The following is a 112,887-nucleotide window of genomic DNA, read 5'->3' as shown; positions in this document are numbered from 1 at the left end:
CGTACACGGTGTCGGGCCCGGTCGGACAGTAACCCGCGATGAAACACGGGCCGCCGTAGACGATTTCGGTACGTGTCACGCGCGCCGGACGCGGCGCGGGGGCACGCCAGATGGCCATGCCGGTGGGCTCGGGCTTGTCCTCGATCCCGATGAGCGTACGTGTGGCGGAACCGATCCCGTCGGCGGCGACCACCAGGTCGTAGCGGCCCGAGGTGCCGTCGCTGAAGGTGACGTCGGCGCCGTTGTCGTCCTGTGCGAGCGTCTCGACCGTGCAGCCGAGGCGTATGCGGGCACCGGAGGCGCGGACGGCCCCGATCAGCAGTTGCTGCAGCTGCGGGCGCTGCATGCCGACGGTGGCGGGCAGATCGTCCCCGCCGGTACGGATGTCCTTCGCGACGTGCAGGACGGTGCCGTCCGCCGCGATGATGCCGAGCTCGCCGAACGGGTAGCCCTGGGCGGCGACTTGGTCGCCGACGCCGATCTCGTGCAGCACGCGGAGGGCGTTGCCCTGGAGGGTGATGCCGGAGCCGGCGGTGGCGTTCCAGTCGTCCTTGGCCTCGACGAGGTCGACGTCGATGCCGGACCGCCGCAGCAGGACGGCGAGTCCGTTGCCCGCGGTGCCGCCGCCGACGACGAGCACGCTGCGGGTGGGGGTATGAGGCATGTGCGGGTTCCTCCCTGGGTGGCGGACCGGGCGCGTACGGCGCCCGGTTTCCGCTGCGCGGCGGGGCGCGGCGCCCGATTTCCGCTGTGGCGCTGCTACTTGACCGCGCTGCTACTTGACGGCGATCGGATTGACGGGGGAGCCGACGGCTCCGGTGATCGGGAGCGGTGCGGCGGTGAGCCAGAACGCGTACGTGCCGTCCTGTGCGCAGTCCTCCGCCAGCGCCTCCAGGTCCCACATCTCGCCGATGAGCAGCCCCATGTTGGGGATGGCGACCTGGTGCAGCGGCTGGAAGGCGTGCTCGAACTCGTTGGGCCGCACCTCGAAGCCCCAGGTGTCGGTGGCGACCGCCGCCATCTCCGTACGGTGCAGCCACCCGGCCGTCGTGAACGACAGCCCCGGCGAGGGGCCCCCGGCGTACTCGCCCCAGCCCTCACGGCGTGCGCGGGCCAGCCGTCCCGTACGCACGAGCACGAGGTCGCCGCGGCCCACCGCGACACCGTGTGCCTCCGCCGTGCGCGTCAAGTGCTCCTCGGTGACGGCGAATCCGTCGGGCAGCTCCCCCTCGTCGCCGATGACGCGGCCCACGTCCAGCAGCACGCCGCGCCCGGCGACATGGGGCGCCATGTGCTCGATGCCGGTGACCAGGTCGCCGTCGGAGGTGACGGTGCGCGCCGCGTCCCGCCCGTTCCACGCCTTGCCGTGGTCGAAGATGTGCCCGAGACCGTCCCACTGCGTCGAGCACTGCAACGGCATGGCGATCACATCGTCGGCGCCGCCCAGACCGTGCGGGAAACCCTGGTTGCCGAGCGCCGCGTCCGTACCGGTGTCGAGCATGGTGTGCACCGGGTTGGTGCGCCGCCGCCAGCCCTTCTGCGGCCCGTCCATGTCGAAGCGCTGTGCCAGCGAGAAACTGACGCCCCGTCGGATGAGGGCCGCGCCCTCGCGGCGCTTGGCCTCGTCCAGGAAGTTGAGCGTGCCCAGCCGGTCGTCCTCGCCCCAACGCCCCCAGTTCGAGTACGCCTTGGCGGCCTCGGCGATCGCGCCCTCGGGATCCGTACGGTCGATCATGCGGCGCCCTCCGCGACGCAGCGGGTGCGCTGGTGGCCGAGTCCGGTCACCGAGCCCTCCATCACGTCGCCGTCGCGCAGCAGCCGCCCCCAGTGCATGCCGTTGCCGGCCGGGCTGCCGGTGAGCACCAGGTCGCCGGGCAGCAGCCGCGTGGTCTGCGAGACGTAGGAGACCAGCCGCGCCACGTCGAAGATCATGTCCTTGGTGGTCTCGTCCTGCATGACCTCGCCGTTCAGCTTCAGTGTCACCTGGAGCTGCGAGGGGTCGCCGACGGACTCGGCGGGCACGAGCCACGGGCCGAGCGGGGTGAAGCCGGGGGCGTTCTTCGCGCGCAGCCAGTCCGAGCCGATCTCCGGCATGTCGCGGCGGAAGACGAGTTCACGGGCCGTCAGGTCGTTGGCGACGGTGTAGCCCGCGACATGGGCGAGCGCCTCCTCGGGCGTGACGCGGTACGCGGGCCGCCCGATCACCGCGGCCAGCTCCAGCTCCCAGTCCGGCTTCTCGCACCACGCCGGCAGCTCGACCTCGTCGTACGGGCCGGTGAGGGAGGAGGGCAGGCCGATGAACACGTACGGCTGGTCCTCGGCCGCCCTGCGGTCCATCATCGCCGCGGTCTCCTCGCGCACCTGCGCGGCGGGACGGCCGTCCGCCGGCTCGTGGGCGACGGCCAGATCGACCACGTGGGTGCGGTAGTTGGCGCCGGACTGGAAGATCTGCCGCGGCTCGACGGGAGCGTGCACCCGCAGCTCCGTCAGCGGCTGCCAGTGGCCGGTGCTGTCCTCGGCGAGGGAGCGCAGCCGCGGCAGCAGCTCCTCCCAACGCTCCAGCACCGTACGGACGGTGAGGTCCGGCGCGTCGAGCGCGGTGCGCAGGTCGAGCGCCGCCGCGCGGGGCTCCGGCACGACGAGGGCGGGGAAGCGGCGGTCCGGCGAACCGGCCGCGGAGAGGGTGGCGAGGGCGAAGGGGCCGGCGAACCGGGCCGCTGCCGCTGGGGATTCCACGTGGATGTCCTTCCGATGGCGTGGACTCCAATGTGGCCCCTGACCAGGCTATTTGTGAAATAGATTCACTGGATGTGAACCATCGGCGCGGTGGATACCCTGGGGGAGAGCACCGTGAGGGCCGTACGTGAGGAAGTCCATTGAACCTGGCCAGCCTTGACCTGAATCTCGTCGTCGCGCTGCGCGCGCTGCTGGAGGAGCGCAGCGTCACCCGCGCCGGACAGCGCAACGGGCTCAGCCAGCCCGCCATGAGCGCGACCCTGGCCCGGCTGCGCCGGCACTTCGGCGACGACCTGCTCTCCCGGGTCGGCAACGACTACGAGCTCACCGCGCTCGGCCAGGTCCTCCTCGACCGCTCGTCCACCGCCTGCGATCTGCTGGAGCGGGTCTTCACCAGCCAGGCCGCCTTCGATCCGGCGCGCGAGGAGCACGAGTTCACGCTCGTCGCCTCGGACTACGCGGTCGCCGTCTTCGGCGCCGAGCTCGCCCGCGCCGTCCACGCGGAGGCCCCGAACATCCGGCTGCGCTTCCAGCAGACCCCCACGGACATCACCGAACGCACCGGCGCCCTGCTGAGCACCGTCGACGGGGTGCTCATGCCGCACGGCATCATCAGCGACCACCCGGCGACCGACCTCTACCGCGACCGCTGGGTCTTCCTCGTCTCCGAGGACAACACCGAAGTCGGCGACGAACTCACCCTGGACGACCTGGCACGGCTGCCCTGGGTGAGCTATCAGCGCACCTACGACGCCCCCGCGGCACGGCAGTTGGGCATGCTCGGCGTCCGGCCCAGGACGGAGGTCTCCGTCGACAGCTTCCAGTCACTGCCCTCGCTGGTCGCCGGGACCCGCCGGGTGGCCCTCATCCAGGAACGCCTCGCCGAACGCCTCCGCGGCATCGCCCCCGTACGCATCATGGAGTGCCCCTACGACTCGGTCCCGCTCCGCGAGGCCCTGTGGTGGCACCCGGTCCACACCCACGACGCAGCCCACCTATGGCTACGAGAAACAGCCGAGCGCGTGGGCGCCGCACTGGCGGCAGACCGTTAGCCCGGTGTGGGCGATCGGTCCGCCGAGGGGCGGAACGGGCGGGCACACCGGACCGCACCCGCGCAGGGAACGCACCCCGCACCCAACGCAGGCGCACCCCGCGGTCAGCGGAGCGTCAAAGCGGCAACAGATCCGGCCGCTTGGCCCGCACATCGTCACCCGACGACTCCCCACGGAGCCGCCGCCCGATCCACGGCAGCAGATACTCCCGCGCCCAGTGCAGATCCTCGCGCCGCGCCTCGGCCGCCGACCGGCACTCCACCGGCCACGGCGCGTCCGCCGCACCCTCGACCGTGCCGGGCAGACCCAGCACCTCCGCGCAGCGCAGCGCGACCCGCTCGTGCCCCTCGGCCGACAGATGCAGCCGGTCCTCGCTCCAGGCGCGCCGGTGCTGGACCGCGCGCAGCGACCACAGGTCGAGGACGGGGCAGTGGTGCCGGTCGGCGATCGCCCGCAGATGCGCGTTGTACGTGGCGATCTTGCCGCGCAGGTGGCGCAGCACGGGCACGCCGCGGGTGTCGAAGCCGGTGCACACCACCACGGTGCCGACGGTGCTGAGCAGTTCTTCCAGCGCGCGCTCGTACTGTGCGGCGATGGCGTCCGGGTCGGAGCCGGGCCGCAGGATGTCGTTGCCGCCGGCGCAGAAGGTCACCAGCTCCGGGGCGAGCTCCCGGGCGCGGGGGACCTGCTCGGTGACGACCTGGTCCAGGAGCCGTCCGCGGACGGCGAGGTTCGCGTACCGGAAGTCCGCGTCAGGGCGCTGCTCGGCGAGGAGGGCGGCGAGCCGGTCGGCCCAGCCGAGGAAGGTGCCGTCCGGGCCGGGGTCGCCGACGCCTTCGGTGAAACTGTCGCCGATCGCCGTGTACGACTCGATGGGGCCTGCCGTAAATGCTGTCGATTCGCCTGTCACTCGACATAGTTTCGCAAACAGATCCGTGCCCTATGCAACCGGGTTTCGTGCGGGCCCGGAACCGCAGGCCGGAACGGGGTCCCGCGACGGGCGCCGCCGTACGCCCGAAGACGCCCAACCCCCGGTCAGGGGTCGGGCGTTGGGCGTCTCGGGTGGGGCCCGGGGAGGGGCCCCGGACCGGGCGGCGGCAGCGCGGGCTCCAGTCGCACCGCCACCGCCCGGGGTCTGTCACCGGCCCGCGGGGGCCGGTTCCCGGGAGGAGGCCGGCGGGTCGGGCGCCGGGTCCTCCGGTACGGTCTCCCGCTCGGCCTCCTTGATCCGCAGGTCGTGGCGGAAGCGCCGCATCAGCAGGACGGCGGTGGCCCCGAAGCCGGCGCACAGGCCGACCCACACCCCGGGGCCCTGCCAGCCGAAGCCGTAGGCGCACAGCAGCATGGCCGGGGTGCCCACGGCCCAGTAGCCGATGAGGGTGTTGCGGAAGCCGCTCTTGGTGTTGCCCAGGCCGCGCAGCAGTCCGACGGAGACGTTCTGGGCGCCCTTGAAGAACTGCTGCGCGATGGCGAACAGCAGCAGGGTCCCGGCGAGGGACGCAGCCCCCGGATCGGTACCGCCGTCCATGAACAGCTTCAGCACCCAGGACGGCACCGCCAGATACACCAGCCCGAACACCGTCATCAGCGCGGCGCTCAGGGTCAGGGCGCGCCGGGCGATACGGCCCGCCTCGCCCGGGTCACCCTGTCCGACGGCACGGCTCACCGAGATCGAAGAGCCCTGGGAGAGGCCGATGTTGAACTGGTAGACGATGTACGCGCACTGGTTGACCACGTTGTGCGCGGCCAGCGCGGCGGGCCCGAAGCCGCCCATCAGCAGGGTGGCGACGGAGGTGATGCCCGCTTCGGAGCCGTAGGTCAGCGAGATCGGGATGCCCATCCGCAGCACCGTGCGCGCCGTCTCCCAGTCGGCCTTCCAGCCCTGCACCGACAGCAGCGGTGCCAGCCGCGCGTCACGGCGTACCCGCCACAGGAACGCGGCGAAGGTGAGCAACTGCACGACGGTGGTGGCCAGTCCGATGCCGGGCAGGCCGAGCCGGGGCAGTCCCAGCCAGCCGTAGATGAACGCGCCGTCGAGGGCCGCGTTCACCCCGATCGAGGCGATGGTGATCCCCAGCAGCGATCCGGGCCGGCGCAGGCCGACCGCGAACTGCCGCAGCACGTTGAGCCACAGCATCGGGATCAGCCCCGGCGCGAGGGTCATCATCATCGGCCGGGCCATCTCCAGCACCCGGGCGTTCACGCCGAAGAGGGTGAGCGCCCAGCCGAGCGCGATCAGGACGATGCCGCCCAGGACGCCGACGCCGGTGGCGACGGCGAAGGAGGCCCGTACGGTGGCGCGCACTTCGTCGCCGGCCGATTCGTCGAGCTCGTCGCTCTCGCCTCTGGCCTCGCCGCGGCCCGCCGCTCCGGCGATGAGGTTGCCGACGGCGGTGACGGCGCCCACGCACATGGTGCGCAGCTGGTTGTAGAGGGTGATGGCGAGGCCGCCCGCGGCGACGGCCTGGAGGCTCATCAGCCCCATCATGGCGAGGTCGACGGAGGTCAGCGCGACCTGGGCCAGCTGGATGCCGGCGATGGGTGCGGCGATGGCCGCCAGCGGCCGGTAGCCGGCGAGCGTTCTTGTCAGTCTCATGCGTGGGTTTCCATTCGGGCCGTCTCGGCGCGCGGCGTGGGCACCGATGCGGCGTAACTGTCCAGCAGTTGTTCCACTGCCCGGTCTGTGGCGGGGTCCAGCAGCCCCCGTTCGCGCATCCACTCGTCGTCGAAGACGGTGTCGAGATACTTCTCGCCCGCGTCGCACACCAGCGTCACTACGGTGCTCTTGGCGGGCAGGGCGGCGAGTTGGCGCAGGGCGACGCATATCGCGCCGCCCGCCGAGCCGCCGATCATCAGGCCGGTGCGCCGGGCCACCATACGTGCGGTGGCGAACGCGTCCGCGTCGGAGACCTGGACGCCCTGGTCGATGGCGGAGTAGTCGACATTGCTGCCGACGGGGAAGCCCTGCGGGCTGCCGCTGCCGGTCTGCCAGTACTTCGCCGGGGCGCCGCCGAAGATGATGGAGCCGGCCGGTTCGACGCCCACGGTGGTCACTTGGGAGCCGAGTCTGCGCAGTTCCTTCGCGGTGCCGCACAGGGAGCCGCCGGTGCCGATGGCGCTGATGAGGCAGTCCACGTCGCCGTACAGATCCTGCAGCAGCTCGTGGGCGAGGCCCCGGTATCCCTCGGTGTTGCCGGGGTTGTTGTGCTGGTCGGGCCGGAAGGAGTCGGGGTCGGCCGCCGCGAGTTCGGCCGCGCGCTTGCGCCGCTCGACCGACTGGACGCCGCCGGTGGGGCTGTCCGCCACGTAGTGGAGTTTCGCGCCGAGTGCCGCCATCGTCCGCAGTTTGTCCTTGCAGGCGTGGTGGTCGACCACGGCGGTGAAGCGGTAGCCGCGTTCGATCGCGGCGAGCGCGAGGCCCAACCCCGTGTTGCCGGAGGTGGGTTCGATGACGTGGCCGCCGGGACGCAGCTGCCCGGAGAGCTCCGCGTCGATCATCATCTGCTCGGCCATCCGGACCTTCGCGGAGCCGGTGGGGTTGAACTGCTCCAGCTTGAGCAGCAGACGGCTGCCGGTGTCGGTCCGGCACAACTCGAACAGCGGTGTACGGCCGATGAGTTGGGATACGTGGTAGACGACGTTCTCAGGGTTACCCATCAACGGACTCACCCATTAGGCCCCTCGATTCTTTCCGATGCCCGGTTTCCGCTACCGGTCGAGCTTCCAGCGGAACCGGTCCGCGTCGCGGGAGAGCACCACCCGGGACGGCAGCGGCAGCTGGTGGAATTCCGTTTCGTTCTTGTCCATCTGGTATCCCGCAGTGTTCGGGTAGATCAGCAGATCGCCGGTGCGGGGGGTGCGGGGGAAGGGGATTTTCCGCCAGGTGAGCATGTCGTATTCCATGCAACTGGCGCCGCCGACACAGGCGTAGACGGGATCGGCCGACTCGGGCCCGGTCTCGTGAGGGGACCACAGAAGGGGGTCGGGCAGATATTCGCTGCCCTTCCACTGTTCGGACACGCTCATGCTCAGACCGTCGACGGTGAGAATGCCGTAGCCGCCGCGGGGCTTGAATCCCTGTACGGGGAACACGGTGAACCCGGCGCCGTCGAGAAGGGCCCGCCCCGGCTCCAGCAGCAGCCGGGTGCCGGTGGCGGAGAATTTCTCCGCGACGGTGGCGTACTTGCCGCTCGTAGGGAAGGCGAGAATCGCCGCCAGCATGTCCGCGCCGGTGGGGGACTGGTGGTAGGGGTAGAAGTGGGTGAAGCTTTTCCCGGTGTGGAACCAGGACTTGAGGTAGGAGTCGTTGAACTCCTTCCAGTCGGCCTCCTCGACGTAGCTGACGGCGAATCCGCCGCCGATGGAGATGGACTCCGCCGGCAGTCCCCGTTCGCGCGCTGCCAGGCAGCGGTCGACGAGTTCGGCAGCGAGCTCCGCGCGCGGGGCGACCTCGTAGCCGTTGAGGTGGAAGGAGAAGCCCTCGGTGGTGAGGCTGCCGCGTTCGGCGACACAGTGGTCGATGGCCGTGTCCAGCTCGGCGGGGCTGAGGCCGAAGCGGCTTTTCGCGTTCACCTCGGGCAGTACGCGCAGCAGGACGCGGGCGCCGCCGGTGGCGTGCGCGATGCCGGTGAGCAGCTCCAGTTCGTCCAGCGCGTCCACGGCGATCAGGCACCGCTGCCGGGCGGCCAGCCACAGCAGCCCGTGGCTCTTGGCGGCGCCGGTGACCACCACGTCCTCGCCGCGTACGCCGTTGGCCAGCGCGTGCGCCAGCTCGGCCTCGCTGGCCACATCCACTCCGGTGCCGGTCTCCGCGCAGGCCGGCAGCCAGCAGGCGGACTTGTTGGCCTTCTTGCCGAAGTAGACCCGCCCCTGGACGCCCGCCGCGCTCAGCGCCTGGCCGAACGCGCGCGCGTTGTGCGCGAAGTGAGCCGGGTCCTGGAGGTGGAAGGGCCCGCCGGTGGCGTGTGCGATGTCGGCCAGCAGCCGCGGGTCGGCCCGTACGGCCGGCGCCCAGGCGGGCTCGATCGCCGGCAGGGACATCCCGGGCCCGAACGAGGTCATGTCCGTGTCCTGACGTGTGCTCAGCTCCACAGTCGCACCCGCTGTCCGCGTCCGGCCTCGATCGCCTTGTGCGCCAGGGCGTGGGCCACGGGTATGTCGGTGATGACCATGCCGCTGCTGAAGGCGAACACGCGGTCGTCGTCGCTGCGCCGGGCCGGCGCCTCGCCGGCCAGGATCTGCGGGAACTCGGCGTCGATCGTGGCGCTGCCGTCCTCGGCAGAGAAACGGGAGCCGGTGATGCCCAACTGGCCCTCGCTGGTGGCCAGGGCGTAGTCCGCCACGCGCAGAGCGCTGTCGTGCACGCCCTTGCTGGAGACGGAGATCAGCAGCCCGCCCGGCTTCATCCAGTCGAGCTGGACCGGGGGATGGGCGGCGCGCCCGGAGGCGGCGACGGCGATGTCGGCCTCCCGCATCGCCTGCGGTACGTCCACGACCAGCTCGATCTCGCGGTCGGGGAAGTGGTGCCGGAACCGGTCGAGGGACGCCTGGAGGCCTTCCTGGCTGGTGCCGAACAGCATCAGCCGTTCCAGGTTCGGCAGCACGGTGAGCAGGTAGGGGAGGGTGTTGAGCCCCTGAACTCCGGTGCCGATCATGAGTGCTGACCGGGCGTCGGGCCTGGCGCACGCCTGCGCGATCAGGGCCGTGGTGGCCGGGGTGCGCGAGGAGCCCACCCGGTCACAGTCCATCAGGGCGAAGGGCATGCCGGTGGTGTCGTCGTAGAGGCTGATCGCCGTGTAGTACTTGTCCCGGTTGTTGCTGCCCTGCCGGTACGAGGTCTTGAAGCCGACCTGCTCCACGTTCCCGTCGTAGCCGAGCATCGAGTAGGACACCGCGTCCCGCTGCGCGTTGGGCAGCGGCATCATCAGCTTCGCGGGGTTGCGGGAATCCCCGCGGGCGAAGGCCAGATAACCCTCGCGGACGGCTTCGATGACTTCGGTCGGAGTGATTTCGAGATCTGCGAGTTCGCTGCGCGTGAAGATGTGCAACTCGGGCTGACTCATGGAGAAAACACCGTCTCAAAAGAAGCTTTGCATGTCGTTGACTGGTGCTGGACAGGGTTTTGACTGTCCATTGGGGCGGCAATATCTGCCGCCTGGGATGCGGGAGTTGTTGTCTGCGCGGGGCGTCGACGTCGACGTCTCTGTAAGACCCGCTGCCCGCGAAACCTGCGCGGGCCGGGTGCGCCCGGCAGCGGAATACCTGTACACGGGCGGAGTTGGGGAAGCGAGAGAACCTCTGCGCTTCGCCTGGCCAAGACGCTAACGAAGTGAAACCACTAAGGCAAGCCTCACCTAACTGCTTCACCGGTGAATCAATTCCGTCTTCGCACGGCAATGCGTCGCGAGCGGAGTGACGACCGGGGCGGCGGTGTCCATTTCGCCCGGCGGCGCCCCAACTTCCATGGAAAAAGAGACCGCTTGGGGAGTTGTGGTTTGCTCAGCCCGCGCTTGGTCAGGTAAGCCTAACCTTCCCACGACGGAAGGTGCGTGACCGTGACCCTCACCAGGCGTGGACTCCTCCACGCGAGCGCCGCAGCCGGAACCGGACTCCTCGCCGCGGCGTGCGGACCGTCCGGCAACTCCCCACAGAAGCCCGCAGGACCACCCCGGCGCGGCGGCACACTGCGCGTCGGCGCCCTGGGCAGAACCTCCGCGATCGTCCGGGACCCCTTCGGGGTGCAGCCCAACGAGAGCGACTACCTGATCCTCAGCCTCGTTTACGACACCCTGACCCTCCCCGCCAAGTCCCCTTTGACCGCACCCCGGTTGGCGAAGAACTGGACCTCCAGCCACGGCCTGCGCCGCTGGCGCTTCGAACTGGAGAAGAACGCCCGCTTCCACGACGGCACCCCGCTGACCTCCGAGGACGTGGTGTGGTCACTGCGCAGGCTGCGCGAGTCGCCCTCCGGCGCCTCCCGGCTGCCCGGCATCAAGCCGGAGAACATCACCGCCGACGGGAAGCACGCCGTGGTCGTCGAGTCCGACTACCCCGACAGCGAAGTCCCGCTCCACATGCGGCTGACGACCTTCATCCTCAAAAAGGACACAAAGCATCCGGAGGGCGCCCCCGGCACCGGACCCTTCAAGCTCGACCACTTCCACAACGGCAACGCCCGCCTGGTGCGCAACGAACACTGGTACGGCGGCCGGGCGATGCTGGACGCCATCGAGGTCACCCTCTTCGAGTCCCCCTCCTCCCTGGCCAACGCCCTGCTCGCCGGTCAGATCGACCTCGCCTCCAACGCCGGACCCGTCGCCGCCCGAACGGCCAAGGGCCGCCCGGGAGTTCAGGTCGTACGCCGTCCTGATGACATGGCCCTGCCAGTGGTGATGCGCACCTCCGACGGCCCCTTCGCCGACCGCCGCGTACGAGAGGCCTTCCGGCTGGCCGTCGACCGGGACGCCATGGTCGAGCAGGCGCTCGGCGGCTACGGCACCGTCGCCAACGACATCCTGGGCACCGGCGACCCCGAGTACGCCCGCGACATCCCCCAGCGCAAGAGGGACCTCAAGCGGGCCGAAAAGCTCCTGAAGCAGGCCGGATTCGACCGCTCCGCCCCGCACCGGCTGCTCACCACCGAGGACGTGCCGGGCCTCGCCGAGTCCGCCGCCGTCTTCGCCGACCAGATGAAGGACCTCGGCGTGCGCATCGAGGTCGTCAAGCAGGACCAGGCCACCTTCCTCGGCGAGAGCCGCGGCAAGGCCCCGCTCTACACCTCCTTCTGGGGCACCAACGACTCCGTCATCTTCTGCGCCGGGAAACTCCTCACCTCCAACGCCGCGATGAACGACGCCGACTGGCACGACGACGACTTCGACGCCGCGTACGAGAAGGCCGTCGGCACCCCCCACGGCGACCGCCACCGGCACCGGCTGCGCGACCTCCAGGAGATCGAGCACAAGAAGTCCGGCTACCTCCTGTGGGGCATGGCCGACGGAGTCGACCTCGCCAAGGACACCGTCCAGGACCTCCCCACCCTCCCCGGCTACGGACGGGTGCAGCTGGAGCACACGTGGCTGAGCGACTGACGCCCGAGCTTCCCGCCGTCCAACGGGCCGTCGGGGGAGGGTCGTTGGGCCTGCGGCCCACCGCCGTCGCCGGTACGGTGCTGCGCCGGCTCGCCCTCCTCGGGCTGCTGGCGGCGGTGACCTTCTGCGCCGTCACCGTCCTGCCCGGCGACGCGGCACGCGCCGCACTCTCCTCCGACGCCTCGCCCGGCGAGGTGGCCGCGCAGCGCGCCCGCCTCGGACTCGACCGGCCCGCACTGTGGCGCTTCGCACAATGGACCGGCGGCCTCCTCCACGGCGACCCCGGCCACACCGCGCGCGGCCGGCCCGTCGCGGACGTTCTTGGCCAACCCTTTGCCGACACCTTGCTGTTGGGCGGCCTCGCCCTGGCGCTCACCGTGGTGGCTTCGCTCGTGCTCGGCGGCGCCGCGGTCCTGCGCCCCGGCCGGGCCCTGGACCGTACGGTCTCCGCCGCGGCCACGGCCGTACTCGCGATCCCCGAATTCGTGGTGGCCACGGCCCTCGTGGTGGTCCTCGCCCTGTGGCTGGGAGTGCTGCCCGCCGTGGCCCCCGCCTCCGGAACCACCGGCACCACCCTGTCCGCCTCCGCGCTCGTACTGCCCGTCCTCGCCCTCGCCCTGCCCCGCACCGGCTGGAACACCCGCCTCGTACGGGCCGCGCTGGACGAACAACTCGCCGCCCCGCACGTGGACGCCGCCCTCCTGGACGGCCTGCCCCGGCACCGGGTGCTGCTCCACCACGTGCTGGGCGGCGCCGTCCCCGCCCTCGCCGGCGGCATGGCCACCTCGGTCGGCACGGTGCTCGGCGGCACGGTCACCGTCGAAGCGCTCTTCAACGTCCCCGGCATGGGCTCCGTCCTCTCCGGCGCCGTCCGCGACCGCGACGCCCCGCTGGTCACCGCCGTCGTGGTCGCGACCGGACTGGTCATCACCCTCGTACTCGTGCTCACCGACCTGCTGCGGGCCTGGTCGGCGGGGAGGACCCGATGAACCTGACCCTCCGTCACACTCCTGTGCCTCCCGCGGTGTTGCGTGCCACCGGGGCCCGGCGGCTCCGCGCGGCGCTGCGGCTCACCCCCGCGCTGTTCGTGATCGGCCTCGCCCTGCTCGGGCCCCTGCTGCCGCCCCACCCGGCCGGCAAACCCGTCGCCGCCCTGTACGCGCCGCCCGGCCCTGACGCGCTGCTCGGCGGGGACCAGGTCGGCCGGGACGTCCTCAGCCGGCTACTGGCCGGCGGCCGGGACCTGCTGCTGTCCTCGCTGCTCGTCGCCGTCGCCGTCACCGCGCTCGCCACCGTGCTGGGCGCGTTCGCCGCGCTGCGGCCGAGAGTGGGCGCCGTGCTCGAACGGGCCGCGGACACCGTGATCCTGCTGCCCGCCGTACTCGGCATCATGGTCATCGGCCTCGCCGCGCCCGGCGCGGGACGCACCCCCGTGGTACTGGCCTCCATCGTGCTCGGCACGCCCTTCGCCTTCCGCGTCGTCGCCGCGGCGGCCCAGCCCCTCGCGGACTCCGCCTACGTGGAGGCAGCGCTCGCGACGGGGGAGCGCACCCCCTCACTCGTCCTGCGCGAGATCCTGCCCAATCTGCGCGCGACCGTCCTCGCCCTCCTCGGGCTGCGCTTCGTCGCCGCCGTCAACGTGGTGGCCACCGCCGGGTTCCTCCAGATCGGCGCCCAACCCCCGGCGGCCGACTGGGCGTTGATGGTCCGCGAGAACGCCCCCGGCGTACTCCTCGACCCCTGGGCGGTCCTCGCCCCCGGCCTCGCCATCGCCGTCCTCGCCGCGAGCGTCAACCTCGCCCTCGACGCCCTCACCCCGACCACCAGGAGCCGAGAGGTGACGCGCCTGTGACCCCCGCACCCGCCGTACTCGACCCGCACGCCGTGCCCGACGTACACGCTGTGCTCGACCTGTACGACCTGACCCTGACCGCCCCGGACGGGCACACCCTGACCCACTGCCCGCGACTGACCGCCCGCACGGGAGACATCGTCGCCGTGACGGGGCCTTCCGGCGCCGGCAAAACGACCCTCCTGCGCAGCATGACCGGCGCGCTTCCGCCCGGGGCGCGGCACACCACGGGAGGGCTCAGCGTCCTCGGCTCCGACCCGCTCGCCCTGCCGCCCGCGCCCTTGCGTGAACTGCGCCGCCGACGGGTCGCGTTCGTCGGCCAGGACCCCGCGTCGCGGCTCAACCCCCGGATGCGGGTCGGCCGCCTCCTGGCCGAACCCACCGGCGCCCGCCCCTCCGACCCCGCCGTACGACAGGCCCTCGCCGACGTCGCCCTCCCCACCGGCGCCGACTTCCGCCACCGCCGAGCGGGTCAACTCTCCGGCGGCCAGCAACGCCGAGTAGCCCTGGCCCGAGCCCTCACCCGCACCCCCGACCTGCTCCTCCTCGACGAACCCACAGCCGGCCTCGACCCCGAACTCCGCGCGACCCTCACGGCGTTGCTGCGAGCGCACGCCGCGGCGGGCACAACCATCGTCCTCGCCTGCCACGACCTCGCCCTGGCGGGCGACGTGGCGGGTTCGGTTGTCGCCCTGGATGCCGGTCAACCCCTTGAGGGGGGCGGCGTGTTGGCGGGCAGGCGGGGCTCCGCGCCTGCGGAGGAGAGGGGCGGTGGGGGAGAGGGGGACCCCGCCCCGTCGGAGCCGACGAGCGGCCCGCAGCGGGCCGCCTCCGGGACAGCCACGCACGGGCCCGGCCCCGATGAGGGGGCGCACCTCCCGCCCGGCCCCGGAGCGGTGAAGGTCCCGCAACCCGCGGTCAGTTCAGCAGATGGTGATGGCGAAGACCTCAGCCACGTGGGGCAGGAGACGCCCACGGGCGGCCCCGTAGAGCGCGATGGCGTGGCTGGTGGACGCGGCATCGGCCACGGCGAGCAGGAGGCGCCGCCGGCGGACCGTGCTGCGGATCCCGGAGGTGGCGCCGCGCCTCCATCGACCATCTCAGAGGCGGTGAAGGGCCCGCAGCCCGCGGCTGAGCCAGCCGGGCGCGAGGCCGGGGGTGGTGGACGCGACAGTGGCCATGGCGCGGGGACGGTGCCCGTGGCGGAACGTTCTGCGGAATCCGGTCGCGGGGGCGTGCCTCCACGAACCGCTCACGGGGCGCCGCTTTCCGGGGCCGGCTTCGAGGCGTCTCCTCGGAGCGGATCCGACGCGCGACCGGTGGCCGTCGTCGAGGGCGGGGTCCGGGCCGCAGGCTCCGCGTCCGTTGCCGGGGAAGAAGGCGGGGCTGAACTCCTGCGCGTGGAGGGGCTGTTCGCGTGGGCGGGCCGTGAGCGCGCGGAGCCGTTGCTGCGTGACGTCGGACTGGGGCTGGAGCGGGGGGACGCTCTCGCGTTGACCGGGCCGTCCGGGGCGGGGAAGACGACCCTGGGTCGGGCACTGGACGGGTTGCACCAGCCTTCCGCGGGGCGGCTGTGGCTGGACGGGCGGGCCGTGCCGCTGGGGATCCGGCAGCGGAGTCGGGCTCTGCGGCGTCGGATTCAGCTCATTCCGCAGGACCCGCTTGGCACCCTGAACCCGGCGCGTACGGTCGGGGCCACGCTGGCCCGGCCGCTGCGGTTGCGCCACGGCAGCCGCGTACGTCCCCGGGGCGGGCAGGTCGCGGCGGCGCTGGAGGAGGTGGGGTTGCCCGCGGATCTCGCCCGGCGCTACCCGCACGAACTGTCCGGCGGGCAGCGGCAGCGCGTCGCCCTCGCGCGCGCACTCGCCGCCGGCCCCGACGTGCTGGTGTGCGACGAGATCACCTCGTCCCTGGACGCCCGGACCGCCGAGGACATCCTGGCGCTGCTCGACGGGCTGCGCCGCCGGCACGGCCTGGCCCTGCTCCTGATCAGCCATCACCTGCCCGTCATCGCCCCGCTGACCACCCACGTACTGGCCCTGCGGGACGGCCGCGTCCAGGGCGGACCCGACGCGACGGACACCCGTACCGGGAACGGGGACGCGACAGGAGAGGGCCGGTGAGACGGTCAGCGCGCGGGGCCACCCGCCTTCCGCGCGAGGGCCTGCGACACCGCGTCGAAGAACGCGCTGATCGCGGGTGCCGTGCAGGGCAGTTCGGGGTTCCAGGGGAGTACGTCCGCCGTGGCGGTGACGCGCTGCCAGTCCTGGACGCCGGCCAGCTCGATGAGCGGCGTCGCGTTGCTGCGCATGTCCGCGAGTACGAGGTCCGGGCCCGCCGCGGCCACTTCGTCCCAGCCGACTGTGGCCCAGTTGGGGCCGGGCCCCGGTATGTCCACGAGCCGGACCCCGGTGTCGGCGAGCTCCTGGAGATCCGGCCACGCCTGGGGGCGGGCGACATGCGCCTTGTCGGTACCAGCAGGAGACAACGCCATCACTCGTACGCCGGAGGCCAGTTGGGCCGCCTCCCGCAACCGCACCGTACTGCGCGCCAGTTCAGCCTCGGAGGCGCCCGCCTGTGAAACGTTTCCACCGGACTGCGCGCCGAGAGAACGGGCCAGCTCCGCGAACCTGCCCCGTACGGCGGACAGCCGGTGCCCGGGCCCCACCCCGAGGGCGACAGTGGGTACCGCCGCCTCCACCTCCTCGGCGACCGACGGGTCGAGCCCGTAGAGCTGCTTGCCGTCATAGGTGACGCTCACGAACAGGTCCGGCTCCGCGCCGAGCACGGTCGCGGCGCTCAACTCCGCGCCGGAGCCCAGATATTCGGCGCCTGTGTCACGCAGCGTGCCGGTCTTGGCCGGGTCGAGGCCGTCCTTGTCGTGCGCGGAGCCGAATATGCCGTGCACCGGCAGGCCCAGATCGTGTAAAGCCGCAGCCGCCTGTACGTAGGCCACGATCCGTCGAGGCGCCCGCGACGCTGTGGCCTCGTGTCCACGGTCGTCCCGGAAGGTCCAAAGGCTGTCCGTCGTCATGGGTCTCCTGCCCGCTCTCGTGCGCGCCGACCGGTGCGGGGCGCGCGGATATGCCTGTGCCCTCCCCTGCACATGCCGCCGGTATGCGGGCCGCGGCAGAAACACGGCTCTGCGTACACGGTTCTCCGTGCACGCCCGCCCCGCCGCCCGGAAAGACCGCACGGAGCCGGACAACGCGGGACGTGAGCGGGTGAACTCCGGCACAGCGGGCGCTCCTTGACGCCCGCCCGGCCCGATGTTTTGATCACTGCCACCCGCAAGTAGTTGCAAGAGATGTGCAATAAGAGCGGGGCGCCGCGACGCGTCCCCGGATGAGGTGAGAAGAAGCGTGCCGGTAGACCGGACCCGCCGGGGAGTCCTCGGCCTGGCGGGCGCCACCACGGGAGCCGTACTCCTCGGCGCCTGCGAGCCGGCGCGCGGCGACACCTCCGGCGGGCCGCCCCGCCGCGGCGGCACCCTGCGCGCCGTCTTCCCCGGCGCAGGCGCCACCGAGACCCTCGACCCGCACGCGCAGCGCCAGTTCGTCGACATGGCGCGGCACAAGGCGCTCTTCGACAAGCTCGTCGACCTCGACGCCTCCCTGCGCCCCGTGCCGCGCCTCGCCACCTCCTGGGAGTCCGACAAGGACGCCACGGTGTGGCGCTTCCGGCTGCGCGAGGCCCTCTTCCACCACGGCAGGACGCTCACCGCCGAGGACGTCCTCTTCAGCCTCGCCCGCATCCTCGACCCGCACGCCGCCGACCACTTGGCGAAGGAGACCCTCTCCGTCATCGACGTACAGCGCTCCCGCGCCCTCGGCCGGCACACCGTGGAGATCGCGCTGAAGCGGCCCAACGCGGAACTCCCCTCCCTGCTGGCCACCACGGGAACCTCGATCGTGCCGCGCGACTACCGGCCGCAGAAGCCCGTCGGCACCGGCCCGTTCCGCTTCGAGGACTTCACCGCGGGACGCTCCTTCAGCGCCCGCCGCTTCGACGACCACTGGGACGGCGCACCCCACCTCGACGGGCTGCACATCTACTCCGCCGAACCTGAGGCGCGCGCCAGCGCCATGCAGTCCGGCGAAGTGGACTACGCCCACGAGATGACGCCCACCTTCGCCCGCATCGTGGAGGCCGGCAGCGGCGTACGCATCGTCGCCGCACCCGGCGCGGGCGCCGACGGCATCGCCCTGAAGACCGACCGGCCGCCCTTCGACGACCCCGACGTCTGCCTCGCCCTCAAGCTGCTCGCCGACCGCAGGCGCCTGGTCGACGTGGTCCTCGACGGCAGGGCCCGCATCGGCAACGACCTGTACGGCAAGGGCTTCCGCTACTACCCCGACGGCATCGGACAGCGCGAACGCGACGTCGCCGAGGCGCGCCGGCTGCTGCGCCGCACCGGCACCCTCAACAAGAAGCTGACCTTCTACACCTCCACCATCGCCGACGGATTCGTCGACGCCGCCCACCTGTTCGCCCAGCAGGCGGCGGAGGCGGGACTGCACATCAAGGTCACCACCGGGCCGCCGGAGAGCTACTTCACCGACCAGCTCACCACCGGCCAGCTCGGCTCCCACCGCTGCGGAGCGATGCCCATCCCCACCTACATCAACCAGCGGCTGCTGACCGGCTCCGCGCAGAACGCGACGGCCTGGCGCCACAAGGACTTCGACGCCGAATTCGCCCGCGCGCAGGCCACCGTCGACGGCGACAAGCGGACCGAACGGTACGGCACTCTCCAGCGCACCGTCCGCGACAAGGGCGGCCTCCTGCTGTGGGGCCACCCCGACTGGCTCAACGCCGTCTCCACCCGGCTGCACGGCGTGCAGGCCGTCCCGCCCAACACCGTGGACTGGGCCCGCTTCGACAAGGTGTGGCTGACATGAGCACCGGCGGCTACGCACTCCGACGCCTGCTGCTCGCCCTCTCCCAACTGGCGATGCTGGCCGTACTGGTCTTCCTCATGACGTCACTGCTGCCCGGCGACGCGGCAGAGGTGAAGTTCAACGAACAGTCCGGCACCGCCCATGTGGCCGGTCTGCGCGCCCAGATGGGCCTCGACCGCCCGCTGACCGAACGCTTCACCGACTGGGCGGGCTCGCTGCTCACCGGCGACTTGGGTACCTCCCTGGTCAGCAAGAACCCGGTCACCCACATCATCACCAGCTCCCTGGGCGCCACCGCCATGCTCGCACTCGTGACCGTCGCGCTCCTCGTGCCGCTCGCCGTCGTCCTCGGCCTGACCATGGGGCTGCGCGAGGGCGGACGCCTGGACCGTACGATCTCCGCCGTCACCCTGGCGCTGAACTCGGTGCCCGACTTCGTCCTCGCCCTCGCGCTCGTCGCGGTCTTCTCCCTGCGGCTGGGCTGGCTGCCCTCCACCTGGATCGGCGTGGAAGAGGGCGATGTGCTCGCCAGGCCCGCCCTGTTCGTGCTGCCGGTGGCCGTACTGCTGGCCCGTACCGTGTGCCTGCTGTCCCGTCAGATCCGCGCCGGTACGGTGAGCGCCCTGCACGCCGGGTACGCGGTGCAGGCCCGCCGGCTGGGCGTACCGCGCAGAACTCTCGTACTGCGGCACGTTCTGCCCAACGCCGCAGTCCCCGGCGTCCAGGAACTCGCCCGCACCGGCGACCACTTGCTCGGCGGAGTCCTCGTCGTGGAGGCCGTGTTCGCGATCCCCGGCACCGCCACCTCCCTGATCGAAGCCGTGCAGAGCCGCGACGTGCCGACCATCCAGGCGCTGATCCTGCTGCTCGCCGCCGGCGCGCTGCTCCTCAACCTCGGGGCCGACCTCGTGTGCCACCGGCTGGCCCCGCGTACGGAGGTCCTCCGGTGACGGCCACAGACCACGTTTCCCTGCCGGAACACAGCGCCGGTACGGCTGCCTCCCGGCAACGGCGGCCCCGGGCGCGCCTGGTGACCGCGCTCGTCCTGCTCGCCGTACCCCTGGCCGCCACACTGCTCGGCCCGCTGCTCGCGCCTCCGATCACGTCACGTGACGCAGCGCCGTACGAACTGGGCCACGGCCATCTGCTCGGCACCGACGGTATGGGCCGCGACGTACTGGGGCTGCTGCTGCACGGCGGCGCCAGCGCCCTCGGGGTGGCGTGCTGCGCCGTGGCCGTCGCCTATCTGGCCGGCGGACTGCTCGGCCTCACCGCGGCCGCCACCCGGCACAGCTGGCTCGACGAACTGCTGCTGCGGCCGGTCGAGGTGCTGTTGCCGCTGCCGTCGCTGCTGGTCATCAGCGTCGTCGCGGTCGGCTGGCGGGGCGAGCCGCCGGCGATCGCGCTGGCGGTCGCCGCCATCAACGTCCCCGCGGTCGCCCGCCTGATCCGCGCGGCGGCACTCGACGCGGCGAGCAGCCCGGTGGCCGAAGCGATGCGCGTACAGGGCGAATCGTGGGCCCGTATCCAGTTCGGCTACATCGGACGCTCCGTCCTGCCCGTCGCCGCGGCCGACATCGGCACCCGCATCGCGGCCGCCGTCTTCACCGTCGCCGCCGCCAACTTCCTCGGCCTCGGCATGGAACCCACCTCACCGGACTGGGGCGTCACCGTCGCTGACAGCCGCGAGGCCCTGCTCATCCAGCCGTGGGCGGTGTGCGCGCCCGCCGCGATGCTCGTGCTGTTCACCGTCGGCCTCAACCTGCTGAGCGACGGCCTCCTGACGAAACCGGGGGCGGCGGTGCGGCGGCGACCGGGAGCTCCGGAGGCCTTTCCGGGTGCTTACGGGGCACGGCACCGCGGGAGTGCGGCGGCCGGCGAGAGCGCGCCGGACGCCGGAGGTGCGCGGGGGAGCGGGAGCGGGCCTGTCGCCGGGGGCGCCTTGGGCCGAGGCGATGTACCGAGCACCGGGAGCATGCCGGACCACGGGACCGCGGTGGAGGCGGGGAGCGCGCCGGATGGCACGGGCGTGCCGGACAGCGGGAGTGCGCCCGGTGCCGAGAGCGCCGCCATCGGCGAGAGCGTGCCGGGCGACGGAAGTGTGCCAGGGGCCAACAGGGCCTCGGACGGCGAGAGTTCAGAAGGGAACGGACGATGACGCCCGTCGTCGACGTACGCGGACTGACGGCACGGACCGCGAGCACCGTGCTGCTCGACGGCGTGGACCTCATCATGGAACCGGGTACGGTCACGGCTCTGGTCGGCCCCTCCGGCAGCGGCAAGACCACCACCGCGCTCGCGCTCCTCGGCGAGAGCGGACCGGGAGTGCGGCTGGGCGGCACGGTACGGGTGGACGGCACCCCCGTGGTCGACGACGGCGGGGTGACCGCCGGCGCGGCACGCCTGCGCGGCGGAACGGTGGCCTACATGCCGCAGCACCCCGGCAGCGCCCTCAACCCGGCCCGCCGCACCGGCGCGGTCCTGACGGAACTCGCCGGACTGCACCAGGAGGTGCGGGACGCGGGCGCGGAGGGCGGGCCCGTACGACGCCGTACCGTACGGCGACACGGTGCGCGTGACGCGGCCTCCGCAGCTCTGCGGCAGGCCCAACTCGCGGACACCCCGGCCATGTTGCGGCGCTTCCCGCACCAGTTCTCGGGTGGGCAGCGCCAACGTGTCGCCCTCGCCCAAGTGCTGGCCTGCGGACCCCGGGCCCTCGTCCTCGACGAGCCCGGTACGGGGCTGGACACCGTGACCCGCATGGGGCTGGCTCGCGAACTCGCCGCGCTCGCCCGCGGCGGCCCCGCGATCCTGCTGCTCAGCCACGACCACGCCATGGTGCGTGCCCTCGCCGACCACGCGGTCGTTCTCGAGAACGGCCGCGTCGCCGACACGGGTCCGCCCGCCGAGGTGCTGCCGGCGCCCTCCGGGCCGGCCGCCTTTCCCGTACCCGCGCAGCGAGGCGCCGTTGAGTCGGCGGCGGATGAGCCGTCGCGTACGGACGCCGTACCGGAGGAGGGAGCCCCCGTAGCCCCGGCGCCCCAACCCGGCCTGCACGTACGGGACATGACGGCCTGGCTTCGTCCGCGCCGCCGCGATGCCGTCCTGCGTGACGTGTCCCTCACGCTGCCCGCCGGCGGCTGTCTCGCCGTCGCCGGACGCTCCGGCAGCGGCAAGACGACGCTGGCCCGCTGCATCGCCGGGCTCCACGAACGCTTCAGCGGAGAGGTACTTCTGGACGGTACGCCGCTGCCCGCGCTGCGCCGGCGCAGCCCCGTACAGAAGCGCCGCGTGCAGTACGTGTGGCAGGAAGTGCGCGGCTCCTTCGACGAACGGCGCACCGTGGCCGACCAAGTCGCCCGTACGGCCGTCCGGTTGTGCGGCCTGTGCCCCGAGTCGGCCACCGACGAGGCGTACCGGCTGCTCGCCCGGCTCGGCGTCGCGGCCGAGACCGCGGGACGCCATCCGGACGCCCTCTCCGGCGGGGAACTCCAGCGTGCCGCCTTCGCCCGCGCCGTACTCGCCGGGCCGGACGTCCTCGTGTGCGACGAGGTCACCACCGCGCTCGACGGCACCGCCACCGACAGCATCCTGGCCGAACTCGCCCGGCTGCGGCGCGAGGAGGGCACGTCCGTGCTGTGGATCGGCCACGATCTGCGCCTCCTGGCCACCGTCGCCGACCGGCTCGTCGTCCTGGACGGGGGAGAGGTGGCGGAGGAGGGCGAGTGCGCCGACGTGCTCGCCGCGCCGCAGTCCGAGGCGACCCGGCTGCTGCTCGGCGCCGAGGAACTGGGCGCGGCCACCGGCGCGGTCGCGTCGGCACGCTGATGCGCGCCGAGGGCGGCGGGCGGGCGCGGGTGCGGCAGGCACGCCGACAGGAAACGGGACGGGGCGACGCGCCGGGCGACCACCGGCGGACACACGACCACCGGCCGGCGCGGAACCGCCGGCAGACAGAGAACCGGCAGACAGGGAGAGGACACCGCATGACCGAGACCACCACCACCGCAGGGACCGACTGGCAGGCGTGGCAGGACAGTTGGGACCTGCAGCAGGAGTGGTACATGCCCGACCGTGAGGAGCGGTTCCGGGTGATGCTCGACATGGTCGAGGCCCTCACCGGCCCCCGGCCCGCCGTCCTCGACCTGGCCTGCGGCACCGCCAGCATCACCGACCGGCTGCTGAAGCGGCTGCCCAACGCGCGCAGCACCGGGCTGGAGGTGGACCCGGCGCTGATGGCCATCGCGGAGGGGCACTTCGAGGGGGAGGACCGGGTGGAGTTCGTGACCGCCGACCTCACCGACCCGGAGTGGACGAGCAGGCTGCCGCACCGCGCCTACGACGCCGTACTGACGGCGACCGCGCTGCACTGGCTGGACAGTGCGGCGCTCGGCACGCTCTACGGTCAGATCGCCCAAGTCCTGCGCGACGGCGGCGTGTTCATGAACGCCGACCACATGGAGGACCAGTCCGCGCCGCGCATCAACGCGGCCGCCGCCCGCTTCACCGCCTCCCGCAAGGAGCGCGAACAGGCCGCCGGAGCGCTGGACTGGGCGGCATGGTGGCAGCAGGTCGCCGACGACCCGGTGCTCGCCGGGCCCGCCCGCGAACGTTTCGCGCTGCTCGGCGACCCGCGCGAGCCGGCCCCCACCGGCGGCCCCCGCAGCGCCCAGCCCTCCACCGCCTGGCACGCCGACACCCTCCGCGACGTCGGCTTCACCGAAGCCCGCCAGGCCTGGTGCTCCCCGAGCGACGCCCTCATGGTGGCCCTGCGCTGAGGCCAGCGAACTCCTGTGCCGCGCCGCCGCGTTGCTCGCCTGACGCCGGAGGGGCTACGGGGTGCGGAGGTTGGCGACCGCGGTGGTCATGCAGTAGCCGATCGGGCCTGCCGTGTCGTACAGGGTGCAGTGGCCCACGGCGACGCCCTCCTCGCTGGAGTGCGCGGCCGACTCCAGGCCGATCTCGCCGCTGAGCGGCAGCCGGCTGAGGCACACGGTGTAGTCGGCGTTGATGAACTGCAGCCCCTCCTCGCCGGCATGGGTGAGCGGGCTGGCCGCGTCGGCGGCGAGCGCCGTGCGGACGAGGGGCGAGAGCGCTTCTCCGGCGACCAGTTCGCGGGAGTCCAGCAGCCACGCGCGGCGCCGCCCGCGGCTCTCCTTCCAGTGCCGGATGGGCGTGTTGTCCTCGTCGAACATCCACAGCGTCCACGCCTCGTCGCGCGGCGGCGGCAGTTCGGACGGCAGTGGCGCGTCCCAGCCGGGAGTGGCGCGTACGTGTCCCGGCGGCTGTTCGGTACGGCGCAGCATCACCGCGCTCGCGCGGGCCACCGGTCCGTCGCTGCCGTACACGGTGGCGTCGGCGACCCGGATGCGCCGCCCGTCGCGCACCCGGTGGGTCTCCACCCGTACGGGCGCCGTCGGCGCGTTGCGGAACAGATCCACCGTCAGCCGGGACAGATGCAGGCCGTCCTCCGCGTGCTCGCGCTCCAGCGCGCGGGCCGCCAGCCCGCCCAGGAGGCGGCCGTGCAGCATGCCCTCCGCCCACCAGCTGCGCGCGTGCGCGGCGGGCACGAACTCCTCCCCGGCCGTGGTGAAGAACGCCTCGTACTGCCCGGTCCCGGCCACCGGCTCTCCCTCCTGCTGTCTGCTGCGGTTCTGTTCTCTGCTGTGGCTCTGTTCTCTGCGGCGCGTCACGCGAGGTGCCGGGTCACTCGTCCTCCCCGGCCGGGTCGAGCCGGCGGATGAGGACGAGCGCCGCCTCGGTGATCTCGTCGGCCTGCTCCTTGTCGGCGCACATGGCGATCTCGCGGCCGGCCTCGCCCATCACCGCGGTCAGTGCCGCGGCCGTGAGCCGGTCCACCGCTTCGCTGCTCACGCCGAGCAACACCGCGTTGCGGCGCACCCATTCACGGTTCCGGGTGCGGCGTACCAGCTCGAAGCCGGGAGGGCCGTCGCCGTCCATGAACAGCCGGACCAGCCCGCGCCGCCGCCAGGCGCAGCCGAGGAAGGCGCGCGCCCCCACGATGAACAGGTCCAGCGGGTCCTCGACCCCCGCGTCCCTCGCCTTGGCCACCGCGGTCGCCGAGGTCTGCTCGTGCGTGGCCTGGTGGTCCTCCCACAGGGCGAGGAACAGCTCGGACTTGCCGCCGAAATGGTGGTAGAGGCTGCCGACGCTGGAGCCGGCACGCTCCACTACGGCGGCGACGCTCGTCTCCGCGAAGCCCTGTTCGCTGAAGATCTCACCGGCCGCGTGCAGCAGGGTCCGCCGGGTCTCGGCCGTACGGCTCCACTGCCACGCGTTGCCGCCCGCCACCGGCTTCCCGGTCCTGCGTGCCATCGTGCCTCCTCCTGCCGTACACCTACCGAACCGAATCTTAGAATCCACCGCCCAATGAACCGACACGGGGCGGCCCTTGGCGCCCCATAAGGGGCGCGGGGAACTGCGCAAAAACCGACCACAGCGCGAGCCGCACCCGCCCAACACCCGTACAGGCCACACGAATCGGCGCACGCGGCCCAGCGCAGCGCCCGGCGCCGCGACCCTTGACGCCCGCACCCCGCAGGGATCACGCTGCTCACAGTTCTGGAGTCACATTCTAGAAAATACGCGGGCCGCCGGCCCGCCCCGCACACCCCGGACAGGAAGGACAGCCGTCCATGGTGGACTTCTCGCTCAGCGACGAGGAGCGTCAGATACGCGACACCGTCCGGGCGTTCATCACGAAAGAAGTGATGCCCCTGGAGCAGGAGGTGCTGCGCAACGAACGCGCCGGCGCCCCGGCCCTCGACCAGGGCGTACTCGCCGAACTCCGCGCCAAGGCCCGCAAGTCCGGATTCTGGGGCGTCAACACCCCTGAGGAATACGGCGGAATGAACCTCGGCCCCGTGATGACCGCCATCCTCACCATGGAGACCGGCCGCACCTTCGTGCCCTTCACCTTCGGCGGCACCGCGGACAACATCCTCTACGCGGGCAACGAGGAGCAGAAGCAGGAGTATCTCGTCCCCACCATCGAGGGCCGCCGCCGCTCCTGTTTCGCCATCACCGAACCCGGCGCCGGCTCGGACGCCCGCAACATCCGCACCCGCGCCGTACGCGACGGCGACGACTGGATCATCACCGGCGAGAAGACCTTCATCACCGGCGGCAACGAGGCCGACTTCGTGATGGTCTTCGCCGTCACCGACCCCGACAAGGGCGCCGACGGCGGCGTCACCTGCTTCCTCGTCGACCGCGACATGGGCTGGAAATCCGAGCCCATCCCCACGATGGGCCAATGGGGTCCCGCCTCCCTCGTCTTCGACGACGTACGGGTGCCCGCGCGCAACGTCCTCGGCGAGGTCGGCCAGGGCTATCCGCTGGCCATGCGCTGGATCGGCCAGGGCCGCTACCTCATCCCGGCCGGCGCGCTGGGCGCCGCCGAGCGGATGCTGCAGATGGCCGTCGACTACGCCGGCATCCGGCACTCGATGGGCCACCCCATCGGCGACTACCAGGCCATCCAGTGGCAGATCGCCGACTCCCAGGTGGAGATCGAATCCAGCAAGTGGCTGACGCTGTACGCCGCCTGGCGCGTCCAGGAAGGCATGGACGCGCGGCACGCCTCCTCCATCGCCAAACTCAACGGCGCCCTGATGGCCAATCAGGTCGTCGACCGCGTCCTGCAGATCCACGGCGGCATGGGCTACACCAAGGAACTGCCCATCGAACGCTGGTACCGCGAACTGCGCCTCCTGCGCATCTTCGAGGGCACCGACGAGATCCAGCGCCGCACCATCGCCCGCAACCTCCTCAAGGGCCACGTACGGCTCGGCGGAATCGGCGAATGAGCCCCGAACACGCCCCGGAAGCAGGGACGGTGGGGGAGTGGACCGTGGGGGAGCGGCCCGAGGAGGAGCGGACCGTGGGGGCGCCGGCATGAGCGCCCCCACCGCGCCGGACCGGGCCGCGGCACTGCGCGCCCTGTTCGCGCCCGCCTCCGTCGCCCTGGTCGGCGCCACCGACAAGTCCGGCTGGTCCCGGTCCACCTTCGACAACCTGCGCGACAACGGCTTCCCCGGGCCCGTACACCTGGTCAACCCCCGTACCGAGGTGGTGCACGGGCAGCGCGCCCACCCGAGCCTCGCCGCCATCGGCGAACCCGTGGACATGGCCTACGTGATGGTGCCCACCGACGCCGTGCTGCCCGTCCTGCGCGAGGGCGCGGCAGTGGGCATCCGCACGTACGTGATCCTCAGCGCCGGCTTCGGCGAGACCGGGCCCGAAGGCCGCCGCCGCGAAGAGGAGATCCTCGCCTTCGCCCGCGACAACGGCCTCACCGTCCTCGGCCCCAACGGCAACGGCTACATCAACGCGACGGCGTCCACCACGCCGTACGGGCTGCCCATCCCGCAGCCCCTCATCGGCGGGCCCGTCGGCGTCGTCCTGCAGAGCGGTGCGCTGGCCAGCTCCGTGCTCGCCTTCGCGCAGGCCCGCAACGTCGGCCTGAGCCTGCTCACCTCCATGGGCAACGAGATGATGGTGTCCGTCACCGACGTCATCCACCACCTCGTCGACGACCCCGCCACCAAAGTCATCGCTCTCTTCCTCGAATCGGTGCGCCACCCCGAGGAGTTCGCCCGCGCGGCACGCCGTGCGGCGCGGGCCGGCAAGCCCATCGTCGCCCTCAAGATCGGCTCCAGCGCCCTGGCCTCGCACACCGCGCAGGCCCACACCGGAGCGCTGGTCGGCGACGACGACGTCGTGGACGCGGCGTTCCGGCAGCTCGGCGTCGTCCGCGTGCACTCCCTCGAAGACCTCATCATCACCGCCGGGCTGCTCGCGCACACCGGCGGCATCCCCGGGCCGCGCCTCGGTGTCGTCACCCCCTCCGGCGGCGCCTGCGAGATCATCGCCGACCGTGCGGAACAAGAGGGCCTCCAACTGCCCCCGTTCGCCCCCGAGACGGTGGCCCGGCTCAAGGAACACCTGCCGGACTTCGCCACCGTGCAGAACCCCCTCGACGTCACCGGCTACGTCGTCGTCGACCGCACCCTCCTCGGCCGGGCCCTCGACATCGTCGCCGACGACCCCGGCCTCGACGCCGTCCTCCTGCTCACCGACCTGCCCCGACAGCCGCCGCCCGAGCCGGAGTTGGCCCACCACTACTTCGGCGCCGTCGCCCAGCGCATCCGCGAGGCGGCGATCCCCGTCACCGTCGCCGGCAACGTGCTCACCGACATGACCCCCGCCGGACGCGAACTCCAGGACCGGACCGGCTTCCCGTACGTGGCCGGCGGCATCGACCACGCGATGACCGCACTCGGCGCGGCACTGCGCTGGACGCGCGAACGCCCCTCCGCCGCGCGGCCCGCCCGCGCCGCGCTCGCCGCCCCGGCCCCTGCTGTTCCCGCCGAGGACCGCACGGGAGTCTGGAGCGAACACCGGGCCGGGCGCCTGCTCGCCGACCACGGCATCCCCGTCGTCCCCTCCGCGCACACCAACGGCGAGGACGAAGCGGCCGCAGCGGCCGACCGGTTCGGCTACCCCGTCGTCCTCAAGCTCACGGCCGAGACGCTCGGCCACAAGAGCGACATCGGCGGCGTACGCCTCGGCCTCGACACCCCCGACGCCGTACGCCGCGCCCACCGCGACCTCCTCGGGGCGGCGCGCCGGCACGGCATCGGCGACCCCGCCACGCTCGTGCAGCCGCAGCGCACCGACGGCGTGGAACTCCTCGTCGGCGTCGTACGCGACCCCGCCTGGGGCCTCACCATGGCCCTCGGTCTCGGCGGCGTCTGGGTCGAAGTGCTCCGCGACACGGCCCTGCGGCTGCTCCCTGTGAACGCCGCCGAAGCGCGTGCCGCACTCGCCGAACTCCGGGGTGCCCGCCTCCTGTCCGGCTCCCGCGGCACCGAACCGGCCGACCTCGACCACACCGCCGAAATCATCGCCCGCATCGGCGACTTGGCCACGACGCTCGGCCCAGACCTGACAGCCCTGGAGGTCAACCCCCTGCTTGTCCACGGCTCCCGGGTGGAAGCGCTGGACGCGCTGATCACCTGGCGGTGAAGGCCTCGCGCTGAGCGGGTGGGTTCCCAACGGGCCGGCCGGGTCGGCCTTGTCCTCGTATGGATACGGCCAGGTGGCGAGCAGCCCGCCGTCGCGAGGCCGGCAGCGGGCGAGCGGTGCCCGGTGCACCGAGGGCACGGCGCTGACGCGCAACGTGTGGCCCTGACCTCGCCGTGCGGTCACGCCGTGGTCGTTCCGTGAGCGCTACCAGAATTGACGCAGTGACGATAAAAATCGACACCGTGTAGACTTTGGTTGAGGGGAACGACCCGGCTCCTCGCGAGACCTCTCTGGAGGAACAATGGAGAAGCGGAACTGGCTCATCACCGGCGTCAGCACGGGCCTGGGGCGCGCTTTCGCCCAAGCGGCCCTGGCCGCCGGGCACACCGTCGTCGGTACGGTCCGCTCGGAGAAGGATCTGCGGGCCTTCGAAGAGCTCGGACCCGGGCACGCTCACGGCCGCATCCTGGACGTGACGGACGGCGACGCCGTCTCGAATGTGATCACAGAGGTGGAGCAGAGCGTCGGAGCCTTGGATGTCGTCGTCGCCAACGCCGGCTACGGCCTGGAGGGCACCTTCGAGGAGACGCCGCTGGCCGAGGTGAGGCGGCAATTCGAGGTCAACGTACTCGGGGCGGTGGCCACCCTGCAGGCAGCACTGCCCCACATGCGCCGGCGCCGCCGCGGACACCTGATGGCCGTCACGTCCATGGGCGGGCTCATGGCCGTGCCCGGCATGTCCGCCTACTGCGGCAGCAAGTTCGCCCTGGAGGGAATCCTGGAGGCGCTGGGCAAGGAAGTCGCGCAGTTCGGAATCCACGTGACGGCGATCGAGCCCGGCTCCTTCCGCACCGACTGGGCCGGACGGTCCATGACACGCGCCGAGCGGACCGTCGACGAGTACGACGAGCTGTTCACCCCCATCCGCGAAGCCCGGCAAAAGGCCAGCGGCAACCAGCTGGGCAATCCCGCCAAGGCCGGGGACGCCCTCGTGCACATCACCTCGGTCGAGCAGCCGCCGGCCCACCTCGTCCTGGGCTCGGACGCGCTACGGCTGGTCACCGCCGCCCGCGCCGCGGTGGACGAGGACATCCACGCATGGGAGGCACTCTCCCGTACGACCGATTTCGCCGAAGGCGCTCAGCTCTGATGCCCGGTCAGCACCCCGCGCGCGGCCGTCGCACCACCGAGCGCAAGGGGGATGTCCGGGAGCGGGCCATCCTCGACACCTGCGAGGCCTTGCTGGCGCAGAAGGGGTACGACGCCATGACCATCGGCGACGTGGCCCAGGGCGCCGGTATCACACGTGGTGCCCTGTACTTCTACTTCGGATCCAAGCAAGAAGTGGTCACGGCACTCGTGGCCCGGACCGTCGAGCACCTGTGGGAGCGGTCCCGGGCCACCGCGCAGACGGACGAGCCGCGTCAGGCCATCGCGGCGGCCATGCAGCGCACGGTCGAGCTGTGGAACGAACACGGCCTGGTCATGCGCACGGCGATCGACCTGTCGTTGACCGTGCCGGAGATCGGCGAGCTGTGGAACCACACGGCTGACCTGTTCATCGCGGCCATCACCGCCGTCCTGGAACGCGCCGGCATCCAGGACGGCGCCGCACCGGACCAGGCCTCGGCGATGGCACGCGCCCTGTGCTGGATGATCGAGCGGACCTTCTACCACGCCTCGCAGGAATCCCGCGAGAAGCTCCAAGAGGCGTCGGCGACATGCGAACACATCTGGCTGACCAGCGCCGGCCTGATCACCTGAGGTATCCGCCATGGACGCGGTGAGGCGCGGAACCATGAAGTTCCGGTCGGCTCTTGCCCCGCCCCGCAGCTGTCGGGCGACCCGCGCCACGCCGCTAGCGCGTGCCGCACCCCTCCGGCAGCGGCTCGCCCAGGTCCCAGAGGAGGCCGGTCATGATGTGGAGGGCTTCGCGGCCCAAGGGGGCGAGGAAGTGTTCGTCGGGGGCGTGCTGGGCGCAGGCCGGGTAGGAGTGGGGGACCCACACCGTCGGCAGGCCGAGGATGTCGGCGAAGGCATCGTTGGGGAGGGTGCCGCCCAGGTTGGGAAGGATGGCGGGAGCCGTCCCGGTCGTGCGGCGTACGGAATCCGTGGTCCAGGTGACCCACGGGTCCTCGGGGCTCAGCCGGGTCGCCGGGGCGTGCGGCCCCGGCTCCACCTCGACCAGCGACAGGCCGTGCGCGTCGAGGTGCTCGCGGACGACACGGGCCACGTCGGCCCCGTCCGTGCCGACCACGAACCGCAGTTGGAGGTCCGCCGTCGCGGAGCCGGGTATCGCGTTGACCGGTGCGGCGGAGTCGCCCGCGGTGAACGCCAGCACTTCGAGGGTGTTCCAGCCGATGACACGCTCGGTGGGGGTGAGGCCCGGCTCGCCCCAGTCCGCGTCCACCTCCGGGTCGCCGGGCGCGCCGCCCACGGGAATGCCGGCCAGCGCCCGCCGTACCGGCTCGGGCACGGGCTGCGGGCGCAGCCCCTCGACGAGGATCCGGCCGTTGGCGTCGACCATGCTCGCCAGCGCGGACGCCAGTACGGTCGCCGGATTGCGCAGCGCACCGCCCCAGTTGCCCGAGTGGTGCGCCCCGTCCCGCAGCCGTACGCGCAGCCGGAAGTTGACCGCGCCGCGCGAGCCGAGAAACAGCGTCGGCCGGTCGGCGGCCACCCGCGGCCCGTCGGAGGCGATGAACACATCCGCGGCGAGCTCGTCGCCCAACTCCCGGCACAGCTCGCGCAGTCCGGGCGAACCGGTCTCCTCGCCGGTCTCGACGAGGACCTTCAGATTGAAGCCGAGACGGCCGCCGCGGGCGCGCAGCACATGTTCCAGCGCTGCCAGATTGACGGTGTGCTGCCCCTTGTTGTCGGCGGTGCCGCGCCCGTACCAGCGGTCGTCCTCGACGACGAGCCGCCACGGTTCGAGCCCGGGACGCCAGCGCTCCGCCTGCCCGTCGACGACGTCCCCGTGCCCGTACGTGAGGAGCGTGGGCAGGTCGTCGCCCTCGTGCCGGTGGGCGACGAGGAACGGGCCGGCGCCCTTGACCGGATTGGGCACCACACGTGAGACGCAGCCCAACCGGCGTACGGCGGGCGTCATTTCCTCCTCCAGGTACGTGCGCAGCGCCGCGCTGTTCCCCGGTTTCCGGCTCTCCGTCGGATGGGCGACGCGCCGCCGCAGATCGGTGAGGAAGGAACCGGAGTCGAAGTAGTCGGCTGCCTGAGCGAGCGCGGTGTCACGCGTCATGGTCGACTCACCTTTCGGAGGTTGCTGACGGGGGTTGCTGCGATGCCTCTGCGGCCGGGGCCGGTGCTGTGGGATGTCCCGGGCCGGCCAGCAGACCGTCCGTACGGTCGAGCCAGTGCCGGCGCAGCGCCTCCAGCACGACGGAGACCTCGAAGGAGGTGAGGCCCGGCAGGTCCGCCAGGTCCCGGTTGAGGAATCCGGCGAGCTCGTCCTCGTCCCGGAACACGCCCTGATGGATCACGCTGGACGTGCCGGCGGTGGTCGACACGTACCGTGCGGAGGGGTGCCGGGCCAGCCGTTCCGCGACCTCCTCGACCGCTCCCGGTGTGACGGTCAGCGCGACGACGGCCTCCAACGCGTAGCCCAGCAGCTCGGGTTCGATCTCTACCCGGGGCCGCACGACGCCACGCTGCAGCAGCGACTGGACCGTACGGTAGGCCGTGGACTGCCCCCACTTCAGCTCGCGGGCCATCCGCGCGGCGCTCATCCGCCCGTCGAAGCGCAGGAGGTGCAGGGCGCGCCGGTCGTCCTCGCTCAGCGGGCCGGACGCCGGAGCCTCATCCTCGCCTCCCTCGTCGTTGTCGGCGGAACCGGTGAGGACGCGGATCTGCTCCGCGGTCAGCCTCGGCAGCCGCCAGGAGTCGGACTTGGCGACCGCGCGCAGCACCAGCTCCGAACGGGCAGAGCGCACCCCGGCGGTGGCGGGCACCTGCCGGGTGAGCAACTCCCGTGCCTGGCTGCGGCGTTGGGGCTGTACGACGCAGTACACGTCGGCCTGGCCCGCCGTCGTCGTGACCAGCTGCGCCTCGGGCAGCTCGGCGAGCCGCCGCGCGACCTCCTGCGCGCGGCCGGGCTCCGCGGCCACCCACACATGCCAGGGATTGCCCTCGCCCGACACCGTCCAGTCCAACTGGCCGATGACCCGCAGCAGCCGGCCGGACTCCAGCCGCGCGAGCCGCCGCCCGACCGTACTCGCCGACACGTCGAGCGCCTCGGCCAGCAGGCTCAACGGTGCCCGCGGCGCGTACTGCAGGGCCGCCACCAGATCGAGGTCGTCCTCGTCGAGGGACCTGCGGTCGAGGGTGCCCCGCTCGGGGATTCTCCGGCTGCCGACAGCATCGGTCATGGAATGAACCTAGCACCATCGGCGACGAGTTGAATGAAACAAGCGAAACAAGCATTTTACGTGCACGATCACGTTACGAGGTTGCTAATGGGGGGACGACGCGGCCCCGCATCAGGAAGGCCCCCGGATGACTCCCACTCACACCGAGCACGAGGCACCGCGCCAGTCACCCCCGTCCCGCTCCCTCTCCGGAGTGCTGCGCCTGCTGGCCCACATCGAGAAGCTCGGCAACAAACTGCCCCATCCCTTCTGGCTGTTCGTCATCCTCAGTGGCGTACTCGCCGCCGCCAGCTGGGCCCTGGCCTCCGCGGGAGTGTCCGCGGTCTCGCCCGCCAGCGGCAAGACCGTCGCCGTCCAGAGCCTGCTCTCGGTCGACGGCATCCAGATGGTCATCGAGGACGCCGTCGAGAACTACGCCACGTTCCCGCCGCTGGGCACGATCCTCGTGGTCATGCTGGGCGTCGCCGTCGCCGACAGATCGGGCATGCTCACCGCGATGCTCCGGGCCGGCGTCGCACGGGTCCCCGCCCGCTGGCTCACCTTCACCCTCTCCTTCACGGCGATGGTCGCGCACGTCGCCTCCGACGCCGCGTACGTCGTCCTCGTCCCGCTCGGCGGCATGGCCTTCAAAGCGGTCGGCCGCAGCCCCGTCCTCGGTGTGGTCGTCGCCTTCGTCTCGGTCTCCGCCGGCTACGACGCGAGCCCGCTCATCACCCCCACCGACGCCGTGCTCTCCGGCCTCACCACCGCCGCCGCGCACACCGTGGACCCGCAGTACGTCGTCACCCCGCTGTCCAACTACTTCTTCTCCATCGCCTCGTCCGTGGTGCTCGCCGCGGTGATCACCTTCGTCACGGAGAAGGTGCTGGCCAAGCGGGTCGCGGCGATGCCCGAGGAGCCCGAGCCGGGGGAGGGGCCCGAGGACGGCACCGGACAGGACGCCGGCGACCTCTCCCTGCGTGCCGACGAGCGCCGCGGACTGCGCAACGCGGGCCTCGCCCTGCTCGTCTCCGCCGCGGTCCTGGTCGCCGCCATGATCCCCACCGGGTCCCCGCTGCGCGGCAAGGGCGGCGGCATCGTCGACTCGCCCGTACTGACCGGCATCGCGTTCGTCCTCGCCGTGCTCTTCGGGATCGTGGGCACCGCCTACGGCCGCACCGTGGGCACCGTACGCCGCGGCCGCGACATCCCCGACTTCATGGCGCAGGGCCTGCGCGAGATGGCACCCGTGCTGGTGCTGTTCTTCGCCATCGCCCAGTTCCTCGCCTACTTCAAATGGACCGGCGTCGGCGAGGTCATGGCCATCCGCGGCGCCGAACTCCTCAAGAGCGCCGGCATCACCGGACCGGTCGCCTTCCTGGGCATCCTCGCCTCCTGCACGGTCATCAACCTGCTGGTGACCAGCGGATCCGCCCAATGGGCCCTGGTCGGGCCGGTGTTCGTGCCGATGCTCATGCTGCTCGACGTGCCGCCCGAGGCGACCCAGGCCGTCTACCGCATCGCCGACTCGTGCACCAACGCCGTCACCCCGATGAGCGCCTACTTCGTCCTCGCCCTCGGCATCGTGCAGCGCTACCGGCGCTCCGCCGGCATCGGCACCCTGATGTCGCTGACCCTGCCGCTGTGCCTGGTGATGCTCGTGGCCTGGACGCTGCTGTTCTACGCCTGGTGGGCGCTCGGCATCCCGCTCGGCCCCGGCGCGTCCGTCCGCTGACCGGAGCCGCCCCCGCCCTCCAACACCCGGCCCCCCTGCTTGAGGAGACCCGCACCGTGCCCCCGTACGAACTCAGTGACATCGCCGCCGTCGAAACCCGGGTCCGCGAAGCGCTGCCCGAACTCACCGGCGACCTCAGGACCCTTGTGGAGCTGGAGACCCCCAGCGACGACAAGGACCTGCTCAACACCGGCCTCGCCGCCATCGAGGCCTGGACGGAACAGCGCCTCGGCCGCCCGGACGAGTCGCGCCGGTACGACGGCGGCCCGCACGGCGACATGCTCGAACTCGTGTATCGCGGCACCGCCCCCGCCACGGTCCTCATCCTGTGCCACTACGACACCGTGTGGCCGGCCGGCACCCTCGCCGAGTGGCCGTTCGAAGTCGCCGACGGGCGGGTCGGCGGGCCCGGCGTGTTCGACATGAAGTCCGGTCTCGTACAGGCCGTTTGGGCGCTCGGCATCCTGCGCGAACTCGACCTTCCCCGGCCGACGGTGCGGCTGCTGCTGAACGGCGACGAGGAGATCGGCAGCCCCGCCTCCCGCCCGTACATCGAGCGGCTCAGCGAGGACGCCGCGGCGACCCTCGTCTGCGAGGCGTCCGGGCCCGACGGGGCACTCAAGACCTCCCGCAAGGGCGTCGGCCTCTACGACATCTCCGTCGACGGCGTCGAAGCGCACGCCGGCCTCGACCCCGACAAGGGCGCCAGCGCCGTCCACGCCCTCGCCGAACTGGTCCCCACCGTCACCTCACTCGCCGCACCCGACATCGGCACGACGGTCAACGTCGGCGTCATCAGCGGCGGCACCGGCCGGAACGTCGTCGCCGGGCAGGCCCGCTGCGGCATCGACATCCGCATCTCCGAACCCGCCGAAATGGTCCGGCTCGACGCGGCGTTGGGGGAGCTGACCCCCTCCGACCCGCGCGTACGCGTCACCGTCACCGGCGGCTGGAACCGTCCGCCCATGGTCCCCAACCCCGCCTCGGAACAGCTCTTCCGCAGCGCCGCCGCCGTCTCGGCCCAACTCGGCCTGAATCTGCGGGAGACGGCCGTGGGCGGCGCCAGCGACGGCAACTTCGTCGCGGCCCTCGGACGGCCCGTGCTCGACGGTCTCGGCGCGGTCGGCGGCGGCGCGCACGCCCGCCACGAACACCTCCTCCTCGACCACGTCCCCACCCGCACGGCCCTCATCGCCGGCCTCCTCGCCGAGACCGCGGCAGGTGCGCGAGCCGTATGAGGGGCACGCGCTCGCCCCGTGGCGTACGTACGCATGTCACGGGGCGAGGGGCGGAGCGTGGCCCGAGAGGCGTCGGGGCTCCCCGCTCTAGAAGAAGGCCCTGTCCGCCAGCGGGCTCTTGTTGACGGCCTCGTAGTACGCGGCGGCCGCGGTGAGGCAACCCCGGTGACGCAGCGGCGTGTTGTACCGGTCGTCGCAGATCCGCTTCATCTCCGTACGGAACCGCCCGTCGATCCAGTTCTTGGTCTCGCGCTCCGGACTGAGCTTCAGCTCGTGATTGCCGCCGTAATTGCGGTACCCGAAGTCGTGCAGCACACAGGCCGGCTTGAACACCTTGCTGTACGGGGTGAAGCCGGACGGCACGGAGCAGCCGTCGGTCGTCCAGTTGAACGGCGTGATGTGCGGGGTCCGCGCGAAAGCCCCGTACGTCAGATTCATGATCACGTCCGCCTGGTCCCGGAGCGTCGGCGCCGCGGCCCCCGTCCCGGACCCGTCGGCCGCGGCGGACCCGGCCGCGGTGAGCGTGCCGCCCAGGGCACCAGTGGCGGCGAACGCCAGCGCGGCGAACGTGGTCGGAAGCTTCCTGCGCATCGTCTCTCCAGGCCATCGGCGTACGGACCCAACGCCCCTGAGAACGACGCGCACGAGGAGAGGTAGCGGAAATCCGCCCGTATGGGGGGCGCACCCACGCAAGGCGGGGCGCCGCCGCCCGTGGCGGGCGCGAGACACATGCAGGCGGCCGAATCGGTGCCCACTGAAGGAGGAGCACGGAATGTCGGACTCCGCCGGCGCCGCCCCGGCCACCCCTGGCCGGCACGGGATTGCCCGCCGTTGTGGCCGCCGTCGCTGCCGTGGTGCTGGGGGGACTCGGGTTCGGGCTGCTGTTTCTGGCGCGGCGTCGGGGGCGGGGCTGACCGGGGCGTACGCGGTGGGGCGGCATGCTGTCCTCCTTGCGGGGAGGGACCGGCCGGGGGCAGTGCGCCGGGCGGGGCGGGCCGTGCCTGCCGTGTGTCCGGCCGTGAGAGCGCACGAGGATGCGGGCAGTGCTCCGGTACCACTCGGTCGTGTGAAGTAAGGGCCGATACGGGGCTGTTCGGGTTTTTGGGAGCGAAGTGATGAGTACTTTGTCTGCGTTCACTCTCATCTGAAGGAGCACTTCATGCGCATTCGTACCTCCCTCGCCGCTGCCGCGTTCGCCGCCGCCGCCGTTCTCGGTGCCGCCGGCGCCGCCTCCGCCGACTCCGGAGCGCAGGGTGCCGCCGTCGGTTCGCCCGGCGTCCTCTCGGGCAACAACGTCCAGGTTCCGGTGCACATCCCGGTCAACGCCTGCGGCAACACCGTCAACGTCGTCGGCCTGCTCAACCCGGCCTTCGGCAACACCTGCGTCAACGACTGACCAGGTCACCACGCCGCGCCCCCGCCCGACATCAACTCGGGCGGGGGCGCGGCGCGTTCGTGTCACGTTCGGCCGGGCCCGCGCGGAGCCCGAGAGTGATCGTTAGGATTGCGCGCCGGGAACGGGGAGACGGGCCCGTACCCGGAGCCCGCGCCCGCCCGGGGCCGACAGGGCCGGGGCCGCACCGCCGAGAGGACGTATGAGCGCGCACCGCACCACCACGACCGTGGCGCGTTATGAACTGCACTGCCACCTCGACGGATCCGTACGTCCGGACACCCTCCGCGACCTCGCCGACGGGCAGGGAGTGGAGCTGTCGCGGCCGGTGGAGGAACTCGTCGTGGCGCCGGCCGACTGCGGCAGCCTGACGCGGTTCCTGCCCTACATGGATCTGCCCCTGCACCTCCTCCAGACCCCCGACGCACTTGCCCGCGCCGCGTGCGAACTCGTCGAGGACTGGGCCGCGGACGGCGTCGTCCACGGCGAAGTCCGCTTCGCCCCTCAGCTGCACGGGCTGCGGGGCATGAGCCTGGACGACGCCGTCGAGGCGGTCGCCGGCGGACTCGCCGCCGGCCGGAACACCACCGGCGTACGTACCGGACTGCTGCTGTGCTGTCTGCGGCACCAGAGCCCCGACGTGAGCCTCGCCGTCGCCGAAACCGCCCTGCGCCACCGCGAAATGGTGGCCGGACTCGACCTCGCCGGCGACGAGTACCTGTACACCGGTACGCCGCACCGCCCCGCCTTCGACCTCGCGCACGCCGGCGGGCTCCCCGTCACCGTGCACGCCGGAGAAGCAGCCGGCCCCGACAGCATGTGGGAGGCCCTCGACGTGCTCGGCGCCCGGCGCATCGGACACGGCGTGCGCTGCACCGGCGACAAGGCCCTGCTGGAGCGGATCCGGCGCGACCGCATCGCGCTGGAGATGTGCCCCACGAGCAACGTGCAGACCGGTGCCGTATCCAGCCTCGCCGCCCACCCCGCCACGCCGCTGCTGGCGCAGGAGGTGCCGGTCACCGTCAGCACGGACACACGCACCACGTCGGCGACCACTCTCGGCCGCGAGTTCGACGCGCTGGCACACGTCGCCCGGTGGACCACGGCGGACGAGGAACGAGTCCAACGTCACGCCGCCGCCGCGGTCTTCGGCCCCCTGCCCGCCGCCGACTCCCTGGAGCCCGGAGCACGGTAGACGCGGCGCGGCTCAGAGGGCGCGGTGCATGATGTGCAGCCCCACGTAGCCCTTCGCCGGGTGGTGGAAGCCTTCGGGCACCGTGCCCAGGATCTCGAAGCCGAGGGCACGGTAGAGGGCCACCGCGTGCACGTTGGTCTCGACGACCGCGTTGAACTGCATCGCCCGGAAGCCCGCCCCGCGCGCCCACGCCAGGGAGTGCTCGCACAGCGCACGGCCCACGCCGCGCCCGGAGTGCGCCGGGTCGACCATGTAGCTGGCGGTCGCGATATGCGCGCCGTTGCCCATGTGGTTGTTGTTCATCTTCGCCGTGCCCAGGACCGATCCGGCGTCGTCGACCGCGACGACCGTACGGTTCGGGGCCGGCAGGAGCCACCAGTCGCGGCCCTGCTCCGCGGTGAGGTCGAGCGGGTAGGCGAAGGTGTCGCCCGCGGCGACGATCTCGTGGAAGAAGGGCCAGATGGCCGACCAGTCCTCGGCGTTGGCTTCCCTGATCAGCATGGGCACAGCATGCCGGGAAGCCCGCCGGGCCTCCACCCCTTTTCGCGGGAGCAGTTGTTGATGAGGGGCCCTCGGTCACCGCAACGGTGACCCGGACGCGCGCAGCGCCGAGGGCAGGTCGGGGTGGACGTCCAGGGTGTCGTCGGCTCCGGTGAGGCGGAGGACCTTGCGGGCCAGCGGGAGACCCGCGACGATCCGCAGCCGCAAACCCAGGCGGTCGGCGAGTCGTTGAGTACGTTCCAGGACGCCGACGCCGGTCACGGTGAGCAGCGTGGCGTGCAGGTCGACGATCACCACGTGTGCGGTGCGCTCGACGAGCGGGCGGGCGAGATCGCGGGCGATGCGGTCGGCGTTGCTGAGGTCGATCACCTCGCACACGGTGATCACGCGAGGGGCGGTGATGCGGTGGGACCGCACAGGCATGGCAGCGCTCCGGGACAGTCGTGGCTTCCGAGGACGGGCCGCTGCCTGACCACGCCGAATGCCTCCGACGCTAGTCGCCGTCGGGCGGCCGTGAAAGGACACTCATCCCTGTGGGGGAACTTGCGGCGACCGACGGACAGGAAGCGACGCGAGGTGCTAGACGGCGCACGGCGTTTTTGCGGGAATCCCGGCCCCAGGGCCGGTGTTCGCACCGGCAACAACTCGCCACCGGAAGAGGAGCAGCAGTGCCGGACCGTGGAGACGCCCTGCCGCACACCGCGCAGGCGGCGCCCGTACCCGACTGGGTCCGGGCGTTCATGGACGCCATCGACACCCTGGACTTCGGGGACGGGTTCGCACCCCTCACCGAGGAAACCGACATGTATTTCGGCACCGAACACGTGCACGGGGCCGAGGCCATCAAGAAGTTCTTCGTCAAGATCGACGAGCCGCTCGACATCCGCCACGAGGTCCTGGAGTTCTGGAACGCGGACGGTGTCTGCCTGCTGCGCGGCGAGGCCACCATGGCCAGGAAGGACGAACCCGAACGGGTCGTGCGTGCGCCCTTCATGCACATCTTCTACCTTGCCGGCGAAGAGCCCCTCCGCGTCCGCACCCTCCGCATCACGGCAGGCCCCCTGCAGACCGACGCCGTGATGTGAGCCCCCGTCAGGTGGGGTCCCCGGAGCCTCCGGGGTCCGGGGGCTTTCCGACGCCGGCGAGGATCGTGACGGCCGTCGCGCGCACCGTGGCGCCGCGGCGCAGCGCGTCCCGGCGCAGGATGGTGCGCGCGGTCCGCGCGTCACAGCCGCGCCAGGTCATCAGGACGCCCACCGCCTGCTCGACGAGGACGCGGTCGGCCAGCGCGCCGTAGGTGTCGGGTACGGGGTCGCCGGGCGGAAAGGCCGAGGTGAGGAGCATGGTGATGGTCGAGGACAGCCAGTCCGCGAGGGTACGCACGCGGGTCCGGGTCACCGCGTCGTACGGGTCGGACTGCCGGGCGTACAGGGCGAGTTGGCCCATGACCCTGCCGTCGGGCTCGGTCAGCGGCGCCGTCATCAGGGCGCGGATGCCCAGCTCCGCCCCTCCCGCGGCGAAGAGCGGCCAGCGCCCGTCCGCGGACAGGTCGGCGACGTAGCGGTCGGCTCCGCCCTCCAGGGCCGGGCCCTGGCGGCAGCCGTATTGCAGCCCGGTGACCGTGTGCGCCAGCGGGTCGCTGCCGAGGGTCGCCAGCCACTGCCCGCGCGGAGTGAGATCCAGTGCCGCGTGCGTGCCGCGCCCCACGCCCGCCGTGACCCAACGGGCCAGCGCGGTCAGGGCGTTCTCCAGCTCCGGGCCGAGCAGGGGCGGGGTGTCGTCTGCCGATCCGTCGCCGTTGTCGTCGGAGGAACGCGCGGAGTCGGCCATGTCGGGAACCTTCACAGCTCGGCGGCCGCTGCGGCCCGTACGGCAGCCGAGCAGGACGCCGGCGACGGCCCGGGAACGAGCCGTGTCCAGAAGGTAGAGGGTGGCGGGGCCGCGCGCTGTCCGCTTCGCGCGGCCGGTGAGCCGCAGAACGCAGCGGGTTCGGCGGAAGGATCCGGCACGGCGTGTACGCGACGGCTTGACAGAACAGCAGTTCAGCCGAACAGGAAGCGCATCAAGTCGGTCAGAACCGATCGTGCAAAGTCATCTCACAAGCAGGACACGGCGATTACGGTCGGAAAGGCACAGTCATACGGCCCTGCGCTACCGGGAGGGCCGGGGCACGGCGCGGTCCGCTCCCCAGGAGGACGAGCGGCCCACCGCACTGTGAAGGGGGGCCGGCCATGACGCAGACGCCCGCGCTCCGGGCCGAGTTCACCCGGCCGCTGCGGTTCCGCACCGCCGATCTGGACGAGGCCCGCCTCGTCATCGACCGGAACTACTACCCGCACACCTCCGAACTCCTGCGGCCCGCGGCCGTCATCGACGGCCGCTTCGCGGTCACGAAGCTGTCCGGGATCACCATCGGAGACCTGTCCTTCGGCGAGGACATCCGCATGCGGTTCGGGGAACTGGGCGCGTACCACGTCGACGTACCGCTGTCCGGCACCCTGGAGTGGCACCAGGGCCGCCGCCCGCCGACGCTGGCCTCCGCCCAGCGGGCGGCGGTCCTGCACCCGCAGCGCGAGACGGTCCTGGACCGGTGGGGCGGTGACTGCGGCCTCCTCGCCGTGAAGATCGAACGGGCCGCTCTGGAGGACCAGTTGGAGCGGTTGCTGGACGCGCCGATCCGACGGCCCGTGCAGTTCGGGCCCGTCATGGACATCTCGCGCGGCCCCGGGCGCAGTTGGGGCGCTCTGGTACGGACGATCGCCGCCGAGGCGCACAGTCCGCACGGGCTGGCCCATCAGCCGCTGGTCGCCGAACGGCTGCACGAGACTCTGCTGACCGGGCTGCTCCTGGCGGCCCAACACCCCGACCAGGAAGCCCTGTCGAGACCGGTGGCACCGTGCCGTCCGGCCCCCGTCAAACGTGCGGTGGACGCCATGGAGGCACATCCGGAGCAGCCCTTCACCGTCAACTCGCTCTCGGAGACCGCCGGAGTCGGCGTACGGCAGCTGCAGGAGGGCTTCCGACGGCACATCGGCATGCCGCCGATGACCTACCTGCGCCGGGTACGGATGGCGCGCGTCCACGAAGAGCTGCGCGGGTCCGAGCCGGGCGAGACCACGGTCACCGGTGTCGCACACCGCTGGGGCTTCACCCACCTGAGCCGCTTCGCCGCCGCCTACCGGGAGCGCTACGGCGAACCACCCTCGGCCACCCTCCACGGGTACCGGCCCGCACCGAGGGCCTGACAGGGCGGCTACCGGGGTGCCGCACCGCCATGTGGCCGCCCGGTGAGGGGAGTTGGTTCGCGGCCGCCGGGCCCGTACGGCACTCGTACGGGCCCCGGCCGCCGGGTCAGCGCAGGTGGCGCAGGAAGACGTCGTTGGCGTCGTTCGTGTCGTCCGGCACCAGGTCGGTGGCCAGGGAGGAGAAGGCCACCTGCCGGCCCGCACCGTCGAGCGAGGCCTTCCACAGGGACTGGCCGGCCGCCTGGCTCCCGTCGGCGCGGACACTGGCGCGTTCGGTGACGCCGCGGCGCAGGTCGCGGACGAACACGTCGCCCTCCCCGTTCGTGTCACCCGGCACCAGGTTCGAGGCGTACGAGGTGAAGGCGAGATAGCGGCCGGTGCGGTTGAGCACCGGCGAGGTCGAACTCGCGTCGGCCGCCGTACCGTCGAAGCCCACGGTGGCCACCACGTCCTTCCCCGACGCCCGTTCGCGTACGTGCGCCCGGCTCTGCCAGGGGGAGACGGTGTCGTGCACGAGGTAGGCCAGGTGCCGGCCGTCGCCGCTGAGCGCCGGTTCCTCGGCCCCCTGGACTTCCTGCTTCGTCGTGCCCGTGCGCCGGTCGCGGACGAGGATCGTGCTCACAGGGTTGCCGGTGTCCGGGTCGACGGTGCGGGAGGTGAAGCCGACGTACCGCCCGTTGTCGCTGACCGTCGGCTCCCAGGAGTTCGCGTCGAGCTGCGCGCCGTCGCCGCTGACGGACACCCGCTCGGTGGTGTGCCGGCGCAGGTCGTGCACGAAGATGTCGACGCGCTGGTTCGTGTCCCCGGGCACCAGGTCGCTCGCCTGCGAGTAGAAGGCCACGTACCGGCCGTCCGCGCTGATCACCGGGTCGAACGAGAGGTCGCGCGGGGGACGTTGAGCACTCTGCGCGGTGACGCTCGCGCGGACGGTGGTCCCCTTCTTCCGGTCGCGCACGAAGATGTCGTACGAGCCGTTGGTGTCCCCGGCCACGATGTTGTCCGCGCGGCTCGCCCATGTGACGTAGCGGCCGTCGGCGCTGATGCCCGGATCGATGCCGCCCGTGTCCTTCCCGCCGTCGGTCACGCTCGCCGTGTCCAGCTTCCCGGTCCGCAGATCGCGTACGTAGATGCGCTGTACGCGCTCCGTCTCGCCCCGCAGCCTGCTGTACGAAGGGAAGGCCGCGTAGCGTCCGTTGGCGCTGAGCGCCGGCTGCGCGGCGGCCCCCTCCTCGCCCTGCTTGCCGTCGGCCGTGACGCTCAGCCGCTCGGTACGCGGCGGCGCCGGTCTCTGCTCGGCGGCCGACGACTGGACCGGTACGAGAACTGCGGCGGCACAGGCGGCGGCGAGCACCGCACCGGTCGCGGTGCGCGGGTGTCCGGACATGATCCCCTCCCTGCGCGTCCCGACCGGGACGTGCCAGGGGAGCGAAGCCCAGGCCGCACAGCGGACGCAAGGGCACCGCCCGCCCGGCCGGCCCAATGGGCCCGATGCATCAGCGGCACCCGGACGTTCGCTTCCCTCCCCGGCGTAACTCTCCGCCCCCCTGCAACCGTCCGCCCCCGCCCGCCACCGGCCCTGTCGCGGCACCGCGGCGCTCTGCCGGCGCCTTGGTACGGTGCGCAGGCCGGGGGAGTGACGGCAGCGCACAAGAGAGGGGTCGGCCGGGGATGCAGGCGACAGAGGTCCGGCGCGCGGTGGCCGCGGCCATGTCGACCGCCTCGGCACTCGGCCTGACAGCCGACGACGCGACCGTTCTGCACGACTCGAACAAGCTCACTCTGCGTCTGCTGCCCTGCGACGTCGTGGCCCGGGTGGCACCTGTGGCGCATCAGGTCGCACAGTTCGAAGTCGAGCTCGCTCAGCGGCTCGCCGCGTCCGGGTGCCCGGTGGCCGCTCTCGAACCTCGCGTGGAGCCACGCGTCCATGAGCGCGACGGCTTCGACATCACGCTGTGGACCTTCTACGAACCCTTGACGCACCGGGAGATCCCCCCGGCCGACTACGCCGGCGCGCTGGAGCGGCTGCATGCCGGTATGCGCCAACTCGACGTCCCGACACCGCACTTCACCGACCGGGTCGAGCAGGCTCGACACCTCGTGGCGGACCGCGACCGCACTCCGGAACTGGCCGGCGCGGACCGGGAGCTGCTCGGCGACACGTTGCGCAGACTGGGACGGGCGATCGGCGAGCGCGGCGGCGCCGAGCAGCTGCTGCACGGCGAGCCGCACCCGGGCAACCTCCTCACCACAGCGGACGGGCTGCTGTTCATCGACCTCGAGACGTGTTGCCGCGGTCCCGTCGAATTCGACCTCGCCCACGCACCCGAAGACGTGGGTGAGCACTATCCGGGCGTCGACCGGGACTTGCTGCGCACGTGCCGGATCCTCGTACTGGCGATGATCACCACGTGGCGCTGGGAACGCGACGACCAACTCCCCGACGGGCGCCGGCTGGGCACAGAGTGGCTCAGCCAGATCCGGACGGCACTGGGTCGCAACGGCCTGGAGGCCCACGGCTGAACGCGGACCGGGTCCGGGTCCGGAAGGGGAGCCACGACGTCAACGCGGCTCTGGCCAACGCGGCACTGAGCAACGCGGCACTGGTCAACGAGGCACTGGTCAACGCGGCGCTATATGCGCGCTCCCAGGGTGCGCAGCGCGTCCAGGAGGGACTTGAGCTCCGGTCTGGCGGACACGGTCGCGGTGCCGGGGCGTCCCGAATCCGGGAGCGTGGGCGCCGTGTCACCCGGCTGCAGATACACCGCGCGGAGGCCCGCGACCCGCGCCCCCACGATGTCGGTGTCCCAGGAGTCGCCCACCATGACCGTCGTGCCGGGATCGGCGTGCAGCTGGCGCAGCGCGCTGTGCATGACGCGCGGATCGGGCTTGGCCAGCCGGAGGTCGGAGGAGAGGACGATGGCCTGGAAGGCCGGGCGGAGGCCCAGTACGTCGAGGTCGAAGTTCGAGAGGACCGACTCCGTGTTGGACACCAGGCCCAGGCGGATACCGCCTCTTTGCAGCAGCGTCACCAGACTCCACGTGTAGGGCCGGACGCTGAGACTCCGTATCGACATGATGCGGAAGACCGTCGCCAGGGATACGACGTCGTGTGCGCTCACCCGGTGACCGTTGCCGGACAGCAGTCTGCCGAAGACCGAGGGCAGGACGGAGCCGTGGCGTTCGTCCGGCTCGGCGGCGCACAGTTCCAGGAAGCGCGCCCGCGCCTCCCGTGGGGTGAAGTCGACGCCGTGGCCTAGGAGTTGGGAGGACAGGGCACGCCACAGTTCGGGCGCCTGCTCGTCGACCTCGATGTCGACGAGCGTGCCGTAGAGATCGAACAGGACCGTGGAGACGGGCGGGAGAGCCGTCGAGGACGTCACCTCAAGGGCGTTCCACCTCCGGCGTCCGCCCACACCTGACCGGACGCCCGGGCCGGACCGGCTCCACGCGCCGGTCAGGCCCCGTGCCCGGTCAGGTTTCGCCCCCGGTTACGCAGCCGGGCCCGTCACGCCCCCTCGCCGGACGCACCGGACGCGGCGGATGTGCCCGACGTGCCCGACACGTCGTCCGCCGCGGGCAGTTCGGCCGCCGCCGGGTCCAGGACGCGCGCGAGGAAGGAGCGGGTACGCGCGTGCTGCGGGTCCCCGACGACCTGCTGCGGCGGCCCCTCCTCCACGATCTGCCCGTCGTCCATGAAGACGACGCGGTCCGCGACCTCGCGGGCGAAGCTCATCTCGTGGGTGACGACGAGCATCGTCATACCCTCGTCCGCGAGCTTCCGCATCACCGCGAGAACGTCGCCCACCAGCTCCGGGTCGAGCGAGGAAGTCGGCTCGTCGAAGAGCATCAACTGCGGGTCCATGGACAGCGCCCGCGCGATGGCGACCCGCTGCTGCTGCCCGCCGGACAGCTGCGCCGGATAGGCGTGCTCCTTGTCCGTGAGGCCGACCCGCACCAGATTGTGCCGGGCCACCTTCTCCGCCTCCGCGGTGCTGCGGCCCAGAACCCGCCGCTGGGCGATGGTGAGATTGCCCAGCACGGTCAGGTGCGGGAAGAGGTTGAAGGACTGGAAGACCATGCCGATGCGGCGCCGCACCCGGTCGATGTCCACGTCCGGGTCCGTCACCTCCGTACCGGTGACGGAGACCGTCCCCGACGTCGGCTCCTCCAGCAGGTTCACGCACCGCAGCAGGGTCGACTTGCCCGAGCCGGAGGGGCCGATGACGCAGATGACCTCGCCCGTCCGCACGGACAGGTCGATGCCCTTGAGTACTTCGAGCGTGCCGAACGACTTGTGCAGACCGCTGATGCCGATCGCGTCCGTGCTCTTCGGAGTCTCGCTCACGCCGCTCACCGGGCCCTTGCCGTACGGGCCTCGAGGCGGCGCACCAGGTGGCCCAGGGGCAGGGTGATGGCCAGGTAGAACAGCCCCGCGATGAGGATCGGGGTGAGGCTGCGGTGCTCATTGAGCCCGTTCCGCCCGAACTTGGCGAGTTCGTACTGGCTCATGGCCAGGCCCAGCAGATACACCAGTGAGGAGTCCTTCGTGAGCATGATCAGCTCGTTCGCCAGCGGCGGGAGCACGATGCGGAACGCCTGCGGGATGACGATGGACACCATCGCCCGCGACTGCGGCATGCCCAGCGAACAGGCCGCCTCGATCTGCCCCTTGGGCACCGCCTGGATGCCCGCGCGGATCGTCTCGGCCATATAGGCGGCGCCGACCAGGCCGAGCGCGAGCATCACGGTGACGTACTGGTTGATCGCGACCTGGAAGGCCAGCGGCACACCGAAGCCCAGCGCGATGAAGACCAGCAGTGCCGGCACCCCGCGGAAGAACTCGATGTACGCGATGGCCAGCCAGCGGTACGGCGGCGCCTTCGACAGCCGCATCAGCGCCAGCACGATGCCCAGCACCAGACCGAAGCTGAAGCCGAGCACCGTGTAGAGCACGGTGTTGACCAGCGCGGTCGTGACGACATCGGGGAACTGGGCGCGGGCCACGTCGATATCGAAGAACGCGCGCCGCAGTTCGCCCCAGTCCGCCGCCATGGCCAGCACCGCGAGGACGAGGACGAGGACGGCGTACTGGACGCCCCGGACCACGCGCGCACGCTGGCGCCGTGAGAGGCCGCGGGTACGTTCCGGCACACCGTCACCGGACGGCTTACCGGAGCCGGGGGAGGGCGGGCTGTTGTCGGACGGCGTCACTTCTTGGGCTCCGTCCCGAACCACTTCTTGTAGATCTTGTCGTAACGCCCGTCCTTCTGGGCCTTCTTGAGCGTGGCGTCGACCTTGGCGCGGAGCGCGTCGTTGCCGGTGCGGACGCCCAGGCCGTACTCCTCGCCGGTCTTGAACTCGGTGGTGACCTCGGTGTCCTTGTTCTTCTTCACGTAGTCGTAGAGCACGCCGTTGTCGTTGATGCCGGCGTCGACCTGGCCGGTCTTCACGGCGGTGAGGAGCAGCCCGAGGTCCTCGAAGGTCACCGCCTCGGCGCCCTTGGCCTTCTTCTTGGCGTACTCGGCGCCCGTCGTGCCCTCCTGGACGCCCAGCTTCTTGCCCTTCAGGGCGGCGAGGGACTTGTAGCCCGCGCCCTTCTTGGTGATCAGGGCCTGGGTCGCCTCGAAGTAGGGGCGGGAGAAGTCGAGGTTCTTCTCCCGTACGTCGGTGATCGTCATGCCGGCGGCCGCCACGTCGCACTTGTTGGCGTTGAGGTCCTCACCGGACTGGATGCCCTCGAAGGGCGAATCCACGATCTCCTGCGAGACCTTCAGATCCTTGGCGACCAGATCGACGAGGTCGACGTCGAAGCCGACGATCTTCTTGCCCTCGCGGAACTGGAAGGGCGGGTACGGGAGATGCGTACACGTCGTCAGCTTGCCCTCGTGGGCCAGCTGCACCTCACCGCCGCTTTCGGTGCTCTTCGTGCTGGTGCACGCCGAGACGGTGAGCAGGGTGAGCATCGCGGTAGCGGCGGTGGCGACCACCGCGGGACGGGACCTGCGGGAAGACTGCGAGGGCACAACGCCTCCATGGCCTGCAAGTGGCGACGGACCGACGGAGAGTCCGTCACGGAACCGGCGAGTGCCGAGCATCCTGCCATCGGCGACATGATCTGTCGCCGTCCTGGGACATTGCGACCGCATAACGAGGCGCCGTGCCGCCGCGCAGACCGGCCGGGACACGACGCGTCGCACGTTGCATACCAGAACTCAACCGGCCGCCCGCGCCCCGTGGTCGCGCCTCCCGAGCCGTGTGACAGCGGGTCTTCGCAGGGTCCCTAGCGCGGGGTCCAGACCGGGTCGCGCCCGCTGAGCCCCAGCACGCGGTCGAGCAGCGGCGCGTCCCCGGGGACCGGCACGATCGGGCCGAACAGGCCCTCGCGCTCCGGCCCTTCGGGGGTCGCCGCCACCATCGCGTACGCGACGTTCAGGGTCGCGTCGTCCGGCGCGTACGGCTGGCCGGTGGCGCGCGCCAGGTCCCAGCCGTGCAGGACCAGTTCGTCCATCGCCACCTGGCCCGCCACCGCGGCCGGCAGGTCGAAGCCGCCCGCGCGGGTGTCGCCCTGCCACGCCTCCGGGCTCCGCCACGCGTCGGCCAGTTCCGCGAGCCGCAGCGGCAGCGTGCCGCGCCACTCGGGCCCCACGTCCGGCACCGCGGTGCCGGGGCTGGTGTTTGTCGTCGGCCCGAAGTCCTTGCGCCCCGCGTCCCGGAAGGCTGTGGCCAGCCCTTCCAGATGCCCCAGCAGATTGCGCACGGCCATCTCCGTGCACGGGGTGGGGTCCTCCAGCTGCTTGTCGTCCACCTCGCCGGCGAGCCGCGCCACCAGCCGCGTCTGCCGCTCGAAATCGATCATCCCGGCGGTGCTGTCCGCCTGTGCGTCACGCGTGTCGCTCATGGCAGGGGAGTCCTTCCGTGGGTCCGTACCGGTACGGACTAGCCCCGCCCCCGAAACTCACCGGTCCCCGGCACCCCGGAACTCACCGGCCCGAGCCACGCCGGCTGACCTCGGCCCGTACCGAAGAGCGCGTCGGCCCTCGGTGGTTCACAAGTGGCCGCCGGGGCCGGGGAGATGGCGGGCGAGGATCTCGCGGGCGAGGTCCGCGAGGGGGAGACTTCGCCGTGCCGACATCGCTCGCAGCAGCGCGGCGGCGTCCGGCGTGCCGATGCCGCGGACCGCGGCGAGGACTCCGATCGCCATGTTGACGTCGTCGACGTCGGCGGTCGCCCGGATCCGCTCGATGATCTCGGAGCCCATGTCCGCGAGCAGGACGGCAGCGGCGATCTCCGCGAAGATCTCCGCGCCGGCGGGCGGGTCCGCGTGCTCGCCGCCGGGCTGGGTGCGGTAGAGCGTGAGCGTGCCGAGCGTGGCGGTGGCGGAACGTAACGGGAACGCGAAGACCGCCGAGACGCCGAGCCGCCACGCGGAGTCGGTGAAGAAAGGCCACAGCGCGCCGGACTGCTCCATGTCGGGCACCAGGACGGGTTCCCCGGTGCCGTACGCGGCCGTCGAAGGGCCCTCGCCGGCCGTCCACTGGATCTCCTCCGCGCTGCCCGCCGTGCCGGAGCTGACCGCGAGGTGGAGCGGCAGCCGGTCGGTGCCGTGCAGGGTGATCGCGGCGGCGTCGATCGTGGGCAGTTCCTCGACCGCGGCCGAACACACCGCTTCCGCGCGGCTGTTGGGGTGCGCCTGACGGGTGGCCCGCAGAACCCGGTGCCACAGCGCGTCCCGCAGCATGATGTCGGTGGTGGACAGATCGCGGGCATCGGTCCGCGCGGATTCCACGCCGGTGACGGCACGTTCGAAGCGGGCGGCGGCGAGCATCACGCGGCGCAGCAGCGCTCCCGGCGGCTCCGTACCCTGCGACGGTCCGGCCCCCTGGACGTCGTGGAGGAGATCGCGCACTGCGGTGGCGTCCTCGACGTGGTGCAGGGCGCCGACGGCGCGCCCGTCCGCGTCGAGCAGCGGGGAGTTGACCGGCGTCCACGTCTTGCGGCGGAACGTGCCGGGGTCGCTCAAGTCCGGGATGTCGTAACGCTGCACGCCCATGTCGTCCGGCACGCCGCTGCGCAACGTGTGCTCCAGGGAAGCACTGAGATTGCGCACGCCGTCCGCCGTGGCGTCCTCGGGGTTGTCGGGGAACGCGTCGAACATGAACGCACCGAGCAGTTCGTCGCGCGACCGTCCGGTGGCATCCAGGTAGGCCGGATTGACCCCCTGGATACGCAGGTCACTGTCGAGCACCACGTACGGGGCCGCAGTCGTCTCGAACAACTGGCTGCCGGACGTGGCCCGTAGCACCTCATGCACGTGGCGCTCACCTCAGCGGCTGCTCGGTCGGGGGAATTCTCTGTCTACAGGATAGAAATCGCCCCTGCCAGGTACGGAAAGCGCCCCGCGCCTCAACCGCCCGTACCGCCCCGCGCGTCGGCGCGGAGCGGTACAGGGCGGCGCGGTGGCCGGGTACGGGGTCAGTCCGTCAGCCGCGGGGCGAGCGGGACGCGGGGACCGTGCCGGTGGCGAAGTACGGGCGGCAGACGCCGCCCACCCAGTCGGTGGCGATCTCCAGCAGGCGGCTGCCGTTGGCGGAGGGCAGCAGGGCTGAGCTGTAGTTGGGGCAGTAGTCGACGACGGTCGACTCGACGGTGACCGGTGCCTGGATCTCGCGCCACGCGCCCGTGCCGCCCTGGCTGTTGGTCCACACGGTGCGGCCGCTGCCGGGCGCGCGGGTCCCGTCGCGCTGGTGCAGGACCTGACCGATCAGGAACAGCTTGCCCCGCGGATTGCCGGGCTCGGGGGCCCACGCCAGGTTCGGGGCGTGCTTGAAGTACTTGCCGTCGGCCGTCTCGGGCCGGAAACCCAGATGAGCGGGGTCGCCCCAGTTCCAGCCGTCGGCGGAGGTGCGGTAGTGCGTGACGCACTGGAACTGCCCGGAGGGCGCGCAGATTTCGTACGACATGAAGTACGTGCCGTTCCCCATCCGCCGCACGACCGACATCCCGGGCCGGTCGGAGGCGAGGTTGCTGGCGATCGTGTCGTGGTGGCCCGTCCAGTTGACGCCGTCGGAGGTGCGCGCGGCCACGAGCTTCTGGCTGTGGGCCGGGTCGGTCTCGTCCGAGTAGTGGGCGACCAGCTGCCCGGACGCGTCGATGGAGAACTCCGGCTCCCACAGACCGCGGGTGTTGGGCGCGGTGGCGATCGTGGACAGATAACTCCAGCTGCGGCCCACGTCGTTGCTCTTGAACACGCGCAGCGTCATGCGCCGGTCCGGGGTGTCCTGTCCGACGGAGGCCGCCCACAGCAGCGTGCCGGCGGGCATCGAGCCGATGGCGCGCGGGAGTTCGTACAGCGTCGCGCAGCACAGTCCCTTGCCGCCGGCCGCCTGCGGGTCGCGTACGGTGCCGGCCTCGCGGAACGACGCGCCCTGGTCGGTGCTCTCGTGAATGGCGCCGAGTCCGTCGTTGCCGGAGAAGGTGACGACGGAGGCCAGGATCCGGCCGTTCGCGGCTCCGTTGTGCTCCAGGCGGACGGCCCGCGGATACAGACCTGTGCCGTCGCGCAGCGGCGTGCCGCTCGCGGCCGGTGTGCTGCCGGTATTCGCGGCCGGTGCGGTGCCGGTCCTCCCGGCGTTCGCCGTGCCGGTCTGGGCGCCGATCAGGGCCGCCGCCAGCGCGAGCACCAGCGCTACGAGCGCCGCGAGCGGAAGTGGCCGGGAACGTAAGGGCGTCGTACGGGATCTGGCTGCCATGCGGACTCCTTCGTGAGTTCGTGAGGGGGCGTTCCTGAGAGGGGCGGGCCGCGGGCGCCGGGTGAAGAGCCGTCATCCGGCGCCCGCGTGACGGGGTGTCAGCCGAGGGTGCCGGCGGGGGCCAGGCGGATGACGTTCCAGGACAGCGGCGGCAGCTCCGCCTCCAGCGCGCCCTCGGCGTCCACCCGGGCACCGTCGAGACGGCGCGGCACGACACGGTCCGGCGCGGCCTCGGTGTTGACGGCGTCCGGGTCCGCGTCGGCCACGGTCAGGTGCTCCACGACGCGGTACGCGGCGGCCCGGCCGCGCAACGCGGCCCGCAGGCGCAGCGGCTGCTCCTGGTCGCGGTTGACGGCGAGCACGGTGAGAGCCCCGCTGTCCTGATCGTGCGTCACCACCGCGTCGAGGGCCGGTACGTCGCCGTACTGGCTGGTCTCGACGCGCGGCCCGTCGGCCTCGACGCGCAGCACCTGACCTGCCGCGAAGCGGGCCGCCTGCGCGAAGGGGTGGAAGATGGTCTGCCGCCAGCTCGCGCCGCCCGGTTCGGTACGGATCGGCGCGATGACGTTGACCAGTTGGGCGAGGCAGGCGATGGCCACCCGGTCGGCGTTCCGCAGCAGGGTGATCAGGAGGGAGCCGACGACGACGGCGTCGGTGACGCTGTAGGTGTCCTCGATGAGCCGCGGGGTCTCCGCGGTCTCCAGGTTGCGCTCGCCGGGGAAGCGGCTGGCGTACCAGACGTTCCACTCGTCGAACGACAGCCGGATCCGCTTCTTCGAACCGCGCACGGCCCGTACGTGGTCGGCCGTGGAGACGACGTCGGAGATGTACTGGTCCATGTGCGCGCCGGAGGCGAGGAAACTCGCGCGGTCGCCGTCGAACTCCTCGTAATAGGCGTGCAGGGAGAGGTAGTCGACCTCGTCGTAGGTCTCCTCCAGGACCTCGCGCTCCCACGTGCCGAAGGTGGGCATGCGGGAGTTGGAGCTGCCGCAGGCGACCAGTTCGATGGACGGGTCGACCTGCCGCATGGCCTTGCCCGCCTCGGCGGCCAGCCGTCCGTACTCGGCGGCCGGCTTGTGACCGGTCTGCCAGGGGCCGTCCATCTCGTTGCCGAGGCACCACAGTCTGACGCCGTGCGGGTCGGTGACGCCGTGCTTGATGCGCAGATCCGACCAGGCGGTGCCGCCGGGATGGTTGCAGTACTCGACCAGGGCGCGGGCGGCGTCGATGCCGCGGGTGCCGAGGTTGACCGCCATCATCGGCTCCACGCCCATGCGGGCCGCCCAGCCGAGGAACTCGTTGGTGCCCACCTGGTTGGTCTCGATGGAGCGCCAGGCCAGGTCGAGGCGGCGGGGGCGTTCGGCGGCGGGGCCGACCCCGTCCTCCCAGTGGTAGCCGGAGACGAAGTTGCCCCCGGGGTAGCGCACCAGCGGGGTGCCGAGTTCACGCACCAGCTCGGCCACGTCGGTACGGAAGCCGGCCTCGTCGGCGCCGGGGTGGTCCGGGTCGTAAATGCCGGTGTAGACGCAACGTCCCATGTGCTCGACGAAGGTTCCGTACAGGCGCGGGTCGACGTCGCCGACGACGAAGTCCGGGTCGATGACGAAGCGTGCGGTCTGCGGCATGGTCGGGTGCCCTTTCTGGCGGTGCGTGTGAACTGATCGCGGTGGGTGGGTGCCGCGCGCGGTGAACGGCCGTACGGGGGCGGCTACTTGAGCCCCGTTCCGGCGATTCCCTCGACGATGCGGCGCTGGAAGAGGAGGAACACGGCGAGCAGCGGGATGGCGCCGAGCACGGCGGAGGCCATCAGCTGCGCGTAGGGGACGCCGAAGACGTCCTGGACGGAGGTGAGGCCGACGGGGAGGGTCATCATCTCCGGGTCGGTGACGACGAGCAGCGGCCACAGGAAGTTGTTCCACACGCCGACGAACACGAAGATCGTGACGGCGGAGAGCACCGGGCGTGAGACCGGCAGCACGATCTGCCAGTACGTACGCAGCCAGCCGGCGCCGTCCGCGCGGGCCGCGTCGATGAGCTCCGGGGGCAGCCCGTCGAAGAACTGCTTGAAGACGAACACGGCGATGACGTTGGGGACTTGCGGCAGCACCACACCCCAGTACGTGTTGAGCAGTCCCGCCGACTCCAGCGCCAGGAACTGCGGGATCATCAGCACCTGGCCGGGGATCATCAGTCCGGCCAGCAGCAGTACGAACGCGGCGCGCCGCGCCCGGAAGCGGGTCTGGGAGAGCGCGAAGGCGGCCATCGAGGCGGCCACGACCGTGAGCACGGTGGTCAGGGTCGAGGTGATGAAGCTGTTCGCGTACCAGTAGGGCAGCTTGCCCGCGTCGAAGATCTCCCCGTACGCGGCGAGGGTGGGGTTCGCGGTGAACCAGCCGGTCGGGTCGGTGACGACTTCCTGCGCGGGACGTATGGAGGTGGCGAACGCCCACAGCAGCGGCACGAGCCACAGCAGCGCGAAGGCGATGAGGGAGCCGAGCGCCACACGGTTGAACAGACGCTCGGCGTCGTACCGCGGCGGCGAGGGAGTGGCGGGACGCGCGTCCCGCTCGGCTGCGGTCGGGGTGGCGATGGCGGTCACGGTCAGCGCTCCTTCTCGGCACGGCGGACAACGGCGAACCAGACGAGCGACACCAGGAGGATCACCACGAACAGCAGCAGGGAGACGGTCGAGGCGTAGCCGATGCGGCCCTCGACGAACCCGGTGTCGTAGATCAGCTGGAGGGACGGCCGGGTGCTGCCGTCGGGGCCGCCGTTGGTCATCATGTAGATCTGGTCGAAGACCTTCAGGGACGCGATGACTTGAAGGACCGTCACCAGGGTCGTGGTACGGCCGAGCATCGGGACGATCACGTGCCGGATGCGCTGCCAGGGCCCCGTACCGTCGAGTGCCGCGGCCTCGTGCACCTCGCGCGGGATGTCCTGCAGGCCGGCCAGGTAGAGCACGAAGTTGAAGCCGATGGTCCACCACACGGTGGCCGCGGCGATGGAGATCATCGCCCAGTCCGGGTCGCCGAGCCAGGACGGCGCGGGGTCGGCGCCGAGTCCCTTCGCGATGGCCTGCCCGAGCCCGACCTCGTCCGCGTAGACGAACAGGAAGATGAGCGAGACCACCGCGGACGGCAGCACGAACGGCGCGAAGAACGCCAGGCGGAAGAACCACCGGCCGCGCGTGAACCGGTCCGCCAGGATGGCGAGCGTGAGGGACAGCAGCACGAGCGGCACGGTGGTGAGGACCGTGAACCACAGGGTGTTCTTCAGGGTGCGCCAGAACTCGCTGTCGCCCAGCACCGTCGCGTAGTTGGAGAGCCCGGCCCAGTCGCCCAGGCCGCCCTTGTAGAGGCTGGTGTCGAAGAACCCCGCGACGGCGGTGTAGATCAGCGGCCCCACCAGGAAGAGCACGTAGAAGAGGCCGAAGGGCAGCAGCATGCCCGGGCCCGCCCAGCGGTCGCGGACGCGGACGGTCGTGGTCGGTGCGGTCGTGGCCATGGGACGGCCCTTTCGTTCCGGCATACGGGGTCAGTGGACGTACGGGCAGGGCGTCCGGCGGCCGGGCCGCCGCGCTGCTGCCGGATCACACCGGGGCCGGCTGGGCTGCCAGTTCGCGCAGCTCGCGGCGCATCCGCGCGGCACCCGCCGCGGGGCTGGTGGCGCCCGTGAAGACCGAGGTCACCGCGTCGCCGACGACGAGCTGGAGCGAGCTGCCCGCGCCGCCGTACCAAGCCTCCGGCTCGTACGCCGCGCCGTCCGCGGCCGTCGCGTAGTGCGACTGGGGCACGAGCGAGCGGTAGGCGCGCGAGCGCTGGGTGGGCAGCCAGGCGGGGACGTGACCGCCCTCCGCCCACAGCCGGCTGTCGTGCAGCATCGTCGCGACGAACTCCAGGGAGGCGTCGAGGCGTTGAGCCTCTTCCGAGGGCGCCTTGGGCAGCACCAGTGCGTGCGAGTCGGCGGCGCAGGCGTACGGCGCGTCCTTGAAGATGCGCGGCAGCGGCCGCATGTCGAACTTCACCTTCGCGTCCCGCACGGCGAGCACCTGCCACACGCCGTCCATGAGGAAGCCGGCCTTGCCCGTGTTGAGCAGGGTGATGGCGCCGCCCATGCCGTCGGCGCCGGTGGGCACGACCTTCTCCCGCGTCAGCCGCCGCAGGTAGGCGAGCGCCTCGGCCGCGGCCTCCGTGTCGATGACGACCTTGCGGCCCCGGTCGGCGACGAGGTCGCCGCCGCCCAACTGCCGGTAGAAGGACCAGAAGAGCCGGAACTGCGTCGAGGCGTCCTTGACCGCGGCGACCGAACAGCCCCAGGCGCCGGTCACCTCCTTGACGGCCTTGAGCGCGTCGACGAACGCGTCGGGCCCCTCGATGTCCGTCAACTGCCCCTGCCCGTCGAGCAATCCGGCCTTGTCGGCGATGTCCGTGCGGTAGTAGAGGACGAAGGGGTGCGTGTCCAGCGGTACGGCGTGCAGCGCGCCGTCCACGTGCGCCTTCTCCCACGGCCGCCTGTCGAACTTGCCGCGGCTCAGGCCGTACCGCTCCAGCTCCGCCGGGTCGAGCTCAGTCAGCAGGCCCGCCTGGACGAGGGTCGGCACCTTCGACAGATGGGCGACGGCGACGTGCGGCGGGCGGCCGCCCAGCGTCGCGAGGGAGAGCTTCGTGTAGTACGGGTTGCCCCACAGGAACGTGGCCGACTTCAGTTCGGTCTCGCGGTGCCGCTTCCGGTAGGCGTCCTGCATGGCCAGCATCCGCTCGCCGTCGCCTCCGGTGAACGGGTTCCAGAAGTTGAGCCGGGAGGGCGTGGGTTCGCCCCCGGTGAACCCCTGGGCCACGGTGCTGCCACAGCCGCTGAGCGCGGCCGTCGAGGCGCCGGCGGCGCCCAGCGCCAGTGCGCCGCGCAGCAGTCCGCGGCGCGAGCGGTGGGGTGGAGCGGCGTGCGGTACGTGATCCCGCATGAGGGGCGTCCTTCCACGACAGCCGACAGCAAAGAGTGTTACAACGTGGGAACTTGGTGACGCGAAGATGCGTTGGCGTCTTGTGACATCGGGGTTACAACGTTGTACCCAGGGGGGCGTCGAGCGTCAACACCCCTGGCGCAATTGCCTGGTGGGCCGGAGCGCGCTGCGAGGGCCCCGACGTACGGGAGCGGTCAGGACGGTCCCCGTGTGACAACGATGAACCATGGCCTACCCTGGTCCGGCACCAGCCGGCCGGGGCACGGCACACCGGACTCGCCCCGGGCGTGCGACCCAGGGGCGGAAGGGGGGGAGAACGTGGCGAGCACACGCCTCAAGGACGTCGCCGAGCGCGCGGGCGTCTCGATCAAGACCGTGTCGAACGTCGTGCGCGGACAGGCCAGGGTCGCCGAGCAGACCCGGGAGCGCGTCCTGCGCGCCATAGCCGAGCTCGACTACCAGCCCAACGCCTCCGCGCGGCACCTGCGTACGGGGCGCAGCGGCGTCATCGCGCTGGCCGTCCCCGAACTCGTCGCGCCCTACTTCGCCGAGCTCGCCGCCGAAGTCATCGCGGCCGCGAAGCGGCACGGCTGCACCGTACTGATCGAGGACACCGGGGGAGACCCCGCGGAAGAGCTCCGCATCGCCTGCGGACTCAGCGACCCGCTCATCGACGGCGTCCTGCTCAGTCCGCTCCGCCTGGACCAGCGCATGCTCGCCTCCCGCGAACGGCGCGTACCGCTGGTCCTGTTGGGCGAGCAGTCCTACGAAATCCCGGCCGACCACGTCCTCATCGACAACTCCGCCGCGGCCCGCGACGCCACGGCCCATCTGCTCTCGCTCGGCCGCCGCCGGATCGGCGTCATCGGACAGCCCGCCGACGGCCCCCACCACGCCACCACGGTGCAGCGCATGCACGGCCACCTCACAGCCCTGCACGACGCGGGCGTCCCCCACGATCCCCGACTCGCCCCCGCCACCCCCCTGTTCACCCGCGCCGACGGCGCCGCCGCCATGCGTACGCTGCTCGCCCTGGACGATCCGCCCGACGCCGTCTTCTGCTTCAACGACCAGCTCGCCTCCGGCGCTCTGCGCGCCGCCCACGAACACGGCCTGCACGTCCCCCGCGACCTCGCCGTCGTCGGCTTCGACGACGTGGAGGAGACCCGCTTCAGTGTCCCCTCCCTCACCACCGTCGCCCCGGACAAGCGCGCCATCGCCCACCTCGCGGTCGACGCCCTGCTGCGTCGCATCACAGCCGAAACGGAAACCCCCCACACCACGGTCACCGCCGGCTACGACCTCATCATCCGCGAAAGCACGACGCTCGCCGGCTAGCCGGCGAGCGTCGGATGCACAGGGCGGTATGCCCGCGGGGCGGAGGGACTTGCGGTGCGGCCGTGCCGCCGCCGCGAGAAGTCAGGGGCGGGTGCCGACCTCGCACTGCTGCTTCGTCCAGGCGCGGGCCTGGTCGGTGAGGGTGATGCCGAGGCCGGGCCGGGACGGCACCTGCATACGGCCGCCGCTGGTCTCCAGACGCTCGTTGAACAGCGGCTCCAGCCAGTCGAAGTGCTCCACCCACGGCTCGTGCGGGTAGGCGGCCGCGAGGTGCAGGTGGATCTCCATCGCGAAGTGCGGGGCGAGCTGCAGGTGGTGGTGCTCGGCGAGGGTGGCGAGCTTCAGGAACTGGGTGATGCCGCCGATGCGCGGCGCGTCCGGCTGGATGACGTCGGCGGCGCCGTGCCGGATCAGCTCCCAGTGCTCGGCGACGCTGGCCAGCATCTCCCCGGTGGCGATGGGCGTGTCGAGGGAGGAGGCGAGCGCGGCGTGGCCCTGCGCGTCGTACGCGTCCAGCGGCTCCTCGATCCACACCAGCCCGAACTCCTCGAAGGCCCGGCCCATGCGCTGTGCGGTGGGCCGGTCCCACTGCTGGTTGGCGTCGACCATGAGCGGCACGTCGTCGCCCAAGTGCTCGCGTACGGCCGTCAGCCGGCGCAGATCCTCCTTGCGGTCCGGGTGACCGACCTTGATCTTGATGCCGCTGATTCCGCCCTCCAGCGAGGCGGACGCGTTCTCCAGCAGCTCCTCCAGAGGCGTGTGCAGGAACCCGCCGGAGGTGTTGTAGCAGCGCACCGAGTCCCGGTGGGCGCCCAGCAGTTTGGCCAGCGGCAGCCCTGCCCGCTTGGCCTTGAGGTCCCACAGGGCCACGTCGAAGGCGGCGACGGCCTGCGTGGCCAGACCGCTGCGGCCCACGGACGCGCCCGCCCACACCAGCTTGGTCCAGAGCTTGCCGATGTCGCTGGGGTCCTCGCCGATCAGCGTCGGCGCGATCTCCTCGGCGTGCGCGAACTGGCCGGGCCCTCCCGCGCGCTTGGAGTAGCTGAAGCCGATGCCCTCATGCCCGCCCTCGGTGGCCAACTCGACGAACAGGAAGGCGACTTCCGTCATCGGCTTCTGCCGCCCGGTGAGCACCTTCGCGTCGCTGACGGGCGTGGCGAGGGGGAGGGAGACGGAGGACAGCCGGATCCAGGAGATCCGGTCCAGGGTGGCCGCACCCGACTGCTGCGCGGCCTGAACGGTTGCGTGTGTCGTGGTCACCACTGGCGTGTCCTTGACTGTGAGAGGGGGCGTACGCAGGGGGAACGTCCGGGTCCGGCGGCGCGTCCACACCGCCTCGCCATACGGCCTGTGAGGCTAGGGTCAGCCAACGATCCACGTCCAACACAAAATTGGCATGCACTGATACCGGGAGAGCATCGTTGTTCACGCTCACACAGCTGACGAACTTCGTGGCGGTCGCCGAAGAGCTGCACTTCGGCCGCGCGGCGGAGCGGCTCCAGATGACCCAGCCGCCGCTGAGCCGCCAGATCCAGCTCCTGGAGAACGACCTGCACGTACGCCTCCTGGACCGCCGCAACCGGTCCGTACGCCTCACCCCCGCGGGCCGCGCCTTCCTCCACGAGGCACGCCGCATGCTGCGCCAGGCACAGCACGCCACCCTCGCCGCCCGCCAGGTCTCCGCGGGTGAAGCCGGCAGCCTCGCCGTCGGGTTCACCGCGGCGAGCGCGTACTCGATGCTCGACACCCTGCTGGAGACGGCCCGTACGGTCATGCCGGGCGTGGAGATCGTGCTCCGCGAGATGATCACCCGCGACCAGCTGGAGGCACTGACCGAGCACAGCCTCGACCTGGCACTCGTACGCCCGCCCGTCACAGGACCCGGGCTCGAATCCCGCCCGGCCCTGCGCGAGGGACTGCTCGCCGCGCTCCCCGCGGGCCATCCGCTCGCCGGCCGCGAAGAGCCCCTCGACGTCGCGGACTTCGACGGGCAGGACGTACTGATGTACTCCCCGATCGAGGCCCGCTACTTCCACGAGCTGCTGATCAGCATCTTCCGCGCGGCCGGCACCACACCCGTCTTCGCCCAGTACCTCAGCCAGGTGCACAGCATCCTCGCGCTGGTCAACAGCGGCTGGGGCGTGGCCCTCGTCCCCGAGGCGGCGGCACGGCTGCGCTACGCCGGCGTCGTGTTCAAGGCCGTACGGCTGACCGCGCCCGAGCCGGTCGAACTGAGCCTGGCCTGGCGCGAGAACAACGACAACCCGGCTCTGCACGTCCTGCTCGGACACCTCTGATACGCGGCGGGACACCGGACTCGTGCGTCCGGGTCCGGACGGCAGGCGCCTACGTGGCCGTGAGCACCGCCCGTACGGTCTTGCCTCCGTGCGGCGTTCTGGCGACGCGGAAGTCCTGCGCCAGGCAGCGCACCATGGCGAGACCCCGCCCGCGCTCCGCGGACGAGCCGGCCACGGGGGAGCGGGGCATGTGCGGACTGTCGTCGTGCACTTCGACGGTCAGCGCGGCTGCCGTGATGTGCAGCCGCAGACGGCAGGGACTCTCCCCGTGTTCGGTGGCATTCGCCACCAGTTCGGAAACGACGAGTTGTGCGTCACCGCGCGACGGCGAATTCTCATACAGCGTTCCACTGAGAAACTCCCCGGTCAGCATCCGCGCCCAGCGCGGAGACCTTCCATGGTGCGGCAACGCGTATTCGACGGAAGTGGCGGGACGGCGAGCGTGCTGGATGGCACGCATGACAGGTGACTCCCCCTCATATCCATAGCGGCGGCTCGGCGTTCCGGGACACTGTGGGTGGCCTGTTCACCGGTCCATGCCCGCTCCCCGCGCCGTTCAACCCCTTCACACGGCGGGCCGGCGCGGGCCGAGGGCCCGCCGGGGGAGTGTCACATGGGAACGGCCGCCCGGATCCGCTTGGTGTGACGGCTGCCCAGATCGATGGAGAGTTCGCTGGTCAGGCGGCGGATGAGCGGCCATCCGAAGCCGCCGCCCTCGCCGTGCCCGGACAGATCGGGAGTGCGTTCCTGCGGCAGCGACGAACTCGGGTCGCTGACAGTGATATTCAGGACGTGCGCCGAGGCGTCGAGACGGAATTCGGTGATGCCGCCGGCGTGTTTGATGGCGTTGGTGACCAGTTCGGAGACGACGAGCAGTGCGGTGTCGGTCGTCTCGGGTGTCGGCGGTGACGCGAGCGATGCCAGGAATCCGCGAGTGACCTCCCGGGCCTGTGAGCTGCTGCGCAGATAGGTGGTCGTCATGGGGGCGGGCGTGGGCCTGTTGTGGGTCACATTCGTCGTGCTCATGAATCCTTCCGTGCGCGGTGGGGTCCCGGAATTCTTCCGCGGGCATTCCGCGGCGAGGCGGAGCGCTGTCCTCACTTGTTCTTCGAGCATGCCTCCCGAGTTTCCTGTCGCCGTTTCACAAACCGCGTTCCCGCAGTCGGTTCAGCGTTCCCCGTCCGCTTCCCGGGCGGGCGGGATGAAGAACGTCTTATGGTCTGTCACGGACTGCGAATGCAGGGTCTGTTACCCGCTCGTCACGTCTCCACACCCGCAGAATTGGTGAGCCCCCGGCGAGTTCTCCGCACATCCAGAACGAAGAATTCCGGTTACGCCGCGGCACGGACTCGCGTACGGGACATGCCCCGGCAATCGATGCAATCCGCCCGTCGCACCGGCCGGTATCCGCCCGCCCCCGGCGGCCGACCGTGCGCAGCGTCACGTCGCCGCGTGCCCGCAGGGGTTGTGAACTCGCGCTCCCCGGGCAGGAGGCCGGATGCCCGTGAACGACGTACGCAAGCAAGGGGACGGCTGATGGAGACCCGTGGACAAACGTGGCTGCGGCAGGCCGGGGCGCGGGGCGCCGCCGGCACCGGCCGCGTCCTGGCCGCGTTGAGCGACTGGGACAGGTCGGCCTTCCGCACGGTCGCCGTACGCCACTGGCCGCGCGCCGAGGGCGTGCTGCCGCGGCTGAGCCGCAGCGCCGACCACGGAAAACTGTGGATGGGAGTGGCCGCCGGCATCGCCGTCTCCGGCATCGGCGGACCGCGGGCCCGCAGGGGCGCGCGCCGCGGACTCATCTCCCTCGCCACCGCCTCCGCCGTGGTCAACACCCTCGGCAAGGGATCGGTGCGCCGCAGCCGCCCCGTCCTCGACGAGGTGCCGCTCGTACGGCAGTTGAGGCGCCTGCCGCAGAGCACCTCCTTCCCCTCCGGGCACTCCGCGTCCGCCGCCGCGTTCGCCACCGGCGTGGCCCTGGAGTCCCGCGGCTGGGGCGCGGCGCTGCTGCCGGTCGCCGCCGCGGTCGGCTTCTCCCGCGTCTACACCGGCGTCCACTACCCCAGCGACGTGCTGACCGGCGCCGCGCTCGGCGCCGCCTCCGCCTTCGCGGTGCGGGCGGTCATCACCTCGCGCAAGCACACCGCGCCCGCCCAACCCCTGCTGGACGCGCCCGCGCTGCCTGCGGGCCGCGGCCTGTCGGTGGTCGCCAACCCCGGCTCCGGCTCGGCGGACCTCCTGGAGGAGATACCGGCCGCACTGCCCGCGGCCGAGGTGACCGTCTGGCGCGAGGACCGGGGCCCGCTGACCGAACTGCTGGAGAAGACAGCCCAGCACGCGGCCGAAACCGGCGGCGCGCTCGGCGTGTTCGGCGGCGACGGCACCGTCAACGCCGCGGCCCGCGCCGCACTCCAGCACGGCGTCCCCCTCGCCGTACTGCCCGGCGGCACCTACAACCACCTCGCCCAGGACCTCGCCATCGCCACCTGCGAGGACACCGCACGAGCCGTACGCGAGGGCCAGGCCGTCGCCCTCGACATGGCCCGCTTCACCCCCGGCCCGGACGCGGCAGCCGAACCGGGCGGCGGGGCGGGCGAACCGGGCGGGGCAGCCGAACCGGGCTGGGCGGGCGAACCCGGCGCGGAACCCGGCCACTTCGTGAACACCTTCAGCCTCGGCGCGTACGGCGAACTCGTCGAAGTACGCGAACGCTGGGAGCGCCGCGTCGGCCCGTGGGCGGCCGGAGTGCTCGCCGCCGTCCACGTACTGCGCCACTCCCGCCCGTTCCAGGTCACCGTCAACGACCGCCGCCGCTCCCTGTGGCTGCTGTTCGCCGGCAACTGCTCCTACAGCGGACTGGCCGGCGGTACGGGCGGCGCCCGGCGGCTCAACCTCGCCGACAGCACCCTCGACATCCACCTCGTACGCGGCGGCCGGCTGGCCCGCACCCGGCTGGTGACCGCGGCCCTCACCGGACTGCTGCACCGCTCGCCCGTGCACGCCGCGGCCCGCGGCCGCCGGCTGCGGCTCGACGGGATCTCCCCGGGCACCGTCCTGTCCTACGACGGCGAGACGGCACCGGCCCCCGAGAGCATGCTCATCGAAAAGGAAGCGGAACGCCTCACCGTCTACCGCCCCCTGCCGGAATGGCTCAACGGCCGTACCCTGCCCGGCACATGAGCCCGTCCCGCCGCGTGCACCGACAGTAACGGAACGGGAGGTGAAGCGGCTGCCGCACAGGGGTTTCGTACGGGAGGCCACACCAGGTGTAGATGGCCGGTGAGCGGTAACCCCTGGTGTACGCCGCCTCGATACCCGGGTGTCGTGTTGGCGAGGTCGCGCTGGTTGGGAAGACAGCCAACGCGACCCCCCTCTGGGGACAGGCGGCGCGAATAACGCACCGTAACCACCTGAGCCGCACGGTGACGAAGCCACAGCGCCGTGGTCCGGCCACCACCCGGCCCAGGTATCGTGAATCCTCGCTCGGGGTGGGCGATGGGGCAGCGAGGGGTGCGCGGCGCGTGCAGAACGACACATGGGAGGAACTGGCCACGGCGCTGGCCGACATGGCGCGTGACCTGCTCGCCCAGGACTCGTTGCAGGCGACGCTCGACTGCGTCGTGCGTTACGCCCTCGACATGGTCGACGGCTGCGACGCGGCAGGCATCCTCAGCCTGCACAACACGCAGGTGACCTCCCTCGCCGCCAGCAGCGACCTGGTGCGCGCCTCCGACGCGCTGCAGGAGCGGCTGTCGGAAGGCCCCTGCTTCGACGCGGCGTGGCGCCTCCAAGAGGTCTACCGGATCGCGGACATGACCACCCGCGAGGTGCGGTGGCCGCTGTACGTGCCCCAGGCCCGCGAGCTGGGCATCGGCAGCATGATGGGGTTCCTGCTCTACACCGAGGACGACAACCTCGGCGCCCTGAACTTCTACTCCATCCGCCCCAACTCCTTCACCGAACGCTCCGAGCGGGTCGGCTGGCTCCTCGCCTCGCACGCCGCCGTCTCCCTCTCCAGCGCCCGCACCCACGCACAGCTGCATGCCGCCATCGAGACCCGGCAGGAGATCGGCGCGGCCCTCGGCATCCTCATGGAGCGCTACAAGATCACCGAGGAACAGGCCTTCGCGGTACTGAAGAAGAGCTCCCAGGACCACAACCGCAAACTCCGCGACATCGCCCGCACGGTCACGGAAGAAGGCGAAATCCCCGGCGCCCGCTGACCGTCACCCCACGGGCTCACCCCGCACACGCCGCGCGACACGCGCCGCGTCCCCGGGGTAACTGCGGTGCAGCAGACCGCAGAAGAGCGCGTTGACGAGCATCAGGACGACCAGCACCCACAGGAAGACCTGCCGCAGGCCGACCACGTCGCCGAGGGCGCCGGCGCCGATGTTGAACGCCGCGTACGCCAGTGCCTCGGCCACCGAGATGAGCACGGCGAACGCCGGGCCCCGCAGCTCCGGCGGGGTGACGGCCATGACGAGGGGCCGGTTCACGCCCGGGGTGGCGCCCTGCAGAAAGGTCATCACGCCGAACAGCAGCCGATCAGCGCCGCGGTCGCCGTGCCGAAGCCGCGCTCGTCGACGAGGAAGACCACGGCGAAACTCGCCACCAGCAGGTGCCCGCTCAACAGCCGCTGGATCACCATCAGGACGAAGGTGGGGATGCGGAACAGCTCGGCGAGCTGCTGCTGCGAGAAGGGCCGGGCGCGCCTGCGGGCGGCCTCCGGTGTGCCGCCCGTCACGTCGCTCGCGCCGGCCGCCGGGTCCCGGAAGAACAGCAGCACCAGCAGCGAGGCCAGCACGCACAGCACGCCGAGCAGGACGAAACCGGCCCGCCATCCGCCCGGCGCGCTCGCGAACTGGGCCAGCAGCGGCGTGAGCAGTGAGCCGCCCAGCGCTGCCGCCCCGTACATCGTGCCGACCGCGCGGCCCCGGCTGGGTTCGTCGAACAGGTCGCTGAGCACCTCGTGGATGACCGGCTGGCCCGCGGCGGCGCCGACGGCGGCCAGACCGTAGAGCACCAGCAGCTGCCCGATGTTCTGGGCCGCGCCGCACAGTGCGAGGAACACGCCCATCATCAGGCCCGACGCCACGAGCACGGTACGGCGGCCCAGCCGCCCCGCGACGGCGATCCAGAGCGGGCCGCAGACCGCGCCGACGACGCGGGAGAGTGCCTGGAGGAGACCGAGATGACTCAGGGACATGCCCAGCGACTGGCGCATGGCGGCGAACAGCGTGCTCAGGACGGAGTTCTCACCGTTGTCGGTGAGCACCGTGGGCGTGAGGACGCCCAGTTGGCGCCGGCGGCCGGGTACCCGTACGGGCGGGCCGGCCGGGGCGTGGGCGGGGGCAGTGGTGTGTTCGGACATGACGGGGCACCACCTCGTCGTGGAGGCCGATGGAAACCGATGACTGTCGGGGCGTGACGGCGTACGTACGCGGTGGTGCGGCCCGGGTGCGAACGGGCGGCAGGGGCGCGGGTCAGCCGGTGGGGGAGAGGGCGGCCAAGTCGTCGGCCAGGGCGTGCAGATGTTCCGGCCGCACCGCGGGGCTCATGGCGGCGAGCTGCAACGGCGCGAGCGCCGCCGCCAGGGCGAGCAGACCGGGGAACAGCAGCGCCGGTACGTGCCGCTGCACGGCCTCCCGGCCGCCGGGCGCGGCCAGGATGTCCTTCAGCGGGGTGGTCACCGAGAGGGGCGTGTCGGGGAAGTCGGCGGCGTCGGGCAGCGGTTCACGGGCGCGTTCCGCCTGCGGCAGCTGCTCGCGGGCCAGCAGGTGGTGCTCGGTGACCGGTCCCTCTGCGGGCAGGCCCAGCCGCGCGTACTGGCTGAGCGGCGCGTCGCTCGCCCGCATGCGTTCCACGAGCAGGCCGCACATGTGCAGCTCCACCTCGTCGTCGGTCAGCGGATGCTCCTGCCCGGGGTCGGTGGCCAGGTCGAACAGCAGCGTGCCGAAGGCGTACGGGCTGCCCACCGCGAAGCCGGGCATCCGCAGGGTCCGCACTCCCTTGGTGAAGGAGAACGGTTCGACCAGCTCTGCTTCCTGCAACTCGTTTGGGGTGAAGCGGCTGTTCATGTGGGTGGGCATCAACGTGTGCTCGTACAGCGGCTGATTTGAAGGGTCGGCGCAGGCCCGCATGTACACGTAGCGGCCGTCGGTGACGTTCACATGTCCGCCGAAGTTGCCGAACAGCGCGGCCTCCCGCACCGGTTCGTCCGCCGCCACCGCACCGGCCAGCGGCCGGCCCTGCATGTCGTCCGTGGGGGCGAGGCCGAAGAAGTCCAGCAGCGTCGGGCCCAGGTCGATGGTCTGCACGAGCGCGTCGCGGCGTCCGGTGGCCCGGCTGCGCGGATCCCACACGAACAGCGGGGTGTGGATGTTCTCGTCGTACCAGGGCTGGATGTTCTTGCCCCACCAGCCGTGCTCACCCAGCAGAAAGCCGTGGTCGGTGCACACGATGAGCATCGTGTCCTCCCACAGCCCGTACGTGTCGAAGGCGTCCAGCACCCGCCCCAGCGAGGCGTCGCACATCGTCAGCAGCGCGGCGTACTCGCGGCGCGCGTGGTCGACGGCCGCCTCGTCCTCGGTGACCCGTTTGTAGTCGGGCCAGTCGAAGTGAGGGCCCTCCCACGCGTGTTCGTAGTGCTTCTTGTGGTCGTCGTAGCTGAAGAAGGGCTCGTGCGGATCGAAGCACTCGATCTGCAGGAACCAGCGGTCGGCGTCCCGGTTCGTCTCCAGGAACTCCAGCCCCGCGTCGAACGTGCGCGTCTGCGGATGGTCCGCCGGATCCGCCAGGTACTGCCGGTTGACCCAGTCCTGCCGCCACAGCGGCCCGTTGCGCCAGCTCAGCGAGTCGGGAATGTCCGGGTCCGCGACCTGGCCCTTCCACTTGTCGCCCTCCTGGCCGCGGAAGAACTCGAAGGTGCGGTAGCGCTGGTGGTAGGTGGCGCCGCCGTCCTCCCAGTAGTGCTGGTGGTCGGTGGCCAGATGTGTGTGGACCCCGGCGCCGCCCAGCAGTTCGGGCACCGAGTCGTCGAACGGCTCCAGCGGGCCCCAGGAGCGGTGCAGGAAGTTGTACCGCCCGGTGTGCATCTCCCGCCGGGCCGGCATGCACGGCATGCTGCCCGCATAGCAGTTGTCGAAGACGGCACTGCGGTCGGCGAGACGGCCGAAGTTCGGCGTGTGCACCCAGTCGCAGCCGTAGGGGGCGAGCATCCGCCGGTTGAGACTGTCGAACATCACCATGACGGCCTTCATCGGTGCCCTCTCGCGTCGTCGACCTCGGCTCTGCCGCGTGCCGTCGGGCCCTCGGCCCCGTCCCACGGCGTTACGTCCTCGTCCGCGCCGCCGGGGTCCGGCCCGGCCTTCGTACGGTCCTCCAGCAGGCGCCGGGTGTGCTCCAGCCACGCGATCCAGGCGTCCACGGCCCGCGCGCCCTCCAGATGCATCAGCTCGAACAGCAGCCGGGCCCGGTCCGGATCCGCCTCCGGCACCGACTCCTCGAAACGCACCGAGCGGTCCCGGCCGCGGAAGGACGCCACCTGCGCCCGCCTGTACGCCAGTTCGGTGTCGATGAGCCGGAACGGCACGTCCGGATCGAGCATCCCGCCGAACAGGAAACGCGCGGCGAAGTCGGGATCCTGGAACCGGCTCGGCGGCTCGTACGGCGAGTGCACCCAGTCCAGCAGGACACGCCGGCCCGCCTCGGTCAGACGGTAGACCTTGGCGTCCGGCCGGCCGTCGCGCGGATCGGTCTCCCACGTCACCCAGCCGTCGTCGGCTATCCGGCCCAACAGCCGGTAGATCTGGCTCTGGTGGACGTGCGAGCGCAGGAAACCGCCCTCGGTCCGCAGCCACTGCCGCAGGTCGTAGCCGCTGCGCGGACGCATCGCCAGCAGCCCCAGCAGCACATGCTCGAACTTCACCGCCCGGCCTCCCTCCGCCCCGGCACCTAGGTGTGTTCTCACCTAGGTGCAAAGTGCTCCATGAGCGGAGCCCGCGTCAAGAGCCGTGCGGGAAGCGGCAGTTCACCGGAGACGACAAGGTGCCGGTGCCGCGTCGTACACGGCACCGGCACCCCGCGGCGGAGGCGGGCTACTTCGCGGACTCCGGCGACACGTCGGCCTCCGGAGCAGTCCCGTTCTCCAGCCCGCCCTCCGGCACGAGGGCCTGCGGCTTCCCCCGCATCCGCGAGACCGCGACCCCGGACAGACAGAGGAGCCCGCCGAGGAGCGTGAGCCGGCCCGGCACCTCGCCCAGGAACAGCCACGACATCATGACGACGAGCACCGGCACCGCGTACGTCGTGGCGCCCATCTTCCCGGCGGTAGTACGCGACACCGCGTAGGCCCATGTGGTGAACGCCAGGGCCGTCGGGAAGACACCCAGATACACCACCTGCAAGGTCGCCGACAGCGGCGCCCGGCCCACCTGCGAGACCAGCTGCCCGGCGAACGGCAGGCACAGCACCGCACCCGCGAGCGCGCCGAACGTCGTCACCTGTATCGGCGTGGCGTGCTTCAGCGTCGGCTTCTGGACCACCACGCCCACCGCGTACGCCACCGCCGCGAACAGGCACAGCAGCACGCCGAGGAGCGAGGAACCTCCCCCGTCGGACGTGGACAGCCCGACCACCACGGCCCCGGCGAACGACACCGCCACACCCGCCATCAGCTTCGGCGGGAAGCCCTCCTTCAGCAGCCAGCCGCCCAGCAGCGCCATGAGGATCGGGCCGACATTGACCACCAGGGACGCCGTTCCGGCATCCACATGGTGCTCACCCCAGTTCAACGCCACCGTGTACGCGCCGAACCACAGCAGACCCGAGGCGACGATGCCCGGCCACGCCTCACGGGGCGGGAAGCCGCCACGCCGGACCAGCAGCAGGGCGCCGAGCACCACGGAGGCCACCGCCAGCCGGCCGAAGGCGAGCGCGCCCGGCCCGAAATGCGTGGCGGAACTGCGGATCGCGATGAACGACGACGCCCACAGCAGCACGGTGACCGAGGCCGCCGCGACAGCCCGCCCGTCCACCCCGCCTCCGGCCCCGGCGTCCCCCGCCGCTGTCCCCACCCGACGACTCACGATCGCGTCCTCCCCAAATCCCTGTGTGCGCCCCGTTCACGCACGTGAGCAGCAAGCCTGCAGGTGTTGATGTTGTACTGACAAGCGAAATAACGACGCCCAGGCCGCCACGCCTCCCCGCCGTGGAGCGGACCCGGCGGTGGCGGAACAGCGGCCCGCCGGGGAGACGGCACCCGGCCGGAGGTCCGGCAGGTGTCGGGAGGCGCGGTCGGGGAGAGGCGCCGGTAGGTTCGGGGGCGTGGCTGAACACGCTCTGGGCATCGACATCGGCGGCTCCGGACTCAAAGCCGCCCCCGTGGACCTGACGACCGGTGAGCTGACCCGTGACCGCGTCCGGATCCCCACCCCGCATCCCGCGAAGCCCCGGCCCGTCACCGAGGTCGTCCAGCAACTGGTGCGCGAGTTCGACTGGAACGGGCCGCTCGGCATCACCTTTCCCGCCGTCGTACGCGACGGACGCACCCTCACCGCCGCCAACGTCGACGAGGACTGGATCGGCGACGACGCGCGCAGCCGCTTCGCCAACGCCACGGGACTCCCCGTCGAGGTCGTCAACGACGCCGACGCCGCCGGCATGGCCGAGGCCGGCTTCGGAGCAGCCCGCGGCACCGACGGCGTCGTCGTGCTGCTCACCTTCGGCACCGGCATCGGCAGCGCGCTCTTCACCGACGGCAAGCTCGTCCCCAACACCGAGTTCGGCCACCTCCAGGTGCGCGGCAAGGACGCGGAACGCCGCGCCTCCTCCGCCGTCAAGGAGGAGAAGGACCTCAGCTGGCACAAATGGGCCCGCCGCGTCGAGGAGTATCTGCAGTACGTGGAAACGCTGTTGTCGCCCTCGCTGATCGTGATCGGCGGCGGCGTCAGCAAACACGCGGACCAGTTCCTGCCGCTGATCAGCGGCGTACGGGCGCGTATCGAGCCGGCCGCCATGCACAACAACGCGGGCATCGTCGGCGCGGCCCTCGCCGCACCCCGCCCGGACGGCGCACCCCGCGACTGAACCGGCCCCGCCCCGTGCGTACGTCCGTACGCGAACGCCCCCTGCCCCGGCTCCGGAGAGCGGGACAGGGGGCAGCGGCCGAGGCCCGTCGCGCGTCAGCCGACGTCGGTGAGCTTGGGCATCTCGCCCTGCGTCTTCGTGATGTCGATGACCGAGAACGACGCGCCCTGCGGGTCGCTCAGTGCCGCGAAGCGCCCGAACGGCGTGTCCATCGGCCCGAAATCGAGCCGCCCGCCGCGCTCGGTCGCCTTGGTCACCGCGGCGTCGCAGTCCTCGACGGTGAAGTACACGTTGATGTACGCCGGGACCTCCGGCGGGAAGTCCTCCGTCATCTTCATCCGCCCCAGAGCGGGCCCGCTCTCGAGGTTGAAGACCCGGAAGTCCATCACGTCGTCTTCCATCTGCTGGGTGCTGTAGGAGAAGACGGCCGGGAAGAAGGCGTCCGCCTTCTCCGTGTCACGGGTGTAGATCTCGGCCCAGCAGTACGCGCCCGGCACGGCCAGTGCCTCGAAGCCCTCGTGCTTGCCCGCCTCCCACGCGCCGAAGACGACACCGCTGGGATCCTTCGCCAGCAGCATCGAGCCGAAGTCGCCGACCTGCATCGGCTCCATCAGCACCTCGCCGCCGTTCTCCCGTACCTTCCGCGCGGTGGCCTGGACATCCGCGGACGCCAGATACAGACACCACGCCGAGTGCTCGTCCGCGCCGGGCATCGGCGGCACGATGGCCGCCACCGCCTTCCCGTCCGAGTACGCCTGCGTGTAGTTGCCGTACTCCGTCGCGCTCTCGCCGAACGTCCAGCCCAGCACATCGCCGTAGAAACTCTTCGCGCCCTCCAGATCGGTGAACATCGCGTCGGCCCAGCAGGGCATCCCCTCACGCTGCACAACCATGGCCCGACTCCTTCCAGTTAGGCGGATTGCCCGTTGTGTCCCACGCTAGTCACTCCTCCCGGAGGGCGCGCGAGGTCGGACCGACTCCGCTTCCCGGTCCTCCGGCACCAGGTCACAGCCGTCACGGGAGCCACACCGTGCACACGGGTCCCGTGACGCGGGCGCCGCGCGTCGGTCGCGCGGCCCGTCACTCGTACGCCGGGCCCGTTGGCGGCGCGGAAGCGGCGCAGGAAGGCTTGTGCGACCCGTGCTGTAAGGACGAAGACATTGACCACAACTGTCGCCGCCCCGGACGCCCCCTCGGCACCGCCCGCCCTCAGCCACCGCCAGACCAACATCGTCTTCGTGACGATCGTGCTGGGCATGCTGCTCGCCGCGCTCGACCAGACCATCGTCTCCACCGCGCTGCCCACGATCGTCGCGGACCTGGGCGGCGGCGGGCACATGGCCTGGGTGGTCACCGCGTACCTGCTGGCCGAGACGGTGTCGACGGTGCTGGTCGGCAAGTTCGGCGACCTGTTCGGCAGGAAGATCCTCTTCCAGCTGAGCGCCGTGGTCTTCGTCGCCGGGTCGGTCGTCGCGGGCGCCGCCAACGGCATGCTGATGCTGATCGTCGGCCGCGCGGTCCAGGGCATCGGCGGCGGAGGCCTGATGGTCACCGCCATGGCGCTGATCGCCGACGTGATCCCGCTGCGCGAACGCGGCAAGTACCAGGGCGCGCTCGGCGCCGTCTTCGGCGTCACCACGGTCGTCGGCCCCACCCTGGGCGGCCTGTTCACCGACCACGCCTCCTGGCGCTGGTGCTTCTACGTCAACATCCCGCTCGCCGCCGTCATGATCGTGATGGCCGCGGCGACCATCCCCTCCGTGAAGGCCGCGGTCCGCCCGGTCATCGACTATCTGGGCATCGCCCTCGTCGCGATGGGCGCCTCCGGCCTCATCCTCGGCCTGGAGTGGGGCGGCAACGAGTACGCGTGGGGATCGGCGACCATCATCGGCCTGTTCGCCGGCTCGGTGGTGCTGCTGACGGGCTTCGTCCTCGTCGAACTGCGGGCGAAGGAACCGATGCTCCCCATGCATCTGTTCCGCAGCCCCGTCTTCACCGTCTGCTCCGTCCTCAGCTTCATCGTGGGCTTCGCGATGCTCGGCGCGATGACGTATCTGCCCACGTACATCCAGTACGTCGACGGGGTCTCGGCCACCATGTCCGGCGTGCGCACCCTGCCCATGGTCGCCGGCCTGCTGGGTACGTCCCTGCTCTCCGGCGTCGTCGTCAGCAGGACCGGCAGATACAAGATGTTCCCCGTCGCCGGTACGGCCGTGATGGCGCTCGGCCTGTATCTGATGTCCACGATGGGCCCGGCCACCGGTACGGCGCTCGAATCGCTCTACATGTTCGTCCTGGGACTCGGCATCGGCCTGGCCATGCAGGTGCTCACCATCGCCGTGCAGAACACCGTCCCGTACCACGAACTGGGCGCCGCCACCTCGGGCGTGACCTTCTTCCGCACCCTCGGCAGCTCGTTCGGCACCGCCGTCTTCGGCACGCTCTACAACAACCAGCTCGAACCCAACCTGCGCGCGGCCCTCGCCCGGGCGCCCGGCGTCCCGCCCGCCGCGGCGGAGAACCCCAAGAGCCTGGGACAGCTGCCCGAGGCCCAGGCCACGCCGATCATCAACGCGTACGCGGACACCATCAACTACGTGTTCCAGTGGGTCGTTCCCGTCGCCGTCGTCGGCTTCCTCGTCGCGTGGTTCCTCAAGGAGGTGCCGCTGCGCGACAGCGCCCGGGCCGGCGCGAGCGACATGGGCGAGGGCTTCGCCGCGCCGGACACCGGCGACACCGACAAGCAACTGGAGCGCTCCCTCGCCAACTTGCTGCGCAAGAAGGACCCGGGCGCCGGGCTGCGCATCCTCGCCGACTCCGGCAGCGGACTCACTCCGGGCCAGGCCTGGGTGGTCGGCCAGATCCAGTGGCGCACGCGCGTACAGGGCGAGGCGCGGCTCGACGCGATCGCCCGTACCTGCCGCGTCCCCGACGAGATCCTCGCCCCCGCCTTCGAACAGGCCGCGCAGAACGGGCTGGCCCGCTTCGACGGCGTACGCCTCACGCTGACGCCCGCGGGGCAGCGCGAAGCCGACCTGATCAAGGCGGCGTGGCTGCGGTGGGTCGGCTCCCGCATCGACGACTGGGACATCACCGACCCGTCCGACCGCGCCGCCCTCGACCGAGCCCTGGAATCCATCACCACCCGCCTCCTGGAAGAAGACCAGTCCCACCCCACCCACCAACCGGCATAACCCTCACACCGGTCCGGCCGGGAATCCCACTGTGGGTGGACAGATGAAAGGCCCCCGTCTCGTGACGGGGGCCTTTTTGCGGGGTGGGCTAGAAGCCCTCGCTCCCGGCGGGGGTGCGGTCAACCGAGATGACTTCCACCTTGGAGACTTCCGGGTCGAGGCCGAACAGCTCACTCTTGGCCGTGGCACCGGGCTCGATTGCGGTGACCGTGTCGAAGTCCTCACCGATTTGAACACCGCCCTTGTCGACGAGACGGAACTCAACGTAATAGTCGGACGCCTCTTCACTGTTGTTGGTGTAGGTTACTTCGCTGACGCGGTCGTCTGTCTCGTCGGTGTGGACCGAGCCGAGTGACACGTCGTTCATGGCATCGGGCTCTGCCGGGGCGGTGGATTCCGGACCGCTATCGGGGGTGTCCGTCGACTCGTCTTCTGGCACCGTCGTCCCGTCTTCCGGAACGGCTTCCCCCAACGGGTCCGCGGGAAGGGCGAAGGTGTCATAGACGCTTTGCGGCGCGTCCTCGGCGAGGGCCGTGTCGAGCTGTTCTATTTGGGTCCCCATGTCCTCGACGGCGGCGAGCCCGGAGAAGGGGTCGTCGTCCATCTTCGCGCCGTCGTCGGCCATGTAAGGCGCGACGGTGCGCATGGACTTTGCCAGGTCGCTTACTTCCTTGTTGACGTTCGACGACTTGGAGTCAGGGAGCTTGTCGAGCTGGGTGGCCATTTCCTTGATTTCGGCGTCGGTGATGTCGCCTTCAGCGAGGGCATCACTGTTCGTGTTCATGTCGGCGACGGCGTCGTTGTACACGCTCCATTCGACGGCGCTGCTGCCGCAGGCGGCGAGGGTGATGCCTCCGGCGGTAAGGGCGAATGCGGCGGCGGCTGCAGCTGCTGCCCTGCGGTATGTCTTGGTGTTCATGGCGCTTTTCCCTTGCGGGGTCTCCTACCGGGTATTGGCCCGGCGGGATCCTTGGTCCCGGATGCGCGCTCTGTCAGCGTGGGTCCGGAGGTTGTGAGGGGATGGGGGATTTGGTCACGGGGCACTTTGCGCGCGGTCCACGGAAGCGATCTCTGCTTTGGCCGCTTCCTCTGACGCCAATTCCAATTCGCTGGTCTTCCCCCACCTGCTTTTCGCCGGTGTCGAGGTACCGAACGCTGACCTCGTAGTCGCTTGTCTCGGCGGAGCTATTCGTGTACGTGAGGTCGCGCTCTTCACGCCGAATTCTTCGCTGGTGACCACGCTTACCGCGAAGTCTTTCTGCTCGGCCGCCTGCTCCTTCGCGAGGCCCTTTTCCGGCTCGCTGCGGCTTCTTCTGGGAGGTCCCCGTGGGGGCGAGTTGCTGTCGATCCCGCCTGTGAGGTGCGCAGTGATGTCTGCATTGCGCGTATATAGACATAGTTGCGTAAATTTACGCTGTAAACAAGGGCTGCAAGCGAGCGGTTCCCAGGAGGCGCGCGCAGCGCCCCGCTCCGGGCCCGGTGGGGGCCGGAGCGGGGCGGGGGTGGGGGTTAGTGGACTTTTTTGATGGGGAGGACTGCCAGGGCGCCGATGAGGCAGACCAGGGCCGCGACCGTGAGCATCGTGCCGTAGTTGTGGCCGTTGCCCGTGCTGACGAGGATGCCGGCCAGGCCGGGGGCGAGGGCCTGCGGGCCCGCGTTGGCGATGTTGAAGACGCCGAGGTCCTTCGCCGCGTTGTCGGGGTCCGGGAGGAGGTCGACGACCAGGGCGAGGTCGACGCCGATGTACATCCCGTACCCCAGACCGAGCACCGCCTCGGCGAGGTAGAAGCCGGTGACGCCGTCCACCTGGACCAGCATCGCGGTGCCGATGCCGAAGACGACCGTCGCGCCGCCGACGAAGATCTTGCGGCGGCCGAGCTTGTCCGAGGCCCAGCCCGCCGCCTGGGAGCCGATCATCAGGACGACGGTGTAGATGAGGACGCCGATGGCCATCACCCCGGTCGCCTCGGCGGTCTCCATGTCCATCTCCTGCTGGAGATACATCAGCCGGTAGGTGGTGAACATGTGCGAGGCCAGGATGACCATGAAGCGGGACACGAACGCCCAGGCGAAGTCGGGGTGCTGACGGGGACTCACCCAGAACGTACGCAGTACGGTGCGCAGTCCGCCCTCCGGCGGCGGGCGGCGCGTCAGGGGCCGGTCGGGCAGGATCAGTACGTACAGTCCGACGCCCGCGAGGCCGATGAGCCCCGGCACCAGGAACAGCATCAGCATGTCGCTGCCCAGCCAGTGCCCCGCGTAGGCGGCGGCGAGGACGCCCATGTTCTGCATCAGGCCGATGAGGCCCGACACCTTGCCGCGCTGTGCGTGCGGCACCTGGTCGGCCATCGAGGACAGATACGCGGCCAGCGCGGCGTTGGCGAAGGTCTGCGCGAAGAACCAGGAGACCGCCATCACCGGCACGTTGGGCGCCACGGCGAGCACCGCGAGGCAGACGAACAGGCCGAGGACGCCGGTCGCCATCCAGGGGCGGCGCCGGCCGAAGCGGCCGGTCGTACGGTCGCTGATGCGCCCGAAGACGGGGTTGGCGAGGAACGCGGCCACGGCGCCGGCGCTGGTGACGGTGGCCAGCGCCGTGACCTGTTCGCCCTCCGGCACCAGGGTCTGGATCTTGAGGGCGAGGGCTGAGTAGACGGGGGTGAGCAGCGCGATGTAGAGCCCGGCCTGCGCCGCCGCCATGGCGGATATCAGGCCCTTGCGGGGCTGTACGGTCGCGTCCTCCGGGGCGGACGGCGGGGTGGGGGACGGGGTCGAGGACGTGCTGAGGGCCATGGATCGCCTCCTTGCGAACCTGGAACCGCGGGAGTCGCCGGAGCCGCTGTCATCGCTGGAACCGGCGAGCGCAGCAGGGGAGTCAGGAGGCCGTACGGCCGTGGGCGAGCAGGGCTGCGCGGTTCTGCGCGAGCAGCGAGAAGGCGTCCTCGTCGGTGCTGTCGATCTCGGCGATGTGCCAGGCGAGCGGCGCGCCGGAGCCGAGTACGGCGGGTACGTCGACGTCCCCGGTGCCGATCGGGGTCTGCGGCTCGCCGCGCCGCGCGGGGCCGTCCTTGAGGTGTACGGCGACGGCGCGCTCGCCCAGCTGCTTCAGTACGGCGGCCGGGTCCTGGCCGGCCACCGTCGCCCAGTACACGTCCAGTTCGGCGAGCAGCCGGTCACCGGCCAGCTCCCAGAACACGTCGTAGCCCACGCGCCCGTCGGGCAGTCCGGCCCACTCGAACTCGTGGTTGTGGTAGCCGAGCCGGATGCCGGAGGCCGCGAGCTCCTCGGCCGCTTCCGCCAGCCGGGCGGCGAAGGCGGGGAGCCGGTCCGGGTCGGAGAAGACGTTCCGCTCGAAGCCCTCGACCAGCTCGGGTACGGGCACGAACACGGTGTCGGTGCCCAGGATGCGGCACTCCTCGACGAGCGGGGCGAGGTCACCGGCGGCCAACGCGGCGTGCAGCGAGGAGACTTCGAGCCCTGCGGCGTCCAGTGAGGCCCGGAGGGTGCGGGCCTTCTCGGCACGCTCGGCGGGGGAGGCCTGCGGGGAGCCGAAGCCGAACGGCTCGACGTGGCGGTAGCCCAGCTCGGCGAGGCGGGCGAGGGTGCCGTCCTGGTCGGCGGCGAGCGCCTCGCGGACGGAGTAGAGCTGGACGGAAAGGGCGGCGTGCGGCTGGGACATGGCGGATTCCTTTCTGGAGGGGGTGGTGGGGTGCCGCCGGCCCAAGGGCGCGGCGGCCCCGCGGGCGGGGCAACACACAAGGCGGACCGGCGGATTGAGGAGGGGACGGCGTCGGAGGACAGCGCTCGGGCGCCCTCCGACGGCCGTTGATGCTGCCGAAGGCCGTGCCGTCGCTGCCGAACGTGCTGCCCGAACGTGCTGCCTTTGCCGCTGAGGGCGGCGCCACGGCGGCGCCCTCCTTGCGGCTCGTGCGGGCTTCGCCTCGTGCGGGTTTCGGCTCGTGCAGGCTCGGCTCGTGCGAGGTGAAACGCACTTCGCCGGCGGTGTCTCGTCCCGGTTCAGGACCGTAGAGGGCCGAAATATGGCTGGCAAGAGAAAGAATTCTGCATCTTGGGATACGCAAATCCCGGGCGCGGGGCGTACGTTGCCCCGCATGGACAGCCAGCCCAGCCCCGCCACCGGACTCGCGGCCCCGCCGCCGCGGCCCGCCCCCGTACCCCGGCTGACCGTGCCCGCGCTGCGGTTCCGGGACGGCGGCGGCCTGCTCTACAGCACGCTGGCCCGCCTCATCGCCTCCGGAACGGCCGTGCACCGCGCGGAACTTGTCGCCACCGCCGGGCTGGCCCGCTCCACCGTCACCCGGCACCTGGACGCCCTCATCGCCGCCGGCGTCGTCGTCGAGGGCGGCACCGTCGAGCGCCCAGGACGCGGCCGGCCGCCGCTGCGCCTGGCGCTGAACCCGCAGGCCGGGCTGGTCGCGGTCGCCGACGTAGGGGCGCACCACGCCCGGCTGCGCATCGCCGACCTGTCCCAACACCCGCTCGCCCAGGCCGAGATCGCCCTCGACGTCGCCGACGGACCGCGGACCGTCCTCGGCCGGATCACCGACGAGCTGCACGCCCTCCTCGCCCGCACCGGGCTGGGTCCCGGCGTCCTGTGCGCCGCCGCCATCGGCCTGCCAGGCCCTGTCGACCACGCGAGCGGCACCCCCGTACGGCCGCCGATCATGCCGGGCTGGGACGGCCACCCTGTCGCCGACGTTCTCGCGGCGCGCCTGGGCTGCCCCGTACTGGTCGACAACGACGTGAACCTCATGGCCCTGGGTGAGGCCCGTACGCTGCCCGCCGGGGAGACACCGCTGCTGTACGTGAAGGTCGGCACCGGCATCGGCGGCGGCTTCGTCTCCGCCGGCGGCGAACTGCACCGCGGGGCCGACGGCGCGGCCGGCGACATCGGCCACCTGCCGGCGCCCGGCACCCAGGAGGCGGCCTGCCACTGCGGCAACACCGGCTGCGTCGAGGCCGCCGCCTCCGCCACCGCGATGCGTGCCCAACTGCGCCGCGAACGCGGCGAGTTCGCGGATCCGGCCACCTCCCCGGCAGGGGCCGACGCGCTGGACCTGACCGCGCTCGTACGACAGGGAGACCCGGCCGCGCTACGGGTGCTGCGGCAGGCCTCGGCCCCCATCGGCGAGGTCGTCGCGCTCCTCGTGCACGTCTACAACCCCGCCCGCGTCGTCATCGGCGGCACCCTCGCCACCGTCGGCGACGACCTCGTCGCCGGGATACGGTCCGTCGTCTACCGCCGCGCCCTCCCGCTCGCCACCCGCAACCTCGCGCTGGGCCCGAGCACGCTGGGCGCGGACGCGGGCTGCGCGGGCGGCGGCGTCCTCGCCGTAGAACACGCCCTCTCCCCGGACGGCATCAGCACCCTGCTCCACCCGTAACCGGGAGGGTCGGCGCTTGGGATAAGGGGCGCGGGGAACTGCGCAAACCCCACGGCGAGCCGTGCCCGTGAAGCGCTGCCGGCCTCGAGCGGGGCGGGGTTCAGGGGCGCGGGGAACTGCGCAAACCCCACGGCGAGCCGTGCCCCTGAAGCGCGGCGGCCCAGAGGCGCGGCGGGGCTCCCGCCCAGGGAGCCGGGGATCCTCGGGGCCCGGCCCCGAACACCCGCCGCACACGAGGCCCTTGACACCCATGGTGCCGCGGTGTTTCCTGAAGCCGCTTCGCAGCGGTGATCTCGTCCCCCGCATCATCCGCTGCCCCGGACCGTCCCCCGACGTCCGGGGCCCGTCATCGTGACCGGGAGTCACTTCATGGGCGAGAGCAGGAAGTTCACCGTCGGCATCCTCGGGACCGGCACCATCTTCAAGGCGTACGCGACCGGCCTCGCGGGCTTCCCGCAGCTGCCCGTCACCCGCGTCGCCGACCTCGACCAGGACCGGGCACGGTCCGCCGCCGAGGAGCACGGAATCCCCGCCTGGGGCACCACCGAGGAACTGCTGGCCGACGACTCGATCGACATCATCGTCAACATCACCCCGCCCGGCGCCCACGCCCCGCTCACCGACGCGGCCCTGCGCGCGGGCAAGCACGTCTACACCGAGAAGCCCCTCGCGGCCACCACCGAACTGGCCCGCCGCAACATGGCCACCGCCGAGGAGACCGGCCGCGTACTCGGGGGAGCCCCCGACACGTTCCTCGGCGCCGCCGGCCGGACCGCACGGGCGGCGCTGGACGAGGGGATGATCGGCCGGCCCTTCGCCGCGACCAGCTTCGTCCGCTCCTCCAAAGCCCAACGGTGGCACCCGGACCCGACGTTCCTCTTCCAGCCGGGCGGCGGACCCGTACTGGACTGGGGCCCGTACCACGTGGCCGCGCTGGTCAACCTGCTCGGCCCGGTCGCCACCGTGATGGGCGCCTCCACCGTCGCCGAGGAGCGCATAGCCGTCACCGCGCCCGACCGCCGCGTGGAGTCGATCGACGTCACCGTGCCCACGCACGCCACCTCTGTGCTGCAGTTCGCCTCCGGTGCGCTGGCCACGACCATGTACAGCTTCGACGTCTGGGACACGAACGTCCCGCACCTGGAGATCTACGGCACGGAGGGCACCCTCCAACTGCCCGACCCCAACCACTTCGACCTGCCCGTACGCCTCAAGCGCCGCGGCGACGACGACTGGCGCGAGCTGACACCCGTCATCGCCCCCACCGCGCCGCCGCCCGGAACTCCCTTCCGCGCGCTGGGAGTCGTCGACCTCGCGCAGCACCTGGAGGGCGGCCCGCACCGCGCCTCGGCGGCCTTCGCGTACCACGTCCTCGACGTCCTGGAACGCATGGAGGCCTCGAGTCCGGCGACCGGCACGAGCACCGTCACCAGCACGGTGGACCGCCCCGCGGCCGCCGACCACGGCTGATCCTCCACGGGCGCGCGCGGCCCGACCGCGCGCGCCCTCACCGGCCCGTACGGTGCGACGGGGCCGCGGCAGGAGTTCGGTGAGCCGGTAGGGGCGGGCGACCAGCGCCAGCGCGCGGTTCTGCCTGGGGTGGCACCCTTCCTCCTCGGGGCCGCAAACGGGTCAGCCGAAGCGTCCGGTGATGTAGGCCTCGGTACGCGGGTCGCCGGGATTCTCGAAGATCTTCTCGGTCGTGTCGTACTCCACGAGCCGGCCGTGCCGCACCCCCGCCTCGTCGACGTCCGCGGTGAAGAAGGCGGTGTAGTCCGAAATGCGGGCCGCCTGCTGCATGTTGTGCGTGACGATGACGATGGTGAAGTCCCGCGCCAGCTCCGCCATCAGGTCCTCGATGCGGGCGGTGGCGATCGGGTCGAGCGCGGAGCAGGGCTCGTCCATCAGGATCACCTCGGGCCGCACCGCGATGGTGCGGGCGATGCACAGACGTTGCTGCTGGCCGCCGGAGAGGGCGAGCGCGTTGGACTTCAGCTTGTCCTTGACCTCGTCCCACAACGCGGCCTTCGTCAGGGCCTCTTCGACCATCTCGTCGAGGTCGCCCTTGAGGCCGTTGACGCGCGGCCCGTAGGCGACGTTGTCGTAGACCGACTTGGGGAACGGGTTGGGCTTCTGGAAGACCATCCCGATACGGCGGCGCACCTCGATCGGGTCGATCTCCGCCTCGTACAGGTCCTCGCCGTGATAGGCGACCTTCCCGGTGATGCGTGCGGTGGGGATGAGGTCGTTCATCCGGTTCAGACAGCGGATGACGGTGGACTTGCCGCACCCGGACGGGCCGATCATCGCGGTGATCTGGCGGCGTCCGATGGTCAGTGTCACGTCGCGTACGGCCTGGTGGTCGCCGTACCACACGTCGAGGTCGGAGAGGTGGAAGACCGGGTCCCCGAGGGAGGGTTCGGGCCGGCCGGGCCGCCGTTTGCCCAGACGTACGGCGACGGTCGCGGCATCCTGCACGGGCTGGCCCTCCCGGCTTTCCGACGGCGGCGTGAGGGGGGTGGGGGCACTGTCGCTCATGGGGATCACCACCGTTTGGTGTAGCGGTTGCGCAGCCAGATCGCGGCGGCGTTCATGACGAGCAGGACGGCCAGCAGGATCACGATCGCCGCGGCCGCCAGGTGGTGGAACTCCTCGCGGGACTGGCCGATCCAGTTGTAGATCTGCACCGGCAGCACGGTGTACGCGCTCTGCAGTCCCTCCGGGTTGAAGGCCACGTACGTGATCGCGCCGAGCATGATGACCGGTGCGGCCTCCCCGATGGCGCGGGACAGGGCGAGGATGGAGCCCGTGGCGATGCCGGGCACGGCCGCCGGGAGGACCTGACGGCTGACGGTCTGCCACTGGGTGGCGCCCAGCGCGAGCGACGCCTGCCGGATGGACTGCGGTACGGCCCGGATGGCCTCCCGCGAGGAGATGATGACCACCGGCAGCACCAGCAGCGAGAGCGTCAGAGCCGCCGTCAGCACCGTTGTGCCCAGGGCCAGTTGGCGGGCCAGCAGTCCCAGGCCGAGGATGCCGTAGATGATGGAGGGGACGGCGGCGAGGTTCTGGATGTTCAGCTCGATCAGCCGGTTGTACCAGCGCCGCGGATCGGCGTACTCCTCCAGGTAGATGGCCGCCATGATGCCCGTCGGCAGACAGAACAGCGCCGTGAAGGCGATGACCCAGATGGTGCCGAGGATCGCCGACTGGGCCCCGGCCTTCTCGGGCCTGCGTACGGAGGGGAAGTTCTGCCACAGCCGTGCGTCCAGCCGCGGCCACGCCTCGATGAGGATGTACGCCAGCAGCACGGCCAGGAAGGCGATGCCGACGGCGAGGCACGCCAGCAGCAGCCAGCGGAAGACGCTCTCGCCGGGCCGGAAGCGCGGTCCGGTCAGCGAGACCCGTACCGGTGGTGCGGGCGGCGCGGGGCCTTCCGGCTTCGGCGGCGCCGTCGGGGGAGAGCTCATCACTCGTACACCTCCCGGTACTTGCGCACCAGCCGGATGCTGATCATGTTCATCACGAAGGTGAGCGCGAACAGCAGCGCGCCGACCGCGAAGATGGTCTTGTACTCGAACGACGCGGTCGACACGTCGCCCGAGGCGGCCTGCGCGATGAACGCCGTCATGGTCTGCATCTCGTGCAGCGGATTGAGCGTGAAGTCCGGGCGGGCACCCGACGCGATCAGCACGATCATGGTCTCGCCGACCGCCCGCGAGATGCCCAGCACGAAGGCCGCGATGATGCCCGACAGCGCGGCCGGCATGACCACCCGCAGCGACACCGTGCGCCGCCCCGAACCGAGCGCGAACGCGCCGTCCCGCAGCGACTGCGGCACCGCGGACATCGCGTCCTCCGCCAGCGAGGCGATGGTCGGCACGATCATGATGCCCATCACCAGACCGGCCGACAGGGCGTTCTTGACCTCCGGCCCCGTCCCGCCCGGCCACCAGTCCTGCAGCAGCGGGGTGATGAACGCGAAGGCGAAGAACCCGTAGACCACGGTGGGGATCCCGGCCAGCACCTCCAGCAGCGGCTTGAACACCTTGCGGGTGCCCGCCGCCGCGTACTCGCTCAAGTACACCGCCGCACCCAGCCCGACGGGCAGCGCCACCAGCAGCGCGATGGCCGTGATGAGCACGGTCGCGCCGAGCAGCGGCAGCACCCCGTACTCCGGACTGGCGAACAGCGCCGTCCACTCGGTGCCGGTGAAGAACTCGCCCACACCGACCCGTCCGAAGAACTCCGCGGTGGGCGGGATCAGCGCCACCACGATGCCGGCCGTGGTGCCCACCGACACCAGCGCGGCGGCCAGCAGCACGCCCTGCACGGCCCGTTCGCCGTACCGCGGGCGGCTGCGCCGCAGCGACCGTCGCGGCGCGTTCGGGGCGATTCCGTGGCTCACTTTGCCGCGTCCTTCAGCTTCTTGAAGTCGGCGTCCACCTTCTTGTCCTGTTCGGCGTTGAGCGGGATGAACTTGGCGTCCTCGGCGACCTCGGCGTGGTGCTCGACGAAGTACTCCACGAAGCCGGACACCTCGGGCCGCTCCAGCCCCTTGGCGGTGGGATAGATGAACAGCGGGCGCGACAGCGGCTTGTACGTGCCGTCCTGCGCGGTCTTCACGCCCGGCGCGACACAGCCGTCACCGCCGTCGATCTTCAACGCCTTGAGCTCGCCCTGGTTCTCCTCGAAATAGGAGTAGCCGAAGTAACCCAGACCGCCCTTGGAGCCGGCGACGCCCTGCACGGTGACGTTGTCGTCCTCCGTGGGGCTGTAGTCCGTACGGGACGCGCCCTCCTCGCCGTTGACGGCCTCGGTGAAGTAGTCGAAGGTGCCCGAGTCTGTGCCCGCGCCGAACAGCTTCAGCGGCTCGTCCGGGAACTCCGGGTCGATCTGCTTCCAGCTGTTCACCTTCGAACCGGGCTGCCACATCTTCTTCAGCTGGCCGGTGGTCAGACAGTTCACCCAGCTCGCGTCCTTGTTCACCACGACCGTCAGCGCGTCGTTGGCGATCGCCAGCTCCTCGTACGTGATGCCCTTCTTCTCGCACGCCGCCTTCTCGTCGTCCTCGATCGGACGGGAGGCGTCGGAGATGTCCGTCTCGCCCGCGCAGAACTTCTCGAAACCGCCGCCGGTGCCCGAAGTGCCCACGGTCACCTGCACCTTGGGCTGCTCCTCGGCGAAGAACTCCGCAGCGGCCGTCGACAGCGGGGCGACCGTGCTGGAGCCGTCGACCTTCACCTTCCCCGACAGCTCCTTGCCGTCTCCCGAGCCGCCGCCGGCATCCCCGCCGCCACACGCGCCGAGTGCCAGCGCCGCGGCGGCGGTCAGCGCGGCAACACCTGAGACCTTCTTGGAACGCCTGATGCGGTTCACGTGTCGTCCTTGGTGTCGAGGCGTCAACTACAGCCGGAACGGCGGAGCTTCACGGTGCGGAAGCTCCTGCTGACACCCGGAGCGAAGAGCGGCAACGTGAACACGCGATGTCGTGATGGTGGCCGGAGGGGGAACCATGCCCGGGCAGCTTCACCGCCGGCAGGCCCCGTACGCACGTCGCGCACCGGCCCCTCCGGACACCCGCCCCCAACAGGCGTTTCCCGCCCGGCGCCGCACTCCGGAGCACGCCCCGGCGTAGAGCCCCGGGCACCACCACCGCCCCGCCCGGCGTGCGCCGCCTACGCCCCGCGCGCGGTGCGCGGGCCACAACCGTGGCGAGGGGACCCCCGCCACGGGAGTGGCCCGTCAGCTCGGGTCGCGGACCACGCGGAGGCCGAGGTTGCCGGTGGAGCTGTCGGCGGTGTTCGCCGTACGGGCGGCCACGCGGTAGCGGTTGCAGTACGAGTCGTGGCACAGGTACGAACCGCCGCGCATGGCACGGACTTCGGCATTGTCCGGGTGCCAGCGGTCCGCGGACCACTCCCACACGTTGCCCGCCACGTTGTACAGCCCGAACCCGTTGGGCTCGAACGCGTCGACGGGAGCGGTCCCCGCGTACCCGTCCTCCGCCGTGTTGCGGAAGGGAAAGCGGCCCTGCCAGATGTTGCAGCGGTGCTCACCGCCGGGTGTCAGCTCGTCGCCCCACGGGTAGCGGGCCCCGTCGAGGCCGCCGCGCGCCGCGTACTCCCACTCCGCCTCGGTCGGCAGCCTGCCGCCCTCCCAGGCGCAGAACGCGCGCGCGTCCGCCCACGAGACGTGCGTGACCGGATGGTCCCAGCGCCCGTCGAGACCGCTGCCCGGCCCCTCGGGCGCGCTCCACAGCGCGCCCTCCACACCGCACCACCACGGGGCGGCGTCCGGCCTGGGAGAGATCTTGCGCAGGTGCCCGGGAAGGAACTTGGCGAACACGTACGACCAGCCGTACCCCTCCGCCTCGGTGCGGTGGCCGGTCGCCTCCACGAACGCGGCGAAGCGGGCGTTCGTCACCGCGAACGCGTCGATCTCGAAGGGCGCGACGGTCACTTCGCGCACGGGCCCCTCGGCGTCGCCGGTGTTCGCGTCAGCGTCCTCGCTGCCCATCCGGAACGTGCCGCCGGGCAGCGCGACCCGCGTACGGTACGCCTCCCGCACGTCGGTCTCGGGCGACCCGGTCCGGGTCTCGGTGGAAGCGGAAGCGGAACCGGGCGAGGGTGCCGGACCGCCGGAACGGCCCGGCGCGCAGCAGCTGTTCACCTGGGCCTCCCGGTGGCGGCGGGCGCGGGCGCGTCGGGCGCGCTGTCGCCGTTCTCGAAGGAGGAGAGGGTCGTGTCGTAGTCGGTCTCGACGTCGTACATCGGGGTCATCCAGTGGAAGAAGTTGTCGCCGCGCTCCCGCAGCAGGTCGTACAGCGTGCGCGTCAACTCCGCGCGGATGTCCGCCAGGTCCGGGTGCGTGTAGCGGTTGTGCAGTTCGTCGGGGTCGGTCTGCAGATCATAGATCTCGTTGTGCGACTCGGGGTTGACGACCAGCTTGTAGCGCCGGGTGCGCAGCATCCGCTGCGGATACGGGAAGTGGTGCCCGTGGAACTCGGCCAGATGGTGGTCCGCCCACTCCGGCTGCTCGCCCCGCGCCAGCGGCAGCAGGCTGCGGCTGTCGACGGCCGGCCTGGTGTCCGACCCGGCGAGGTCGAGGATGGTGGCCGTGCAGTCGGTCAGTGACACGAACTCGTCGCGCACCTGGCCCTGTTCGGCGCCGGGCACCCGCAGCAGGCCGGGGATGCGGTAGATGTCCTCGTACATCGCCGGGCCCTTGTCGTGCAGCCGGTGCGAGCCGGTGAACTCGCCGTGGTCCGCGGTGAAGAAGACCGCCGTACGGTCCTCCAGGCCGAGTTCGCGCATGGTGTCGAGGATGCGGCCGATCTGCTCGTCGATGAGGGTGACATAGCCCCAGTAGACGGCGATCAGCTTGCGGGTCTCCTCCAGCGGCATCGTGTCGAAGGCCCACAGCGCGCTGTAGTTGCTCTGCACGGGGGGCTTGGCGTCGAAGGTCTCGCTGACGGAGGCGGGCAGTTCGACCAGCGAGGGGTCGTACATGTCGTAGTACTCCTCGGGCAGGATGTACGGCAGGTGCGGCCCGAAGAAGTGGGTGGCGAGGAAGAACGGCTTGGCGTCGGGGCCCTGTTCCTCCTCCGCGTACCGGTGCAGCATCTCGATGGTGCGGGTGGCCAGGTAGTACTCGAAGGTCGCCTCGACCGGCTGGTGGAGCCGGGCCGCGAGCAGATTGCCGGGGCTGCCGTTGGGCGTCGTCCCGCGTACCGGGTCGGTCATGCGGTACGGCGGCAGGCCGTTCTCCTCCAGGTACGCGAGATAGTCCGGGTGGTCCACCGGGTTGTGCCAGCCGGGCAGGTCGGGGCCGTCGAAGCCGTAGTCGGCGGCGTTGCGGCTGACCCCGCCGTGCCACTTGCCGAGCAGCCCCAGGTTGTAGCCCTCGTCGCGCAGCTGCTCGGAGAAGGTGAACTGGCCCGCGCCCAGGTCCTCCAGATAGCCCACGTTGCGCTCGTAGTTGGCGAGCAGCTTGTGCCGGAAGGGCGCCGCACCGGTCAGCAGGCTGGCCCGGGCCGGGGTGCAGATGGCGGTCGGCGTGTAGAAGCTGTCGAACCGGGTGCCCTCGCCCGCGAGCCGGTCGAGGTTCGGCGTCCGTACGTGGGGGTTGCCGTAACAGCCGAGGGTGTCCACCCGGTGCTGATCGGTCATCAGGAAGAGCATGTTGTGCCGCACGGTCGGGCCTTTCGCGTTGTTCAGCGGTCTCGCGGAGCGCAGGGGTACGTGGTGCAGGGGCTGTGTGGCGCAAGGGTGTTGGGGCGCTTGTGCGGGGTGGTGGCGCGTCCGTCAGCCGTCCCCGGGCGGGACGGAGGTGCCGTCGGCCGCGGGGCTCTCCGCGGTGTCCGTGCCGGTACCGGAGTCGTCGTGGCTCGGCAGCAGTCCGCTGTATCCGGCCAGCAGCGGCGACTCCTGCAGTACGAGCGCGAGTCCGCCGAGCGCGCCGCCCCGGTCGTCCAGCGACGCGGGCACGAGGGTCACGCCGCGGTGCACGCGGGTGGGGGAGGAGTGCCGGAAGGAGGCCCGTACGGCGTCGAGGAACACCGGCCCCAGCGCGGCGACTTCACCGCCCAGCACGATGCGCTCGGGGTTGACGGTGGTGCAGGCCGCGGCCAGGGCACGGCCCACGGCGACGGCCGCCCGCTCCAGCGCCTCGCACGCCCGCTCCTCGCCGGCGTCGAGGGCCCCGCGGAAGCGCTCCCAGCTGCGCCGGCCGCCGGCCCGCAGCAGGGCGGGCACCGCGGCGGTCAGCTCCATACAACCGTGGCCGCCGCACCAGCACTTGGCGCCGTCCGGGTCGACGCTGATGTGTCCGACCTCCGCCGCCGCGCCGTGCGCGCCGCGGAAGAGGCGGCCGCCCGCGACCAGTCCGCCGCCGACGCCGTAGGACAGCGCCACGTACAGCACGTCGCCGCCGCCCCGCGCCGCACCCCAGATGGCCTCGCCCAGCGCGGCCAGCCGGCTGTTGTTGTCGGCCAGCACCGGCACCCCGAACTCCTGGGACACGGCGTCCGCCACGGTCTGCCGGTGCCGCGGCACGGCGGGCGCGTCGGCGGCGCCGGCGACCGTACCGGCCGAGCGCTCCGCGGTCTCGCCGGGACCCGGCGTGCCGATGCCGGCGCCCGTCACCGCGCGCAGGTCGATACCGTCGCGACCGGCCAGCTCCCGTACGAGGCCGACCGCCGTACGGGCCTGGGTGCGTGCGTCCGCGCGGGGCGTGGTGTGGGCGCCGCCGGTCGCCTTGATCTCGTGCGCGGCGTCGGCGATGACGACCTTGATGCGCTCCCGGCCGATCTCGATGCCGAGGGACTGCGCGGAGCGCGGGTTGAGCGAGAGCAGCTGGACGGGCCGGCCGCGCCCGCTCGACGGCGTACGCGGTCCGGGCTCCTCGACCAGCACGCCGTCCTCGAGGAGACGGCCGACGATGCCTGAGAGAGTGGTGCGCGACAGCCGCGTCGCCTGCCCCACATCGGCCCGGCTCTGCGGGCCCCGGGAGCGCAGCACCTGGAGCACCCGCTCGACATTGCCCTGCCGCAACTGCCGCAGAGCGGACTGGTTGTTGACCGCTGCCATGCAGGAATGCTCGGCGGCAGCGCACATTTATGTCAAGAGCTCACACATAATTCGACGGCGTTGCCACGACCCCCTTGAAATACGACGAAGCATTGACGTTAATGAGGGGGCGGAACACGACGAGGTACCGCAGCGCCCCGGGGCCCAGCCCCGCCGAGGGCCCGACTGTCCTGCCCCGTCGGCACGTTCCGCGGATCTCTTCCACCACCTCGGGACAGTGAGGGAGCACGGGCATGCACCCACCAGCCACCGGACAGGGCGCGCCGCGGACACCGGACCCCGCGGGCGCACCCCTCGGTCCGCACGCCGCGCAGCGCGGCCCGCGCGCCGTGCTGCTCTACATCTGCGGCGCCTTCGGCGGCCTGCTCTCCGGCTACGACATGGGCATCGTCGCAGGGGCGCAGCTCTTCATCACCCGTGAACTGCACCTGAGTTCGTGGATGCAGGGCGCCTTCGTCAGCTCCCTGATGATCGGCGCGATAGCCGGCTGCTTCGGCGCGGGCCCGGCCACCGACCGCTGGGGCCGCCGGCCCGTACTGCTGGGCACGGCCGTCGTCTTCGCCGCCGGAGCGCTCGGCATGGCCCTGGCCACCGGACCGTGGTGGCTGATCGCCTTCCGTACGGCGACCGGTGTCGCCGTCGGTGTCGCCTCCTCGACCATCCCCAGCTATCTGTCCGAACTGGCCCCGACCCGCATCCGCGGCCGCGTCAGCTCCATGAACCAGATGATGATCGCGGTCGGCATCTTCTCCTCGTACCTCGTCGCCTTCGCCCTCTCCGACGCCGCCGCCTGGCGCTGGATGCTCGGACTGGCCGTCCTGCCCGCGATGCTGCTCTTCCTCGGCATGTGGTTCCAGCCCGAGACGCCCCGCTGGCTCTTCACCCACGGCCGCACCGAAGAGGCCCGTGCGGTCCTCGCCCGCCTCCACCCGCCGGAGGACGTCGCCACCGAACTCGAGGAAATCGACCGGGCCGCCCGGCAGCACACCGCCGGCGCGCGCGACCTGTGGAAGGACCGCAGGGTCCGCCGCATGCTCTTCATCGCCCTGACCATGGCCGTCATCCAGCAGGTCATCGGCAGCAACACGATCGTGTTCTACGCCCCGACCATCCTCAAGGCCGCCGGCTTCGGCGACTCGGCCGCGCTGCTCAACAGCGTGGGACTCGGCGTCCTGTCCATCGTCGTGACCTTCGTGGCCGGCAGGCTGGTGGACCGCGTCGGCCGCAAACCCCTCCTGCTGACGGGGCTCGTGATGATGGTCGCCAGCATGGCGACGCTCAGCGCCGTCTTCCACTTCGGTCTGCTCGACGAGACCGTCGGCCAGGTCCTCGCGGTCCTGTGCCTGGCGCTGTTCAAGGCCGCCTACTCGCTCAGCTGGGCCCCGCTGCTGTGGGTCATGCTCCCCGAACTGTTCCCGCTGCGGGTGCGCAGCGTCGGAGTCGGCGCCGCGTCCGGCGCCAACTGGGCCTCCAACTTCCTCGTCTCGCTGCTCTTCCCGGTACTCCTGGCCGCCGGCGCCGGAACGGTCTTCGGAATCTTCGCCGTCACCGGCGTCCTCGCGTTCCTCTTCACCATCGTCTTCATCAAGGAAACCGCAGGCCGCTCCCTGGAAGACCTCGAACTCCGCGACGCGTGACGCTTGGGCGCTGCTCCGACGCCCGCCCTGCAACGCCCCAACACCCGTGGGCCGGGCCCCTCATGAGAGGGGCCCGGCCCACGAGCCGTTGCGGGGGGCCGTGTCCCGGCCTGCGGCCGCCAGGCAGCGCGGTGGAGGTTTCCCGGGCGTCGGGCCTGGGACTCGCTGCCGGTACGGAACAGCCCCCACGTCCGCACGCGGAGATGCCGATGACCACGCACGCGCCCGACTCGCCCGCCTACACCGACGCCCTCCTGCGGCACTTCGCCGATCTGCGTGACGGCACGCACGGTCACGCACCGGCCCCCGCGCAGGAGAGCCGCGCGGCCAAGGAGCAGCTCTTCGAGCAGGCCGTCCAGCTCCTGGAGGCGCACGCGCAGCAGGTACTGGACGAGATCGACCGCCATCTGCTGCTCGGCACCGGCGAGAGCGGATTCACCGGCCTGCACCGCCACGACGACGGAAGCCTGGAGGCGGCCTGGGAGCTGCACTGGCCCGAACAGGTCGCGGCAGGACTCGCCCCCGTACGGCTCTCCGCCTACTACGGCGCCGGCTTCCACCACCCCCACCTGCGCGGCGGCACCGTCGGGCACTGGCCGCTGAACGTCTTCACCCCCGCGCAGGCCGAGGCCGAACTGTGCACGCTGCGCGCCATCGCCGCCGCCGACGTGCACAACCTCGTCTTCCAGCAGGACTACGCCATCATCCCCGCCACCGCGCACCGCACCACCGCCTGACCACCGGCCCCGCCCCGGCCGCACGCCAACCCGTATGCCCCTCCCGCGACCTGACGGCGTGTCGGGTCCCGGCACCGGAGGCCGCCGGGCGAAGCTGACCGCTCGGCGCGAGCGACCGCAGAACCCGTACGCAGAGAAGCGGCCGGGCCCGACACGGGCCCGGCCGCCCGGAAGGCGGCACCCGATGTCCCGGAACGAGGCGGAACAGCCCGCCCAGGAGAGCAGCGCCCAGGAAAGCCGCGCCCAGCACAACGGCGAGCGCGAGAGCGGCGAGCGGCACGGGCGTACCGGCCGGGCTACAGGCCACACGCGCCGCGCCGCGCAACGGCTCGCGGACGGGCTGCGCAGAGCCCGCGCCCACGCGGGCCCCGAACGCGAGACGCTCTTCCTGCTGTTCAAGAGCGGCCTGGCGGGCGTCATCGCCTGGATGCTCGCCAAATACGGGGTGGCCTCGGCCCAGCCGACCTACGCCCCCTTCACCGCGCTGCTGGTGGTGCAATCCACCGCCTACCGCTCCCTCACCCAGACGCTGCGCTACGTCCTCGCCGTCGTCATCGGCGTCCTGGCGGCCGGCGCGGCCGGGCCGCTGATGGGGCAGAACGCCTGGGCGTTCGCCGTGATGCTGGCCGTCGCGCTCGTCGTCGGCCGCTGGCAACGGCTCGGCAGCCAGGGCCTGCAGGTCTCCGTCGCCGCGGTCTTCGCCTTCAACGCCCTCTCCTGCACCCCCGCCTCGACCCTCTGGGAGATCATCTCCATGGCCCTGCTCGGCGCGGCGGTCGGCCTCGCCGTGGCGATGCTCGTCCTGCCCCCGCTGCGCTACCGCGCCGCGGCCCAGGGCATCACCAACGTCTCCCAGGCCCTGTGCTCCCTGCTCAACGACGTCGCCGACGGGCTGCGCCAGGGCATGCCCGAGCGCGACACCGTCGCCGACTGGCTGGCGCGCTCACGGGAGCTCGACCGCTGCGTGACGAACGCCCGGCAGGCCGTCGAGTCGGGCTCGGAGAGCGTCATCTGGAACCCGCGCCGCCTCGTACGCCGCTCCACGCCCACCAGCTTCACCGGCTACCGCACCCTCGTGGAGGCCATGGCCCGGGCCGGCGAACAGATGCGCAGCATCAGCTACGCGCTGCTGCGCATCCTCGACGACAAGGAAACCCCGGAGCCGGACAGGCAGTTCCTCTCCTCGTACGCCGACCTTCTGGAGACCATCGCCCAGGCGCCCGGCTACATCGGCGCGGTGGCCGAGGACGGTGACCAGGAAGGGCCCATGGAGGCCACGTTGGACGACGCGCGGTCCCGGCAGCGCCAACTGGCCGACGGCGGCGAGGACTCCGCGGCCTGGCCCACCTACGGGGTGCTGCTCACGGACTCCGACCGGCTGCTGGACGAGTTCGCCCACGCCCACGCCAACGGGGCGCTCCACCCGCCCGTCGACAGCTCCTCCGGGCAGCGGCAGGACGGGCGTTGAGGCCCCTGCGACGTTTCACGCGGGGCCTCACGGGGACCCGGAACGGGCACACACCGACGGCCCCGACCTTGAGTGGAGCCCACCATGTTCCGAGCCCTCGCCGACATCGTGCGGACGATCGGCGGCGCGATCGCCACCGTCGTCACGCTGCCTTTCCGCCTCGTGGCGCGGCTCTTCGGCGGCCTCTCGGACACGGCGCACGGCCGCCACTGACCTCGGCCGAGCCCCCGGCGCGACCAGGGGGGCGCACGCACACGTGGACGGCCCCGCCGACGGGGGAGACGGCGGGGCCTGTTGCCAGTGTGACACCCACACACTCCGCGGGATAGAGCCCGGGCAACTCCGCTCGCCCGACCCGCCCCCGGCGGCCTCTACGCCCGGCCCGGCGCCACCGCCTCCAAGGCCTCGACGCTCCCCGACATGACGGTGCGGATGTGCGCGGTGAGATGGTCGAGCGGCCAGTCCCACCAGGCCAGATCCAGCAGCCTCGCGATGTGCTCGTCGTCGAAGCGGCGGCGCAGCAGCGTCGCCGGGTTGCCGCCGACCACCCCGTAATCGGGCACGTCGTCGACGACCACCGCACCCGACGCGATCACGGCCCCGTGCCCGATGCGTACGCCCGGCATCACCGTCGCCCGGTACCCGAACCACACATCGCTGCCCACCACGGTGTCGCCCCGGCCGGGCAGCCCCGTCAGCAGATCGAAGTGCTCCGCCCACGAGCCGCCCATGATGGGGAAGGGGAACGTGGAGGGGCCGTCCATGCGGTGGTTGGCCCCGTTCATCAGGAACCGCACCCCCGCGCCGAGCGCGCAGAACCTGCCGATGACGAGCTTCTCCGGCCCGTAGTGGTACAGGACGTTGCGCGTCTCGAACGCGGTCGGATCGTCAGGGTCGTCGTAGTACGAGAACTCGCCGGCCTCGATCAGCGGCGAGGTCACCAGCGGCTTGAGCAGCACCACACGCGGCTGCCCGGGAATCGGATGCAGCACGGTCGGATCGGCGGGCACGGCGGACACAGCGCATCGTCTCCTCATGGACAGCGGGGCCACCCATGATCCTCACGCCGTGGCTTTCCGCACCCGGTTATCCGGCCGGCGGTCACACGGTGCGGGCGACAACGTAGCGGAAGAGGTTGGCCATCCACACCGTGCCGTCGGCGCACAGATACGGGTGCAGGGCCTCGGTCAGCTCCTTGACGAGCCGGCTCTCGTCGCCGGTGCGCAGTGCCGCGTCGTACAGCCCGGTGGACAGCAGACCGCGGACCGCGCTGTCCACGTCCGCGTAGCCGAAGGGGCACGTCACCCGGCCCGAGCCGTCCAGCCGCAGTCCGGCGCGCAGCGCGACGTCCTCCAGATCGTCGCGGCCTGACAGCTCCCAGCGTTCCTCGGACTGTCCGCCCGTCGCGGCCGCCAGCCGCAACACCGGGGTGACGGTGCAGCGTTCGGGCGGCCCCCAGCCGGCGAGCACCACCGGCACCCCGCGCTCCAGTCCGGCCGTCGCGCGCGCGAGCGTGTCCGCGTGCGGCATCGCGTCGAAGGCCGTGACGACGTTCGGGAGCGGAGCGCCGCGCGCGGCCGGCCCGTAGGAGGGCAGGTCCGGTACGAGATGGGCGTCCCACTTCCGGCGGTCCCACTCCGACGCGGGCAGCAGCCGCTCGCGCGCCAGCGCCAGCCGGGCCGGGTCGGCCTCCACGCCCGTGACGCGGGCACCCCGGGAGGCCGCCAGCAGCAGCGCAAGACCGGAGCCGCAACCGAGGCCGAGGACACGGGACTCGGGGCCGACTTCCAGATGCTTGTACACCGCCTCGTAGAGCGGCACGAGCATGCGTTCCTGGATCTCGGCCCAGTCGCGGGCCCGTTGGGGCACGGTGTGCGAGGGGCGTACGAGGGTGGGAGTCATCGCAGCGCGCTCCAATCGGGCCGGAGATTTCGTGACGCCGCGTTCCCCGGCCGGTCGCGATCAGTCATGGGATGTTCACGGAACGAGGACGCCGCAGCAGCGCGTGAACCGGCTCGCCGGACACCGCGTGGGGAGCCCCCGGCGACCGACCGCCGCCGGGACCTCCCGGACGTACGCGCCCCCGCCGATTCTCGCCCGCTGCCGTACGCGCCGCACGGTGCGGAGCCCCTCGGTGCGCCGCACGGACCGGGGGAGGGTCACACCTCGTCCTCGTCCCTCGTGCGTACCGCCTCTTCCTCGGCGGCCAGGCCCTCGGCTCCGGCCTCCTCGGCGTGTACGTCCTGACGGCGCGGCGGGGCCGGTTCGGCCTCCTCGTACAGCAGGCCGCTGGGCTCGTCCGCCGCGTCCCCGGGCGCCGGCGCGTCGAGTTCGGGGTTGTCCCGGCCGGCGCCGGGCTCCTCCGGCGGCAGCTCCGCCGTCCGCCCCTGCGACGGCCCGCGCGGCCCGGGCTCCTGCTCCCGCGGCTGCTCCGGCTCCTCCTCCGCGAGCCGCCGGTCCCACGACGCGCCCTCGTGCAGCTCCTCCGGCGTGGGCGCGCTGCGCGTGGCGGCCGTCGGGCTGTCACCGGGAACCGGCGCCTGCTGCGGATCGCTCGCCCGCTGCTGCTCCGGCGTACCGTCCTGCAGATCCGGGATGCCCTCCGCCTCGGGCGCGCCGCCCGGGTCGTGCGGACCGCGCGCGGCCTCCCCGAGCGGCGCGTCCGACGCGTTCTCGCCGGTCCCGATGTCTTCGTACGTCTTCTCGGAATCCGCCATGTTTCCCTCCAGAACGCTTCTGACCTGCGGGTACCCGGCACACCTGAGAAAAACTGGCGCCCTCGTGCGGCACCCGGCCGGCCGGCGCGACGCGGAGCCGGCACACAGCGGCCGACCGCGGGCGTAAGGGCGCGGCACGGCGGTACCCGACACGTGGCACACACGTCCTCACCGTGAGGAGGGAACGATGTCCGAGCAGGTGCGCGACCTCATGACAGGACCGCCGGTCATGGTCGAACCCGGCGCGCCGGTCGTCGAAGTCGCCCGGCTGATGCGGGACGAGGGCCTGGGGGCCGTCCTCGTCGAGGAGAACGGCCTGCCGCGCGCCCTGATCACCGACCGGGACCTGACCGTACGGGTGCTCGCCGACGGCGGAGACGTCACCGCGAAGAGCGTGCAGGTCGCCTACAGCGATCCGCTGATCTCCGTGGCACCGGACGACGACGCCGCGCACGCCGTCCAGCTGATGCGGGCCAACGCCGTACGGCGTCTCCCGGTCATAGACGACGGCGGCCGGGCTGTGGGTGTGGTGTCGCTCGGCGACCTCGCCGTCGAACGGGACCCGGACTCCGCGCTCGGCGAGATCAGCGCCGCGCCTGCCAACTCCTGATCCCGCCCCACATCGACCCCGGGAGGGAAGCCGTGACGGTCCACGACACGGTGGCCGCGCCAGGGGGAGTGGCGCTCGAATGCGATGTGCGGCTGCCGCCGGCGCCGCGCGGCGTGGTGCTGTTCGCGCACGGCAGCGGCAGTTCGCGGCACAGTCCGCGCAACCTGGCCGTCGCCTCCTCGCTGGAGTTCTCCGGTCTGGCCACAGCACTGCCCGACCTGCTCACCGAACAGGAGGCACGGACCGACACCGTGACGTCCGAGCACCGCTTCGACATCCCGCTGCTCAGCGAACGCCTGACAGCCGTCGTCGACTGGCTCGGCCGGCACACCGCGACGCAGGACGTACCGCTGCACCTGTTCGGCGCGAGCACCGGCGCCGCCGCCGCGCTGATGACCGCCACCCGGCGGCCCGACCGCGTACGGTCCGTCGTCAGCCGCGGCGGGCGCCCCGACCTCGCGGGCGACGCGCTGACCCGCGTCACGGCGCCGGTGCTGCTGCTGGTCGGCAGCCTGGACCCCGAAGTGCTGCGGCTCAACCGCGAGGCCGCGGCGCAGATGACCGCGCCGTACCGGCTGCAGATCATTCCCGGCGCGACGCACCTGTTCGAAGAGCCCGGAACCCTGGAGCAGGTCACCGCGGCGGCACGCGACTGGTTCCTCGACCCCGGGACGACGACCGCTGCCGAGGAGGCGACATGATCTTCACGGACCGGCAGCAGGCGGGCCACCGGCTCGCCGAGCGGCTGCGCGAACCGGCCGCCGACCACGAACACGAGCACGCCCACCCCGCCGCGCCCTGGCCGGGCCGGGACACCGACCCGCTGATCCTCGCCCTGCCCCGCGGCGGCGTACCCGTCGCCGCCGCGGTCGCCGACGTACTCGGGGTCCCCCTCGACATCCTGGTGGCCCGCAAGATCGGCGTACCGGGGCATCCCGAGGCCGCCGTCGGGGCGGTCGCCGGAGAGGACCCGCCGCTCTTCCATGCCCGCGTGCTGCAGTACCTCGACTTGAGCGAGGACGAGCTCGCCCCGGACGTGGAACGCGAACGCGCCGAAGTGCACCGCCGCGAACACCTCTACCGCGAAGGCCGGCCCGCGCCCCGCATCGCCGGCCGTACGGTGCTCGTGATCGACGACGGGCTCGCCACCGGCATGACCGCGCTCGCCGCACTCCGCCGCGTACGCCGCAACGAGCCCGCGCACCTGACGCTCGCCGCGCCCGTCGCCTCCGACGACGCGGCCGACACGCTCGCGAAGGAAGCCGACGAGGTGGTCGTACTGCAGGAGCCGCCGGGCTTCCGCTCGGTCGGCGAGTGGTACGAGGAGTTCCCGCAGGTCTCCGACGACCAGGTCATCGCCCTGCTGCGCCCCTCGGCCGCCGCGGCATGACCGTACGGGGCCCGTGAACTGCCGCGCGGCCGGCGGGTGGTGACGGCACGTCAGCGCGCGGCGCCCTGCCGGTCGTACGCCCTCAGCCCGCTGTGATGCTGCGGGCCAGCGCCTTGCCGAGAGCGGCGGAGCCCTTGGCGTTGGGATGCAGGGGTGTCGCCGGGTGGGCGGGGATAAGGCCCTCCGTGTAGCGCTCGGCGGGCGGGGCGCAGCTGTCGTGCCCGGCGGTGGCCGCGAAGCCGTCGACGTACGTGGCGCCGTGCGCGGCCGCCCCCTCGCGCAGCGCGGCGCTGAGCTTGTTCACCGTGCCCTGGATGTAGTCGGCGTCCTTGCCCCAGATCGGCTGGGTGGGGAAGCAGCCGCCCCTGCGGATGTAGTCGCCGTAACCCACCACGTACACGCGCGCGTTGGGGGCGCGGTCGCGGATGGTGGCGAGGGCCTTGCCGAGGACGGGCTTCCACGCGTCGATGTCCTCGGCCAGCCGGTCGCGGCCGCCCTTGGTGTACCGGTCGGCGCAGCTGAACCCGTGGGGCTCCGGGAGGACGTTGAGGCAGCTGAGGGTGGCGGCGACGAGATTCGTGTCGTTGCCGCCGATGGTGAGGCTGACGACGTCCGTCCCGGCGTCGAGCGCGTCGTACTGCGGCGGCATCAGGCCGAACTGCCGGCCGGCGAAGTCGCTCACCTTGGCACCCGAGCAGCTGACGTCCGTGAGCCGCGCGCCGACGGCGGAGGCGGCCGCCTCCGGGTATCCGGACGTCGAGTTGACGCAGGCGGCCTTCGACAAGTCGTACTCCGGAACGAGCGGCGCCGCGGCGTACGAGTCGCCGAGCGCCACATACCGCAGCGGTTCCTTCGCCGGCGCGGAGTCCGCCTGCGCGGGCGCGGCGAGACCCACGGAGCAGAACCCCGCGCAGCCGAGGACGGCCGCGGTGAAGCGCAGCCGGAAGGGGGTGCCGGGCACTCTGCGGGCGGGCGGCACGGACGCGTTCATACGGACTCCTGATCAGCGGCTTCCGCGGCAGCGTCTTGTGCCGCGGCACGAAGGGGGGAAGCGGACGTCACGATGGTGCCGCCGGTGAGGGCGGCAAGAGCCGGGAGCGGACCCAGACTTGGCGGCCGCGCTCTGTGACGCGTCACAAATTAGCCGCGCGCACGTCACGGCTGTGGTCCGCCGCACCGGCCGCGTGCTACTCCTTCCGGTGACGTCGGTCAGGCAGTCGGTCAGGCGGCCGGTCAGGCAGTCGTTCAGGGCGGCGGCGGAAGGGGGCGCGGTGGGCGAGGAGAGCTCCGCCGGGGTGCAGGATGGTGACCCGACGGCGAGCCGGCAGCTCACGCTCGCGGGGCGGCCCGTACACCGGGTGCTGACCGAACGCTCGCACCCCCTCGTGGCCGCCGTCGTCGACAGGCTCGCCGACCACCTGCCGACGTACGCCGCGCTGCCCGTGGAGGCACTGCGCGGCGAGATCTCGCACATCGTCGAAGCGAACATCGCGATGTTCGCGGACGTTCTGCGCACCGGGGAGCTCCCGGGCCCCGACTCCGTGGCCGCTCTGCGCGAGGGCGCGGCCCGCCGCGCGGAGGAAGGGGTGCCGCTCGACGCGGTGGTGACGGCGTATCACATCGGCGTCCGCCTGTGCGTGCAGGACGTACTGCGCACCGCTGAACCCGGCGACATGGACACGGTGCTGGAGGTCTGTCTTCAGCTGCTGCACTACCTGGAGAAGGTGACGGGCGCCGTCGCGGCGGGCTACTTCCAGTCGCGGCAGGCCGCGTTCGGCGACGAGTACACCGTCCGCCAGTCGCTGCTCTCCGCACTGCTGGACGGCACTCCCGCGCAGGAGGCCGCCGCGCGCGCGGGTACGCCGCTGCCGCCGTGCTATCTGGTGCTCAGCATCTCCGTCGGCGCGCACCGCGACGAACGCGCCGACGGCGTGAACCCGACGGTCGCCGCCCGCCGCAAACTGCGCCGCCTGCGCGCCGAACTGGAACGCCATGTGACCGGAACGGTGCTGTCCATGCTGTCGGTCGACGGCGGCGTGGCGCTCGTGCCGTACGACCGGCCGCCCGGTGACCTGACGCGGCAGGACTGGGACTGGCTGGCGGGCGTGGTCGACCACATGACGCGCGTGTCCGGCGCGGACCTCACCGTCGGCGCGGCCGCCGCGGAACCCGACGGCGTCGGCGAGGCCGCCGCGCTCGGCGCCGACGTACGGGAGGTGGCCGCCGTCTTCGGCCGCGGGCCCGGCGTGTACCGGCTGAGCGACGTCCTCGTCGAGTACCAGTTGACCCGCCCCGGGCCCGCCCGCGACGAACTCGCCACCCTGCTGGAACCGCTCACCGGCAGACCGGAACTGCTCGACACCGTACGGACGTTCATGTCCTGCGCCGTCAACCGCCGCCGTACCGCGGCCCTGCTGCAGGTCCACCCGAACACCGTCGACTACCGGATCCGCAAGGCCGCGGAGCTCACCGGCCTCGACGCCGCGAGCCCCGCCGACCGGCTCCGCCTCGGCGCGGCCCTGGCGGCCCTCGACGCCTCGGCCCGCGCGGCGCGCTGACCCCCTCCGCCGGGTGGACGGGCGCGGCGGTTCAGCCGGGCAGTGCCCGGTCCGGGCGGCACACGCCGCACACCGTGGCGCCGCGCGCCCGCAGCAGACCGACCGCTTCCTCGGTCGCCGCCGGCCGGAGCTCGCCCCGCGCGGCCTGCGCACAGTCGGACCGGTGCACGACCCAGGCGGGCCCGTCCGGTTCCTCGGGGATGACGTGGGTCAGCAGCCACCGCCGGCCGGGAGCGGCCGCGCCGCGGGTGGGCACGGCCGTGTACACCTCGCCGGGAATCGGCACGATGTCGTACGCGGCCACGGTGATCGGCGTGGGCGCCGCCACGCTCTCGGCGCGGCCGTCCGGGTGCCGGCGCAGCGCGGGGAGGATGACCTCGCACTCGTACTGCCACGCCCCGTCGGGCGTGCGAGTACGCGCCAGCACGACGACGTCCAGCCCCTGCCCGTCGGGAAGGGTCGCCCGCGCCCAGGGACCCGCCCGGTCTTGCCACTCAGTCACCGTTCGATATTAGTTCGAATATATGGAACGGGGGTGAGCGGGACGGGGCGGGCGGGCCATACTGGCGCCATGGCGAGACCGCAGACGATCGACGAATACATCGAGGGCTTCGAAGGGCAGAGCCGGGAGCTGCTGGAGCAGCTGCGGGCGCTGGCCCATGAGGAGGTCCCGGAGGCGAGCGAGGCCATCAAGTGGGGTCATCCCGCGTGGGTGCACCCGTCGGGGACCATCCTGTTCGCGGTCAGCGGCCACGCGAAGCACGCGAACGCGGTGTTCACGCCCAGCACCCGCGAGGCGTTCGACGCCGATCTCGCCGAGTTCGCCACCGGCAAGGGCTCGGTCAAGCTCCCGTACGGCCGGCCCGTCCCGGCCGGCCTGCTGTGCCGGATGATCGCGTTCCGTGTCCGCGAGCACGAGGACGACGGCGTGCTGTGGATGTGAGACCCGAGGTGCGCCCGTCCTGACGCGCACGGGCGGTACGGCAGGCGTCGATCTGTGTGACACCGTGCCGTCCGCTCGCGGGCTGCCGCAGTGCTCACTCCGCCGCCGGGCGGGGGAGGCGCTTTTCGAACCAATGGTGGGCGTAGGGCTCGTCGTTGAAGGCGGGGACCTCCTCGAAACCGGCCGCGTGGTACAGGCCGATCGCCGCGTCGAGCGCCTTGTTGGTGTCCAGGCGCAGCAGGTCGCGGCCGTGCTCGACGGCGCGCGCCTCCGTCTCGGCCAGGAACCGGCGGCCCAGCCCCAGCCCCCGCGCCTCGGGGGCGACCCACATGCGTTTGATCTCGGCGGGGGCGCCGGGCGGCAGCTTCAGGCCGACGCATCCGACCGGATCACCCTGCATACGGGCGACCAGGAACAGGCCGTTCGGCGGCCGCAGTTCCCCCGCGTCCGGCAACAGGCTGAGCGCGGGGTCGAAGCCGGCGTCGAAGCGCTCCTGCAGCTCGGTGAAGTACGAGCGCAGGCAGTGCTGCGCGTCGGGGTGGTCGGGGTCGACGTCGTCCACGGCGACCGTCGCGGCGGTCAGCAGCCGGTCGACCTCGGTCATGGCGGCGACCAGCCGTTCACGCTGGTCCGCGTTGAGCGGCTCCAGCAGGGAAGCGGCCAGTTCGTCGCTGCGCTCGTCGAGCAGAGCGCGCTCCGTACGACCCGCCTCCGTGAGCCGTACGGTGCGCACCCGCCGGTCCCGGGGCGACGGCTCCACGGTGACGAGGCCGTCGCTCTCCAGTCGGTGCAGCAGCCGGCTCGCGTACCCGGAGTCCAGCCCGAGACGCTCCCGCAACTGCCGTACGTCCCGGCCCCGGTCGCCGATCTCCCACAGGAGGCGGGCCTCGCCGATGGGCCGGTCGCGGCCCAGGTAGTGATCGTGGAGCACGCCCACGCGTTCGGTGACGGTGCGATTGAAGTGCCGCACCCGCTCGATCTCAGCCATCCTCTGACTTTAGTCAGAGAATGACCCGCGAGGCCAGTCCGGGGCCGTTCACTCCAGGAACGCCCGCGTGACCGCCACGAACCGGCCGGGGTCGTCGAGCCACGGGAAGTGCCCGGCCCCCGGCTGCACGACGAGCTCGGAGCGGGGGAACAGGGCGGCGAAGTCGGCCATCGTGCGGGGCGGGGCTGCCACGTCGCCCTCCCCGGCGAGCAGCAGCACCGGCCGCGAGAACCGCGCCAGCGCCGCGCGCGTGGCCTCCGGGGCGAAGACGCCGTCGGCGCCGAAGACGGCGGCGGCCTCGTCGTTCCGCTGCCCGTCCTCCGCGGCGTGATGGGCGCGGGCGGCCTCGTCCCAACGGCCGTAGGAGAACGGTGCGATGGCCTCCCACGCGTCCTCCGTCGCCTTGCCCGCGGCGATCGCCTCCAAGGCCGCGAACGCCGCGGCGAACCAGGGCTCGCCGCGCCGGACCCGCGCAGTCTCCAGTCGGACGTCCCCGGGGATGACGAGCCCCACGGCCCTGGTGCTCGGCGTGATCAGCGCGAGCTTCCCGACGCGGTCCGGGTGGCGCGCCGCGTACAGAAGCGCGAGATTCGCGCCCGCGGAATGCCCGAGCAGATCCACGCTGTCGAGCCCGAGGTGCTCGCGCAGCGCCTCGACGTCGTCGACGAGGCGGTCGCAGCGGAAGGAGGCGACGTCCTCCGGCTGCGCGGACCCGCCGGTACCCCGCAGGTCCGGCATGACCAACTGCCGGTGAGCGGACAGACCGCCGAGATCCCCGAGGTAGGCGGCGGCCTGCATGGGCCCGCCGGGCAGACAGACCACGGGGCGGCCGTCCCCGGCAACGTGGTACGCGAGCTTGGTTCCGTCATGCGCACATAAGTCAGACATGCCGCGAACCCTGCCAACGCCACGCGGACAGAACAACCGTTTTACCGGGCTGCCCGCACGGCGTCATGAACCCCGACTCCTCCGGTCCCGAACTCCTCTGGTCCCCGGCCTCACCGGAAGCTCCCGTGAGCACGGTGCGGGCGGGATGCGATTCTGGAGGCGGAACGTGAGCCGAAAGACCCTCCGAGCAGGGTGAGGAGGTACCGCGATGAGCTGCAGGCGCGTGATCGTCTCCGGGCGGGTGCAGGGCGTGTCCTTTCGCGACAGCTGCCGCTCCACCGCCGCCCGGCACGGCGTACGCGGCTGGGTGCGCAATCTGCCGGACGGCACCGTCGAGGCCCTCTTCGAGGGGAAGCCCGAAGCCGTCGACCGGATGGTGGACTGGGCGTACGACGGATCACCGGCAGCCCGCGTGCACGACGTACGGGTCGTCGAGGAGACGCCGCAGCAGCTGACCGGCTTCGAGGTACGGCCCACCCCGCGGCAGTCCCCGTGACGGCCGGGGCGGCGGAGATACGGCTGCGCGTACCGGAGGAACTGCGCTTCTTCCTGCCGGCGCGGCACCGCGGCGGCGAGCTCCGGCTGCCGCACGACGGCACCTCCACCCTGGGGCACGTCGTCGAAGCGGTGGGCGTGCCCCGTACGGAAGTTGGCGCTCTATACGCCGACGGCAGTGCCGTACCGCTGTCGCACTGTCCGCGGTCCGGCACGCTGATCGAGGTGGAGCCCGTACCGCGCCCGCAGCCCCCGCCGGCCGCGGAACCGGCGACCGAGCGCTTCGTCCTGGACGTGCACCTCGGCGCGCTCGCCCGCCGCCTGCGCCTCGTCGGCGTCGACGCCGCCTACCGCAACGACGCCGGCGACCCGGAGCTCGTCGACGAAGCCAACAGCGAGCAGCGCGTGCTGCTGACCAAGGACCGCGGACTGCTGTGCCGCCGGGCGCTGTGGCGCGGCGCGTACGTGCGAGGGAGCCGCCCGGACGGCCAACTCCGCGACGTCCTCACCCGGTTCGCGGTCCCGCTCGCGCCCTGGACACGCTGCCCGGCGTGCAACGGCAGCCTGGCCCCCGTACCCAAGCACGAGATCGCACACCGCCTGCCGCCCGGCACCCGCCGCACATACGACGATTTCACCCGCTGCACCACCTGCGCCCGCCTCTACTGGCCGGGCGCCCACCACACCGCCCTGGCCGCCATGGTGCAGGCGGCACGCGCGGCAAGAACGTAGCGGCCCGTCGGGCGGGGGCCCGTCGAGATCCGCGACCGTCTCCGCTCTGCCCGGGTGATGCCCCGGCCCACGCCACCACGCGTCTACGCCCCAAGGGCAGCCAACCGCCCAAGCACGGCTGGCCCCGCGACCGGCCACCACACCTACTGCTGAACGGCAGGTACGGCCGCGAAGCCGCCGTACGCGGGCCTACGCGGTGAGGGCCACGGCAAGAGCGACGCCGGTGACGATCAGCACGCAGGCGATGGCGGCCATGATGTAGGGGTGCACCGCGTGCAAGGCGGGGACCGCCTGGGGATAGTCGCGGCGGAGGCTGTTCGCGTCCATCCCTGACCGGTGGATGACCTCCACACCCCCGGACTTCAGAGCCTGATGGGCCCGCTCCAGCTCCTCGGCCGGCCAGATGTTGCCGCTGGTGACCCGGAGCAGGAGGCGGCTGTGTTCATCGAACAGGGCCAGGTAGCCGTTGTGGCGGCCGCCGCCCACGCTGACGTGCGGGGCGTAGAGAACCGCCGCCACGTGCCCCAGGGGTACGGAGCGCGTGCGGCCCAGCACATCGCGGTAGGCCACTTCCGAGCCGGTGATGTCCATGCGCAGGATGTGGCCCACCCAGCCCAGGGAGGCGAGGACGACCAGCAACACCGTCGAGAGGAAGAACGGCCCCCAGACGAACTCTCCTTGGACAAGCAGCCGCGCGATGGCGAGCGCCAGGAACACCACGCCGATCCCGCCCACTGGCAGTATCTGCGCCCGGGACAGCTTGTTCGGCAGGATGGTGCAGGCCGGATTCTTCTTGAGGGCGTTCCCCGTGATCTTCATGCAGAACAGCATGCCAGCACCGCGCACCTGACAACTCCCATCCGGCAGAGGGGCCCACCGACGCCCCCGAACCCCGCCGGATGCGGCGTGCGAGGCCTGTGCGGGAGGGCACTTGGGGAGGGAAAGCGCAACTTCGACGTGGCTTGCGGAGGGAGCTAGTTTCACCTGGTCTTCGGCGATCGCGAGTGGTCGCGCAGGCGTTCATTGAGGCTGGGCCGACCGCGAGGGGATGAGTTGGTCGCGCCCTGCGAATCCTCGACCCCGTGCGTGAGCCAGCGAGCCGGGTCCACGCCAGGCACCTCCGAGCAGGGAGAGACGTATGCCCCATCTTGCGCTGTACACATTCGGCGTCCTGAAGTCACCTCTCGCCGAACCGGCGCCTCTCACGCGGGAGTTCTACGACATGGGTGAGGCCGTCTACCGGAGGATCAGTCAGCACCCCGGATACCTCGCGCATGCCGAACCGGCAGAAGGTGACCGGGGCGCGCTCTTCGAGGCGGACTGGGGTGCATGGGGAGAGTTCGCCGTACCGGCCTGGTACGGCAAGGGCCGGACGGTGGAAACCACCGCCCTGGCCGCGACCCTCTCGCTCTGGACCGACCTGCGCCCCGCCTTCGACGCCGTCTACACCGGTCTGCACCGTGAGGCGCTGAACAGGCGTCACGACTGGTTCGAGAGGACAGGGCACCCCAATTACGTGTTCTGGTGGGTTGCCGACGGCGTGATACCCACCTGGCGGGACGGGGTTTCCAGGCTGGAGCACTTGCGCGACCACGGCTCCGCGCCGCACGCCTTCACCTTCCACGACTCGTTCGCCCCGGACGGAACTCCGGCCAGGAGCAAAGGCATCGGGCCGAAGAGCGACCAGGTTCGCCGACCCGCACCCCGGACAGGCCACCCGCCCCGCGGTCGTACGAGCCTCGACCTGGACGACCCTGTCGGGCACCCCGACACCGAGGCGCAAGAGGCGCATGGAGCGATGCGAACCAGAGGGAACGACCTCTGACGCGCTGGCCGCCACCATGGCGGCATGCGCGGCGAGCACGTAGAGACCGTGCACTCGGCGCGTCCGCCGGCTAGCGGGCGAGGAGGCGGCGCAGCCAGCGGACGCGGGCCTCGCGCGCGTCGCGGGAGGCGGCGGCGTCGGGGGCCAGCTGGTCGAAGCCGTGGAACCCGCCCGACCAGACGTGCAGTTCGGCATCCCCGCCGGCCTGCCAGATCCCGGTGGCGTACGCGACGGCCTCGTCGCGGAACGTCTCCGCGGCGCCGACGTCGATGAAGGCCGGCGCCAGCCCTGACAGATCGCGCGCCCGCGCCGGCGCCGCGTACGGCGACACGTCGGCGTCGTCGCGGCCCTCACCCAGCAGCGAGGCCCACCCGACGGCGTTGGCGTCGTGGTCCCACAGACCGCGCCCCGCCATCTGGTGCGAGGACGGTGTGTCGTTGCGGTCGTCGAGCATGGGGCACATGGCCAACTGCCCCAGCAGCGCGGGGCCCTCCCGGTCACGGGCCAGCAGGGCGAGCGCCGCGGTCAGTCCGCCGCCCGCGCTCCCGCCGGCCACGACGACACGCTCCGGGTCGGCGCCGATCTCCTGCGCGTGCCCGACAGTCCACAGCAGCCCCGCGTAACAGTCCTCCACGGGCGCCGGATGCGGATGCTCGGGCGCAAGCCGGTAGTCGACCGACACGACGACCAGGCCCAGCGGCTGCGCCCACTCGTGCAGGATGCCCGACAGATTGGAGCGGTTGTTGCCGCCGATCATGCCGCCGCCGTGCGCGTGACAGACGACCGGCGCCGCCCCCTCCAGCCCCGCGGGGCGCGCGACGATCAGCGGCACGTCCGGCGCCCCCGCAGGCCCCGGCGCCATCCGCTCGTACACCTCGAACGCGCCGCCCTCGCGCAGTTCGTCCAGCGTGGCGTCCTGCATCGCCTCCGCCTGCTGCGCCCGCCACCGGGGCACACCGTCCGGCGCGTCGGGGAAGAGGTCGCGCACATCGCCCATCGCTTCGAGCGCCACCGACAGTTCGGGGTCGAAGGGAACGGGCCGGCGTTCCGGCTGCTCGTACGGAACGGACCGGGAGTTGCTCATGTCGTCCTCTCGACCGGGCGGTGTGGGAAGTCTCATGGGACCATCCCGTGCCCCCTTTCGCGGCGACGGGTCCGGGACGTGCGTGTTCTCCCTACGTCACCCGGGGTGACGGCGCGATGCTGTCAGCGATTCTTGTGCTGCTTTCTCAACATGCGGACCCACGCCGCCCACTGGGATAGGTTGGGGTGCCTGACGCGGCCCTTTCGCTGAGGGGCGGCGCCCGGGGGAGAGACCTGCCGACGACTGCGAGAAGGCGGGAACGCCGAAGCGCGCACCGTAAGGTGACGGCCTGTGACGTCGGTGGGCGTTGAACGCACCATGAATGCAGCCAGGGCCACTGGCCGGGAGTTGAGAGCGAATGAGCGCGCGTTTCGAGGAAATCGACTGGCGTCCGACGCTGTTGGGCGCGATCAGCCTGCGGCGCCGACGGGACCCGGCGACGGGCGGCGACGTGTACGAGGTCAAGCTCGATGACGAGTTCCTCATGTCCAGCCTGTTCACGGCGGGAGAGGTCGCTCTCGCGGAGCTCGGCCTCGAGAAGACGGCCGGCGCCGAACTGGACGTCGTCGTCGGCGGGCTGGGCCTCGGCTACACCGCGGAAGCGGCACTGAAGGACTCCCGCGTGCGGTCGCTGACCGTGGTCGAGGCGCTGGGGGAGGTCATCGAGTGGCACGAGCAGGAGTTGGTGCCGCTGGGCGCCCGCCTCGCGGGGGATCCCCGCTGCCGTCTCGTGCGCGGCGACTTCTTCTCGATGGCCGGCGAGGGCGGCTTCGACCCCGAAGCGGAAGGCCGCCGCTTCCACGCCGTGCTGCTCGACATCGACCACTCGCCGCACCACGTGCTGCACCCCGGCCACGCCACCCTGTACGAGCCGGAGGGCCTGCGCGCGCTGGCCGGGACGCTGCACCCCGGCGGAGTCTTCGCCCTGTGGTCGAACGACCCGCCCAACGAACAGTTCAACGCCACCCTCGCGGAGGTCTTCCCGGAGACGGAAGCCCACGAGGTGCGGTTCGACAACCCGCTGCAGGGCGGCACCTCCGCCAACACCGTGTACGTGGCGCGTACGCAGTCCGCCTGACGTCCCGCCCGCGCCGGCCTTCGGGGCCGGAGTGGAGCCTGCACGCCGCCGGGCCGGTCGCACGTCAACCGGCCCGGCGGCGCGGCACGTTCGGGGTGGTCCACGGCCCGTAGGGCGCGTCTCGGGGCGCGTCTCAGGGCACGGTGACGATCAGGTGCTGGCCGTGCGCCGAGAGGGGGCGGGCGTCCCGCATGCTCGTCACCCAGGTGACCAGCGCGTACCGGCCCCGCTTCAGCGGCATGCGGAGCGTCACGGACTCACCGGGGGACAGCGGCGGTGTGCCCAGCGCCTCGGTCATGACGAACGGCGGGGGCACCGGCGCGCCGTCGAAGAACGCCTGAATGTCCGCGGAGGTGACCGCGTCGTCCTCGATGGGATAGAGGACGGCCTCGTCGACCTGCCCCCGCATCCTGTTGGTGTACTTGAGGGTGCCGCCGCGCGTGAGACGGCCGCGCAGGGCGAACCGCGGGCCCTCACCGGGGACATCGAGCGCCGTGAGCGCGGCGGAAGGGTGCGGGTGCCCGCCGCCGGCACCCTCCGCGGGCCTGCCGGAGACCCGCAGCGTACGGACGTGCTCCTGGCCCGGAGCGGGATTGCGGCCGCGCTCGCCCTCGAAGTCCAGGTACTCGAACAGGAGATACCCGCCGGGTTCGAGACGCGCGGTGAACGTCGAGGTCACGCCGGGGTACACCATGGCGCCGCCGAACAGTTCGGCGGTCGCCATCAGCTCCCGGCTCACCTGGATGGCCTCCGGTCCCTGGGTCGCGAAGACCTTCCGTGCCAGGGCGCGGAACCGCTCCTCCGTGGCGCCGGGCCGAAGGCGCGCGAGACCCGCGATTCCCGTGAGCGGACTGGTCGTTCGTACGCGGAACCCCACCGGTCCCGCGGGGGCACGGTGGGGCGCGGTGAAGGAGTGTTCCCCCGTCACGATGTCCAGCACGTCAGGACGCGGCGCCGTCCGCGCCCCGACCAGCACGCCGACCCCGGCAGCGGCCCCGCCGGCTAAGACGCCGCGTCTGCTCCACTTCCCCATGTGCCCTCCTTGTCCGGTCTTGTCAGTACGTGACGGGCAGTCAAGCACCGCAGCCGGACACGGGGAACCACGCGTCGCGACCGGAACGCTCGCCCCCGCTCACACCGTGTGTCTCACGGTGCCGCCGGGGCTTCCGGGGGAGGCGAGGAGGCCGGCGAAGCGGGTGCCCATGCGGAGGTAGGCGGCGGCGCTGGGGTGGAGGCCGTCGGGCAGGTCGTGGGTCTCGTCGGGGCGGAGGAGGGTGCGTCCGTCGAGGTAGCCGAGGGCGGGATCGCTCTTCTGTCGTTCACGGACGACACGTTCGAGGTGCCCGCGGACGGAGGAGAGCGTGAGCGTTTCCGGGCCCGGTGAACGCCACGTTCGTCAGGTCCAGCCCGGACACCGCCACGGCGACCGCGGGCCACATGCCGGTGGGGAGCGTCACCGCCCACCCGCCGGTCAGTGGCGTTACCGCCCCTCCGGGTCAGTCGCGTCACCGCCCAGTCGTGAGGCAGAGTTGACAAATCGGTACGCGGCGTACCCCGGGTGCGGGGGTCAGCCCGGGGGTGGGGCCGTGCTGCCGCGGGGGACCAGTTCGACCGGGAGGACGACGTGCCGTTCCCCGTGCTCCTCCGGGGCCTCGATCACCGAGTGGGCCAACTCGGCGGCGGTGCGGCCCAGTTCGCGTACGGGCTGGGCGAGGGTGGACAGGTCCCACGGCGCGGCCATGGCGTGATCGTCGAAGCCGAGGACCGAAAGCCGTTGCGGCACCGGCACGTTGGCCGCCCGCAGGGCCGTCAGCAGGCGGAACGCCATGTCGTCGGTCTCCGCGAAGACGGCCGTGGGCGGCTGTTCGAGGCTCAGCAGCCGGCCGACCGCCGCGGCCATGCCCTGCCCCTCCCAGTCCACGACCTCGCGGACCAGCGTGTCGTCCCGTTCGATCCCGGCCTGCGAGAGCGCGCGCAGATGGCCCGTTAGGCGGTCCCTGCTGCTCCATGCGAAGCCCGTGTCGTCGGTGGTCTGCAGGTAAGCGATGCGCCGGTGGCCGAGGTTGAGCAGGTGGCGGGTGCCGCGCAGTGCTGCCTCCTCGTCGTCCACGTAGACGCTGGGCCGGCCGGGACGGTGCTGGCTGATGAAGACCAGCGGCATGCCGAGCCCGTCGAGCCGTTCGCGTTCGGCGGGGGAGAGGGAGAAGCTGACGACGAGGAGCGCGTCGGCGTTGCGGCGGGCGGGCAACCGCTCGAAGAACTCGGCGCGTTCGTCCGCGTCCGCCACGCTGTAGACCAGCAGGTCCAGCCCGGCCTCGCGCAGCGCGGGCGCCATTCCGGCCAGCGTCGTCCCCAGGAACCACGACTCCATGTCCGCCAGCAGGACGGCCACCCGCCCGGTACGGCCCGTCACCAGACTGGACGCGCTGCGCGAGATCGCGAACGACAGTGCGTCGGCGGCCTCTTCGACACGTGCACGGGTCTCCGCCGACACCGTCGACAGGCCGCGCAGCGTGCGCGAAACGGTCGAGGGCGACACTCCTGCGCGCCGCGCCACATCCGCCATCGTGGCGCTCTGATCACCGGACATGGCGGGACGCTAGCACGCAGCCCGCACCCGGCACAGCCGTGATGACAGCGCAGTCATGGACATCTCCCGGTAACTTACTGGAACGTCATCGTTGACATGTCATCACTGGGCTCTCAGTCTTGCTAGCGCTGTCATCGGCGACAGTCCGAGGTGAGGAGCATGCATGGCCCTGGACCGCAGAACCCTGCTCGCCGGCGGGCTCACGGCCGCCGCCGCGGGGCTGGTCTCCGGATGCGGGGGCAAGGACGTCGACACCCTGCTGACGCAGGCCGCCACCGTTCCCAAGGAGCGGGCCACGCTGACGTGGTGGGTGTCGGAGATACCGTCCCGGCGCGGGCCCGTCGTGGCCGACCTGGTCATCCGGGCCTTCGAGCGCCGCCACCCGCACATCCGCGTCACCAAGTCGAACGCGCTGGCCACCACCGACGGCAACCGCGCCGCGGTCACCACCCAACTGGCAGGCGGCGCACCGCAACCCGACGTGTATCTGGGCGACACCACCTGGCCCGCGCAGTTCGGTACGTCGGCGCTCGCGCTGCCCCTGGAGAAGCTGCTGCCCGACGGTTTCTGGAGCGCCTATCCGGCCGCGCTGCACCGCATGTCGGAGTACCGGGGCGCCGTGTACGCCCTGCCGTTCTTCACCGACAGCAGCTACCTCTACTACCGCAAGGACCTGCTGGCCAAGCGCGGACTGCCGGTCCCGCGTACGTGGGAGGAACTGCTGCGCACCTCCCGTACCGTGCAGAAGGCCGGCGACATCGCCGCCGGATTCCTCTGGCAGGCCTCCGTCACCGAGTCGTTGACGTGCAACGTGTCCGAATTCCTCGCGGACGCCGGCGCGCCGGTGCTCGGCCGCGACGGGCAGGCCGTCCTCGGCGGCGAGCGCGCCGAGCGGGCGTTCGCGCTGATGGGGGAGTTCACCCGGAGCGGCGTCACCCCGCGCACGGTGACCACGTACGTCGAGGCGGACTCGCAGGACGCGTTCGTCTCGGGGCGTGGCCTGTTCCTGCGCAACTGGTCCTACGCGTGGGCCAATTCGGCCGACCGCAAGGCATCCCGTATCGCAGGCCGGGTCGGCGTCGCACCCCGCCCCGGCTTCGAGGGAACAGGACGGTCCGGCGTCAGCTGCGCGGGCGGCTGGAGCAACTTCGTCAACCCCAGCTCCCAACACCTGGGCGCCGCCGTCGCCTTCGCCCGCTTCTGCGCGAGCGAGGAGGCGCAGCGCATCCTGCTGCGCGAGGCCGGGGTGATCCCCGCGATGCGGTCGGTGCTCACCGGCCGGCAGGCGCGCGCCGTGGGCGATCCCACCCTCACGCGCGCCCCTGAGCTGACGATGGTCGCCCGTCCCGTGCAGACCCCGCACTATCCGCAGGTCTCCAAGGCGCTGTTCACCCAGGCCAACGCGGTCGCCGGCGGCACGACGAGCGCGTCGGCGGCCGTACGCGCGGCCCGTTCGGACATCACCGCCGCGCTCCGAGGGAGGGCACAGTGAACGCAGCACACACGGCACACACGGTCGGCGCGAAGGCGCGTGCCGCGCAGGCCGCCGACGAGGACTCCGGCGCCGCACGTACCGCCGTCGCGCAGGCAGGGGCCTCCGGGCCGGGCGCCGGGCCAACCGGTGTCGCGCACACGCGAGTTGTGCAGGCCGGCCCCGGGCGGGTCGGCACTGTCGGTGCCATGGACGCGACCGGCGCGCGAGACGGGGGGCTTCCGGCCGCAGGCAAACGCGTCACCGATGTGCGGGGTGGCGACTCCCGGGGCGCCGGGGCGCGGCCGGCGCACGCACGGCGTACCGGGGCAGCCGCCCGGACGGACGGCACGGAGCGCATCAGTCCGCCGCGCCCCACGCGCCCCACGCGCGGCAACGCGCCCCGCAAGCCGTTGCCCGCCGGGGCCGCCGCGCGGCGGCGTGCCCGTACCGGGTGGCTGTTCGCCTCGCCCGCCCTGCTGGTCGTCGCCATCGTGACGCTCTTCCCCGTGTTCTTCTCCCTCGTCCTCAGCTTCTCCGAAGTGCAGCTGAACTACGGCGGATTGAGCCTCCCGTCCGCGACCACCGCGCACTACGAGGCGCTGCTCTCGCGGCCGGAGTGGTACCAGGCGCTGTCGTTCACCGTCGGCTTCACCGTGGTGTCCGTGCTGCTGGAACTGGTGCTGGGCACCGCGGCCGCGC

102 protein-coding genes and 1 pseudogene (2 of these 103 only partly in view) are annotated in these 112,887 nt (G+C 71.9%); 44 read left to right on the top strand and 59 right to left on the bottom strand.

The window, feature by feature from the left end; all coding sequences use genetic code 11:
- From AC3AGO_RS01190 to AC3AGO_RS01180, 3 genes are all read right to left on the bottom strand, one after another.
- A protein-coding gene (locus AC3AGO_RS01190; RefSeq protein WP_487818176.1) for an FAD-dependent oxidoreductase crosses the window boundary here: on the bottom strand, positions 1–664 show its 5' portion. 473 nt of this gene lie to the left of the window's left edge; only the first 664 of its 1,137 coding nucleotides appear in the window; it begins with the start codon at positions 662–664; its stop codon lies beyond the left edge, outside the window.
- A 111-nt stretch (positions 665–775) separates the two neighbouring features.
- Positions 776–1,735, bottom strand: coding sequence for a cyclase family protein (locus AC3AGO_RS01185; protein ID WP_487818175.1), 960 nt, complete (start codon positions 1,733–1,735; stop codon positions 776–778).
- Entirely contained in the window at positions 1,732–2,742 is a 1,011-nt protein-coding gene (locus AC3AGO_RS01180) for a fumarylacetoacetate hydrolase family protein (protein ID WP_487824505.1), read from the bottom strand. Before AC3AGO_RS01180 ends, AC3AGO_RS01185 begins: the two co-directional genes overlap by 4 nt.
- 134 nt (positions 2,743–2,876) lie before the next feature.
- Here AC3AGO_RS01180 and AC3AGO_RS01175 point away from each other — a divergent pair, with 134 nt between their 5' ends.
- Positions 2,877–3,788 carry a LysR family transcriptional regulator gene (locus AC3AGO_RS01175; protein ID WP_487818174.1) on the top strand — a complete coding sequence of 304 codons (912 nt, stop codon included), beginning with the start codon at positions 2,877–2,879 and terminating at the stop codon, positions 3,786–3,788.
- A 115-nt stretch (positions 3,789–3,903) separates the two neighbouring features.
- On the opposite strand, the gene AC3AGO_RS01170 is transcribed toward AC3AGO_RS01175, so the two are convergent.
- The 5 genes from AC3AGO_RS01170 to AC3AGO_RS01150 all read right to left on the bottom strand — a co-directional run bounded on the left by AC3AGO_RS01170 (position 3,904) and on the right by AC3AGO_RS01150 (position 9,850).
- Positions 3,904–4,698: an SGNH/GDSL hydrolase family protein gene (locus AC3AGO_RS01170; RefSeq protein ID WP_487818173.1), complete on the bottom strand. Its 795-nt coding sequence runs from the start codon at positions 4,696–4,698 to the stop codon at positions 3,904–3,906.
- Between the two features lie 228 nt (positions 4,699–4,926).
- Entirely contained in the window at positions 4,927–6,384 is a 1,458-nt protein-coding gene (locus AC3AGO_RS01165) for an MATE family efflux transporter (RefSeq protein ID WP_487818172.1), read from the bottom strand.
- Positions 6,381–7,445, bottom strand: a complete 1,065-nt coding sequence (locus tag AC3AGO_RS01160; RefSeq protein ID WP_487818171.1) for a PLP-dependent cysteine synthase family protein — start codon at positions 7,443–7,445, stop codon at positions 6,381–6,383. The genes AC3AGO_RS01165 and AC3AGO_RS01160 overlap by 4 nt, the downstream gene beginning before the upstream one ends.
- Before the next feature lie 51 nt (positions 7,446–7,496).
- Complete coding sequence (locus AC3AGO_RS01155; protein WP_487818170.1) at positions 7,497–8,849, bottom strand: type III PLP-dependent enzyme domain-containing protein; 1,353 nt, start codon at positions 8,847–8,849, stop codon at positions 7,497–7,499.
- Positions 8,850–8,869: 20 nt separating this feature from the next.
- Positions 8,870–9,850 (bottom strand): ornithine cyclodeaminase family protein, encoded by a 981-nt coding sequence (locus tag AC3AGO_RS01150; RefSeq protein ID WP_487818169.1) that lies wholly within the window; start codon positions 9,848–9,850, stop codon positions 8,870–8,872.
- 492 nt (positions 9,851–10,342) lie between these two features.
- Here AC3AGO_RS01150 and AC3AGO_RS01145 point away from each other — a divergent pair, with 492 nt between their 5' ends.
- Genes AC3AGO_RS01145 through AC3AGO_RS01130 form a run of 4 tightly spaced genes read left to right on the top strand, consistent with a single transcriptional unit; the run spans position 10,343 to position 15,853 of the window.
- Positions 10,343–11,878, top strand: a complete 1,536-nt coding sequence (locus AC3AGO_RS01145; RefSeq protein ID WP_487818168.1) for an ABC transporter substrate-binding protein — start codon at positions 10,343–10,345, stop codon at positions 11,876–11,878.
- Entirely contained in the window at positions 11,863–12,867 is a 1,005-nt protein-coding gene (locus AC3AGO_RS01140) for an ABC transporter permease (protein WP_487818167.1), read from the top strand. The genes AC3AGO_RS01145 and AC3AGO_RS01140 overlap by 16 nt, the downstream gene beginning before the upstream one ends.
- The gene (locus AC3AGO_RS01135) at positions 12,864–13,730 is read left to right on the top strand and encodes an ABC transporter permease (protein WP_487818166.1); all 867 of its coding nucleotides are present in this window, start codon (positions 12,864–12,866) and stop codon (positions 13,728–13,730) included. Before AC3AGO_RS01140 ends, AC3AGO_RS01135 begins: the two co-directional genes overlap by 4 nt.
- Positions 13,727–15,853, top strand: a complete 2,127-nt coding sequence (locus AC3AGO_RS01130; RefSeq protein WP_487818165.1) for an ABC transporter ATP-binding protein — start codon at positions 13,727–13,729, stop codon at positions 15,851–15,853. The genes AC3AGO_RS01135 and AC3AGO_RS01130 overlap by 4 nt, the downstream gene beginning before the upstream one ends.
- A gap of 5 nt (positions 15,854–15,858) precedes the next feature.
- Here the strand turns inward: AC3AGO_RS01130 and AC3AGO_RS01125 are convergent, their stop codons facing one another.
- On the bottom strand, positions 15,859–16,764 hold the full coding sequence (locus tag AC3AGO_RS01125; RefSeq protein ID WP_487818164.1) for a substrate-binding domain-containing protein: 906 nt from the start codon (positions 16,762–16,764) through the stop codon (positions 15,859–15,861).
- Between the two features lie 328 nt (positions 16,765–17,092).
- On the opposite strand from AC3AGO_RS01125, the gene AC3AGO_RS01120 reads away from it, so the two are divergent.
- The 5 genes from AC3AGO_RS01120 (at position 17,093) to AC3AGO_RS01100 (ending at position 23,409) form a co-directional block, all read left to right on the top strand.
- Entirely contained in the window at positions 17,093–18,631 is a 1,539-nt protein-coding gene (locus AC3AGO_RS01120; protein WP_487818163.1) for an ABC transporter substrate-binding protein, read from the top strand.
- On the top strand, positions 18,628–19,581 hold the full coding sequence (locus AC3AGO_RS01115) for an ABC transporter permease (protein WP_487818162.1): 954 nt from the start codon (positions 18,628–18,630) through the stop codon (positions 19,579–19,581). The genes AC3AGO_RS01120 and AC3AGO_RS01115 overlap by 4 nt, the downstream gene beginning before the upstream one ends.
- Complete coding sequence (locus tag AC3AGO_RS01110) at positions 19,578–20,789, top strand: ABC transporter permease (RefSeq protein WP_487818161.1); 1,212 nt, start codon at positions 19,578–19,580, stop codon at positions 20,787–20,789. Before AC3AGO_RS01115 ends, AC3AGO_RS01110 begins: the two co-directional genes overlap by 4 nt.
- The gene (locus tag AC3AGO_RS01105; RefSeq protein ID WP_487818160.1) at positions 20,786–22,459 is read left to right on the top strand and encodes an ABC transporter ATP-binding protein; all 1,674 of its coding nucleotides are present in this window, start codon (positions 20,786–20,788) and stop codon (positions 22,457–22,459) included. Before AC3AGO_RS01110 ends, AC3AGO_RS01105 begins: the two co-directional genes overlap by 4 nt.
- A gap of 158 nt (positions 22,460–22,617) precedes the next feature.
- A complete protein-coding gene (locus AC3AGO_RS01100) occupies positions 22,618–23,409 on the top strand; it encodes a class I SAM-dependent methyltransferase (RefSeq protein ID WP_487818159.1) in 792 nt (263 codons plus the stop codon).
- Positions 23,410–23,463: 54 nt separating this feature from the next.
- On the opposite strand, the gene AC3AGO_RS01095 is transcribed toward AC3AGO_RS01100, so the two are convergent.
- Both AC3AGO_RS01095 and AC3AGO_RS01090 read right to left on the bottom strand, forming a co-directional pair.
- A complete protein-coding gene (locus AC3AGO_RS01095; RefSeq protein ID WP_487818158.1) occupies positions 23,464–24,255 on the bottom strand; it encodes an acyl-CoA thioesterase domain-containing protein in 792 nt (263 codons plus the stop codon).
- Between the two features lie 82 nt (positions 24,256–24,337).
- On the bottom strand, positions 24,338–24,967 hold the full coding sequence (locus AC3AGO_RS01090; protein ID WP_487818157.1) for a TetR/AcrR family transcriptional regulator: 630 nt from the start codon (positions 24,965–24,967) through the stop codon (positions 24,338–24,340).
- A gap of 320 nt (positions 24,968–25,287) precedes the next feature.
- Between AC3AGO_RS01090 and AC3AGO_RS01085 the strand changes: the two genes are divergently transcribed.
- The 4 genes from AC3AGO_RS01085 (at position 25,288) to AC3AGO_RS01070 (ending at position 30,445) form a co-directional block, all read left to right on the top strand.
- Positions 25,288–26,460: an acyl-CoA dehydrogenase family protein gene (locus AC3AGO_RS01085; RefSeq protein WP_487818156.1), complete on the top strand. Its 1,173-nt coding sequence runs from the start codon at positions 25,288–25,290 to the stop codon at positions 26,458–26,460.
- An 88-nt stretch (positions 26,461–26,548) separates the two neighbouring features.
- Positions 26,549–28,681 (top strand): acetate--CoA ligase family protein, encoded by a 2,133-nt coding sequence (locus AC3AGO_RS01080; RefSeq protein ID WP_487818155.1) that lies wholly within the window; start codon positions 26,549–26,551, stop codon positions 28,679–28,681.
- 301 nt (positions 28,682–28,982) lie between these two features.
- On the top strand, positions 28,983–29,831 hold the full coding sequence (locus AC3AGO_RS01075) for an oxidoreductase (RefSeq protein WP_487818154.1): 849 nt from the start codon (positions 28,983–28,985) through the stop codon (positions 29,829–29,831).
- Entirely contained in the window at positions 29,831–30,445 is a 615-nt protein-coding gene (locus tag AC3AGO_RS01070) for a TetR/AcrR family transcriptional regulator (RefSeq protein WP_487818153.1), read from the top strand. The genes AC3AGO_RS01075 and AC3AGO_RS01070 overlap by 1 nt, the downstream gene beginning before the upstream one ends.
- 94 nt (positions 30,446–30,539) lie before the next feature.
- Here the strand turns inward: AC3AGO_RS01070 and AC3AGO_RS01065 are convergent, their stop codons facing one another.
- Positions 30,540–31,937, bottom strand: a complete 1,398-nt coding sequence (locus tag AC3AGO_RS01065; RefSeq protein ID WP_487818152.1) for a M20 family metallopeptidase — start codon at positions 31,935–31,937, stop codon at positions 30,540–30,542.
- A 7-nt stretch (positions 31,938–31,944) separates the two neighbouring features.
- Complete coding sequence (locus AC3AGO_RS01060) at positions 31,945–33,063, bottom strand: Lrp/AsnC family transcriptional regulator (protein WP_487818151.1); 1,119 nt, start codon at positions 33,061–33,063, stop codon at positions 31,945–31,947.
- A gap of 127 nt (positions 33,064–33,190) precedes the next feature.
- On the opposite strand from AC3AGO_RS01060, the gene AC3AGO_RS01055 reads away from it, so the two are divergent.
- Together AC3AGO_RS01055 and AC3AGO_RS01050 are read left to right on the top strand one after the other, a co-directional pair.
- Positions 33,191–34,777 carry an AbgT family transporter gene (locus tag AC3AGO_RS01055; RefSeq protein ID WP_487818150.1) on the top strand — a complete coding sequence of 529 codons (1,587 nt, stop codon included), beginning with the start codon at positions 33,191–33,193 and terminating at the stop codon, positions 34,775–34,777.
- A 56-nt stretch (positions 34,778–34,833) separates the two neighbouring features.
- Positions 34,834–36,015 carry a M20 family metallopeptidase gene (locus tag AC3AGO_RS01050; RefSeq protein ID WP_487818149.1) on the top strand — a complete coding sequence of 394 codons (1,182 nt, stop codon included), beginning with the start codon at positions 34,834–34,836 and terminating at the stop codon, positions 36,013–36,015.
- Between the two features lie 87 nt (positions 36,016–36,102).
- Here the strand turns inward: AC3AGO_RS01050 and AC3AGO_RS01045 are convergent, their stop codons facing one another.
- Positions 36,103–36,606: a phospholipase A2 gene (locus AC3AGO_RS01045; protein WP_487818148.1), complete on the bottom strand. Its 504-nt coding sequence runs from the start codon at positions 36,604–36,606 to the stop codon at positions 36,103–36,105.
- A 568-nt stretch (positions 36,607–37,174) separates the two neighbouring features.
- On the opposite strand from AC3AGO_RS01045, the gene AC3AGO_RS01040 reads away from it, so the two are divergent.
- Positions 37,175–37,411: a chaplin gene (locus AC3AGO_RS01040; RefSeq protein WP_487818147.1), complete on the top strand. Its 237-nt coding sequence runs from the start codon at positions 37,175–37,177 to the stop codon at positions 37,409–37,411.
- Between the two features lie 199 nt (positions 37,412–37,610).
- A complete protein-coding gene (gene add, locus AC3AGO_RS01035) occupies positions 37,611–38,603 on the top strand; it encodes an adenosine deaminase (protein ID WP_487818146.1) in 993 nt (330 codons plus the stop codon).
- Positions 38,604–38,615: 12 nt separating this feature from the next.
- Here add and AC3AGO_RS01030 read toward each other — a convergent pair whose 3' ends face one another.
- Both AC3AGO_RS01030 and AC3AGO_RS01025 read right to left on the bottom strand, forming a co-directional pair.
- The gene (locus tag AC3AGO_RS01030) at positions 38,616–39,104 is read right to left on the bottom strand and encodes an N-acetyltransferase family protein (protein WP_487818145.1); all 489 of its coding nucleotides are present in this window, start codon (positions 39,102–39,104) and stop codon (positions 38,616–38,618) included.
- A gap of 75 nt (positions 39,105–39,179) precedes the next feature.
- Complete coding sequence (locus AC3AGO_RS01025) at positions 39,180–39,527, bottom strand: STAS domain-containing protein (protein ID WP_487818144.1); 348 nt, start codon at positions 39,525–39,527, stop codon at positions 39,180–39,182.
- A 317-nt stretch (positions 39,528–39,844) separates the two neighbouring features.
- On the opposite strand from AC3AGO_RS01025, the gene AC3AGO_RS01020 reads away from it, so the two are divergent.
- A complete protein-coding gene (locus AC3AGO_RS01020) occupies positions 39,845–40,189 on the top strand; it encodes a nuclear transport factor 2 family protein (protein ID WP_487824504.1) in 345 nt (114 codons plus the stop codon).
- 7 nt (positions 40,190–40,196) lie between these two features.
- On the opposite strand, the gene AC3AGO_RS01015 is transcribed toward AC3AGO_RS01020, so the two are convergent.
- Positions 40,197–40,934 carry a GAF and ANTAR domain-containing protein gene (locus AC3AGO_RS01015; RefSeq protein WP_487818143.1) on the bottom strand — a complete coding sequence of 246 codons (738 nt, stop codon included), beginning with the start codon at positions 40,932–40,934 and terminating at the stop codon, positions 40,197–40,199.
- 401 nt (positions 40,935–41,335) lie between these two features.
- Here AC3AGO_RS01015 and AC3AGO_RS01010 point away from each other — a divergent pair, with 401 nt between their 5' ends.
- Positions 41,336–42,349 carry an AraC family transcriptional regulator gene (locus AC3AGO_RS01010; RefSeq protein ID WP_487818142.1) on the top strand — a complete coding sequence of 338 codons (1,014 nt, stop codon included), beginning with the start codon at positions 41,336–41,338 and terminating at the stop codon, positions 42,347–42,349.
- Positions 42,350–42,455: 106 nt separating this feature from the next.
- Here AC3AGO_RS01010 and AC3AGO_RS01005 read toward each other — a convergent pair whose 3' ends face one another.
- The gene (locus tag AC3AGO_RS01005; protein ID WP_487818141.1) at positions 42,456–43,733 is read right to left on the bottom strand and encodes a TolB family protein; all 1,278 of its coding nucleotides are present in this window, start codon (positions 43,731–43,733) and stop codon (positions 42,456–42,458) included.
- 284 nt (positions 43,734–44,017) lie between these two features.
- On the opposite strand from AC3AGO_RS01005, the gene AC3AGO_RS01000 reads away from it, so the two are divergent.
- Positions 44,018–44,869, top strand: a complete 852-nt coding sequence (locus tag AC3AGO_RS01000; RefSeq protein ID WP_487818140.1) for a phosphotransferase — start codon at positions 44,018–44,020, stop codon at positions 44,867–44,869.
- A gap of 110 nt (positions 44,870–44,979) precedes the next feature.
- On the opposite strand, the gene AC3AGO_RS00995 is transcribed toward AC3AGO_RS01000, so the two are convergent.
- The 11 genes from AC3AGO_RS00995 to AC3AGO_RS00945 all read right to left on the bottom strand — a co-directional run bounded on the left by AC3AGO_RS00995 (position 44,980) and on the right by AC3AGO_RS00945 (position 57,061).
- Entirely contained in the window at positions 44,980–45,729 is a 750-nt protein-coding gene (locus AC3AGO_RS00995) for an HAD family hydrolase (protein ID WP_487818139.1), read from the bottom strand.
- A 125-nt stretch (positions 45,730–45,854) separates the two neighbouring features.
- Positions 45,855–46,694, bottom strand: coding sequence for an amino acid ABC transporter ATP-binding protein (locus tag AC3AGO_RS00990; protein ID WP_487818138.1), 840 nt, complete (start codon positions 46,692–46,694; stop codon positions 45,855–45,857).
- Between the two features lie 5 nt (positions 46,695–46,699).
- Complete coding sequence (locus AC3AGO_RS00985; protein WP_487818137.1) at positions 46,700–47,455, bottom strand: amino acid ABC transporter permease; 756 nt, start codon at positions 47,453–47,455, stop codon at positions 46,700–46,702.
- 101 nt (positions 47,456–47,556) lie between these two features.
- Complete coding sequence (locus AC3AGO_RS00980; protein ID WP_487824503.1) at positions 47,557–48,312, bottom strand: ABC transporter substrate-binding protein; 756 nt, start codon at positions 48,310–48,312, stop codon at positions 47,557–47,559.
- Positions 48,313–48,629: 317 nt separating this feature from the next.
- On the bottom strand, positions 48,630–49,247 hold the full coding sequence (locus AC3AGO_RS00975; RefSeq protein WP_487818136.1) for a TIGR03086 family metal-binding protein: 618 nt from the start codon (positions 49,245–49,247) through the stop codon (positions 48,630–48,632).
- A gap of 147 nt (positions 49,248–49,394) precedes the next feature.
- Entirely contained in the window at positions 49,395–50,660 is a 1,266-nt protein-coding gene (locus AC3AGO_RS00970) for an ANTAR domain-containing protein (RefSeq protein WP_487818135.1), read from the bottom strand.
- A gap of 169 nt (positions 50,661–50,829) precedes the next feature.
- Positions 50,830–52,098, bottom strand: a complete 1,269-nt coding sequence (locus AC3AGO_RS00965; RefSeq protein WP_487818134.1) for an exo-alpha-sialidase — start codon at positions 52,096–52,098, stop codon at positions 50,830–50,832.
- Positions 52,099–52,196: 98 nt separating this feature from the next.
- Positions 52,197–53,723, bottom strand: a complete 1,527-nt coding sequence (gene arfA / locus AC3AGO_RS00960; protein ID WP_487818133.1) for an arabinosylfuranosidase ArfA — start codon at positions 53,721–53,723, stop codon at positions 52,197–52,199.
- An 83-nt stretch (positions 53,724–53,806) separates the two neighbouring features.
- On the bottom strand, positions 53,807–54,697 hold the full coding sequence (locus tag AC3AGO_RS00955) for a carbohydrate ABC transporter permease (protein WP_487818132.1): 891 nt from the start codon (positions 54,695–54,697) through the stop codon (positions 53,807–53,809).
- A 2-nt stretch (positions 54,698–54,699) separates the two neighbouring features.
- Positions 54,700–55,605 (bottom strand): carbohydrate ABC transporter permease, encoded by a 906-nt coding sequence (locus tag AC3AGO_RS00950; protein ID WP_487818131.1) that lies wholly within the window; start codon positions 55,603–55,605, stop codon positions 54,700–54,702.
- Between the two features lie 85 nt (positions 55,606–55,690).
- The gene (locus AC3AGO_RS00945) at positions 55,691–57,061 is read right to left on the bottom strand and encodes an extracellular solute-binding protein (protein WP_487818130.1); all 1,371 of its coding nucleotides are present in this window, start codon (positions 57,059–57,061) and stop codon (positions 55,691–55,693) included.
- A 318-nt stretch (positions 57,062–57,379) separates the two neighbouring features.
- Here AC3AGO_RS00945 and AC3AGO_RS00940 point away from each other — a divergent pair, with 318 nt between their 5' ends.
- Positions 57,380–58,399 (top strand): LacI family DNA-binding transcriptional regulator, encoded by a 1,020-nt coding sequence (locus AC3AGO_RS00940; protein WP_487818129.1) that lies wholly within the window; start codon positions 57,380–57,382, stop codon positions 58,397–58,399.
- Positions 58,400–58,480: 81 nt separating this feature from the next.
- Here AC3AGO_RS00940 and AC3AGO_RS00935 read toward each other — a convergent pair whose 3' ends face one another.
- The gene (locus AC3AGO_RS00935) at positions 58,481–59,662 is read right to left on the bottom strand and encodes an L-talarate/galactarate dehydratase (RefSeq protein ID WP_487818128.1); all 1,182 of its coding nucleotides are present in this window, start codon (positions 59,660–59,662) and stop codon (positions 58,481–58,483) included.
- Positions 59,663–59,820: 158 nt separating this feature from the next.
- Here AC3AGO_RS00935 and AC3AGO_RS00930 point away from each other — a divergent pair, with 158 nt between their 5' ends.
- Positions 59,821–60,696 (top strand): LysR substrate-binding domain-containing protein, encoded by an 876-nt coding sequence (locus AC3AGO_RS00930; RefSeq protein WP_487818127.1) that lies wholly within the window; start codon positions 59,821–59,823, stop codon positions 60,694–60,696.
- 49 nt (positions 60,697–60,745) lie between these two features.
- Here AC3AGO_RS00930 and AC3AGO_RS00925 read toward each other — a convergent pair whose 3' ends face one another.
- The gene (locus AC3AGO_RS00925) at positions 60,746–61,156 is read right to left on the bottom strand and encodes an ATP-binding protein (protein ID WP_487818126.1); all 411 of its coding nucleotides are present in this window, start codon (positions 61,154–61,156) and stop codon (positions 60,746–60,748) included.
- A gap of 149 nt (positions 61,157–61,305) precedes the next feature.
- Positions 61,306–61,722, bottom strand: coding sequence for an ATP-binding protein (locus AC3AGO_RS00920; protein ID WP_487818125.1), 417 nt, complete (start codon positions 61,720–61,722; stop codon positions 61,306–61,308).
- A gap of 510 nt (positions 61,723–62,232) precedes the next feature.
- On the opposite strand from AC3AGO_RS00920, the gene AC3AGO_RS00915 reads away from it, so the two are divergent.
- Together AC3AGO_RS00915 and AC3AGO_RS00910 are read left to right on the top strand one after the other, a co-directional pair.
- The gene (locus AC3AGO_RS00915; protein ID WP_487818124.1) at positions 62,233–63,876 is read left to right on the top strand and encodes a phosphatase PAP2 family protein; all 1,644 of its coding nucleotides are present in this window, start codon (positions 62,233–62,235) and stop codon (positions 63,874–63,876) included.
- Between the two features lie 386 nt (positions 63,877–64,262).
- Positions 64,263–64,919: a GAF and ANTAR domain-containing protein gene (locus tag AC3AGO_RS00910; protein WP_487824502.1), complete on the top strand. Its 657-nt coding sequence runs from the start codon at positions 64,263–64,265 to the stop codon at positions 64,917–64,919.
- A gap of 3 nt (positions 64,920–64,922) precedes the next feature.
- On the opposite strand, the gene AC3AGO_RS00905 is transcribed toward AC3AGO_RS00910, so the two are convergent.
- From AC3AGO_RS00905 to AC3AGO_RS00885, 5 genes are all read right to left on the bottom strand, one after another.
- Positions 64,923–65,225, bottom strand: a complete 303-nt coding sequence (locus tag AC3AGO_RS00905; protein WP_487818123.1) for a hypothetical protein — start codon at positions 65,223–65,225, stop codon at positions 64,923–64,925.
- On the bottom strand, positions 65,225–66,070 hold the full coding sequence (locus AC3AGO_RS00900) for an MFS transporter (protein WP_487818122.1): 846 nt from the start codon (positions 66,068–66,070) through the stop codon (positions 65,225–65,227). Before AC3AGO_RS00900 ends, AC3AGO_RS00905 begins: the two co-directional genes overlap by 1 nt.
- Before the next feature lie 112 nt (positions 66,071–66,182).
- On the bottom strand, positions 66,183–67,946 hold the full coding sequence (locus tag AC3AGO_RS00895; RefSeq protein ID WP_487818121.1) for a sulfatase: 1,764 nt from the start codon (positions 67,944–67,946) through the stop codon (positions 66,183–66,185).
- 8 nt (positions 67,947–67,954) lie between these two features.
- Positions 67,955–68,626, bottom strand: coding sequence for a PadR family transcriptional regulator (locus AC3AGO_RS00890; protein ID WP_487818120.1), 672 nt, complete (start codon positions 68,624–68,626; stop codon positions 67,955–67,957).
- A 169-nt stretch (positions 68,627–68,795) separates the two neighbouring features.
- A complete protein-coding gene (locus AC3AGO_RS00885) occupies positions 68,796–69,773 on the bottom strand; it encodes a DMT family transporter (protein ID WP_487824501.1) in 978 nt (325 codons plus the stop codon).
- 250 nt (positions 69,774–70,023) lie between these two features.
- Between AC3AGO_RS00885 and ppgK the strand changes: the two genes are divergently transcribed.
- Positions 70,024–70,785, top strand: a complete 762-nt coding sequence (ppgK, locus tag AC3AGO_RS00880; protein WP_487818119.1) for a polyphosphate--glucose phosphotransferase — start codon at positions 70,024–70,026, stop codon at positions 70,783–70,785.
- A gap of 95 nt (positions 70,786–70,880) precedes the next feature.
- On the opposite strand, the gene AC3AGO_RS00875 is transcribed toward ppgK, so the two are convergent.
- Positions 70,881–71,678, bottom strand: a complete 798-nt coding sequence (locus AC3AGO_RS00875) for a VOC family protein (RefSeq protein ID WP_487818118.1) — start codon at positions 71,676–71,678, stop codon at positions 70,881–70,883.
- Between the two features lie 267 nt (positions 71,679–71,945).
- On the opposite strand from AC3AGO_RS00875, the gene AC3AGO_RS00870 reads away from it, so the two are divergent.
- Entirely contained in the window at positions 71,946–73,979 is a 2,034-nt protein-coding gene (locus AC3AGO_RS00870; protein WP_487818117.1) for an MDR family MFS transporter, read from the top strand.
- 88 nt (positions 73,980–74,067) lie between these two features.
- On the opposite strand, the gene AC3AGO_RS00865 is transcribed toward AC3AGO_RS00870, so the two are convergent.
- From AC3AGO_RS00865 to AC3AGO_RS00855, 3 genes are all read right to left on the bottom strand, one after another.
- Positions 74,068–74,898: an FxLYD domain-containing protein gene (locus tag AC3AGO_RS00865; RefSeq protein WP_487818116.1), complete on the bottom strand. Its 831-nt coding sequence runs from the start codon at positions 74,896–74,898 to the stop codon at positions 74,068–74,070.
- Between the two features lie 590 nt (positions 74,899–75,488).
- Entirely contained in the window at positions 75,489–76,772 is a 1,284-nt protein-coding gene (locus tag AC3AGO_RS00860; RefSeq protein WP_487818115.1) for an MFS transporter, read from the bottom strand.
- 82 nt (positions 76,773–76,854) lie between these two features.
- Entirely contained in the window at positions 76,855–77,658 is an 804-nt protein-coding gene (locus tag AC3AGO_RS00855; RefSeq protein ID WP_487818114.1) for a sugar phosphate isomerase/epimerase family protein, read from the bottom strand.
- A 433-nt stretch (positions 77,659–78,091) separates the two neighbouring features.
- Here AC3AGO_RS00855 and AC3AGO_RS00850 point away from each other — a divergent pair, with 433 nt between their 5' ends.
- Together AC3AGO_RS00850 and AC3AGO_RS00845 are read left to right on the top strand one after the other, a co-directional pair.
- Complete coding sequence (locus AC3AGO_RS00850) at positions 78,092–79,384, top strand: ROK family protein (RefSeq protein ID WP_487818113.1); 1,293 nt, start codon at positions 78,092–78,094, stop codon at positions 79,382–79,384.
- Positions 79,385–79,753: 369 nt separating this feature from the next.
- On the top strand, positions 79,754–80,854 hold the full coding sequence (locus AC3AGO_RS00845; protein ID WP_487818112.1) for a Gfo/Idh/MocA family protein: 1,101 nt from the start codon (positions 79,754–79,756) through the stop codon (positions 80,852–80,854).
- Between the two features lie 162 nt (positions 80,855–81,016).
- Here AC3AGO_RS00845 and pstB read toward each other — a convergent pair whose 3' ends face one another.
- The 7 genes from pstB to AC3AGO_RS00810 all read right to left on the bottom strand — a co-directional run bounded on the left by pstB (position 81,017) and on the right by AC3AGO_RS00810 (position 88,974).
- A complete protein-coding gene (gene pstB / locus AC3AGO_RS00840) occupies positions 81,017–81,922 on the bottom strand; it encodes a phosphate ABC transporter ATP-binding protein PstB (protein ID WP_487818111.1) in 906 nt (301 codons plus the stop codon).
- Positions 81,923–81,927: 5 nt separating this feature from the next.
- Positions 81,928–82,854 (bottom strand): phosphate ABC transporter permease PstA, encoded by a 927-nt coding sequence (pstA, locus tag AC3AGO_RS00835; protein ID WP_487818110.1) that lies wholly within the window; start codon positions 82,852–82,854, stop codon positions 81,928–81,930.
- Positions 82,854–83,792: a phosphate ABC transporter permease subunit PstC gene (gene pstC / locus AC3AGO_RS00830; RefSeq protein ID WP_487818109.1), complete on the bottom strand. Its 939-nt coding sequence runs from the start codon at positions 83,790–83,792 to the stop codon at positions 82,854–82,856. Before pstC ends, pstA begins: the two co-directional genes overlap by 1 nt.
- Entirely contained in the window at positions 83,789–84,763 is a 975-nt protein-coding gene (locus tag AC3AGO_RS00825; RefSeq protein WP_487818108.1) for a PstS family phosphate ABC transporter substrate-binding protein, read from the bottom strand. Before AC3AGO_RS00825 ends, pstC begins: the two co-directional genes overlap by 4 nt.
- A 366-nt stretch (positions 84,764–85,129) precedes the next feature.
- Entirely contained in the window at positions 85,130–86,056 is a 927-nt protein-coding gene (locus AC3AGO_RS00820) for a formylglycine-generating enzyme family protein (RefSeq protein ID WP_487818107.1), read from the bottom strand.
- Positions 86,053–87,567: a sulfatase family protein gene (locus AC3AGO_RS00815; RefSeq protein ID WP_487824500.1), complete on the bottom strand. Its 1,515-nt coding sequence runs from the start codon at positions 87,565–87,567 to the stop codon at positions 86,053–86,055. Before AC3AGO_RS00815 ends, AC3AGO_RS00820 begins: the two co-directional genes overlap by 4 nt.
- A gap of 123 nt (positions 87,568–87,690) precedes the next feature.
- Positions 87,691–88,974 (bottom strand): ROK family transcriptional regulator, encoded by a 1,284-nt coding sequence (locus AC3AGO_RS00810; protein ID WP_487818106.1) that lies wholly within the window; start codon positions 88,972–88,974, stop codon positions 87,691–87,693.
- Positions 88,975–89,207: 233 nt separating this feature from the next.
- On the opposite strand from AC3AGO_RS00810, the gene AC3AGO_RS00805 reads away from it, so the two are divergent.
- The 4 genes from AC3AGO_RS00805 to AC3AGO_RS00790 all read left to right on the top strand — a co-directional run bounded on the left by AC3AGO_RS00805 (position 89,208) and on the right by AC3AGO_RS00790 (position 93,029).
- Complete coding sequence (locus AC3AGO_RS00805; protein WP_487818105.1) at positions 89,208–90,611, top strand: sugar porter family MFS transporter; 1,404 nt, start codon at positions 89,208–89,210, stop codon at positions 90,609–90,611.
- A 209-nt stretch (positions 90,612–90,820) separates the two neighbouring features.
- A complete protein-coding gene (locus AC3AGO_RS00800; RefSeq protein ID WP_487818104.1) occupies positions 90,821–91,348 on the top strand; it encodes a hypothetical protein in 528 nt (175 codons plus the stop codon).
- A 184-nt stretch (positions 91,349–91,532) separates the two neighbouring features.
- On the top strand, positions 91,533–92,816 hold the full coding sequence (locus tag AC3AGO_RS00795) for an FUSC family protein (RefSeq protein ID WP_487818103.1): 1,284 nt from the start codon (positions 91,533–91,535) through the stop codon (positions 92,814–92,816).
- An 84-nt stretch (positions 92,817–92,900) separates the two neighbouring features.
- The gene (locus tag AC3AGO_RS00790; protein ID WP_487818102.1) at positions 92,901–93,029 is read left to right on the top strand and encodes an LPFR motif small protein; all 129 of its coding nucleotides are present in this window, start codon (positions 92,901–92,903) and stop codon (positions 93,027–93,029) included.
- 158 nt (positions 93,030–93,187) lie between these two features.
- Here AC3AGO_RS00790 and AC3AGO_RS00785 read toward each other — a convergent pair whose 3' ends face one another.
- The 3 genes from AC3AGO_RS00785 to AC3AGO_RS00775 form a co-directional block, all read right to left on the bottom strand.
- Positions 93,188–93,853, bottom strand: a complete 666-nt coding sequence (locus tag AC3AGO_RS00785) for a CatB-related O-acetyltransferase (protein ID WP_487818101.1) — start codon at positions 93,851–93,853, stop codon at positions 93,188–93,190.
- A 64-nt stretch (positions 93,854–93,917) separates the two neighbouring features.
- A complete protein-coding gene (locus tag AC3AGO_RS00780; protein ID WP_487818100.1) occupies positions 93,918–94,718 on the bottom strand; it encodes a class I SAM-dependent methyltransferase in 801 nt (266 codons plus the stop codon).
- A 257-nt stretch (positions 94,719–94,975) separates the two neighbouring features.
- The gene (locus AC3AGO_RS00775; RefSeq protein ID WP_487818099.1) at positions 94,976–95,533 is read right to left on the bottom strand and encodes a DUF5709 domain-containing protein; all 558 of its coding nucleotides are present in this window, start codon (positions 95,531–95,533) and stop codon (positions 94,976–94,978) included.
- A gap of 187 nt (positions 95,534–95,720) precedes the next feature.
- Between AC3AGO_RS00775 and AC3AGO_RS00770 the strand changes: the two genes are divergently transcribed.
- Genes AC3AGO_RS00770 through AC3AGO_RS00760 form a run of 3 tightly spaced genes read left to right on the top strand, consistent with a single transcriptional unit; the run spans position 95,721 to position 97,533 of the window.
- On the top strand, positions 95,721–96,143 hold the full coding sequence (locus tag AC3AGO_RS00770) for a CBS domain-containing protein (protein ID WP_487818098.1): 423 nt from the start codon (positions 95,721–95,723) through the stop codon (positions 96,141–96,143).
- Positions 96,144–96,175: 32 nt separating this feature from the next.
- The gene (locus AC3AGO_RS00765) at positions 96,176–96,844 is read left to right on the top strand and encodes a dienelactone hydrolase family protein (protein ID WP_487818097.1); all 669 of its coding nucleotides are present in this window, start codon (positions 96,176–96,178) and stop codon (positions 96,842–96,844) included.
- Positions 96,841–97,533, top strand: coding sequence for a phosphoribosyltransferase (locus AC3AGO_RS00760; protein ID WP_487818096.1), 693 nt, complete (start codon positions 96,841–96,843; stop codon positions 97,531–97,533). The genes AC3AGO_RS00765 and AC3AGO_RS00760 overlap by 4 nt, the downstream gene beginning before the upstream one ends.
- Positions 97,534–97,615: 82 nt before the next feature.
- Here AC3AGO_RS00760 and AC3AGO_RS00755 read toward each other — a convergent pair whose 3' ends face one another.
- A complete protein-coding gene (locus tag AC3AGO_RS00755; protein WP_487818095.1) occupies positions 97,616–98,524 on the bottom strand; it encodes an SGNH/GDSL hydrolase family protein in 909 nt (302 codons plus the stop codon).
- A gap of 280 nt (positions 98,525–98,804) precedes the next feature.
- Here AC3AGO_RS00755 and AC3AGO_RS00750 point away from each other — a divergent pair, with 280 nt between their 5' ends.
- Positions 98,805–100,091 (top strand): PucR family transcriptional regulator, encoded by a 1,287-nt coding sequence (locus AC3AGO_RS00750; RefSeq protein ID WP_487818094.1) that lies wholly within the window; start codon positions 98,805–98,807, stop codon positions 100,089–100,091.
- 31 nt (positions 100,092–100,122) lie between these two features.
- On the opposite strand, the gene AC3AGO_RS00745 is transcribed toward AC3AGO_RS00750, so the two are convergent.
- Complete coding sequence (locus AC3AGO_RS00745) at positions 100,123–100,593, bottom strand: DUF6233 domain-containing protein (RefSeq protein ID WP_487818093.1); 471 nt, start codon at positions 100,591–100,593, stop codon at positions 100,123–100,125.
- 69 nt (positions 100,594–100,662) lie between these two features.
- On the opposite strand from AC3AGO_RS00745, the gene AC3AGO_RS00740 reads away from it, so the two are divergent.
- Positions 100,663–101,034, top strand: coding sequence for an iron chaperone (locus AC3AGO_RS00740; protein ID WP_487818092.1), 372 nt, complete (start codon positions 100,663–100,665; stop codon positions 101,032–101,034).
- A gap of 94 nt (positions 101,035–101,128) precedes the next feature.
- Here the strand turns inward: AC3AGO_RS00740 and AC3AGO_RS00735 are convergent, their stop codons facing one another.
- Both AC3AGO_RS00735 and AC3AGO_RS00730 read right to left on the bottom strand, forming a co-directional pair.
- Positions 101,129–102,022, bottom strand: coding sequence for a bifunctional helix-turn-helix transcriptional regulator/GNAT family N-acetyltransferase (locus AC3AGO_RS00735; protein ID WP_487818091.1), 894 nt, complete (start codon positions 102,020–102,022; stop codon positions 101,129–101,131).
- 48 nt (positions 102,023–102,070) lie between these two features.
- Positions 102,071–102,910: an alpha/beta fold hydrolase gene (locus tag AC3AGO_RS00730; RefSeq protein ID WP_487818090.1), complete on the bottom strand. Its 840-nt coding sequence runs from the start codon at positions 102,908–102,910 to the stop codon at positions 102,071–102,073.
- Positions 102,911–103,118: 208 nt separating this feature from the next.
- Here AC3AGO_RS00730 and AC3AGO_RS00725 point away from each other — a divergent pair, with 208 nt between their 5' ends.
- Positions 103,119–103,406, top strand: coding sequence for an acylphosphatase (locus tag AC3AGO_RS00725; RefSeq protein WP_487818089.1), 288 nt, complete (start codon positions 103,119–103,121; stop codon positions 103,404–103,406).
- Positions 103,403–104,137: a Mut7-C RNAse domain-containing protein gene (locus tag AC3AGO_RS00720; protein ID WP_487818088.1), complete on the top strand. Its 735-nt coding sequence runs from the start codon at positions 103,403–103,405 to the stop codon at positions 104,135–104,137. Before AC3AGO_RS00725 ends, AC3AGO_RS00720 begins: the two co-directional genes overlap by 4 nt.
- A gap of 189 nt (positions 104,138–104,326) precedes the next feature.
- Here the strand turns inward: AC3AGO_RS00720 and AC3AGO_RS00715 are convergent, their stop codons facing one another.
- Positions 104,327–104,956 carry a hypothetical protein gene (locus tag AC3AGO_RS00715; protein ID WP_487818087.1) on the bottom strand — a complete coding sequence of 210 codons (630 nt, stop codon included), beginning with the start codon at positions 104,954–104,956 and terminating at the stop codon, positions 104,327–104,329.
- 319 nt (positions 104,957–105,275) lie between these two features.
- Between AC3AGO_RS00715 and AC3AGO_RS00710 the strand changes: the two are divergent.
- Positions 105,276–105,830: pseudogene (locus AC3AGO_RS00710) on the top strand (DUF3291 domain-containing protein); the annotation flags it as partial.
- Between the two features lie 202 nt (positions 105,831–106,032).
- Here AC3AGO_RS00710 and AC3AGO_RS00705 read toward each other — a convergent pair.
- Complete coding sequence (locus AC3AGO_RS00705) at positions 106,033–107,046, bottom strand: alpha/beta hydrolase (protein WP_487818086.1); 1,014 nt, start codon at positions 107,044–107,046, stop codon at positions 106,033–106,035.
- A 358-nt stretch (positions 107,047–107,404) separates the two neighbouring features.
- Here AC3AGO_RS00705 and AC3AGO_RS00700 point away from each other — a divergent pair, with 358 nt between their 5' ends.
- Entirely contained in the window at positions 107,405–108,124 is a 720-nt protein-coding gene (locus AC3AGO_RS00700) for a polyamine aminopropyltransferase (RefSeq protein ID WP_487818085.1), read from the top strand.
- A gap of 133 nt (positions 108,125–108,257) precedes the next feature.
- On the opposite strand, the gene AC3AGO_RS00695 is transcribed toward AC3AGO_RS00700, so the two are convergent.
- Together AC3AGO_RS00695 and AC3AGO_RS00690 are read right to left on the bottom strand one after the other, a co-directional pair.
- Entirely contained in the window at positions 108,258–109,157 is a 900-nt protein-coding gene (locus AC3AGO_RS00695) for a hypothetical protein (RefSeq protein ID WP_487818084.1), read from the bottom strand.
- A gap of 534 nt (positions 109,158–109,691) precedes the next feature.
- Positions 109,692–110,714, bottom strand: a complete 1,023-nt coding sequence (locus AC3AGO_RS00690) for a LacI family DNA-binding transcriptional regulator (RefSeq protein ID WP_487818083.1) — start codon at positions 110,712–110,714, stop codon at positions 109,692–109,694.
- A gap of 163 nt (positions 110,715–110,877) precedes the next feature.
- On the opposite strand from AC3AGO_RS00690, the gene AC3AGO_RS00685 reads away from it, so the two are divergent.
- Together AC3AGO_RS00685 and AC3AGO_RS00680 are read left to right on the top strand one after the other, a co-directional pair.
- A complete protein-coding gene (locus AC3AGO_RS00685) occupies positions 110,878–112,206 on the top strand; it encodes an extracellular solute-binding protein (RefSeq protein WP_487818082.1) in 1,329 nt (442 codons plus the stop codon).
- Positions 112,203–112,887 carry the 5' portion of a carbohydrate ABC transporter permease gene (locus AC3AGO_RS00680; RefSeq protein WP_487818081.1) on the top strand. Its footprint extends 617 nt past the window's final position, so the window shows 685 of its 1,302 coding nt (coding positions 1–685); its start codon is at positions 112,203–112,205; its stop codon lies off the right edge, out of view. The genes AC3AGO_RS00685 and AC3AGO_RS00680 overlap by 4 nt, the downstream gene beginning before the upstream one ends.

It is taken from the genome of Streptomyces sp. BL1, assembly GCF_057628045.1.
Note: the sequence above shows the minus strand (reverse complement) of the source record. Positions and strands in the feature narration are given on the sequence as shown.

Bases quoted from the DNA above. Each gene is read 5' to 3' on its own strand.
- AC3AGO_RS00795 (WP_487818103.1), top strand. From the start codon at position 91,533: ATGTCCCGGAACGAGGCGGAACAGCCCGCCCAGGAGAGCAGCGCCCAG.
- AC3AGO_RS01090 (WP_487818157.1), bottom strand. From the start codon at position 24,967: ATGGCACGCAGGACCGGGAAGCCGGTGGCGGGCGGCAACGCGTGGCAG.
- AC3AGO_RS01085 (WP_487818156.1), top strand. From the start codon at position 25,288: ATGGTGGACTTCTCGCTCAGCGACGAGGAGCGTCAGATACGCGACACC.
- AC3AGO_RS01045 (WP_487818148.1), bottom strand. From the start codon at position 36,606: ATGCGCAGGAAGCTTCCGACCACGTTCGCCGCGCTGGCGTTCGCCGCC.
- AC3AGO_RS00905 (WP_487818123.1), bottom strand. From the start codon at position 65,225: ATGACCTTTCTGCAGGGCGCCACCCCGGGCGTGAACCGGCCCCTCGTC.
- AC3AGO_RS00735 (WP_487818091.1), bottom strand. From the start codon at position 102,022: ATGGCTGAGATCGAGCGGGTGCGGCACTTCAATCGCACCGTCACCGAA.
- AC3AGO_RS00770 (WP_487818098.1), top strand. From the start codon at position 95,721: ATGTCCGAGCAGGTGCGCGACCTCATGACAGGACCGCCGGTCATGGTC.
- AC3AGO_RS00875 (WP_487818118.1), bottom strand. From the start codon at position 71,678: ATGGTTGTGCAGCGTGAGGGGATGCCCTGCTGGGCCGACGCGATGTTC.
- AC3AGO_RS01070 (WP_487818153.1), top strand. From the start codon at position 29,831: ATGCCCGGTCAGCACCCCGCGCGCGGCCGTCGCACCACCGAGCGCAAG.
- AC3AGO_RS00920 (WP_487818125.1), bottom strand. From the start codon at position 61,722: ATGAGCACGACGAATGTGACCCACAACAGGCCCACGCCCGCCCCCATG.
- AC3AGO_RS00850 (WP_487818113.1), top strand. From the start codon at position 78,092: ATGGACAGCCAGCCCAGCCCCGCCACCGGACTCGCGGCCCCGCCGCCG.
- AC3AGO_RS00700 (WP_487818085.1), top strand. From the start codon at position 107,405: ATGAGCGCGCGTTTCGAGGAAATCGACTGGCGTCCGACGCTGTTGGGC.
- AC3AGO_RS01160 (WP_487818171.1), bottom strand. From the start codon at position 7,445: ATGGGTAACCCTGAGAACGTCGTCTACCACGTATCCCAACTCATCGGC.
- AC3AGO_RS01135 (WP_487818166.1), top strand. From the start codon at position 12,864: ATGAACCTGACCCTCCGTCACACTCCTGTGCCTCCCGCGGTGTTGCGT.
- AC3AGO_RS01125 (WP_487818164.1), bottom strand. From the start codon at position 16,764: ATGACGACGGACAGCCTTTGGACCTTCCGGGACGACCGTGGACACGAG.
- AC3AGO_RS00925 (WP_487818126.1), bottom strand. From the start codon at position 61,156: ATGCGTGCCATCCAGCACGCTCGCCGTCCCGCCACTTCCGTCGAATAC.
- AC3AGO_RS00760 (WP_487818096.1), top strand. From the start codon at position 96,841: ATGATCTTCACGGACCGGCAGCAGGCGGGCCACCGGCTCGCCGAGCGG.
- AC3AGO_RS01055 (WP_487818150.1), top strand. From the start codon at position 33,191: ATGACTCCCACTCACACCGAGCACGAGGCACCGCGCCAGTCACCCCCG.
- add (WP_487818146.1), top strand. From the start codon at position 37,611: ATGAGCGCGCACCGCACCACCACGACCGTGGCGCGTTATGAACTGCAC.
- AC3AGO_RS00810 (WP_487818106.1), bottom strand. From the start codon at position 88,974: ATGGCAGCGGTCAACAACCAGTCCGCTCTGCGGCAGTTGCGGCAGGGC.
- AC3AGO_RS00790 (WP_487818102.1), top strand. From the start codon at position 92,901: ATGTTCCGAGCCCTCGCCGACATCGTGCGGACGATCGGCGGCGCGATC.
- AC3AGO_RS00895 (WP_487818121.1), bottom strand. From the start codon at position 67,946: ATGGTGATGTTCGACAGTCTCAACCGGCGGATGCTCGCCCCCTACGGC.
- AC3AGO_RS01185 (WP_487818175.1), bottom strand. From the start codon at position 1,735: ATGATCGACCGTACGGATCCCGAGGGCGCGATCGCCGAGGCCGCCAAG.
- AC3AGO_RS01080 (WP_487818155.1), top strand. From the start codon at position 26,549: ATGAGCGCCCCCACCGCGCCGGACCGGGCCGCGGCACTGCGCGCCCTG.
- AC3AGO_RS01020 (WP_487824504.1), top strand. From the start codon at position 39,845: ATGGACGCCATCGACACCCTGGACTTCGGGGACGGGTTCGCACCCCTC.
- AC3AGO_RS01005 (WP_487818141.1), bottom strand. From the start codon at position 43,733: ATGTCCGGACACCCGCGCACCGCGACCGGTGCGGTGCTCGCCGCCGCC.
- AC3AGO_RS00945 (WP_487818130.1), bottom strand. From the start codon at position 57,061: ATGCGGGATCACGTACCGCACGCCGCTCCACCCCACCGCTCGCGCCGC.
- AC3AGO_RS00725 (WP_487818089.1), top strand. From the start codon at position 103,119: ATGAGCTGCAGGCGCGTGATCGTCTCCGGGCGGGTGCAGGGCGTGTCC.
- AC3AGO_RS00785 (WP_487818101.1), bottom strand. From the start codon at position 93,853: ATGAGGAGACGATGCGCTGTGTCCGCCGTGCCCGCCGATCCGACCGTG.
- AC3AGO_RS00730 (WP_487818090.1), bottom strand. From the start codon at position 102,910: ATGTCTGACTTATGTGCGCATGACGGAACCAAGCTCGCGTACCACGTT.
- AC3AGO_RS01075 (WP_487818154.1), top strand. From the start codon at position 28,983: ATGGAGAAGCGGAACTGGCTCATCACCGGCGTCAGCACGGGCCTGGGG.
- AC3AGO_RS01105 (WP_487818160.1), top strand. From the start codon at position 20,786: ATGACGCCCGTCGTCGACGTACGCGGACTGACGGCACGGACCGCGAGC.
- AC3AGO_RS00845 (WP_487818112.1), top strand. From the start codon at position 79,754: ATGGGCGAGAGCAGGAAGTTCACCGTCGGCATCCTCGGGACCGGCACC.
- AC3AGO_RS01115 (WP_487818162.1), top strand. From the start codon at position 18,628: ATGAGCACCGGCGGCTACGCACTCCGACGCCTGCTGCTCGCCCTCTCC.
- AC3AGO_RS00715 (WP_487818087.1), bottom strand. From the start codon at position 104,956: ATGAAGATCACGGGGAACGCCCTCAAGAAGAATCCGGCCTGCACCATC.
- AC3AGO_RS00900 (WP_487818122.1), bottom strand. From the start codon at position 66,070: ATGTCCGAACACACCACTGCCCCCGCCCACGCCCCGGCCGGCCCGCCC.
- AC3AGO_RS00855 (WP_487818114.1), bottom strand. From the start codon at position 77,658: ATGTCCCAGCCGCACGCCGCCCTTTCCGTCCAGCTCTACTCCGTCCGC.
- AC3AGO_RS01040 (WP_487818147.1), top strand. From the start codon at position 37,175: ATGCGCATTCGTACCTCCCTCGCCGCTGCCGCGTTCGCCGCCGCCGCC.
- AC3AGO_RS00975 (WP_487818136.1), bottom strand. From the start codon at position 49,247: ATGAGCGACACGCGTGACGCACAGGCGGACAGCACCGCCGGGATGATC.
- AC3AGO_RS00860 (WP_487818115.1), bottom strand. From the start codon at position 76,772: ATGGCCCTCAGCACGTCCTCGACCCCGTCCCCCACCCCGCCGTCCGCC.
- AC3AGO_RS01155 (WP_487818170.1), bottom strand. From the start codon at position 8,849: ATGACCTCGTTCGGGCCCGGGATGTCCCTGCCGGCGATCGAGCCCGCC.
- AC3AGO_RS00740 (WP_487818092.1), top strand. From the start codon at position 100,663: ATGGCGAGACCGCAGACGATCGACGAATACATCGAGGGCTTCGAAGGG.
- AC3AGO_RS00755 (WP_487818095.1), bottom strand. From the start codon at position 98,524: ATGAACGCGTCCGTGCCGCCCGCCCGCAGAGTGCCCGGCACCCCCTTC.
- AC3AGO_RS00780 (WP_487818100.1), bottom strand. From the start codon at position 94,718: ATGACTCCCACCCTCGTACGCCCCTCGCACACCGTGCCCCAACGGGCC.
- AC3AGO_RS01010 (WP_487818142.1), top strand. From the start codon at position 41,336: ATGACGCAGACGCCCGCGCTCCGGGCCGAGTTCACCCGGCCGCTGCGG.
- pstB (WP_487818111.1), bottom strand. From the start codon at position 81,922: ATGAGCGACAGTGCCCCCACCCCCCTCACGCCGCCGTCGGAAAGCCGG.
- AC3AGO_RS01100 (WP_487818159.1), top strand. From the start codon at position 22,618: ATGACCGAGACCACCACCACCGCAGGGACCGACTGGCAGGCGTGGCAG.
- AC3AGO_RS00690 (WP_487818083.1), bottom strand. From the start codon at position 110,714: ATGTCCGGTGATCAGAGCGCCACGATGGCGGATGTGGCGCGGCGCGCA.
- AC3AGO_RS00965 (WP_487818134.1), bottom strand. From the start codon at position 52,098: ATGGCAGCCAGATCCCGTACGACGCCCTTACGTTCCCGGCCACTTCCG.
- AC3AGO_RS00775 (WP_487818099.1), bottom strand. From the start codon at position 95,533: ATGGCGGATTCCGAGAAGACGTACGAAGACATCGGGACCGGCGAGAAC.
- AC3AGO_RS00865 (WP_487818116.1), bottom strand. From the start codon at position 74,898: ATGAACACCAAGACATACCGCAGGGCAGCAGCTGCAGCCGCCGCCGCA.
- AC3AGO_RS01025 (WP_487818144.1), bottom strand. From the start codon at position 39,527: ATGCCTGTGCGGTCCCACCGCATCACCGCCCCTCGCGTGATCACCGTG.
- AC3AGO_RS00915 (WP_487818124.1), top strand. From the start codon at position 62,233: ATGGAGACCCGTGGACAAACGTGGCTGCGGCAGGCCGGGGCGCGGGGC.
- AC3AGO_RS01030 (WP_487818145.1), bottom strand. From the start codon at position 39,104: ATGCTGATCAGGGAAGCCAACGCCGAGGACTGGTCGGCCATCTGGCCC.
- AC3AGO_RS01150 (WP_487818169.1), bottom strand. From the start codon at position 9,850: ATGAGTCAGCCCGAGTTGCACATCTTCACGCGCAGCGAACTCGCAGAT.
- AC3AGO_RS00805 (WP_487818105.1), top strand. From the start codon at position 89,208: ATGCACCCACCAGCCACCGGACAGGGCGCGCCGCGGACACCGGACCCC.
- AC3AGO_RS01165 (WP_487818172.1), bottom strand. From the start codon at position 6,384: ATGAGACTGACAAGAACGCTCGCCGGCTACCGGCCGCTGGCGGCCATC.
- AC3AGO_RS00980 (WP_487824503.1), bottom strand. From the start codon at position 48,312: ATGCTCACCCTGCTCACCGTCTCGGCGTGCACCAGCACGAAGAGCACC.
- arfA (WP_487818133.1), bottom strand. From the start codon at position 53,723: ATGCCGCAGACCGCACGCTTCGTCATCGACCCGGACTTCGTCGTCGGC.
- AC3AGO_RS00950 (WP_487818131.1), bottom strand. From the start codon at position 55,605: ATGGCCACGACCGCACCGACCACGACCGTCCGCGTCCGCGACCGCTGG.
- AC3AGO_RS01000 (WP_487818140.1), top strand. From the start codon at position 44,018: ATGCAGGCGACAGAGGTCCGGCGCGCGGTGGCCGCGGCCATGTCGACC.
- AC3AGO_RS00705 (WP_487818086.1), bottom strand. From the start codon at position 107,046: ATGAGCAACTCCCGGTCCGTTCCGTACGAGCAGCCGGAACGCCGGCCC.
- AC3AGO_RS00695 (WP_487818084.1), bottom strand. From the start codon at position 109,157: ATGGGGAAGTGGAGCAGACGCGGCGTCTTAGCCGGCGGGGCCGCTGCC.
- AC3AGO_RS00910 (WP_487824502.1), top strand. From the start codon at position 64,263: ATGGCGCGTGACCTGCTCGCCCAGGACTCGTTGCAGGCGACGCTCGAC.
- AC3AGO_RS00800 (WP_487818104.1), top strand. From the start codon at position 90,821: ATGACCACGCACGCGCCCGACTCGCCCGCCTACACCGACGCCCTCCTG.
- pstA (WP_487818110.1), bottom strand. From the start codon at position 82,854: ATGAGCTCTCCCCCGACGGCGCCGCCGAAGCCGGAAGGCCCCGCGCCG.
- AC3AGO_RS00815 (WP_487824500.1), bottom strand. From the start codon at position 87,567: ATGCTCTTCCTGATGACCGATCAGCACCGGGTGGACACCCTCGGCTGT.
- AC3AGO_RS00685 (WP_487818082.1), top strand. From the start codon at position 110,878: ATGGCCCTGGACCGCAGAACCCTGCTCGCCGGCGGGCTCACGGCCGCC.
- AC3AGO_RS01065 (WP_487818152.1), bottom strand. From the start codon at position 31,937: ATGACGCGTGACACCGCGCTCGCTCAGGCAGCCGACTACTTCGACTCC.
- AC3AGO_RS01015 (WP_487818143.1), bottom strand. From the start codon at position 40,934: ATGGCCGACTCCGCGCGTTCCTCCGACGACAACGGCGACGGATCGGCA.
- AC3AGO_RS01060 (WP_487818151.1), bottom strand. From the start codon at position 33,063: ATGACCGATGCTGTCGGCAGCCGGAGAATCCCCGAGCGGGGCACCCTC.